General features: G+C 37.8%; 95 protein-coding genes and 1 other RNA gene (1 of these 96 running past the window's edge). 50 read left to right on the plus strand and 46 right to left on the minus strand.

Annotated elements, in window-relative coordinates; genetic code table 11:
• The 16 genes from ACFIKH_RS02805 to ACFIKH_RS02880 form a co-directional block, all read left to right on the plus strand.
• Nucleotides 1–2,865: Vomp family autotransporter (locus tag ACFIKH_RS02805; protein ID WP_375670957.1), on the plus strand; the 2,865-nt coding region annotated here is incomplete at its 5' end.
• Complete coding sequence (locus ACFIKH_RS02810; protein WP_375625562.1) at nt 2,862–3,464, plus strand: invasion associated locus B family protein; 603 nt, start codon at nt 2,862–2,864, stop codon at nt 3,462–3,464. The genes ACFIKH_RS02805 and ACFIKH_RS02810, both read left to right, overlap by 4 nt.
• Before the next feature lie 919 nt (nt 3,465–4,383).
• The gene (locus ACFIKH_RS02815; RefSeq protein WP_375626670.1) at nt 4,384–5,694 is read left to right on the plus strand and encodes a Ppx/GppA phosphatase family protein; all 1,311 of its coding nucleotides are present in this window, start codon (nt 4,384–4,386) and stop codon (nt 5,692–5,694) included.
• A 29-nt stretch (nt 5,695–5,723) separates the two neighbouring features.
• The gene (locus tag ACFIKH_RS02820) at nt 5,724–6,452 is read left to right on the plus strand and encodes an RlmE family RNA methyltransferase (RefSeq protein WP_273790641.1); all 729 of its coding nucleotides are present in this window, start codon (nt 5,724–5,726) and stop codon (nt 6,450–6,452) included.
• Nucleotides 6,453–6,625: 173 nt separating this feature from the next.
• The gene (gene obgE, locus ACFIKH_RS02825) at nt 6,626–7,651 is read left to right on the plus strand and encodes a GTPase ObgE (RefSeq protein ID WP_375651786.1); all 1,026 of its coding nucleotides are present in this window, start codon (nt 6,626–6,628) and stop codon (nt 7,649–7,651) included.
• 1 nt (nt 7,652) lies between these two features.
• Complete coding sequence (gene proB, locus ACFIKH_RS02830) at nt 7,653–8,792, plus strand: glutamate 5-kinase (protein WP_375651787.1); 1,140 nt, start codon at nt 7,653–7,655, stop codon at nt 8,790–8,792.
• A 45-nt stretch (nt 8,793–8,837) separates the two neighbouring features.
• Nucleotides 8,838–10,094 (plus strand): glutamate-5-semialdehyde dehydrogenase, encoded by a 1,257-nt coding sequence (locus ACFIKH_RS02835; RefSeq protein ID WP_375648619.1) that lies wholly within the window; start codon nt 8,838–8,840, stop codon nt 10,092–10,094.
• A 29-nt stretch (nt 10,095–10,123) separates the two neighbouring features.
• Nucleotides 10,124–10,717, plus strand: coding sequence for a nicotinate-nucleotide adenylyltransferase (locus tag ACFIKH_RS02840; RefSeq protein ID WP_375626679.1), 594 nt, complete (start codon nt 10,124–10,126; stop codon nt 10,715–10,717).
• A 111-nt stretch (nt 10,718–10,828) separates the two neighbouring features.
• Nucleotides 10,829–11,215, plus strand: coding sequence for a ribosome silencing factor (rsfS, locus tag ACFIKH_RS02845; RefSeq protein ID WP_375670960.1), 387 nt, complete (start codon nt 10,829–10,831; stop codon nt 11,213–11,215).
• 1 nt (nt 11,216) lies between these two features.
• Nucleotides 11,217–11,699, plus strand: coding sequence for a 23S rRNA (pseudouridine(1915)-N(3))-methyltransferase RlmH (rlmH, locus tag ACFIKH_RS02850; protein WP_375651789.1), 483 nt, complete (start codon nt 11,217–11,219; stop codon nt 11,697–11,699).
• A 96-nt stretch (nt 11,700–11,795) separates the two neighbouring features.
• Nucleotides 11,796–13,076: a murein hydrolase activator EnvC family protein gene (locus ACFIKH_RS02855; protein WP_375651790.1), complete on the plus strand. Its 1,281-nt coding sequence runs from the start codon at nt 11,796–11,798 to the stop codon at nt 13,074–13,076.
• Entirely contained in the window at nt 13,066–14,376 is a 1,311-nt protein-coding gene (locus ACFIKH_RS02860) for a S41 family peptidase (protein ID WP_375626687.1), read from the plus strand. The genes ACFIKH_RS02855 and ACFIKH_RS02860 overlap by 11 nt, the downstream gene beginning before the upstream one ends.
• 39 nt (nt 14,377–14,415) lie before the next feature.
• On the plus strand, nt 14,416–14,937 hold the full coding sequence (locus tag ACFIKH_RS02865; protein ID WP_375648622.1) for an RNA pyrophosphohydrolase: 522 nt from the start codon (nt 14,416–14,418) through the stop codon (nt 14,935–14,937).
• Nucleotides 14,938–15,036: 99 nt separating this feature from the next.
• Entirely contained in the window at nt 15,037–15,597 is a 561-nt protein-coding gene (locus ACFIKH_RS02870) for an invasion associated locus B family protein (RefSeq protein ID WP_375626691.1), read from the plus strand.
• 333 nt (nt 15,598–15,930) lie between these two features.
• Nucleotides 15,931–16,224, plus strand: a complete 294-nt coding sequence (locus ACFIKH_RS02875; RefSeq protein ID WP_375626693.1) for a YggT family protein — start codon at nt 15,931–15,933, stop codon at nt 16,222–16,224.
• Nucleotides 16,225–16,246: 22 nt separating this feature from the next.
• Nucleotides 16,247–16,561 (plus strand): DUF167 domain-containing protein, encoded by a 315-nt coding sequence (locus ACFIKH_RS02880; RefSeq protein WP_375625575.1) that lies wholly within the window; start codon nt 16,247–16,249, stop codon nt 16,559–16,561.
• Nucleotides 16,562–16,615: 54 nt separating this feature from the next.
• On the opposite strand, the gene ppa is transcribed toward ACFIKH_RS02880, so the two are convergent.
• From ppa to mgtE, 3 genes are all read right to left on the minus strand, one after another.
• Nucleotides 16,616–17,146 (minus strand): inorganic diphosphatase, encoded by a 531-nt coding sequence (ppa, locus tag ACFIKH_RS02885; protein ID WP_375626696.1) that lies wholly within the window; start codon nt 17,144–17,146, stop codon nt 16,616–16,618.
• Between the two features lie 68 nt (nt 17,147–17,214).
• Nucleotides 17,215–19,041, minus strand: a complete 1,827-nt coding sequence (typA, locus tag ACFIKH_RS02890; protein ID WP_375670963.1) for a translational GTPase TypA — start codon at nt 19,039–19,041, stop codon at nt 17,215–17,217.
• A 1,270-nt stretch (nt 19,042–20,311) separates the two neighbouring features.
• A complete protein-coding gene (gene mgtE, locus ACFIKH_RS02895) occupies nt 20,312–21,688 on the minus strand; it encodes a magnesium transporter (RefSeq protein ID WP_012754587.1) in 1,377 nt (458 codons plus the stop codon).
• 551 nt (nt 21,689–22,239) lie between these two features.
• Here mgtE and ACFIKH_RS02900 point away from each other — a divergent pair.
• A complete protein-coding gene (locus ACFIKH_RS02900) occupies nt 22,240–24,264 on the plus strand; it encodes a M3 family metallopeptidase (RefSeq protein ID WP_375670965.1) in 2,025 nt (674 codons plus the stop codon).
• Nucleotides 24,265–24,426: 162 nt separating this feature from the next.
• Here ACFIKH_RS02900 and ACFIKH_RS02905 read toward each other — a convergent pair whose 3' ends face one another.
• Both ACFIKH_RS02905 and ACFIKH_RS02910 read right to left on the minus strand, forming a co-directional pair.
• Nucleotides 24,427–25,503, minus strand: coding sequence for an SGNH family hydrolase (locus ACFIKH_RS02905; RefSeq protein WP_375626703.1), 1,077 nt, complete (start codon nt 25,501–25,503; stop codon nt 24,427–24,429).
• 14 nt (nt 25,504–25,517) lie between these two features.
• Complete coding sequence (locus ACFIKH_RS02910; protein ID WP_375626705.1) at nt 25,518–26,774, minus strand: lytic murein transglycosylase; 1,257 nt, start codon at nt 26,772–26,774, stop codon at nt 25,518–25,520.
• 265 nt (nt 26,775–27,039) lie between these two features.
• On the opposite strand from ACFIKH_RS02910, the gene ACFIKH_RS02915 reads away from it, so the two are divergent.
• Nucleotides 27,040–27,930 carry a UTP--glucose-1-phosphate uridylyltransferase gene (locus tag ACFIKH_RS02915; RefSeq protein WP_375648657.1) on the plus strand — a complete coding sequence of 297 codons (891 nt, stop codon included), beginning with the start codon at nt 27,040–27,042 and terminating at the stop codon, nt 27,928–27,930.
• Nucleotides 27,931–27,969: 39 nt separating this feature from the next.
• A complete protein-coding gene (locus ACFIKH_RS02920; protein WP_375670967.1) occupies nt 27,970–28,962 on the plus strand; it encodes an SIS domain-containing protein in 993 nt (330 codons plus the stop codon).
• Between the two features lie 276 nt (nt 28,963–29,238).
• On the opposite strand, the gene ACFIKH_RS02925 is transcribed toward ACFIKH_RS02920, so the two are convergent.
• A complete protein-coding gene (locus tag ACFIKH_RS02925) occupies nt 29,239–29,598 on the minus strand; it encodes a hypothetical protein (RefSeq protein WP_375625583.1) in 360 nt (119 codons plus the stop codon).
• A 252-nt stretch (nt 29,599–29,850) separates the two neighbouring features.
• On the opposite strand from ACFIKH_RS02925, the gene ACFIKH_RS02930 reads away from it, so the two are divergent.
• From ACFIKH_RS02930 to guaB, 3 genes are all read left to right on the plus strand, one after another.
• Nucleotides 29,851–31,236 (plus strand): sigma-54-dependent transcriptional regulator, encoded by a 1,386-nt coding sequence (locus ACFIKH_RS02930; RefSeq protein ID WP_375648663.1) that lies wholly within the window; start codon nt 29,851–29,853, stop codon nt 31,234–31,236.
• Between the two features lie 402 nt (nt 31,237–31,638).
• Complete coding sequence (locus ACFIKH_RS02935) at nt 31,639–33,210, plus strand: phospholipase D family protein (protein ID WP_375625585.1); 1,572 nt, start codon at nt 31,639–31,641, stop codon at nt 33,208–33,210.
• 150 nt (nt 33,211–33,360) lie between these two features.
• Entirely contained in the window at nt 33,361–34,860 is a 1,500-nt protein-coding gene (gene guaB, locus ACFIKH_RS02940; protein WP_375626712.1) for an IMP dehydrogenase, read from the plus strand.
• Nucleotides 34,861–35,047: 187 nt separating this feature from the next.
• Here guaB and ACFIKH_RS02945 read toward each other — a convergent pair whose 3' ends face one another.
• Nucleotides 35,048–35,194: a hypothetical protein gene (locus ACFIKH_RS02945; RefSeq protein ID WP_169728634.1), complete on the minus strand. Its 147-nt coding sequence runs from the start codon at nt 35,192–35,194 to the stop codon at nt 35,048–35,050.
• A 504-nt stretch (nt 35,195–35,698) separates the two neighbouring features.
• Between ACFIKH_RS02945 and ACFIKH_RS02950 the strand changes: the two genes are divergently transcribed.
• From ACFIKH_RS02950 to ACFIKH_RS02980, 7 genes are all read left to right on the plus strand, one after another.
• The gene (locus ACFIKH_RS02950; protein ID WP_375670252.1) at nt 35,699–36,985 is read left to right on the plus strand and encodes an RsmB/NOP family class I SAM-dependent RNA methyltransferase; all 1,287 of its coding nucleotides are present in this window, start codon (nt 35,699–35,701) and stop codon (nt 36,983–36,985) included.
• Nucleotides 36,986–37,117: 132 nt separating this feature from the next.
• Complete coding sequence (guaA, locus tag ACFIKH_RS02955; protein ID WP_375670253.1) at nt 37,118–38,674, plus strand: glutamine-hydrolyzing GMP synthase; 1,557 nt, start codon at nt 37,118–37,120, stop codon at nt 38,672–38,674.
• A 170-nt stretch (nt 38,675–38,844) separates the two neighbouring features.
• Complete coding sequence (locus ACFIKH_RS02960; protein ID WP_375649188.1) at nt 38,845–39,567, plus strand: glycerophosphodiester phosphodiesterase; 723 nt, start codon at nt 38,845–38,847, stop codon at nt 39,565–39,567.
• A gap of 964 nt (nt 39,568–40,531) precedes the next feature.
• Complete coding sequence (gene ugpB, locus ACFIKH_RS02965) at nt 40,532–41,866, plus strand: sn-glycerol-3-phosphate ABC transporter substrate-binding protein UgpB (protein ID WP_375651793.1); 1,335 nt, start codon at nt 40,532–40,534, stop codon at nt 41,864–41,866.
• 95 nt (nt 41,867–41,961) lie between these two features.
• Nucleotides 41,962–42,846: a sn-glycerol-3-phosphate ABC transporter permease UgpA gene (gene ugpA, locus ACFIKH_RS02970; protein ID WP_375611841.1), complete on the plus strand. Its 885-nt coding sequence runs from the start codon at nt 41,962–41,964 to the stop codon at nt 42,844–42,846.
• 10 nt (nt 42,847–42,856) lie between these two features.
• Nucleotides 42,857–43,708: a sn-glycerol-3-phosphate ABC transporter permease UgpE gene (gene ugpE / locus ACFIKH_RS02975; RefSeq protein ID WP_375626720.1), complete on the plus strand. Its 852-nt coding sequence runs from the start codon at nt 42,857–42,859 to the stop codon at nt 43,706–43,708.
• Between the two features lie 2 nt (nt 43,709–43,710).
• Nucleotides 43,711–44,757, plus strand: a complete 1,047-nt coding sequence (locus tag ACFIKH_RS02980) for a sn-glycerol-3-phosphate import ATP-binding protein UgpC (protein WP_375626722.1) — start codon at nt 43,711–43,713, stop codon at nt 44,755–44,757.
• Nucleotides 44,758–45,781: 1,024 nt separating this feature from the next.
• Here the strand turns inward: ACFIKH_RS02980 and ACFIKH_RS02985 are convergent.
• The 3 genes from ACFIKH_RS02985 to ACFIKH_RS02995 are packed head-to-tail and all read right to left on the minus strand — an operon-like array spanning nt 45,782 to nt 48,335.
• Nucleotides 45,782–46,699: a metal ABC transporter solute-binding protein, Zn/Mn family gene (locus tag ACFIKH_RS02985; RefSeq protein ID WP_375625593.1), complete on the minus strand. Its 918-nt coding sequence runs from the start codon at nt 46,697–46,699 to the stop codon at nt 45,782–45,784.
• Nucleotides 46,700–46,709: 10 nt separating this feature from the next.
• On the minus strand, nt 46,710–47,579 hold the full coding sequence (locus tag ACFIKH_RS02990) for a metal ABC transporter permease (RefSeq protein ID WP_375625594.1): 870 nt from the start codon (nt 47,577–47,579) through the stop codon (nt 46,710–46,712).
• Between the two features lie 3 nt (nt 47,580–47,582).
• Nucleotides 47,583–48,335, minus strand: a complete 753-nt coding sequence (locus ACFIKH_RS02995) for an ABC transporter ATP-binding protein (RefSeq protein ID WP_375670969.1) — start codon at nt 48,333–48,335, stop codon at nt 47,583–47,585.
• Nucleotides 48,336–49,015: 680 nt separating this feature from the next.
• On the opposite strand from ACFIKH_RS02995, the gene nrdH reads away from it, so the two are divergent.
• From nrdH to nrdF, 4 genes are read left to right on the plus strand one after another with little or no spacing between them, the layout of a single operon-like run.
• Nucleotides 49,016–49,240, plus strand: coding sequence for a glutaredoxin-like protein NrdH (gene nrdH / locus ACFIKH_RS03000; RefSeq protein WP_005774163.1), 225 nt, complete (start codon nt 49,016–49,018; stop codon nt 49,238–49,240).
• Nucleotides 49,240–49,638 (plus strand): class Ib ribonucleoside-diphosphate reductase assembly flavoprotein NrdI, encoded by a 399-nt coding sequence (gene nrdI, locus ACFIKH_RS03005; protein ID WP_012754607.1) that lies wholly within the window; start codon nt 49,240–49,242, stop codon nt 49,636–49,638. Before nrdH ends, nrdI begins: the two co-directional genes overlap by 1 nt.
• Complete coding sequence (nrdE, locus tag ACFIKH_RS03010; RefSeq protein WP_375626727.1) at nt 49,620–51,770, plus strand: class 1b ribonucleoside-diphosphate reductase subunit alpha; 2,151 nt, start codon at nt 49,620–49,622, stop codon at nt 51,768–51,770. Before nrdI ends, nrdE begins: the two co-directional genes overlap by 19 nt.
• 11 nt (nt 51,771–51,781) lie before the next feature.
• Nucleotides 51,782–52,756: a class 1b ribonucleoside-diphosphate reductase subunit beta gene (gene nrdF, locus ACFIKH_RS03015; RefSeq protein ID WP_273722534.1), complete on the plus strand. Its 975-nt coding sequence runs from the start codon at nt 51,782–51,784 to the stop codon at nt 52,754–52,756.
• Here the strand turns inward: nrdF and prmC are convergent.
• From prmC to secA, 4 genes are all read right to left on the minus strand, one after another.
• Entirely contained in the window at nt 52,753–53,619 is an 867-nt protein-coding gene (gene prmC / locus ACFIKH_RS03020) for a peptide chain release factor N(5)-glutamine methyltransferase (RefSeq protein ID WP_375625599.1), read from the minus strand. The genes nrdF and prmC overlap by 4 nt on opposite strands.
• A complete protein-coding gene (prfA, locus tag ACFIKH_RS03025; RefSeq protein WP_375625601.1) occupies nt 53,616–54,692 on the minus strand; it encodes a peptide chain release factor 1 in 1,077 nt (358 codons plus the stop codon). Before prfA ends, prmC begins: the two co-directional genes overlap by 4 nt.
• A gap of 222 nt (nt 54,693–54,914) precedes the next feature.
• Nucleotides 54,915–55,406 (minus strand): Fur family transcriptional regulator, encoded by a 492-nt coding sequence (locus tag ACFIKH_RS03030; RefSeq protein WP_375625603.1) that lies wholly within the window; start codon nt 55,404–55,406, stop codon nt 54,915–54,917.
• Nucleotides 55,345–58,062, minus strand: a complete 2,718-nt coding sequence (gene secA / locus ACFIKH_RS03035) for a preprotein translocase subunit SecA (protein ID WP_375626732.1) — start codon at nt 58,060–58,062, stop codon at nt 55,345–55,347. The genes ACFIKH_RS03030 and secA overlap by 62 nt, the downstream gene beginning before the upstream one ends.
• 435 nt (nt 58,063–58,497) lie before the next feature.
• Between secA and ACFIKH_RS03040 the strand changes: the two genes are divergently transcribed.
• From ACFIKH_RS03040 to mutT, 3 genes are all read left to right on the plus strand, one after another.
• Entirely contained in the window at nt 58,498–59,451 is a 954-nt protein-coding gene (locus ACFIKH_RS03040; protein WP_375670257.1) for a peptidylprolyl isomerase, read from the plus strand.
• A 131-nt stretch (nt 59,452–59,582) separates the two neighbouring features.
• The gene (gene argJ / locus ACFIKH_RS03045) at nt 59,583–60,815 is read left to right on the plus strand and encodes a bifunctional glutamate N-acetyltransferase/amino-acid acetyltransferase ArgJ (RefSeq protein WP_375626736.1); all 1,233 of its coding nucleotides are present in this window, start codon (nt 59,583–59,585) and stop codon (nt 60,813–60,815) included.
• Between the two features lie 130 nt (nt 60,816–60,945).
• On the plus strand, nt 60,946–61,359 hold the full coding sequence (gene mutT / locus ACFIKH_RS03050; protein ID WP_375625611.1) for an 8-oxo-dGTP diphosphatase MutT: 414 nt from the start codon (nt 60,946–60,948) through the stop codon (nt 61,357–61,359).
• Nucleotides 61,360–62,204: 845 nt separating this feature from the next.
• On the opposite strand, the gene ACFIKH_RS03055 is transcribed toward mutT, so the two are convergent.
• The 4 genes from ACFIKH_RS03055 to ACFIKH_RS03070 form a co-directional block, all read right to left on the minus strand.
• A complete protein-coding gene (locus ACFIKH_RS03055) occupies nt 62,205–63,068 on the minus strand; it encodes an NlpC/P60 family protein (protein WP_375670971.1) in 864 nt (287 codons plus the stop codon).
• 157 nt (nt 63,069–63,225) lie between these two features.
• On the minus strand, nt 63,226–64,599 hold the full coding sequence (locus tag ACFIKH_RS03060) for a M17 family metallopeptidase (protein WP_375626742.1): 1,374 nt from the start codon (nt 64,597–64,599) through the stop codon (nt 63,226–63,228).
• A 13-nt stretch (nt 64,600–64,612) separates the two neighbouring features.
• Complete coding sequence (gene coaA / locus ACFIKH_RS03065; protein ID WP_375625617.1) at nt 64,613–65,611, minus strand: type I pantothenate kinase; 999 nt, start codon at nt 65,609–65,611, stop codon at nt 64,613–64,615.
• A gap of 122 nt (nt 65,612–65,733) precedes the next feature.
• Nucleotides 65,734–66,723: an asparaginase gene (locus ACFIKH_RS03070; protein WP_375626744.1), complete on the minus strand. Its 990-nt coding sequence runs from the start codon at nt 66,721–66,723 to the stop codon at nt 65,734–65,736.
• Between the two features lie 220 nt (nt 66,724–66,943).
• On the opposite strand from ACFIKH_RS03070, the gene hslV reads away from it, so the two are divergent.
• The gene (gene hslV, locus ACFIKH_RS03075; protein ID WP_012754621.1) at nt 66,944–67,525 is read left to right on the plus strand and encodes an ATP-dependent protease subunit HslV; all 582 of its coding nucleotides are present in this window, start codon (nt 66,944–66,946) and stop codon (nt 67,523–67,525) included.
• Nucleotides 67,526–68,836, plus strand: coding sequence for an ATP-dependent protease ATPase subunit HslU (gene hslU / locus ACFIKH_RS03080; RefSeq protein ID WP_375648363.1), 1,311 nt, complete (start codon nt 67,526–67,528; stop codon nt 68,834–68,836).
• 19 nt (nt 68,837–68,855) lie between these two features.
• Here hslU and ACFIKH_RS03085 read toward each other — a convergent pair whose 3' ends face one another.
• The 3 genes from ACFIKH_RS03085 to rpsO all read right to left on the minus strand — a co-directional run bounded on the left by ACFIKH_RS03085 (nt 68,856) and on the right by rpsO (nt 72,642).
• The gene (locus ACFIKH_RS03085) at nt 68,856–69,851 is read right to left on the minus strand and encodes a class I SAM-dependent methyltransferase (RefSeq protein ID WP_375670973.1); all 996 of its coding nucleotides are present in this window, start codon (nt 69,849–69,851) and stop codon (nt 68,856–68,858) included.
• 72 nt (nt 69,852–69,923) lie between these two features.
• Complete coding sequence (pnp, locus tag ACFIKH_RS03090) at nt 69,924–72,119, minus strand: polyribonucleotide nucleotidyltransferase (protein WP_375651801.1); 2,196 nt, start codon at nt 72,117–72,119, stop codon at nt 69,924–69,926.
• Between the two features lie 253 nt (nt 72,120–72,372).
• Nucleotides 72,373–72,642, minus strand: coding sequence for a 30S ribosomal protein S15 (gene rpsO / locus ACFIKH_RS03095; RefSeq protein WP_005774142.1), 270 nt, complete (start codon nt 72,640–72,642; stop codon nt 72,373–72,375).
• A 312-nt stretch (nt 72,643–72,954) separates the two neighbouring features.
• Between rpsO and ACFIKH_RS03100 the strand changes: the two genes are divergently transcribed.
• Nucleotides 72,955–74,583, plus strand: coding sequence for an MFS transporter (locus ACFIKH_RS03100; RefSeq protein WP_273787792.1), 1,629 nt, complete (start codon nt 72,955–72,957; stop codon nt 74,581–74,583).
• A gap of 464 nt (nt 74,584–75,047) precedes the next feature.
• On the opposite strand, the gene truB is transcribed toward ACFIKH_RS03100, so the two are convergent.
• From truB to ACFIKH_RS03220, 24 genes are all read right to left on the minus strand, one after another.
• Nucleotides 75,048–76,010: a tRNA pseudouridine(55) synthase TruB gene (gene truB / locus ACFIKH_RS03105; RefSeq protein ID WP_375653780.1), complete on the minus strand. Its 963-nt coding sequence runs from the start codon at nt 76,008–76,010 to the stop codon at nt 75,048–75,050.
• Between the two features lie 4 nt (nt 76,011–76,014).
• Nucleotides 76,015–76,422: a 30S ribosome-binding factor RbfA gene (gene rbfA / locus ACFIKH_RS03110; protein WP_273787793.1), complete on the minus strand. Its 408-nt coding sequence runs from the start codon at nt 76,420–76,422 to the stop codon at nt 76,015–76,017.
• 122 nt (nt 76,423–76,544) lie between these two features.
• Nucleotides 76,545–79,064 (minus strand): translation initiation factor IF-2, encoded by a 2,520-nt coding sequence (infB, locus tag ACFIKH_RS03115; RefSeq protein WP_375626757.1) that lies wholly within the window; start codon nt 79,062–79,064, stop codon nt 76,545–76,547.
• Complete coding sequence (locus tag ACFIKH_RS03120; RefSeq protein ID WP_375626759.1) at nt 79,061–79,696, minus strand: RNA-binding protein; 636 nt, start codon at nt 79,694–79,696, stop codon at nt 79,061–79,063. Before ACFIKH_RS03120 ends, infB begins: the two co-directional genes overlap by 4 nt.
• Nucleotides 79,697–81,328, minus strand: coding sequence for a transcription termination factor NusA (gene nusA / locus ACFIKH_RS03125; protein ID WP_375625637.1), 1,632 nt, complete (start codon nt 81,326–81,328; stop codon nt 79,697–79,699).
• A gap of 47 nt (nt 81,329–81,375) precedes the next feature.
• Nucleotides 81,376–82,026 (minus strand): ribosome maturation factor RimP, encoded by a 651-nt coding sequence (gene rimP, locus ACFIKH_RS03130; RefSeq protein WP_375626871.1) that lies wholly within the window; start codon nt 82,024–82,026, stop codon nt 81,376–81,378.
• A 127-nt stretch (nt 82,027–82,153) separates the two neighbouring features.
• Nucleotides 82,154–82,855 carry a tRNA (guanine(46)-N(7))-methyltransferase TrmB gene (locus tag ACFIKH_RS03135; protein ID WP_375626763.1) on the minus strand — a complete coding sequence of 234 codons (702 nt, stop codon included), beginning with the start codon at nt 82,853–82,855 and terminating at the stop codon, nt 82,154–82,156.
• Nucleotides 82,852–84,120: a methionine adenosyltransferase gene (metK, locus tag ACFIKH_RS03140; protein ID WP_375625641.1), complete on the minus strand. Its 1,269-nt coding sequence runs from the start codon at nt 84,118–84,120 to the stop codon at nt 82,852–82,854. The genes ACFIKH_RS03135 and metK overlap by 4 nt, the downstream gene beginning before the upstream one ends.
• 130 nt (nt 84,121–84,250) lie before the next feature.
• Nucleotides 84,251–84,664, minus strand: coding sequence for a helix-turn-helix transcriptional regulator (locus tag ACFIKH_RS03145; protein ID WP_330168649.1), 414 nt, complete (start codon nt 84,662–84,664; stop codon nt 84,251–84,253).
• 148 nt (nt 84,665–84,812) lie between these two features.
• Nucleotides 84,813–86,447: an apolipoprotein N-acyltransferase gene (gene lnt / locus ACFIKH_RS03150; protein ID WP_375625643.1), complete on the minus strand. Its 1,635-nt coding sequence runs from the start codon at nt 86,445–86,447 to the stop codon at nt 84,813–84,815.
• On the minus strand, nt 86,410–87,435 hold the full coding sequence (locus tag ACFIKH_RS03155; RefSeq protein WP_375625645.1) for a hemolysin family protein: 1,026 nt from the start codon (nt 87,433–87,435) through the stop codon (nt 86,410–86,412). The genes lnt and ACFIKH_RS03155 overlap by 38 nt, the downstream gene beginning before the upstream one ends.
• 85 nt (nt 87,436–87,520) lie before the next feature.
• Nucleotides 87,521–88,012, minus strand: coding sequence for an rRNA maturation RNase YbeY (gene ybeY / locus ACFIKH_RS03160; RefSeq protein ID WP_375625647.1), 492 nt, complete (start codon nt 88,010–88,012; stop codon nt 87,521–87,523).
• On the minus strand, nt 88,009–89,133 hold the full coding sequence (locus tag ACFIKH_RS03165) for a PhoH family protein (RefSeq protein WP_375626873.1): 1,125 nt from the start codon (nt 89,131–89,133) through the stop codon (nt 88,009–88,011). Before ACFIKH_RS03165 ends, ybeY begins: the two co-directional genes overlap by 4 nt.
• A 158-nt stretch (nt 89,134–89,291) precedes the next feature.
• Nucleotides 89,292–90,668, minus strand: a complete 1,377-nt coding sequence (gene miaB / locus ACFIKH_RS03170) for a tRNA (N6-isopentenyl adenosine(37)-C2)-methylthiotransferase MiaB (RefSeq protein WP_375626768.1) — start codon at nt 90,666–90,668, stop codon at nt 89,292–89,294.
• Nucleotides 90,669–90,708: 40 nt separating this feature from the next.
• Nucleotides 90,709–91,191 (minus strand): ribosomal protein S18-alanine N-acetyltransferase, encoded by a 483-nt coding sequence (gene rimI / locus ACFIKH_RS03175; protein ID WP_375626770.1) that lies wholly within the window; start codon nt 91,189–91,191, stop codon nt 90,709–90,711.
• A complete protein-coding gene (gene tsaB, locus ACFIKH_RS03180) occupies nt 91,191–91,877 on the minus strand; it encodes a tRNA (adenosine(37)-N6)-threonylcarbamoyltransferase complex dimerization subunit type 1 TsaB (protein WP_375626772.1) in 687 nt (228 codons plus the stop codon). The genes rimI and tsaB overlap by 1 nt, the downstream gene beginning before the upstream one ends.
• A gap of 725 nt (nt 91,878–92,602) precedes the next feature.
• Nucleotides 92,603–93,631 carry a YeiH family protein gene (locus ACFIKH_RS03185; protein WP_375626774.1) on the minus strand — a complete coding sequence of 343 codons (1,029 nt, stop codon included), beginning with the start codon at nt 93,629–93,631 and terminating at the stop codon, nt 92,603–92,605.
• Between the two features lie 68 nt (nt 93,632–93,699).
• Nucleotides 93,700–94,305 (minus strand): recombination mediator RecR, encoded by a 606-nt coding sequence (recR, locus tag ACFIKH_RS03190; protein WP_375626777.1) that lies wholly within the window; start codon nt 94,303–94,305, stop codon nt 93,700–93,702.
• 30 nt (nt 94,306–94,335) lie between these two features.
• Complete coding sequence (locus tag ACFIKH_RS03195; protein WP_375653783.1) at nt 94,336–94,659, minus strand: YbaB/EbfC family nucleoid-associated protein; 324 nt, start codon at nt 94,657–94,659, stop codon at nt 94,336–94,338.
• Nucleotides 94,660–94,673: 14 nt separating this feature from the next.
• A complete protein-coding gene (locus ACFIKH_RS03200) occupies nt 94,674–96,614 on the minus strand; it encodes a DNA polymerase III subunit gamma/tau (protein ID WP_375653785.1) in 1,941 nt (646 codons plus the stop codon).
• 223 nt (nt 96,615–96,837) lie between these two features.
• Nucleotides 96,838–96,935, minus strand: an RNA gene (gene ffs / locus ACFIKH_RS03205) — signal recognition particle sRNA small type.
• A 1,472-nt stretch (nt 96,936–98,407) separates the two neighbouring features.
• Nucleotides 98,408–98,815: a hypothetical protein gene (locus ACFIKH_RS03210; protein WP_375670262.1), complete on the minus strand. Its 408-nt coding sequence runs from the start codon at nt 98,813–98,815 to the stop codon at nt 98,408–98,410.
• A 537-nt stretch (nt 98,816–99,352) separates the two neighbouring features.
• Nucleotides 99,353–100,216: a prephenate dehydratase gene (locus ACFIKH_RS03215; RefSeq protein ID WP_273787808.1), complete on the minus strand. Its 864-nt coding sequence runs from the start codon at nt 100,214–100,216 to the stop codon at nt 99,353–99,355.
• Nucleotides 100,213–100,944: a 3-deoxy-manno-octulosonate cytidylyltransferase gene (locus ACFIKH_RS03220; RefSeq protein WP_375670976.1), complete on the minus strand. Its 732-nt coding sequence runs from the start codon at nt 100,942–100,944 to the stop codon at nt 100,213–100,215. Before ACFIKH_RS03220 ends, ACFIKH_RS03215 begins: the two co-directional genes overlap by 4 nt.
• 104 nt (nt 100,945–101,048) lie before the next feature.
• Between ACFIKH_RS03220 and ACFIKH_RS03225 the strand changes: the two genes are divergently transcribed.
• Nucleotides 101,049–101,612: a c-type cytochrome gene (locus ACFIKH_RS03225; RefSeq protein WP_375648542.1), complete on the plus strand. Its 564-nt coding sequence runs from the start codon at nt 101,049–101,051 to the stop codon at nt 101,610–101,612.
• Between the two features lie 936 nt (nt 101,613–102,548).
• Here the strand turns inward: ACFIKH_RS03225 and ACFIKH_RS03230 are convergent.
• On the minus strand, nt 102,549–103,343 hold the full coding sequence (locus ACFIKH_RS03230) for a molybdopterin-synthase adenylyltransferase MoeB (protein WP_375626794.1): 795 nt from the start codon (nt 103,341–103,343) through the stop codon (nt 102,549–102,551).
• Nucleotides 103,344–103,430: 87 nt separating this feature from the next.
• Between ACFIKH_RS03230 and gshB the strand changes: the two genes are divergently transcribed.
• The 10 genes from gshB to ACFIKH_RS03280 form a co-directional block, all read left to right on the plus strand.
• Entirely contained in the window at nt 103,431–104,369 is a 939-nt protein-coding gene (gene gshB / locus ACFIKH_RS03235) for a glutathione synthase (RefSeq protein WP_375626796.1), read from the plus strand.
• 142 nt (nt 104,370–104,511) lie between these two features.
• A complete protein-coding gene (locus ACFIKH_RS03240; RefSeq protein ID WP_375626798.1) occupies nt 104,512–105,558 on the plus strand; it encodes a substrate-binding domain-containing protein in 1,047 nt (348 codons plus the stop codon).
• A gap of 74 nt (nt 105,559–105,632) precedes the next feature.
• On the plus strand, nt 105,633–107,093 hold the full coding sequence (gene pstC, locus ACFIKH_RS03245) for a phosphate ABC transporter permease subunit PstC (protein ID WP_375651808.1): 1,461 nt from the start codon (nt 105,633–105,635) through the stop codon (nt 107,091–107,093).
• A complete protein-coding gene (gene pstA, locus ACFIKH_RS03250; protein ID WP_375626802.1) occupies nt 107,090–108,379 on the plus strand; it encodes a phosphate ABC transporter permease PstA in 1,290 nt (429 codons plus the stop codon). Before pstC ends, pstA begins: the two co-directional genes overlap by 4 nt.
• A gap of 51 nt (nt 108,380–108,430) precedes the next feature.
• Complete coding sequence (gene pstB, locus ACFIKH_RS03255) at nt 108,431–109,189, plus strand: phosphate ABC transporter ATP-binding protein PstB (protein WP_375625677.1); 759 nt, start codon at nt 108,431–108,433, stop codon at nt 109,187–109,189.
• 21 nt (nt 109,190–109,210) lie between these two features.
• Nucleotides 109,211–109,933 carry a phosphate signaling complex protein PhoU gene (gene phoU / locus ACFIKH_RS03260; protein WP_012754655.1) on the plus strand — a complete coding sequence of 241 codons (723 nt, stop codon included), beginning with the start codon at nt 109,211–109,213 and terminating at the stop codon, nt 109,931–109,933.
• Nucleotides 109,934–110,521: 588 nt separating this feature from the next.
• Nucleotides 110,522–111,358 carry a cell wall hydrolase gene (locus ACFIKH_RS03265; protein ID WP_375670264.1) on the plus strand — a complete coding sequence of 279 codons (837 nt, stop codon included), beginning with the start codon at nt 110,522–110,524 and terminating at the stop codon, nt 111,356–111,358.
• Between the two features lie 174 nt (nt 111,359–111,532).
• Complete coding sequence (locus ACFIKH_RS03270; RefSeq protein WP_375670978.1) at nt 111,533–112,780, plus strand: aminopeptidase; 1,248 nt, start codon at nt 111,533–111,535, stop codon at nt 112,778–112,780.
• A 284-nt stretch (nt 112,781–113,064) separates the two neighbouring features.
• A complete protein-coding gene (gene mutM, locus ACFIKH_RS03275; protein WP_375670979.1) occupies nt 113,065–113,940 on the plus strand; it encodes a bifunctional DNA-formamidopyrimidine glycosylase/DNA-(apurinic or apyrimidinic site) lyase in 876 nt (291 codons plus the stop codon).
• Nucleotides 113,941–114,024: 84 nt separating this feature from the next.
• Nucleotides 114,025–115,343 carry the 5' portion of a M20/M25/M40 family metallo-hydrolase gene (locus ACFIKH_RS03280; protein ID WP_375626811.1) on the plus strand. 76 nt of this gene lie beyond the right edge of the window, so only the first 1,319 of its 1,395 coding nucleotides appear in the window; its start codon is at nt 114,025–114,027; its stop codon lies off the right edge, out of view.

A 115,343-nucleotide genomic window follows, 5' to 3' on the forward strand; every position in this document is an offset into this window, starting at 1 on the left:
ACAGATGGCGCTACAATCAATATTGCCGATAAGAGTGGTGCTGATCGTGTTATTTCCGGTGTGAAGGAAGCGGCCAAGGACAATGAAGCGGTTAACAAAGGCCAACTTGATAAGGGTTTAAAAGACCTTTCTGATAATCTTCAATCTGATGAATCAGCAGTTGTTCATTATGATAAAAATACAGATAAAGAAAACACCATTAATTATGAAAGTGTGACGTTAGGGAAAGGTAAGGAAGCAAAAGCCGTTGCTCTCCATAATGTAGCTGTTGGCAGTATTGCCAAGGATTCACGTGATGCCATTAATGGTGGACAAATTCATACCCTCTCTGGAGATGTTGCGAAGTTTTTAGGTGGTGGTACAACCTTTACAGATGGTGCTTTCACGGGACCCACCTATAAATTATCTAAGATTTCTAAAGACGGTAAGGAAGAAGAAGCTGAATTTAAAGATGTTGGTACAGCTTTTGAAGGCATTGATACGAGTATCAAGAATGTGAATCAGCGGATCAAGGATGTGACACAAGGTGTTGCACAGGATTCGTTGACGTGGAGCAAGGATGATGATGCCTTTGTAGCGACGCATGGAGAAGGAGAGAAAAAAGGCAACAGCAAGATCACGTCTCTTAAGGATGGTGAGCTCTCAAAAAAATCAACGGATGCGGTTAATGGCTCACAGCTCCATTCTACGAATACAGCCCTTGCGGAGTACTTCGGTGGTAATGTCAAGTATGAGGAAGGCAAATGGACAGAACCTGATTTCAAAGTTGCGCAATTTGATGCTGATGGCACAGAAGGTGACGAGAAGACTTATCATAATGTTGCTGATGCTTTTGGAGGTGTTAACAGTGCTTTCACCACTTTGAATGAAGAGATTGTCGATGTAAGAGACAGTATCCTTGTTAAGCAAGAAGAAGAGATAACTTTAGCGCGTAGTCTCCGTGCGGGGGGATCGGGTGCTATCACCATTGCTAAGGAAACAGGCGGCACTAAACTAAGTATTTTCAACAAAGACGGTAAAGAACGGACAATCGCCGGTGTGAGTTCTGGTGAACTCTCAGGAACCTCGACAGATGCGGTTAATGGCTCACAGCTTTTTACCACCAATGAAAATGTTACTAAGGTTGCTAAACATACAGCGCAATATTTTGGCGGAGGTGCCAAGTATGAGGGTGAAGCGTGGACAGATCCAAGTTTCAAGCTACAAACTGTCAACTCTGAAGGTAGTTCTGAAGAGAAGAGCTATGATAATGTTGCGGATGCATTAGCAGGAGTAGGGACATCTTTCACGAATATTCACAAAGAAATTAACAATGTTGTTAGTGATAGCTTAGTTAAACAAGATGACAAGACGCATGTTATTAGCATTGGAGGCGAAAAAGGCGGTACGAGCATCAATATTGCAAACAGTGATAATGCCGCGCGGACACTCTCTGGAGTCAAGGAAGGTGCAGTTTCAAAAGCATCGACGGATGCGGTTAATGGCTCACAGCTTTATTCCATGAATAAGATGTTTGCGGAGTATTTTGGTGGAGGTGCTGGCTATAATGATAAGGGCGAGTGGAGTGCTCCAAGTTTCAAGCTACAAACTGTCAACTCTGAAGGTAGTTCTGAAGAGAAGAGCTATGATAATGTTGCGGATGCGTTAGCAGGAGTAGGGACATCTTTCACGAATATTCACAAAGAAATTAACAATGTTGTTAGTGATAGCTTAGTTAAACAAGATGACAAGACGCATGTTATTAGCATTGGAGGCGAAAAAAGTGGCACAAGCATTACCCTTTCCAACATTGATGGAGCGGAACGGACTCTTTCTGGAGTGCGTGGTGGAACGATTTCAGAAACATCCACGGATGCGGTTAATGGTTCACAACTTTATTCTATGAGTAATGTCTTAGCGGTCTATTTAGGAGGAGGAGCCGGCTATAAGGATGGGAAATGGAGTGCACCGGAATTCAAGGTTGCACAATTTAAGAGCGACGGTAGTTCAGATGAGAAGACGAGCTATGATAATGTTGCGGCTGCGTTTGATGGTGTGAATATAGGTATGACTAATATCAACAATCGTATTCATGATGTTGAGAAGAATGTTGCGTCGAGTGGTTTAAAGTGGAATGAAACTGAAGGAGCGTACGACGCGAAGCATGATGACAAGTCGAGCAAGATTAAGAATGTCTTAGCTGGTAAAGTTGAAGAGAATTCACAAGAAGTTGTGAATGGAGGTCAGCTATGGGAGACGAATGAGAAAGTGAAAGAGGTTGAAAAGAAAGTAGATACGATTGATCAACATGTAAAAGATATTACAACAACGGTTATGGACGGAGCGGTTAAATATGACAAAGATGGTGATGGTAAAAAGACGAATAAGGTTACGTTGGTAGGTGGGAATGAGAGTGATCCAGTTTTGATAGACAATGTAGCGGATGGAAAGATTGAAACGGGCTCGCATGAAGCTGTTAATGGGGGTCAGTTACATGATTACACCGAACAGCAGATGAAGACGGTTCTTGAAGATGCCAATAAGTATACGGATGAGAAAGTTTCTCATATTGTAAAAGATGGAGTTAATGAGGCTAATTCGTATACGGATATGAAGTTTGAAACGTTAAATTATGCTATTGAGGATGTTCGAAAAGAGGCAAGACAAGCTGCAGCGATTGGTCTAGCGGTGTCAAACTTACGTTACTATGATATACCAGGATCTTTAAGTGTTTCATTTGGTAGTGGTTTATGGCGTAGTCAATCCGCATTTGCTATTGGGGCGGGTTATACATCTGAAGATGGAAATATTCGCTCGAATGTATCTATTACGAGTGCTGGAGGTCACTGGGGGATAGGTGCTGGAATTACTCTGAGGTTGAGATGATAATAGAAAAAATGGCTGTTATTGTAAAAAAGAGAAGTATGTTAGTAAAGGTTTTGTTTGCTCTTGCCTTAATAGGCAAGAGCGAAAGCTTTGCTAATGAGAACAATAATATTTATACAGTGCATCCACCGCACTTATCGATACCTAAGGGAGAACCTGGTGAAACACGTCGAATTATTATGCAGTTTTATGACTGGACTTTGATTTGTGACGAAAAACAAAAGCTTAAACATAAGCAAGGTATATGTAATGTGACACAGACTGTTCATGATCAAGAAGGAAATACCATTTTTAGTTGGTCTCTTGTGTCTACGACAAGTGGTCAAGCAGTGATGCTTTTTCGGACATTGCCAAATTCTGATATAAATGTTCCGATTCAAATGTTTGTAAAAGGTGTTAAAAAACCTGTTCTTATTCATTATACGCAATGCAATGAAACTGTTTGTTTGGCACAATCGCCTGTAGGGCCGGTTTTGACTAAACAAATAGAGCAGGACAATAAAGTACGTATTTCCTATAAAATTAAAGAAGGAAAGGTATTTTCTTTTACTGTACCATTTAAAGGATTAAATGCGGCACTTAATTCTTTACGTCCTTAGAATCCATCGAGTGTTTTTAACAAGATTCATTTTTCATAAATTGTTATATTATATTTTTGAGTGTAAATTATAAGGCCAAATAAGTAAGAATTTTTATATAATATGATATAGAGGTAATTTATTGGAAAGAGCGAGAGTTTTATGAATATAAAGTCACAATAAGTTCTTTGTATGTAATAGAAATTCAAGTTAGTAATTTCCATAAAGCTTAAAGAGTGATTTCGTTAGTTATTAAAAGTAAAAAAGATTAGCAATACTCGATTTAAAATAATTAAAAAGATAGCTTCCTTACAATAATAAGTAGGCTAAATTCTTTTTTAAAGCTTTAAATGGATTTTTAGAGCGATCTGATTAAGCATTAATATTTTTTAGATAAATTTATAATCTTAGAGAATTTTTTGAACGATAGTTTTAATTGGTATTCACAAAATAACAGCTATTGTAATTGCATTTTGTAGTACTACGGAACTTTTATTCCAGCATAATCAAAGCCATTTCATTGTATACAACAAACGAGGCTCGTGTGTGGATAACGAGATTGAAAAAAGAAAAATTTTTTTATAAACCGTACTAATGTATAGGTTGTTGTGACCTTAAGAGTCAGCAAATAGTATTGTTATAATAGAGGTGTGCTCCGTGTAAATGGTATAAAGAAAAGAGCAAAATTTATAAAAATTGATGCGAACGTAAACGATTAATTTATAGTTTTAAGTACATAAAGAGAAGCATGATTTTACGGAAACAATCAAAAGATTATACAAAAATCTGAATGATGCTAGTGTAGAAAATTTTAATGATAGGCAAAGAAAGAATGATTTTTTGTATTTATCATTTGATGCTGCATTATTGCTTTATTTAGGAATGAGCAGAAGAGTTTTCGCGTTTATTTATTGGGGGGAACGCTCAAGGGATAAAAGAAATGACCCCGTTAAATTATGGTTCAAAAGAGTTAAAGCGAGGAGAAATATACGATACCAAAGCAGATCAGTTGTATGATCAGGGCGGTAGTAATACAAATAATCGTTCTGCATTGTCACGAACAGAGGCATACTCTGTCTTTGTTGATATAAAGAGACAACAGAGAAAAAAACATTATGAACAGAAACAGGCTTTTGTTCAATCTGAGACAGCTTTTGAGTTTCATAGTCAGATAATGATAGGTGCTCAAAAAACAAAAAAACTCAAAGCGCCTTTTCTTCGACGGTTCCCTCCAGTAAAATCTCCACCTCTTTATGCTGCACTCGATCTCGGAACGAATAATTGTCGTCTTCTTATCGCATCTCCCAGTAAACCTGGATATTTTCGTGTTGTTGATGCTTTTTCTCGTATTGTAAGATTGGGAGAAGGTTTAATAAATAACGGTTTTCTTAATACACGAGCTATGGATCGTGCGATTGAAGCATTAAAGATTTGTCATTTAAAGCTAAAACAAAGGCATATTAAGTGTTATCGCTTGATTGCAACAGAAGCTTGTCGTTCTGCAGAAAATGGTAGACATTTTATTCAGCGTGTTTTGGAGGAGACAGGTCTTGAATTGGAAATTGTTGATCGGCAAACAGAAGCGCGTTTTGCTGTTACAGGGTGTAGTACACTTGTTGAACCAAATACTGACGCAATTGTGCTTTTTGATATTGGAGGAGGATCATCAGAAATTGTGCTACTTGATGTTTCTCAAAAGCGTTCTTTTCGTTTAGCTAGACAAATTATCGCTTGGACTTCTCTTCCCGTTGGTGTTGTTACGCTTGCTGAACGTTTTGGAGGGAATGATATTAGCTTAGACGATTTTGAAAAAATGAAAAGCTATGTGCGAGGGTTGTTAAATAATTTTTCAGATCGTCATAAATTAGGAGAGTTAGCGCAAGGTTCGAAGTTTCATCTTTTGGGAACTTCTGGTACGGTTACGACTTTAGCAGGAATGTATCTTAATTTAGAGCGTTATGATAGGAAAAAAGTGGATGGCATTTGGATGAATGATGCAGACATTACACTTATGACACAACGCCTATTATCATGGGATATAGAAAAACGTGTCATAAGTCCTTTTATTGGGCGCGAGAGAGCAGATTTAGTTTTAGCTGGTTGTGCAATTTTAGATGTTATTCGGGAAGTTTGGCCAAGCCAGCGTTTAAGAGTTGCTGATCGTGGATTAAGGGAAGGAATTTTGATAGATCTGATGTTACGCGATGGGGTATGGTGTCGTCATAGAAAGAGCAGAGGTTCCAAGCGTTAGAGAATTAAATATGGAGACAATGAATAACGATGAAAAAAACAACAAAAACACCGAGAGGTGGCTATGGAGGTTCAGGGTCACATGAATTATATCAGCGCGTAAAAAAGAAAGCAGGAACCATTAAAGCTTCATCACGACGATGGTTAGAGAGGCATCTGAATGATCCTTATGTTCATCAATCAAAAGTAGATGGTTATCGTTCGCGTGCGGCTTATAAACTCATTGAAATTAATGAGCGTTATAGGTTTTTGAAAAAAGGTCAAAAGGTTATTGATCTAGGAGCAGCACCTGGGGGCTGGTGTCAGGTGGCTGAGCGTATAGTAGGGTCAAGTGATGAAGATCCTAGCGTTGTTGGTATTGATTATTTACATGTTGATCCATTGCCTAGAGTTGCCATGTTGGAAATGGATTTTTTGCATACAGATGCACCGCAGAAATTAATTGAAACTTTAGGGACCAAACCGGATGTGGTTCTTTCTGATATGGCAGCACCAACAACAGGTCATCGTCAGACGGATCATTTAAGAACGATTTATTTATGTGAAGTTGCGGCTGATTTTGCTCTTTCGGTTCTTAAGCCTGGGGGACATTTTTTAGCAAAGGCTTTTCAAGGAGGAGCAGAAAACACTCTTCTCACGATATTGAAACAGCATTTTAAAAAAGTTTATCATGTTAAACCACCCGCAAGCCGATCAGAATCAGTAGAGCTTTATCTTCTAGCACTTGAATTTAAGGGAAAAACAAAAATACAAGAATAGCGCCTTCTTTTAAGAAGACTTAACTTCACTTAACCTATTTAGATGTGATGATTTTTTTCTCAAAGAGTTATTGGCGATATTGACAGTTTTTTTGTTATCAATGATGAAAAACTGGTAAAACTAATGTATTGCCTATAGAGGTAGAGAGATTGATTCCTCAGAGAGTGCTTCCAATGAAATTTCTTGATCAAGCTAAGGTTTATATTCGTTCTGGTAACGGAGGTTCTGGAGCAGTATCATTTCGTCGTGAAAAATTCATAGAATTTGGGGGACCTGATGGGGGGAATGGAGGACGGGGTGGTGATGTTTGGGCTCTTGTTGTTGATGGGCTTAACACGCTGATTGATTATCGCTACCAACAGCATTTTAAAGCAAAAACAGGGGGGCATGGCAAGGGTCGTAATATGACGGGTGAAAAGGGTGATGATGTCATCCTTAAAGTTCCGGTTGGGACGCAAATTTTTGAAGAAGATAATACAACGTTAATCTGTGATTTAACAGAAGTGGGACAGCGCTATCGTCTTGCAAAAGGAGGGAATGGCGGTTTTGGGAATCTTCATTTTACAACATCGACAAATCGGGCACCGCGTCGTGCAAATCCAGGTTTGGCTGGAGAAGAGCGTGCAGTATGGCTTCGTTTGAAGTTAATTGCTGATGCTGGGCTTGTTGGTTTACCTAATGCTGGAAAATCAACTTTTTTAGCTTCTGTAACGGCTGCAAAACCAAAAGTTGCAGATTATCCTTTTACCACTCTACATCCTCATCTTGGTGTTGTACGTATTGATGGTCGTGAATTTGTTTTGGCTGATATTCCAGGATTAATTGAAGGAGCGCATGAAGGTGTGGGAATTGGAGATCGTTTTTTAGGACATGTGGAACGTTGTCGCGTACTGCTTCATCTAATTTCTTCTCAAGAAGAAGATGTAGCAAAAGCATATCAAATTGTGCGTCATGAACTTGAGGCATATGGAAATAATCTAAGTGATAAGATTGAAATTGTCGCTTTAAGCCAGATAGATACTCTGACAATTGAAGAGCGTAAAATGAAACAGGAAGCTTTGCAAAGAGCAGCGGATCAACCTGTTATGATGTTTTCTGCGGTTAGCCGCGAAGGTTTAGAAAATGTGCTGCGTGCTGGTGCACATATTATTGAAATGTCACGCAAAGAGGAGATTAGTGGGGATAGCAAGGTTGATTGAGATGGCTTTTGGATCGCAAAAACTTACACACTATAAACGTATTGTGGTCAAGATTGGATCTGCCCTTTTGGTTGATCCTCAGACAGGTTTACGGGTTGAATGGCTTAAAAGCTTAATCAGTGATGTTGTTGAATTGCACAAAAAAGGCGTAGAGATATTGTTGGTGTCTTCAGGCGCTATTGCTTTAGGAAGGACATTGCTACAGCTTCCTAAGGGGGCTTTGAAATTGGAAGAAAGTCAGGCATGTGCTGCTTTGGGGCAAATTGAGTTAGCAAAAACCTATGGTGATGCCCTTGCTCAACATGGGCTCAAAACAGGTCAAATTTTGCTCACTTTATTTGATACGGAAGAGCGAAGGCGTTATCTCAATGCACGTGCGACGATTAATGTGCTTTTACGTTTTAGAGCAGTACCTGTTATTAATGAGAATGATACTGTTGCGACAAATGAAATTCGTTATGGTGATAATGATCGTTTAGCTGCACGTGTGGCAACAATGATGGGGGCAGATCTTTTAATACTTTTATCTGATATTGATGGTCTTTATACAAAGTCTCCCCATAGTGATCCAACGGCTGAATTTATACCTTTTGTTGCATCCATTACGCATGATATCGAAAAAATGGCAGATGTTGCTGTTTCAGAGTTTTCACGGGGAGGAATGAAGACCAAGCTTGATGCTGGAAAGATAGCTAATGCTGCTGGAACGGCGATGATTATTACCTCAGGCAAGCGTATGAATCCTCTTGCTGCAATTGACAAAGGTGAACGCAAGAGTTTTTTTGCGGCTGGTGAGAAATCTGTTAGTGCTTGGAAAACATGGATTTCTGGTCATTTAGATCCATCTGGTGTTTTGACGATTGATCAAGGAGCCATTAAGGCTCTTGAATCAGGAAAATCATTATTAGCTGCAGGGGTTATTGCCGTTGAGGGAAATTTCCATCGTGGGGATACGGTTGCAATTGTTGATACAAATGGGGTTGAGATTGCGCGTGGACTTGTAAGCTATGGCAAAGATGAGGCTGTACGCATTATAGGATGTAAAAGCGAAGAAATTGAATCTATTCTTGGGTATGAGGCGCGCTCTGCTATGGTGCATCGTAATGATATGATTTTACGTTGCTTGACCAATTCTGTTTAAAAAAGTTACTTTTGTTTTTATTGTTTTGGCAGAGTGGATGATACGATGACTTTAGAAGAACAAATGAAAGATATGGGACAAAAAGCACGTTATGCCGCTGCAGCGTTGGCTGTTGCTTCTTCTGAGCAAAAGAATAATGCATTGGAAATGATCGCTTTAAGTCTAGAGGCTCAATCAGATGAAATTTTACGAGCGAATTGTCAAGATTTAGAGAATGCTGCTCAGAATAATTTGAAAGCTGCAATGATTGATCGGCTAAAATTAGATGACTTGCGTTTACGTGCAATGATAGACAGTGTTCGCCAAGTTGCTCGTTTATCTGATCCTGTTGGACAGGTCATGAGTGCGTGGAAACGTCCAAATGGGCTTCATATAAGTCGTGTACGAACACCTCTTGGTGTGATTGGTATTATTTATGAAAGTCGTCCAAATGTTACAGTTGATGCGAGTTCTTTGTGCTTAAAAGCAGGTAATGCTGCGATTTTGCGCGGGGGTTCGGATAGCTTTCATTCTTCTCATGCCCTTCATTTAGCTTTGGTACAAGGTTTAGAACGCTCTGGTTTACCTAAAGATGCTATCCAAATGGTTGGAACGACAGATCGCGCTGCCGTTGGGGAAATGCTCAAAGGATTGGATGGAGCGATTGATGTGATCGTACCACGTGGTGGAAAGAGCCTTGTTGCCCGTGTTCAGTCTGATGCACGTGTTCCAATTTTTGCTCATCTGGAGGGACTTTGTCATATTTATATTGATAAATCGGCAAATTTAGATATGGCACGCAATATTGTTTTAAATGCAAAGTTGCGGCGGACAGGGATATGCGGTGCTGTTGAGACAGTTCTCATTGACAGCCAAGCATTAAAAAAATTTCTTCCTGTTTTAACTGCTTTACAGGAAAAGGGGTGTGAAATTCGTGCCACAGAAGATATTGTTTTTCTTATGCCAGATGTCAAATTAGCTTCTGAAGAAGATTGGTCACATGAATATCTTGATGCTATTCTTTCTGTTAAAACGGTTGAGGGTGTTGAGGGAGCCATTTCTCATATCAAGCGTTATTCATCAGGACATACGGAATCGATTATTGCTGAGGATTTGGAAGTGGTAAAGAAATTTTTTAATCATTTAGATTCAGCTATTTTGCTGCACAATGCGTCCACACAATTTGCTGATGGAGGTGAATTTGGTTTTGGAATGGAAATTGGTATCGCAACAGGAAAAATGCATGCACGTGGCCCGATAGGTGTTGAACAGCTAACTTCATTTCAATATCATGTTAAAGGAAATGGTCAGGTTAGAGCTTGAGAACACCATTTTTTCCATGGAAAAATTGTATGCCACATGTTGAAAGATCCAATGTTGTGGGTCTTTTTGGTGGTTCCTTTAATCCACCGCATGCGGGGCATCTTCTTGTTGCAAAAATTGCCATTCGGCGTTTGCATCTTGATCAGTTATGGTGGATGATCACTCCAGGAAATCCTTTAAAGGATTGTACACAGTTGCTCTCTTTAGAGGAGAGAATGCAATTAAGTTTTAAACTTATTGACCACCCGAAAATTCGCTTAACAGGTTTTGAACAGGCTATAGGGAGTAAAGTATCAGTAGATACAATTTTTCATATTCTTACCCATTATAGTGACGTAAATTTCGTATGGATTATGGGGGCAGATAGTTTTACGACGATACATCATTGGTATCGATGGCATGATATCGTTTCTATGCTTCCTATTGCGATTATTGATCGTCCTTTAGGCAATCGGTCAGCACTTTCTTCTCCTATGGCACATATTTATCGTCGTTTTCGTTTGGATGAGAGAGAAAGTAAGCGATTACCTTTTATAAAGCCACCAGTTTGGACTTATTTGCATGGACCTTTATCTTTTCAATCTTCAACAAACCTGCGTTTGAAAAAGAATGATTTTTCTTGAACATTTCATAAGATTCTGCTTCTCTTTAGAGAAATCTCTTTTTTAGATTCCACAACGATAAGAAAGGATATTGATCTGAAAAACATTGCACACAAACACTCTTGCGATAGTATGCTTTCAAAAGAAAAAAAAGTTTTTTCTGTTAGTGAGAGTCTTGAAGTTATTCTCAAGAGTTTAGAAGATACAAAAGCAGAAGATATTGTTACTATTGATATTCGAGGAAAGTCATCTTTGGCTGATTATATGGTCATAGCTTCAGCAAATTCGCAGCGTCATGTATCTTCTGTTGCTGATCATTTATTACATACTTGGAAAGATAGTGGGCAGGGGCTTGCGCGTGTAGAAGGGCTTGCTGGAGGTGACTGGGTATTGATTGATACAGGTGATATTATCACTCATCTTTTTCGTCCAGAAATTCGTCTTTTTTATAATTTAGAAAAAATATGGATGACTCCGGATTTAAACGATACGACTTCGCTTCTCTTCGGAGATCATTAAAATGCAAATTTCTATTTTTGCGGTTGGTCGTATGAAAAGTGGGGCGGAGCAAAAATTAGTTCAGCATTATTTGGATCGTTTTTCTAAAGTTTCTGGAGTTGTAGGCTTTCATTTAAAAAAGTTACAAGAGATACCAGAAAGTCGTGCTCAAACAGCGTGTCAACGTATGGAGGAAGAGGGGAGAAAACTTATTGAATTTTTACCTGAAAAATGTCGATTAATTGTGTTAGATGAGCGTGGAGAATCGATTTCTTCAACTTCTTTTTCTGAAAAATTGAGGTGTTATCGTGATGAAGGCATTCGAGATGTTGTTATTGCTTTGGGAGGACCTGATGGGCATAATGAACAAATAAGGAAGCATGCTGATTTTCTTTTATCTTTTGGTTTGATGACGTGGCCACATCAAATTGCACGTATTCTTCTTACAGAACAACTTTACCGCGCTGTGACAATTGAAAATAATCATCCGTATCATCGTTTTTAATATTTTTGTGCAATTTTTAGCACTTATTTATATATTTATTAATATTGTTTTAGCTGACACCATTTAAAGCATCTCTAATGTATACGATGAGGTGTCATGGTTGGGCAAATGAAAAAGCTTCTTCATAGAAAGACGCTATATTTATATGGGGAGTGCGTGATATTTGTCATTTTGCTCTTGAGTATGTTTTTTTGCTTTTCTGTATCACATGCGGAAGATACAATGAGGAGTACGCAAGCACATAAAGAATTAGGAGAAATTCGCCAAAATATTTCACTTTCGCGTGAGCGTGTTGCTTTTCTTACGCATCAAGTTGAGCATTTAAAAAAAGATCAACGTGTTTTGAGTGATGCACTCATAAAGGCGGCTAAAGAAGAACGTACAGTAGCAGATGATATTGCTAAAAGGGAAGAAAAGCTTAAAAAAATGATAGAAGAGCGGGTACAAGTCTATCAAAGTTTAAAAAGTCGTCGCGCTGAATTTGCGGAAGTTCTTGCAATTTTGGAACGTATGGGATTGAATCCACCTCCTGCTCTTATGATACAGCCAGAGGACGCGTTGGCTTCTATACGTAGTTCTGTTTTATTAGGTACTGTTATTCCTCAGATGCAAGAGAAAACGCGAGATTTAACACAGAAACTCAAGGAGTTGACCAATTTGAGTAATTCCATTACTACGGAATATACGGCATTAAAGACAAAACTGCAAAATCAAGCAGAGCAGCGAAAACGTCTAGAGCTTTTATTAGACAAAAAAAATAAACTACAAAAAAAATCAGAAAAAGAACTTACAGAACAACAACAAAAGAATATTGCTCTTGCTAAAAAAGCGCAGTCTTTGGAAGAATTGATTTTAGAGCTCGACCGTCAGTCAAAATTTAGCTCTGATGCATCAGTACAGGTACGGAAAAGTTTGCAATTGTTAGAACAGTCCAATTTTGAAAGCCGAAAAGGTTCTTTACTTTTTCCTGTTTCAGGAAAAAGAATACATCACTCTAACAAGAATTCACAGATTACGCGCTTTGGTGAAACGATAGAAACAGAGTCAGGAGCTGTTGTTATATCACCTGTGGATGCTTTTGTTGCTTTTGCTGGGCCATTTCGTTCTTACGGACAGTTAATTATTCTCAATGTTGGAAATGGTTATCATATCATTCTTACTGGAATGTCGAGAATTAATGTAAAACAGGGGCAGTTTGTTCTTTCAGGTGAGCCTCTGGGTATAATGGAGATGCAATTTATTTCAAACAGTGTTGCATTGGATATAGGAAAAACTTCTCCAATGCTTTACATTGAGTTTAGAAAGCAGGGAAAACCTGTAAATCCAACTCCTTGGTGGCAGACTGAAAAAATAAGAAGGAGCCAAAATGATTCGTAAAGTTATTCTTTTGGTCGCTGGGGTATTGCTCGGCGCCTGTTCAATGATTATGGTGCAGTCTGTTGCTGCAAATAATGAAGATAATGCATATAAAAAGCTAGCTATATTTGGCGATGTTTTTGAGCGCGTGCGTATGCAATACGTTACAGTTCCAGATGATAAAAAGCTTATTGAAAATGCTATCAATGGCATGCTCACATCACTGGACCCTCATTCATCTTATTTGAATGCTGAAGAAGCCAAGGATATGCGGGATTCTACGAAAGGAGAGTTCGGAGGTCTTGGTATTGAGGTCACTATGGAAAAAAACTTAATTAAAGTTGTTTCACCAATGGATGATACTCCCGCTTCAAAAGCAGGTATTCTAGCAGGAGACCTTATTTCAAAAATTGATGATGTACAAACGAATGGTCAAACATTGAATGAAGCTGTTAATAAGATGCGAGGTGCTCCTGGAACACCAATTACCTTAACAATTATTCGTTCTGGCGTTGATAAGCCATTTGAAGTGAAGATTGTTCGTGATATTATCAAAGTAAAAGCGGTGAAATATCGGGTTGAGGGTGACATTGGATATTTAAGAGTTATCCAGTTTTCTGAGCAGACATTGAATAATCTTCTGGCGGCAATTAAAGATATCCAATCTAAAATTCCTGAAGATAAGCTAAAAGGTTACGTCCTTGATTTGCGGCTTAATCCGGGTGGGCTTTTAGATCAAGCTGTTAGTGTTTCGAGTGCTTTTCTCAATAAAGGTGAAATTGTGTCGACTCGTGGGCGCAAAAAGAGTGATGTGACAAGATTTGATGCGAAGCCAGGTGATGTCATCAGTGGAAAACCGCTCATTGTCCTTATTAATGGTGGTTCGGCAAGTGCTTCTGAAATTGTTGCTGGTGCATTACAAGATCATCGTCGTGCAACAATTTTAGGGACGCAGTCTTTTGGTAAAGGATCTGTTCAAACAATTATTCCTTTGGGTGAAAATGGAGCTTTACGCTTAACAACAGCACTTTATTACACGCCATCTGGCACTTCTATTCAAGGGACAGGGATTACGCCTGATATTATTGTAGAGCAACCACTCCCTGAAAAATATAAGGGTTATGATGTAAAAGTTGGTGAGTCTGCATTAAAAGGACATATCAAAGGAAAACGAGAGAGTAATAAAGGATCTGGTTCAGCTGCTTTTGTTCCGAAAGACCCTAAAGATGATATTCAATTGAATGAGGCCTATAAGCTGTTACGAGGTGAAATGGCAAATGCAGCATTTCCACCAGATCCCAATAAGGATGTGTTAAAGTGAGAAATGATATCTATAGCTTGCGATTTTGAGGAATATTAAATGGATGCAGGTATTAATTTGAAGATTCTTCCATATCGCAAATGTGTTGGGATTGTAGTCTTTAATCATGAGGGTAAAGTTTGGGTTGGGCGTCGTTTAATGGCGCCCATTCATGCAGATATTGACATATCTCATCGTTGGCAGCTTCCTCAAGGAGGGATTGATGAAGATGAAAAACCATTGGATGCAGCATATCGTGAACTTTATGAAGAAACGGGTATTCGATCTGTAAAGTTAATTAAAGAAGCACAAAATTGGTTCCACTATGATTTTCCACAAGAACTTATTGGGTGCACATTAAGCAATAAGTATCGTGGGCAAATACAAAAGTGGTTTGCTTTCCAGTTTACGGGAAAGCTTTCTGAAATTGCGATTAACCCGCCACCAGATGGCAATAAAGCGGAATTCGATCAATGGAAATGGATCGATCTAGAAACCCTTCCGTTGATTGCTGTTTCTTTTAAAAAGCACGTTTATACGAAAGTGGTCAGCGAATTTCGAGGTAGCCTTAGACCATTATAAAAGCTATATGATGATGAGAAAGCTTTTTTTATTAAGATGCTTTATATTATAATAAATAATAAACATGTTTCTCTTTTATGTAAAGAACAGGAATATAAAATGAAAAAGTTATTTAATTTACTTATAGTTTTTACTCTCTTGAGTATTTCATCTGTTGCATTTGCAACAAGTTCAAAGCCTCCTGCATCAAAAGATGCGGCAGCGACATTGCCAAATGGAGCTTCTTCTTTGACTGAAACCTACGGTTTATGGACTATTAACTGTGGTATACAAGAAGGGAAAAGAATTTGTTTTATGCACCGTCAAGAAGTGAATGAGCAGGGGCGTGTTGTTGTGGCTATGGGCCTTACTCTCGATGCTGAGGGTGTTGTATCTGGTAATTTAACAGTTCCTTTTGGTATTTTGGTCTCTAAGCCTGTTCGTTTACAAGTTGATGAGGGAAAAGCTGTTATCGAAACTGGTATTCGGACTTGTGTACCAGCAGGTTGCATGGTTCCTGTCGTTTTTGACAAAAATCACGTAGCAGCTTTACGTTCTGGAAAACAGTTAAAGTTGGCAATGACAATTGCTGCTGCAGGTGAACCAGCTTTGAATGATTTATTTGTTCAGCTCAATGGTTTTAGCAGTGCTCTTAACCGTTTGACTGCTTTGCAGAAATAATTTTAAAAATAAAATAAAAGCGGCCTTTAAAAGGCCGTTTTTAGTTTGTTTGTTTTTTATATATTAATAATTAAAACGATGAGATTTAAGATTAATCCTATAAGGGATATTCAGATTTTTTGCTGTTTCTTCTATTTTCATGTGCTATTTTTAATTTTGATATTTGTTTTCTAGCTGCATCGTCATTAAATAGAGAGATGAAGAATTTAGATGTCTGGTTTTTATTCAAGAAAAAAGAGTATTGAAGTATAAAACCATTTTTTGATACACAAACCTGCTTTAATGAAGGTTTTCTATACGCTCTTCTGTTTCCTTGATTGAAAGGGATCACGCATGATTTATGCATTGCTTCGGACGATTGATTTGATTTTTGATATTTATATTGATATTTTAATCGCTAGTGTTATTTTTTCTTGGCTTTATGTCTTTAATATTATAAATTCGCGCAATCGCTTTGTTGTTTTGATAGGAAGCTTTCTAAATCGTCTTACAAATCCTGTTCTAAGCCGTATCCGGCAAATTTTACCAAATTTTGGAACAATTGATATTTCACCTATTGTAGTGTTCATTATTATTTATTTTATTCGTAATTTCATGTGGCGCGTTTACGCAAACATGTATTTATAGAAATATTATTTGAGGCGAATACATGTTTTATCAAGTTGATAAAAATAACTTGATTTTGTTTGTATATCTCATTCCCAAATCATCTGTTGACAAAATAATAGGGGTTGAATGTAGAGATGGTGAAAAACAATATCTGGTTATACGCCTTCGTGCTGTTCCTGAAGATGGAAAAGCGAATAAAGCTCTCATTAAATTTCTTGCGAAGCAGTGGAGAATACCGTCTTCTTCTATTTCTCTGAAAAATGGCGCAATATCTCGCTACAAACAACTTTACTTTTCAACACATTTAGAAGAGTTAAAGCAGATATGGCAATCCTTTAGAGATTGCATCTCGTAGAAAAAATAAATAATAAAGCCTATTATAAAAACAGGCTTTATTTTATTAAAATCGTTATATTTTTTTATTGCGCTCAACAGCTTGCTTAATTAATTCATAAGCAAAGTTTTTATCACGCCATCCTTCAATTTTAGCCCATTTTCCAGGTTCCAGATCTTTGTAATGCTTGAAGAAATGTTCAATTTGTTTGAGAGTAATCTCGGGTAGATCTGTATAGTCATGAATATTGATATAGCGTTTTGTTAATTTTGGAGTGGGAATGGCAATAATTTTTTCATCTTTACCACCATCATCTTCCATCATCAGAGCTCCGATGGGGCGAACATTGATAACACAACCAGGCATAAGTGGACGGGTATTACAGATAAGGACATCAATAGGATCACCGTCATCTGAAAGCGTATGAGGGACAAAACCGTAATTTCCAGGATAAACCATTGATGTATGAAGAAAACGGTCAACAAATAATGCGCCCGACTTTTTATCCATCTCATATTTTATTGGTTGCCCACCAAGGGAGACTTCCACAATAACGTTAATATCTTCTGGTGGATTTTTGCCTACGGGTATTTCCTTAATATTCATAGAGACATCCTTTCTGGGATATAGTGAGGCTCAATACAATTAAGTATTTTACCAAAGAGATTATGAAATTAACTTGAAATTGATGCACGTGTTTTTTCAAAACGTTTACGTTCATTAGGATCAAGATAGAGTTTGCGGAGACGAATATTTTTAGGGGTTACTTCCACAAGCTCATCATCTTGTATCCACGATAAGGCACGTTCTAATGTCATTTTAATGGGAGGGGTTAGCTTTACGGCTTCATCTTTTCCGGAAGCGCGCATATTGGTGAGTTTTTTTCCTTTTAACACATTAACTTCTAAGTCATTATCTCGTGAGTGGATGCCAATAATCATACCTTGATAGACTTTCACACCCGCATCGATGATCATAGGTCCACGATCTTCAAGATTAAAAAGAGCATAAGCGACAGATTCACCGTTGTCATTTGAAATCATAACACCATTAACACGACCAGCAATGTCTCCTTTATAAGGTTCATAAGCATGGAAAAGGCGATTCATAATTGCTGTACCACGTGTGTCCGTTAAAAGTTCAGATTGATAACCAATGAGTCCTCGGGTTGGTGCATAAAAGACAAGGCGGACACGATTACCTCCAGAAGGGCGTAATTCCACCATTTCTCCCTTACGTTCAGACATTTTTTGTACAACAGTACCGGAATATTCTTCATCAACATCGATAACAACTTCTTCGATTGGCTCAAGAGTTATTCCATTTTCATCTTTTTGCATAACAACACGTGGGCGTGAAACACTAAGCTCAAATCCTTCACGGCGCATATTTTCAATGAGAACTGCAAGCTGTAATTCTCCTCGCCCTGAAACGTAGAAAGAATCTTTATCGGCTGATTCTTCAATTTTAAGAGCGACATTGCCTTCTGCTTCTTTTAACAATCGGTCACGAATGACACGACTTGTTACTTTATCGCCTTCAGTTCCAGCAAGGGGACTATCGTTGACGAGAAAACTCATAGTAACAGTAGGAGGATCAATTGGTTGGGCAGTAAGGGGTTCATTAACAGCAGAATCACAGAAAGTATCAGCTACGGTACCTTTTTGTAGGCCTGCAATCGCAACAATATCACCAGCACTTCCTTCTTCAATGGGTTGCCGTTCTAAGCCACGAAATGCTAAAATTTTTGAAATACGCCCAGTTTCTAAAAGTTTTCCATCTTGTCCAAGAACCTTGACACTTTGATTGGGTTTTAGAGAGCCAGAATGAATCCGCCCTGTAATAATTCGTCCCAAAAACGGATCCGCTTCAAGAATAGTTCCAATCATGCGGAACGGTCCTTCTGCTACACTAGGAGAAGGGACATGCTGTGTCACAAGATCAAATAAAGGACCTAATCCATGATCTTTTGGTCCCTCGGGGGCTTCAGCCATCCATCCATCGCGTCCAGATCCATAAAGAATAGGAAAATCAAGCTGTTCATCGGTTGCGTCAAGAGCAGCAAAAAGGTCAAAAACCTCATTAATGACTTCATCAACGCGTGCATCCGGTCGGTCAATTTTATTAATAGCAACAATAGGGCGCAAACCCACTTTCAATGCTTTGCCAACGACAAATTTTGTTTGTGGCATTGGTCCTTCAGCAGCATCAACAAGTACAATGGCTCCATCAACCATATTTAGGATACGTTCAACTTCTCCGCCAAAGTCGGCGTGTCCTGGTGTATCAACAATATTAATTCGAGTATCTTTCCAAACAACAGATGTCACTTTCGCTAGGATTGTAATTCCACGTTCTTTTTCAATATCGTTTGAATCCATCATACGTTCGCTTGTACGCTGATTATCACGGAAGTTTCCTGATTGCTTGAGAAGTCCGTCTACAAGCGTTGTTTTCCCATGGTCAACGTGGGCAATGATGGCAATGTTACGCAATTGCATAAATTTTCTTCTTTTCGTTTAATGAAATTTCATTTGAGGCAAAGTCTTTACATTCTTTGCCTGACTATTAAAAAACCTTTTACATGTTTTTTTATAATTTTGGAAGATGGAGGCAATATTTTTATGGCAAAACTATTTATCCAAGTCTTTAAGGCTCTATTAAGCTTCAATTGCTGGAGCTTCGTAAAAGGATTTTTATAGTACGTATGTTCTATTCTTGAGCTAAGAATTATCCCAAAAATCACCGTCAATTTGATTTTTATCAATATGATGTAAGGAATTTATATGAGCTCTTGTAAGAGTAAGTAAGTATAAAGCTAGCCGTATTATTGTTGTTTTTTTGCAAAGAGATTGATAAAAATCCGGAATATCTCTTAATTCATAGCCAATTTATTACAACTGTACGATATTTTTATTCTAACACAGCTTTTTCTTATTCTATAACTTGTCAATCAAAATCCAGATCTAATGCAACCGTGTATTTGAGGTAAATATTGAGACGATTAAGCATTTTATAAGAAGTTCTAGCTTTTGTATGACAGATTGGGGCAAGAATTATATCTGTTTTATTTATTTATTTATGAAACCGGAATACAGTCTTTTTTAGAAAGAAGATGAAGGCATCAAAAGAAAATTCTTATCTTTGCCGTTAAGCCAAACTTATGCTTTCAAAAGCATCTAAGCAATATCTTCTAAGCCATGGAGATAGTGCATTACCTCACACTTTTGTTAATCGCATTCTCTAATAGGAGTATGCTTTTCATGCCAAACAGAACGCTTCAAACAGAATACACTTGTTGTTGCATATTCATGTACTTAAGAGAGTTTTCTGAACGTACACTAAATCCATTCCATGATAGGGCTCATAAATGATGTAATATACGTGAATAGTATACCTATCAACACCTTTGTGAAGAAATATAAAGCCTATAGAGCATATCATTATTATTCTTTCTCAGCTGTCAATATTGCAACAGTTTTTGATACGAGAGAGAGGATATAAGGAGTATTTAATTTTTTTCTTGAATAGTTTTTAGCTATACACCAATCCCGTTTGTGACTGGCAAGAAGATGACTTTAATCGATTTAATATGAGAAGCTTTATGATGAGGCAAATTCACGATATTCGGAGCTGTTATTCAATAAAAATAATAAATTGTTTATGGAGCGGTGCGCTAGAAAATAAATTAATGGAGCTTATTCTCTTCTGGAAAGATCTTAGGTTACATGACAAAGTCTTTCCAGAAGAAAGAGTTTCTACTTTACATGTTTAAAGAAGAGTTCCTGACAAAATGATGGAAGCTACAGAGAAATAGATTATAATGCCCATGACATCTACTAAAGTTGCCACAAAAGGAGCAGAAGCACTTGCTGGATCAAATTTTAAACCTTTAAGAATAAAAGGCAGCATAGATCCAGAAAGAGAACCAAAGGTAACGATTCCGACTAAAGCTGTACCTACTGTTGTCGAAACAGCAATCCAATGTTGCCCATAGTCGTAGATACCGAATTGTTGCCAAAGAGCAATGCGCGTAATGCCAATAATTCCGAGTAAGAGACCAAGAGATAGTCCTGTTGGAATTTCACGAATGAACACTTTCCACCAGTCTTTCAACGTGAGTTCACGTAAAGCCAATGCACGGATAATAAGGGATGTAGCCTGTGAGCCGGAATTTCCTCCTGAGCTCATAATGAGAGGTATGAACAGTGTAAGAATAATCGCTTTTTCGAGTTCTGTTTCGAAATGTTGCATAGCACTTGCTGTCAGCATTTCACCGACAAAGAGTAAAGCGAGCCATCCGCCACGTTTTTTCATCATTTCAGGAAATTTAATTTGCATATAGGGCTTATTAAGCGCTTCCATACCCCCAAATTTATAGGCATCTTCATTCATCTCATCAACCATAGTATCAAGCACGTCATCGACGGTTACAATGCCAATGACATGGTTACTTTCATCAACTACAGGCACAGAGAGAAGATCATGGCGCTGGAAAAGGCGTGCGATATCTTCATGATGTGTGAAGGGCGATATTGTAATGGGCGAGTCATGGGTAGGGACATTAAGAATTTGTTCATCAGGTGAGGCAAGAATAAGGTTACGCAGTGAAACAGCTTTGAGAAGAATACCTGTTTTAGGGTCAATTACATAGCTGGTATAAACGGTTTCACGTGTTCGCTCGACCTCACGAATGTGATCCAACGTTTTTTGTATAGTCCAGTTTGAAGGAACGGCTATAAACTCTGTTGTCATCAGTGCCCCTGCTGTATGATCAGGATAACTGGTGAGTTTTTTTAGTTCAGCGCGCGTTAAGGGTTTAAGCAAGGCATAAAGTCGTGTGCGGGTTTCTTTATCCATTTCTTGAAAGACGTCCGCAGCAGCATCGGCAGACATGCCATCAAGAATTTCAACTGCACGATTTATAGGGAGAAGTTCTAGGATGGAAGCAGGTTGCTCAAGCTCTGGTTTATCAAAAAGTTCGATAACATAATCAAGAGGCAGAAGACTAAGAATGGTTACACGTTCCATGATATCGAGGTCATTGATGATATCAATAGAGTCTGCAAAATGCTGATTTTTTAACTTTTCAGCGAGAGCTTCAGGAGAAAAATTTTTGAAGTCGAAGGTCGTTTTAATTTCAGTCATGATAAAGTACCTCCTGAAGAGTTGGAGAGTTGTAAATCTAGATAATAGATGAGATAAAAACAAAAGTTTATGGAAGATTTAAAAAACTCCCCAGCTATATTCCCAATTGTTAATATTTGAAGTAAAGTCAATGGTAAATTATAGGTTATAAACAAGTTTCTGAATCAATAAAACAAGAATACAGTTTAATTTGAGAATAATATAAAAGCGTAAATGTAAAAATCAGTTCTGATTTTTACCATCATTTCTTTGATGCAGTTTTGCGATTTTCAAAAGGATCTACAGCAATATTTTCTAAAGAGTGGAGATTATGCCTTTCTTCAAGTGTTTTTATTAATATGCAATTGTATTGTGATGTGCGAACGAATAATCTTTATTTCTCCAATATAATATGGTTTGAAATGAAAGAATTTTACGATTTCTAGATTTTTTTATTCAATAGCGTTTGGAAAGGTCGTTTTGAAACTCACGAAATAGTTTTAGTATATTATCAATTTGTGTCGTAAAGATAATCGTTACAGCTTAAATTTATAATGGAGACATAAAGTATTATGACAAAAGCAGCAGTGCTGGACTGGAAGGGATTTTCAGGTCTTCCTGATTTTTCTTCTATCAGTGATGAAGATTTTAAACCCGCTTTTGAACAGGCTCTTCAAGAAGCCGAAGAAGAACTAGAGGCGATTGCGATGGTGCAAGAACCACCAACGCTTGAGAATTTTTTGCAGCCTTTTGAGCTTTGTGGCAAAGCGCTTGATCGTGTTTGTTCAATATTTTTCTTGCGCACCAGTGCTCATACGAATGTATTAATTCAACAGCTAGAGCAAGAGTTCGTTGTAAAACTTTCTCGTTATTCTTCAAAAATGATGATGGATGCACGGATATTTGCAAAAATAGATGTGCTTTATAAACAGTCGCAGCTGGGCATATTTGAGAGTGAAACAACACGTGTTCTTGAATTATGGTGGAAAAAGTTCGTTTGTCATGGGGCAAAACTCGATGAAAAAGCTAAGAAACGGCTTTTGGAAATTAATGAAAGACTTGCTTTTTTAAATGCTACTTTTGGACAAAATGTCTTAAATGATGAAGCTGAATGGATTCTGTTTTTAAAACAGACCGACTTATCTGGTTTACCGCAAGATCTCATTGATTCAATGAAGGAAATTGCGTGTGAAAGAGGTAATGAAGAAGCGTATGCATTAACACTAGCACGTTCGATTGTTGAACCTTTTTTAAAATTCTCTGATCGTCGTGATTTGCGTGAGGTTGCATTCCAAGCTTGGGCTAAACGTGGTGAAAATAATAACAAGAATGATAATAAAACAATTATTGTAGAGATTGTTGCGCTTCGAGATGAGCAGGCGAAATTATTAGGATATAAATCTTTTGCAGATTTGAAACTCGATAATACCATGGCTAAAAGTGTTGATTCCGTTATGGATTTGCTTATGCCTGTATGGGAGCGTGCAAGAGCGAAGGCTTCTACTGAGCAAATTGAATTACAAAATTTTGCCAACAATCAGGGCAGCAATGAATCTTTAGCTGCTTGGGATTGGCGTTATTATACTGAAAAACTTCGCACTGAAAAACTTTCTTTCGATAGCGCTGAAATTAAATATTATTTTCAGCTTGATCGTATGATTAAAGCGGCTTTTGGGGTAGCAGAAAAACTCTTTGGCATTACGTTTGAAGAAAAAAATGCTGTTGCACTTTGGCATCCTGATGCACGTTTGTGGGAAGTAAAAAAGTCTGATGGAAGTCTACTTGGGCATTTCATTGGTGATTATTTTGCACGTTCTTCAAAACGGTCCGGTGCGTGGATGAGTAGTTTGCAATCACAATATAAATTGGATGGCGGACAAAAGCCTATTATCTACAATGTTTGTAATTTTGCTAAACCACCCAAAGGGGAGGTTGCTCTTTTATCACTTGATGATGCGCGTACGCTTTTCCACGAATTTGGGCATGCATTGCATGGTTTGCTTTCTGATGTCACATGGCCATCTGTATCGGGAACATCTGTTTCACGTGATTTTGTTGAGCTGCCTTCTCAACTTTACGAACATTGGTTAACTGTACCAGAGATATTAAAATCTTATGCTACGCATGCAAAAACAGGACATCCTATGCCGCAAGCATTAATGGATAAGGTTTTGTCAGCACAGACATTTAATGCTGGCTTTGCTGCAGTTGAATTTACTTCATCAGCTCTCGTAGATATGGCTTTTCATAAAGGACAAAAGGTAACTGATCCAACAGGATTTGAACGCCAAGAATTAGAAAAGCTGCAAATGCCTGATACAATTATTATGCGCCATCGTCCTCCACATTTTACGCATATATTTTCAGGTGATGGTTACGCCGCTGGTTACTATTCTTATATGTGGGCGGAAGTCCTTGATGCTGATGCTTTTCAGGCTTTTGAAGAAACGGGAGATGTTTTTAATTCAGAGCTTGCTGATAAGTTGAAACGTTTTATTTACTCTGCTGGGGGAAGTCGTGATCCAGAGGAGCTTTATAAAGCTTTTCGGGGACGGATGCCTTTACCAGAGGCAATGATTAACAAACGTGGACTATAAGATATAACGGTATGGTTAATACCATGCCGTTTTCATATTATTCGAAAAATGCAGTTGTGATTTATACGAATTCTCTCTTCATTATAGCTCTGTAAACAGAGTTTTTTATCTTGTTCACCTTTTGTTTATGAAGGAAATTAGATTTTGTCTTTTAAAGAGACATTATGGGAAAGAAAAATTATCAGCTCGATCTTTTTGATGCCCATTTGGTGCAAACCATGATTTTTTTATAAAACTTGACTTTCTTTTGCCTAAAAGGTGAGTGTTTTGTTGTGCCATATCATCGAGGCTCATTGGAGGCTGACGCATAATATTGCTCCGCTCTTTATTCTCTGATTCTTGTATAAGTTTTTGAATAGCTTGATCGGTTGAGTAAGGATTTTTATGAGAAAAGGCATAAAAATTTAAAATATTTTTCAATGGTTTTTCTAAATAAGAGGCAAGTTTTTTCTTTCCTTCAGAGGTGAAATGCATGCCATTATTGGTGCGTAATTTGGTTATTTTTCCATTAATATCATAGCCTGAAAAAGAAAAATTTCCTGTCTCATCACTAAAGCCGCTCCAGATATCGAGGAAATATCCTCCTGCTGTTTCTGTTTCTTGTTTATAGAGCACATTAAAAATTTTCATTTTTTGTGTCAAAAGGTCATTTCTAAAGGCAGGTTGACTTATCCATATCCATGATTTTCTAGAGGCATGAAGACTTTCAACAATTTCGATAATTCTTTGTTTGTAGATGTGCATCCATTCTGATTGATCTGTGTTAATTGTTCTATAAGAGTCTGTGATTGGTTGATTATCATTTGCACCGATCATCATGATAATAACATCGGGGTTATTTTGATCAATGAGTTTAGGAATATTGCTTTGCCAAGAATAATAATTCGTCCGAACTAAGCCGGAAGCTGGCATTGTATTGTTCATGATAACGATATCGCTATTATTTATAAAAAACTTCTTAAGTGCATCGGCAACAGCAGAAGCTGTAAAATCCCCTATGACAAGAATGCGCTTTGCATTCTCATCTTTTAGCTTTTGTATGTTTTTTTGTGTTACGATCTTTTTTTGCGGCTTGTCTATTTTTTGTTCTATAATTTGCGGTGGTTGTTGCGTCTGTTTGTTATGTTGTGATAACCATTTGAAGAAGTTCGTTGCTTTACTTGGGGATGGCTGTATGATCCCCACAATGGAAAGTGAAAATAGCAATAATGCCAAGTATATCAGGCGAACAGAAGACAAAACCTTAGTCTCCATTATTGTTTGCGAAGGAGAAAAAGCACTTGAGATGATGGATATCCATTTGCTTTTAGACCGTGACGTAGTTGAAAGGCTTTAATTGCTTTGCGAGAAGCTGTTCCGATTTTTCCATCAACATTCCCTTTGTAATAGCCCAGTGCACTTAAGCGAGATTGCAGTTCTTTGCATTCTTGGAAAGTAAGAGGTTGAAAAGGTCTTTGCCAATCATGCACCAATCCAGGATGTCCAGCGATGCGGTCAGCAAGAAGAGCAACAGCAAACGCATAACGATCTGCATTATTATAATGTTTCAGAACAAAGAAATTTTTTGTGACTAAAAATATAGGTCCTTTTGCTCCATCTGGATATTTTAATATTGCTTGTTCAGCTAATGTAGGAAGAGGATGCCCATTTGCGTGTTTTACACCTAATTTTTTCCATTGTTCAAAGGAATACCAGCCTTCAGGGAGGTTTTCCCCCTGCGGTACTTTTACCTCTACTCCCCAAATAAGATTAGATTGCCAGCCATTTTTGTGGAGAAGGTTAGCAGCAGTAGCCAGAGCATCTGGAACAGAGTTCCAGATATCACGCCGTCCATCTTGGTCCATATCAACTGCATAGGCGAGATAACTGCTTGGAATAAATTGTGTATGCCCCAATGCACCGGCCCAAGATCCAGTGAGTTGAGAGCGTTTAATTTCGCCACTTTGTAGAATTTTCATAGCAGCAATCAGCTGTGTATATGCATATTTTGCACGTTTTTTATCAGCATAGGCTAAAGTTGCAAGAGAACGAATGGTGTCACGCATTACACTTTTATTAGCTAAAACTTTCCCATAGTTGCTTTCCATTGACCAAATAGCAAGCAGAATATTGCGGTCAACACCAAAACGTTTTTCAATTTGAAGAAGCCATTTGTTCCATTTTTGAGTTTGGCGCCGTCCTTCCTCAATTGCAATATCATGGACACGATTATCGAAATAGTTCCATGAAGGAGCAACAAATTCCGGTTGGTATGCGGCACTTTTTAGAACTTCTGGATCAATTGCATTAACACCTTTAAACGCCATATGAAACGTATAAGGGGTAATATTGTGAGCAATAGCTATTTTTTTAAATTCTTTAATCCAGTGTTTAAATCCGCTATCAGCATATGAAAGGGATACAAAAAACATTAAAAAAGCAGAAAAAATAACGGCAGAGCCAGTGAGAAGAGTTCTCCAATTTATGGACTTCTCTAAAAAAGAGAAAGTCTTCAATTCTGTTTTTTGCATTTTGAAATCCCCATTAATATTCAATTTATTAGATGTGCAATAACTTTATTTTGTATTTAGTTTAATCGATAATATGATCAAGAAGGGGAGAAAACTGAAATAAATAATTCGTTTTAATCCTTTCAATAAATTCTCATACTCTTTTTTACATTTTTGATTGCCCATTATAATGATAATCAAAACAATAAGATATCTTTTTTACCATTTCGTAAAAACATATGTTAAATAAAACAAAAAATATATGAATTCATTGAGGAGGGTGAGTGTGCGTAAAATCCGGAAAGCTGTATTTCCAGTAGCAGGTCTTGGTACGCGTTTTCTTCCTGCGACAAAAACAATTCCTAAAGAAATGCTAACAGTTGTTGATAAACCTGTTATTCAATATGTTGTGGATGAGGCGAGGGAGGCTGGTATTGAGCATTTTATTTTTGTGACTGGACGTAACAAAGCAGTCATTGAGGATTATTTTGATGCGCAAGTTGAATTATACACGACACTGGCTGAATGTGGAAAGAAAGAAGATCTTGCACATTTATACCGTTTACAGCCATTACCAGGGTCAACTTCTTTCACTCGGCAACAGCAACCTTTGGGATTAGGGCATGCTCTTTGGTGTGCGCGTGAATTAGTTGCAGGGGAACCTTTTGCTTTGTTATTACCCGATATGCTGATTCAAGCCAAAAAGGGATGTCTTTCTGAGATGATTAGTCTTTATGAAAAGGTGGGCGGGGGAAATATTATTGCCGTTCAGGAATGCGATCTTGAAGAAGCACATAAATACGGTATAGTTGGCAAAGGTAAACAGATTGCAAATGGTTTTAAAATCACAAAAATGGTAGAGAAACCAGTGTTAGGAACGGCACCATCAAATTTGTACATCAATGGACGTTATATTTTGCAGCCAGAAATTTTTAATATTCTTTCCACTCAAGAACGAGGAACAGGAAATGAAATTCAATTAACAGATGCTATGATACGGCTTTCAAATGAGCAGGATTTTTGGGGTTTGCAAGTAGAAGGGCGCACTTTTGATTGCGGTTCTAAAACTGGTTTCATTGAAGCCAACGTTGCATTTTCTTTGGCACGCGCTGATATGCACAGCCATGTTTCTGCCTCATTGAAAAATTTACTGGAAACCATTAATGTTGAAAAATGATATAGATCTCTCATTTAATTTTATTGATCGAATTTGATTATGATAACACCGTCTCCTCATATGGCTTTGCAAGGTGCAGTTGCATCAGCGCTTAAAACACTTGCCAGTGAAAAGCAGGGGCTTGAAGCCCTTGAAAAATCTCTTCTGGGAACTCTTTCTTCTTCTGTTGAAGCGGCTGTTCAAACTATTAGAAAAGCTCGTGGACATGTGGTCATTACTGGTCTTGGGAAAAGTGGTCATATAGGGACAAAAATTGCAGCAACCCTAGCTTCAACTGGAACGCCTGCCTTTTTTGTTCACGCTGCAGAAGCCAATCATGGTGATCTTGGTATGATTGGATCTGATAATGTTATTCTTGCTTTATCATGGTCTGGTGAAACTCAAGAGTTAAGTGGTATCATAAGTTATGCGGCGCGTTTTCGTATCCCCCTTATTGCGATGACATCAAGTGAGTACTCTGTATTAGGACGACAAGCTGATATTGTTTTATTATTACCAAAGATAGAAGAGGCTTGCCCCCATGGTTTAGCCCCTACAACTTCAACAATTATGCAATTGGCAATGGGAGATGCATTAGCGGTTTCTCTTTTAGAAATGCGTGGTTTTACCGCAACGGATTTCAAAATATATCATCCTGGTGGTTCTCTTGGTGCAAGCCTTAAATACGTGTGTGATATTATGCATGAGGGTGATAATATTCCTTTGGTTATGCAGGGAACATCTATGACTGAAGCGATGAATGTTTTGGTGGAAAAGCATTTTGGTTGTGTTGGTGTTGTGAATCAAGAAGGCGAACTAATTGGAATTGTAACCGATGGCGATCTTGCACGTAACATGCATTTTAATTTATCAAAATTTAATGTTGACGAGGTGATGACCAAAGCTCCTAAAGTTGTAAAACCAAATACACTTGTTGGTGCAGCAACAGCTTTTATTAATGATCATCATATTGGTGCATTTTTCGTGGTTGAAGATAAAAAACCGATAGGAATTGTTCATTTTCATGATCTTTTGCGCATTGGCGCTGCTTAGATTAAAGTTCCCTATCAAATAAAATGTTATTTTAGGTTAAAATAGATTGAATGATACAAAGTAACAATTTTATTGTGAGGTGGCTTTACTGATATTTGGTGGAAGAAAATGATTATTTTATGCATTTCATAATGTTTAGAAAATTTTCAAGGTAAAAATTATATCCGTATCTTTGCGTATTTTAGAGAGGATTTTCTATCAGGAGGAGAAAGGATCACCTCCTGTTTAATGTATGTGATCCCTCTGTTCTTAAGAGAGGCTTCCTTTGTACCTTGTCTAAGATTTCCGCTTAAGGAAAAACTGTGCTCCTGTATGCGAGGTGCAGAGAAGTTGTGTGGCATCATATGACACTGTACAATTGACTCTAGAAATTGTTCCACGGAGAATAGAGCGTATTTCAATTTCTATATTTTGGGCATTGAGATAATTATATACCCCTTCTGATAGTTTTTCTTCTGTATCTGCTGCACGCGTTTCAAAAACACCATTGTGGAAAGAAGAAATAATACCATTCTCATCAACCCATTTTCCATCAATTCCAGTTGGCATATTTGAGTTATAATATTGCGAAAAGCTACAGGCACCTAACAGCAAGGTGGTAATTGTAAGACATAAAATATGATAGGTATGTTTCATTTATTGCACTCTATTTAGATTATTTTGCTCTCTAGTTTTTATAACATTATCAAATACTCCATGAGTCAATATGAAAAATTTGATGAAAATCAATGAAAAAGCAAAAAAATGGAAAAAAATGCCTTAATGTTGTATTTAATTAACAGCTTGATGAAGTTCGTAAGTGAAACACAAGAGGTGAAATATTTCTTATGGTTTACAACAATTTTTATATTAAGCTGCTGAGTAGTCTCAAAGGAGATTATTGACATTATGGTTGGTCCTATTCTTGTTGCGAGTGAAGATTATGGAAGACGGATAGAACTTTCTGCTATGCTGCGAGGTTTTGGCTATCGTGTCATTGAAGCAGAAAATGGTCTCCGTACGATTGATCTTTTACACAGGCGTAAAAACATTGTGCTTGCACTCCTTGATGTCGTTATGAGTGATTTGAGTGTGAGCGATTTAATTAAAATGATTAGAGTTGCTGGTGTTTCTGTTCCTATTGTCGTTATAGCACAACAAGAGAATCAGAATTTACTCCAGAAAGCTTTAACAGCTGGAGCTATTGATTATTGGATCCACCCAGTAACATTATTACGCGTAAGGGTTACTTTGGATATTCTTGCTCTTATTTCTGCCTTGGAGCATGAAGTTAGAGATATTCGGCGAAAAAAAGAGAATCATTTACGGTTTTCTGATCTTTGCATAAAAAGTAGAGCTATGCAGGTAGTGTTAGAACAATCGAGACAAGCAGCAACTTCTTTACAGAATCTTTTGATAGAGGGGGAAGTTGGAACAGGACGTGAGACATTAGCCCGGATTATTCATCATGAGGGATTATTCTCGGAAGGTGTTTTTATTCGCTTTCAATGTTCAGCCATCGTTGATCCAGAAGAAGAAAATCAGCAGTGGTTTAAAGAATTCCTACCATTGGTTTCTTCTCTTGAGAAAGGGACACTTTGCCTTTGTGATATTGATCGACTTGAGCCCATACAGCAAAAACGGTTCGCTCATTACCTTAAAGAAAGGGAAAGGAATACAAAAGGAGATTTTTTCCCTTTTCGGATCATTGCTATTTCAACATCGCGTTTAAAGGACTTGGTTAAAGAGAACTTTTTTTTGCATAGTTTGTTTGAACAATTTTCTCACTTGTCTATTAGCGTCCCTGCTTTGCGAGAATTAAGGGATGATTTTCCAGAGATCACACAACGTTTGATTGATCGCATTATCACCGAAACAGGGCGATCACATGTCCATGGTTTAGCAGGATCTGCTCTTTCCTTGCTTATGCAGTATGATTGGCCTGGCAATAGAAATGAGCTTGAAAACTTTTTATTTCGTGCGATTTTACTAAGTGAAGGACCGTTATTAACTGTTCGAGATTTTCCGCAATTAATGGGAAATCCATTAATGAATGTTCCCAATATCATTGAGGGTGATATGCAAGAAGATAATGAACAAGAATCGATAAAATTTTTGAATACAGATGGGCATGTGCGTACTTTTGCAGAGATGGAACATGATATTATCGAGAAAGCGGTCAAACATTATAAAGGACATATGAGTGAGATTGCGCGCCGCCTTCATATTGGTCGCTCTACACTTTATAGAAAAATGGAAGAATTACGAGCAATAAGAAATCAAGAACGAAAGTAAAATTCATAACAAATCTCTCTTCATGACAAGCATGAGTTTCAAAAAAATAGAGTGGATTTTGATAAAGTCCGTGGGGGGGCTTAAGAAAACAATCATTTATTGCAAAATTTATCTATAGAGGATGATTTTGTAGATTTAAAACAAATATAAATTTTATGTGACTATTTTAATCGTCTGTTTCAGTTTATACAATTTTAGTTAAGTTTATATTTATTAAAGCAGAGAGGCATTTTTAAAAACTTTTAAATACTACCGCTAAAATTTTTGTATCATCAATATTAAATTTATACTCTCTTAAGCAAGAAGTGGCATTTTATCTGCTACACGGTTAAGATAAAGTGATTAGGATTATCGTTTGCATTACTGATGATGCGATAGCTTAAAATAGAAAGTTTGTCCTCTTTGACTCTTTTACATATTGTTATTGGTTTTGTTCTCTTTTTTTTTATTGCATCTATGTTGGCAATCTACACTTATGGGCGTTTTGTGAAAAATGCTAGGGGGCAATGTTCTTATGCGTTACCTATTCAGAAAGATGAAACTAAGCTTGATCGTATCGTCAGTCAATTAGCTGAGGAAGAAAATGGATTGGGGATTGATAAAGATGCTCTTTCCCTCATTATCAGCAATTTGGACGCGTTTTGCGTTCGTGCAATAGGAGCTGCAGAGGCTGGGCGTAGCCTTGATCTGATGTATTATATTTGGGATGATGATTTAACAGGGCGTCTATTATTAAGTGAAATAGTTAAGGCAGCGGATCGGGGTGTTCGGGTACGGCTTCTTTTGGATGATATTAACGCTCAAGCACGTGATCCAGCTTATATTGCGCTAGATAAACACCCTCATATTGAGGTGAGAATGTTTAATCCAGGACGATCGCGTAAAGGTGGATTACGCCGTGGTTTAGAGATTATATTACGGGCGATTACTGTTACACGTAGAATGCATAATAAAGCTTTTATTGTTGATGGTAGGATCGCTTTTGTAGGAGGACGTAATCTTGCAGATTCTTATTTTGATGCTGGTGAAGAATCCCATTTTCGAGATTTAGATTTGATGTTAATCGGACCCTCTGTTAAAAAGGTGGAAAGTATTTTTGATGATTTTTGGAATAGTGCTGTTGTTTTGCCAATTCATACTTTGGTTGTTCCTAAAAGCGCAAGTGATCTTAGCTATTGGAAGGATAAATTACAAAAATTTCGGGATTCCAAGGTTGCAAAAGTTTATTTAGATTATGTCAAACAGCACATTAATTTTGATTGTTTTATTCAAACAGGAAGGCGGTTATTTTTAGCAGACAAAGTTGTTGTTCTTTCTGACCCTCCAGAAAAAGCATTGCGTAAAAAAGCAAGCAATTGGCTTATGAAGGCACTTTCAAAGGTTATTGGAAATGCCCAAAAAACGGTTCAGATTACGTCACCTTATTTTGTTCCTGGTAAGGTTGGAACGCAGAATTTTAGTAATTTGGTTTCAAAGGGTGTTGATGTAAAAATTCTGACGAATTCTTTAGCAGCTACTGATGTAGCACTGGTGCATGGGGGTTATGTATCGTATCGTAAGGCGTTGTTGAAAAGTGGTGTTAAGCTTTATGAATTAAAATCGGAGGGCAACACCCATGGATTACGGTTGTTTCGATCGAGTAAGGCAAGTTTACATGCCAAAGCTTTTTTAATTGATCGTAAAACAGCTTTTATTGGATCTTTAAATTTTGATCCCAGATCAGCATCATTAAATACAGAAATGGGCATTCTTTTTGAATGTGCTCCCATTACAGCAAGATTAGATTTGTTGTTTTCTGAAGAAACAACAGGAGAAATGAGTTATCATCTGCGTCTTGGTGATAATAATCGTATTTATTGGGATTTTATTGAAAATGAAAAAAAATATAGCATTGACCATGAGCCAGAAAGCAATTTTTGGCGTCGCACATTTACAAAAATAATAAGTTGGTTACCTATTGAATCACAATTGTAAATTTTTATAAACCACACTTAAAAAAAATATTTATTTTTCTTTTCATTTTGTTTGTAGCATGGCATAATTTTTTGCCAATCTACCATGTATGAGAACCGCAGTTGTATTTTAAAGCTCCTTGCGGTGTTTTATTATAAAAGGAATTTTGCTATGGCAAAGATTGTTGAAACGGGGACAGGTGCATTGGCACTGACTTTTGATGATGTACTTTTACAGCCCGGTCATTCTCTTGTTATGCCTAGTCAAGTGGATCTCAGTACGCGCATTGCAGCGGATATTAAGCTCAATTTGCCATTGCTTTCTGCTGCAATGGATACGGTAACAGAATCGCGTTTGGCAATTGCTATGGCTCAAGCTGGAGGTCTTGGAGTTATTCATCGTAATATGTCTCCTGCAGAACAGGCAGAAGAAGTCCGCCAAGTAAAAAAGTTTGAATCTGGTATGGTTGTTAATCCGGTGACAATTGGACCAGATGCAACACTTGAGGAAGCGAAATCTTTGATGCGATCTCATGGCATTTCAGGTATTCCGGTTGTTGAAAATAGTGTTAAAGGTGAGACAGCAGGACGACTTGTTGGTATTTTGACCAATAGAGATGTTCGTTTCGCATCGGATCCAAAACAAAAAATTTATGAATTAATGACGCATGAAAATTTGATCACGGTGCGTGAAAATGTCAAACTTAATGAAGCAAAATATCTTTTACATCATCATCGTATTGAAAAATTATTAGTTGTGGATGAACAAAATCGTTGTGTCGGACTGATAACAGTTAAGGATATTGAAAAAGCAAAATTAAATCCAAATGCTGCTAAAGATTCTCAAGGGCGTTTGCGTGCTGCAGCAGCCAGTAGTGTTGGGAATGGAGGGATTGAACGTGCTGAACGCCTCATCGACGCGGGTGTTGATGTGTTGGTTATTGATACAGCGCATGGGCATTCTCAACATGTGCTAGAAACTGTTGAACGAATTAAAAAGATGGCTTCCTCTCTAGCTGTTATTGCTGGGAACGTAGCAACTGCTCAAGCAACGCAGGCATTGATTGACAGTGGTGCAGATGCGGTAAAAGTTGGTATTGGTCCTGGCTCTATTTGCACAACGCGTATTGTTGCTGGTGTCGGTGTTCCTCAACTTGCAGCCATAATGAATGCTGCAGAAGTTGCTGAAAAAGCGGGCATTCCCATCATTGCAGATGGTGGAATCAAAGCATCAGGTGATTTTGCTAAAGCTTTAGCTGGTGGGGCTTGTGCAGCGATGATTGGATCTCTTTTAGCAGGTACAGAAGAAAGTCCTGGTGAAGTTTATCTCTATCAAGGCCGATCTTTTAAAGCCTATCGTGGTATGGGATCTGTTGGTGCTATGGCACGAGGATCGGCAGATCGCTATTTTCAAGATGATGTTCGTGATGAACTTAAGTTGGTTCCTGAAGGTGTGGAGGGGCAGGTGGCTTATAAAGGTCCTATAGCATCAGTTCTACATCAGCTTGCTGGTGGACTTCGTGCTTCAATGGGATATGTTGGAGCAAAAGATCTCGTAGAGTTTCGTGAAAAAGCAACATTTGTACGTATTACGAATGCGGGACTCCATGAAAGTCATACGCATGATGTTTCTATTACACGGGAGAGTCCCAACTATCGTGGGCCAGTTTAAAGATATTTAAAGATATAAGAGCATAATGTCATATCGCATAAATTTAAATCTTCCGAGAACGAGAAAGGAAGACTGCGCTTTTTCTGTTTGTGATTTGGTGTAATAATCCCAAAAAGGAAAGAATTAGAGGTCAAAACTCTAACTCTTTCTGTTAAGACTATATGAAATAATTTATATAAAATTAGAATTAACTTTTTGTAGTCTTCCGTCCTGTCTTTGACGCACGTTGGCGAGTGTTTGTCTGATCACTTTGGACGGATTTCTTTCCGTTGTTTGAGGGCATTGTGTTATGACGGCTTTTAGATGAAGTTGTTTTTTCATTATTATAAGTCATTATTTTCTCCTTTTAAATTGTCTGGCAGTTGCCAGTAGAGTAAAAACGGTCATGCCAAATAGTGGTTCCAAGCATTTTCTAAAAAGTTAATTTTTTGGTGAACGTAAGATAAACTTTTTTAATTTTATGAGAAGATTTTTTCTATTTTTTCAGAAGGATAGCCATAAAAGATGGGAGATATTTGATTTTTTCTGCTATTCAGATAATCCTCATAAATTTTATTTAAAGAGTTTATTTTTTTCGTAATGCATGGCGGAAATAAGGTCTTTATGGATAACTGCGTATCTTTTAGTATAAGAGGTAGAGGGATAAAAAAGTGAATGGGCAGAAGATGAAAGGAAAAATCTAGATACTCTAATATTGGATCTTATAAAAAGCATGATCAAATCATTTTAATGTTGAATGTAAATTTTTAATGGCTTTGAGAAGGTTTTATTGGCAAGAAGAAGATAATATTATTTTTTTAGATGATTTAAAATTTTATTATTTTAATGGGAGAAATGAATGCGATTAGGTGGGCGTTTGCAAGCAGCAATAGATGTTCTCAAAGAGATAGAAATGAAGCATCGCCCAGTAGGAGAAGCTTTAAAGGATTGGGGCCTTTCTCATCGCTTTGCTGGAGCAGGTGATCGCGCAGCTATTGGTACAATCGTTTATGATGTGTTAAGACGACGCTATTCTTTACAATGGCGTATGGAGAGTGATGATATCCGAGATATCGCTTTTGGTGCCTTATTAGATTCTGGAAAAATGACGCTGGAGCAAATTGACGGTGAGTTGGCAGAAGATCGGTTTGCACCGCAGTTATTAGGAGCTAAACAGCGTAAATCCTGGCAAGGTCAGCAATTAGTGGATGCTCCAGACTATATTCGTGGTGATATTCCGCAATGGTGTCAAGCGCATCTTCGTCCTTTATTTGGTGATAATTGGATCACTGAAGCGGCTGCGTTAGCAACGCGTCCTTCTTTAGACCTACGGGTAAATAATCTAAAAGCAACACCAGAAAAGGTGTTGAAAGAATTAGCAAAAACCAAACTTAAATCTTTGCCATGGTTTGGGCAAGCTTTAAGAATTGCACCGATTGAAAAGTTTAACCGTCATCCTCATATTCAAGTGGAACCAGCTTTTCAAAAAGGACACTTTGAAATACAGGATTTAGGATCTCAAATTGTTGCTCACCTTGTGGAAGCGCAAGAAAGCATGCAGGTATTAGATTATTGTGCAGGTGCTGGGGGTAAGACATTAGCTTTAGCTTCTGATATGAACAATCGTGGGCAGATTTATGCTTATGATTCAGACAAAGCTCGTTTGGCTCCTATTTTTGATCGTCTTCGACGCGCTGGTGTTCGTAATGTACAAATACGAGTGCAAAGAGAAGAATTAAAACCATTAATAGGTCAGATGGATAGAGTTCTACTAGATGCGCCATGTAGTGGGACAGGAACATGGCGTCGTCGTCCAGATGCGAAATGGCGTTTAACATTAGAACAGGTGAAACAACGCCAAACAGAACAGAGGGCTATTTTGAATGAAGCGATAGCTTATCTTAAGCCAAATGGGCGCCTAGTCTATATTACCTGTTCTCTTTTTACAGATGAAAATGAGGAACAAATTTCCCATTTCCTTCAACAACATTCTCATTTTTCTCCAATAGATATGCCAGCGCTTTGGCAGAAACATTTTAGTTTTTCTCCTGTGCAACCAGTTTTTTCAAATTATGGACTTACTTTGTCTCCGGCTACAACACAAACAGATGGGTTCTTTTTGTCTGTATTACAAAAAAAACATTGATCCATATTTTTGCATTTTTTATCATAAATTTTACGAGAATAATCTTTTTCGTAAGAAAACAGGCTTGTGAAAAGAGAAAGATTGAATCATAACTCTCATGAGTTTTCTTTTATAATTGTTGATTGGTTTTCTATGAGCATATCACATCCAGACACTGTTCTTATTATTGACTTTGGTTCACAAGTTACACAACTTATTGCACGACGGGTACGAGCAATGGGGGTATATTGTGAAATTGTTCCTTTTCAATTGGCTTTAGAAGCTGTGCGCCGCATAAATCCTAAAGCTATTATTTTATCAGGGAGTCCTTATTCCGTTATTGATGAGGGCTCTCCGCGTGCTCCAATAGAAATTTTTGAGGCGGGTGTTCCGATTCTGGGTATTTGCTATGGTGAACAAGTCATGTGTGTTCAGCTTGGAGGAAAGGTTGAAGCTGGACATGAGCGTGAATTTGGGCGTGCTTTTTTGGAAGTGCAAGAAGAGAGTGCCCTTTTTGATGGAGTGTGGAAAAAAGGTTCTCGTTATCAAGTATGGATGAGCCATGGTGACCGTGTGGCAGCTTTACCAGAAGGTTTTCGTGTCATAGGAACCTCAAACGGAGCTCCCTATGCGGCTATTGCTGATGAAAAAAGGCATTTTTATGCAGTACAGTTTCATCCTGAAGTTATCCATACACAGAATGGTACAAAACTTTTGCAAAATTTTGTTCATAAGATCTCTGCTATTAAAGGCAATTGGTCAATGGCTTCTTATCGTGAGCAGGCAATTGCTACGATACGACAAAAAGTTGGGAAAAGTCGTGTGATTTGTGGTCTTTCAGGGGGAGTGGATTCATCTGTTGTAGCGGTACTCCTTCATGAAGCTATAGGAGATCAACTGACATGTATTTTGGTAGACCATGGGCTGATGCGCAAGAATGAAGCTGAAGAAGTTCTCACGCTCTTTCGTGATCATTATAATATAGAGCTTATTCATGTTAATGCTGCCGATATATTTCTTAATGCTTTAGAAGGTGAGACAGATCCAGAAAAAAAGCGCAAAACGATTGGTCGCCTTTTTATTGAAGTTTTTGAAGAAGAAACTAAAAAAATAGGAGGTGCAGAGTTTTTAGCACAAGGAACACTTTATCCAGATGTTATTGAGAGTGTGTCTGCTATTGGTAAAACGGTAACCATTAAAAGCCATCATAATGTGGGTGGGCTACCAGAACAGATGAATATGAAACTTGTAGAACCGTTGCGTGAGCTCTTTAAGGATGAAGTTCGCTCGCTAGGGCGAGAGTTAGGGCTACCGGAGCAGTTTATTGGTCGCCATCCTTTTCCAGGTCCCGGCCTTGCAATTCGCTGTCCAGGTACTGTGACCCGTGAAAAATTAGAAATTTTACGTGAAGCAGATGCTATCTATCTTGAGGAAATCCGTAAAGCCGGTCTTTATGACGAAATTTGGCAAGCTTTTGCTGTTCTTCTTCCTGTTCAAACTGTTGGCGTGATGGGCGATGGTCGCACTTATGAATTTGTTTGTGCTCTTCGCGCCGTCACATCTGTAGATGGAATGACTGCTGATTTTTATCCCTATGATATGGCGTTTTTAAGTAAGACGGCAGCACGTATTATTAATGAAGTTAGAGGGATTAATCGTGTTGTATATGATGTAACCTCAAAGCCTCCTAGTACTATTGAATGGGAATAATTAAAATGAAGGATAAGTCTTTTTAAGAATAAAATATGACTGAGGGTTTGATATTCGAAAAGTGTAGAAAAAATCATTTAAAAATGATTGTGTATTTTCATATGATATAAGCCTTTATCTGGCAATCTGTACGTCAATATCGTTTAAAATTGAGAAGTGTGGAATTTTGCATGTCTGAGAAAAAAATTGTTGCACACCGTGGTGGAGCTCATCTTTATCCTGAAAATACCCTTTCGGCATTTAATAATGCTATAGCGTTAGGTGTTGATGAAGTTGAATGTGATGTTCATTTGCTGAAAAGCGGTGAAGTGGTTGTCTTTCACGATTTCCGTCTAGACCAATTGGTTGGAAAAAAGGGGTATATTCACGACATTGATAATGAAACACGCAAACAACTCTGCGTAAAAGGAAGCCAAGAAGCCCCCCCCTTATTAGAAGAGGTGCTTGATCTTTTAACACCAACGAATATCGCATTGCATCTTGAAATCAAGACATGTGGTGAAGTGGAGCGTGAAACAATATTATCCCAAAAAGCGCTTGCGCTAATAAAAAGCCGAAATTTATCAGAACGGGTTTCTGCAATTAGTTTTGATCCTTTGATCCTTCGTCCTTTTATTGAAGCAGGAATATCATCTGGTCCATGTGTTGATAATTTTGAAGGTGATATGTACCGTCATTTTTCTGAATGGAAGCAATTAGGTTATTCTGATCTAAGTTTAGATGGCTCTATTGTTTCACAGGACTTTATTGAATCAGCTCTTGAGGCTGGTTTTACTGTAGGGGTATGGACAATTAATGGAAAAGCTCGGTTATCACATTGGCTTGACATGCCTGTACATTATATTACGACAGATCAACCTGATCTCGCATTGCAATTGCGTGCACAAAGGTAAAAAATACATCAATACAAAGAGAACTATATATCCTCATAAAGCTAGCGTAATGAAAGAAGAAAAAATATCGAATATATAACAATAATACATTGATTTATAATGATGATTAATAGTTTATTCATGTGAATAAGAGACTTTAATACGTAGGATTCTCTTATTTCGAATCTTTTTACAATGAATCAATCAAAATCATTCGTTTGCACATTACAAGCAGGGTTGGTGTGTGGATAAAAGATTATTGAAAAAAGAATAAAAATATTCATTTAACGTATTTAAAATGCAAGACTTGTTAAAGCATTAGGATCTCATATAATGATGTCGTTTTGCACTTTTATGAAGTGAAAATGATAGCATGCAAAAAGTCTTATATACTTTAGTGGAGAGGTTTTATAGCTTATTTTATAGGCGCTATCATGAAATGTAGATGTATTGAAAGATTTTTTAACAGCATGGAAATTGGTCATAAAATGTCATTTTGTTTTGCGTGAGGGGCATGATTTCACTACAAGGAAGGAGACTATTAAGCGCTTCAAAATGATTTTCTTAATTTTAAGAAAATTTCTATTTATCTCTTTGTTAAATTCAGGAGAAATATCGTGTTAAAGTTATAAGCCGAAACTTATAAGATAAATAACAAAAGAATAAACAATTCTTTAAAAAAAAGTAAATCCAAATATTAAAATAGTCATTGAGTGACATTTACGATCTACATCTTTTTACCAAGTGACTTTGCTTATTTAAGCCATCTCACTTTTTTCAGATAGTTATAAACGCGTATCTCGTTAATATATAAGAAAGCTTATAAAAGAAAACGAAAAAATTTAAACAAATTCATTTGACCTTTTGGTGGTTCCTGTTTAAATGAAAGAATATATTTCTGAAATAAGACTGTCATAGCATGTTCATGTGTAATACTATAAATTTAGGGGTAGTTTGTATTCCATCACTTCAGAAAGGGTGAACCATGAGTCGTTTTTATCTTTCCATAGCGGCCACGGTTGCTATCATAATGTCCACAGCGGGAATAACAGCAGGTTTTGCGCAGACAAAAATCAGCTTTTGGCATTCTATGAGTGGTGAATTAGGAAAGCAAACTGAAAGTCTCATTAACGATTTTAATGCAAGTCAATCTGAGTATAAAGTTGTTCCTTCATTTCGCGGCGAATATGAAGAGGGGTTGATTTCACTCATTGCGGCATTTCGTGGAAAGAAACAGCCAGTTCTTGCCCAAATTTATGACGTTGGTACTGGAACTATGATGGCTGCAAAAGGTGCAATTTATCCATTTTATCAACTTATGGCTGATACAAAACAAGAATTTGATCTTACAGATTATTTCCCTGCTATTAGTGGTTATTACTCCGATGAACAGGGGCACATCGTCTCTATGCCATTCAATATTTCAACTCCCATTCTTTATTATAACAAAGATATCTTTAAAAAAGCAGGGCTTGATCCAGAACAGCCTCCTAGAACATGGCAAGATATAGAAGACTTTTCCAAAAAAATTCTTGAGACTAAAGCGGCAACTTGCGGTTTTACGATGGCTTATGCTGCTCAATGGATTGGTATAGAAAATTTTTCAGCGTTGCATAATGTTCCTTTTGGAACGAAGGAAAATGGCTTTAAAGGACTTGATTCAGAACTTACATTTAATGGACCTTTACAAGTGCGTATGTGGACTGACCTGAAAAAGTGGTCTGATCAAGGTATTTTCCGTTATGGTGGTCCAGCAGGTGCATTAGATTCAACACCAATGTTTATGGCACAAAATTGTGCAATTTTTATGCAATCTTCAGGATCACATGCTGGAATTGTTTCTGAAGCTCAGTTTAATGTGGGGGTTGGTATGCTACCTTACTATAAGGATACAGAAGGAGCACCACAAAATTCAGTTATTGGGGGCGCTTCTATTTGGGCGTTTAAGGGCCATACCCCAAAGGAATATGCAGGGGCAGCTGCTTTTCTTAAATTTCTTTCAAAAACAGAAAATCAAGCAAAATGGCATCAGGAAACAGGTTATCTTCCAACCACAAAAACGACTTATGAATTGAGCAAAAAACAACATTTCTATGAAAAAACGCCAGGTGCGGATATAGCTATCAAACAGATTAATCTTAATCCACCAACAGTTAACTCGAAAGGGATAAGATTTGGTAATTTACCACAAATCCGTGCCATTCTTGATCAAGAGTTGGAAGCTGTTCTTAGTGGTTCAAAAACACCGAAAGATGGTTTAGATGAGACCGTTGAACGTGGAAATAAACTCTTGCGTGAATTTGAAAAATCTAATCATTAATTTTGTTTTATTGTTAGACATTAAAGACTCAACAAAAACAGTTGAGTTCTTTTTGTTTATCTTTTTAAAGTCTCTACATTTAAAGAGCCCTACGAATGCAAGAAAAACATGCATATTTTAAAAATAGTCTACTTTCTTACGGACTGCTTTTCCCTCAGCTTCTTGTGACTTTTTTGTTTTTCTTCTGGCCTGCTGCTCAAGCAATAAAATCATCTTTTGAGCGTGAAGACCCTTTTGGCTTTACAACAACATTTATTGGTTTTGAAAATTATCTAACGGTTCTTTCTGATCCTACTTATCGGCAATCACTTCTTACAACCGCAGTATTTTCCATCTCAGTTACTGTCGCTTCAATGACAATATCACTTCTCTTAGCGGTCTGTGTTGACCGTGTCATCCGTGCAAAAAAGGCTTATACAATGCTTTTGCTCTGGCCCTATGCTGTTGCTCCAGTATTGGCAGGTATATTATGGCTGTTTATCTTTCATCCCACCATCGGAATTATTCCTTTTCTTCTCGAGAAAATAGGGGTGCTATGGAATTATCGTATTAATGGCACTCAAGCAATGATTCTTATTGTCATAGCGGCTAGTTGGAAGCAAATTTCTTACAATTTTCTCTTTTTTCTTACAGGTCTTCAGTCTGTTCCGCGTTCTCAAATAGAAGCAGCCGCCATTGATGGTGCTGGTCCCTTTAAACGATTTTGGACTGTGGTCTTCCCGCAAATTTCACCAACGACGTTTTTCCTTCTTATTGTCAATGTCAATTATGTTATGTTTGATACCTTTGGTATTATTGATAATACAACTTCTGGAGGTCCTGCGCGTGCAACGAGCATCCTCGTCTATAAAGTATATGACGATGGCTTTAGAAATCAAATAATCGGTGCATCAGCAGCACAATCAACAATATTGATGTTGATGGTTATTGTCTTAACCTTTATTCAGTTTCGCTGGATTGAGCGCCGTGTACAATATTAGGAAGTAAATTATGGTTGAAAATCGCCCTGTTTTGAAATTTCTAACCCATATTACTCTCATTATTGGCATTATCATTATTTTCTTTCCAGTTTATGTTGCTATCATTGCATCAACCCATAGTTCAGCAGCATTCAACTCAGGAACACTTCCTCTTTTACCTGGGAAGTATGCTTTGGAAAATTATAAAACAATCTTTGGTGATGGCCTCGCACAACTCGGTCTTCCCAACCTCTGGCCACTCTTAATGAATTCACTCATTATGGCTCTTGGGATTAGTATTGGGAAAATTATTATTTCACTTTTGTCTGCTTATGCAATTGTTTATATGCGTTTTCCTTTCCGAAAAACTGCTTTTGTTCTTATTTTTGTTACATTGATGCTCCCTGTCGAAGTTCGTATTCTTCCAACCTATGAGGTTGTTGCAAAATTGGGGATGATCGACACCTATAGTGGAATGATTATTCCACTTATTGCATCTGCAACCGCTACATTTTTATTTCGCCAGTTTTTTCTGACTATTCCAGATGAACTCTTAGAGGCGGCACGTGTTGATGGTGCAGGTCCAGTTAAATTTTTTAAGGATATTCTTCTTCCTCTCAGCAAAAGCAATATCGCTGCTTTATTTATCATTATGTTTATTTATGGATGGATACAATATCTCTGGCCTCTTATCATCACAACGGATCAAAAGCATCAAACGATCCTTATTATTTTAAAACAGCTTATTGTCGAATCACTTCAACATGATCCTCAATGGAATATACTCATGGCAGTATCGGTTGTTGCCATGGTTCCCCCTGTTCTTGTTGTTATCTTCATGCAACGGCTTTTTATCAAAGGCCTTATTGAAACGGAGAAGTAATTATGGCCATAATCCAGTTATCAAATATAAAAAAACGGTATGACAACGGCATTCTGGTCATTGATGATTTAAACTTAACTGTTGCTGATAAAGAACTTCTTGTTCTTGTCGGTCCTTCAGGGTGTGGGAAATCAACCTTATTGCGTATTATAGCAGGACTTGAACAAGTTACTTCAGGTGAATTATGTATTGATAACGAACGCATCAATGATCGTGAACCAGCTGATCGTGATATTGCTATGGTTTTTCAAAATTATGCTCTTTATCCCCATATGACAGTTCGTGGAAATTTAGAATATGGTCTTAAAAATCGTAAAACCCCTAAAGAAGAAATTAAAAAACGCATCGCACATGCTGCAAAACTTTTGGAGATAGAACCATTTCTTGATCGTAAACCACGACAATTATCAGGAGGACAACGTCAGCGTGTTGCAATGGGGCGTGTGATTGTACGTCAACCCCGTGTTTTTCTCTTTGATGAACCTCTTTCAAATCTTGATGCAAAATTACGGGCGCAAATGTGTATTGAAATAAAAACACTACAGCGTTCATTAGGAACAACCAGCCTCTATGTTACCCATGATCAACTAGAAGCTATGACATTAGCTGATAGAATAGTCGTTTTGAATAAAGGAGCTATCGAGCAAATTGGAACACCAATGGAAATTTACGACACTCCAGCAACAACATTTGTTGCTGATTTTATTGGTTCTCCTCCTATGAATTTTCTTGATCGCCATGTCTTAGAACAACATTTAGGGCATTCATTGTCTTATGGCGAAGAAACTGATCTTTTAGCATTCAGACCTGAAATAATCTTATTAGGCGAACATCCAGATAAAGGACCTGTCTTTCACACAAAAATTGAGCTTATCAAGCCTATTGGAACAGGTTGCCATGTTTTAACGCGCTGGAATGATATCATCTTTACGATTGAAATAAAAGAACGCTTGACACACGACTATGGTCAAAAACTAAGTTTTACTGTCGCTCATCAGAATTTTCATACTTTTAATAAAAACACTGGAAAGCGCACAAATAATAAGTAAGCATTAATTGATGTGACACGACTTTCTTTTATGTTGCGTCATGATAATGTTGTGTTTTGACTTTCTCGATTACATTTACAAAATCAGGTTGTACCCGATGTGATTAAAAACAAAATTTTAAAAGTTTTGGTAATGATCTATTGTTCCATGGCGCTGAGAGTGTCAAAATATTTATATGAAGAAAATTTGCATTTTCACGGTCTGTAAGAAGAATATTATTTTCAAACCTCAAACATAATAAAATCATTTTCATTATAAAAAATATCAATATAAAATAACCATTCATTAACCATATGTTTCTTGATGTAATAATTTATGTATCTTATAAAAAGTAAATGAGGGAAATAGAGGGAACCAATAATTCACAGATGAGAGGGGATGCGCCCCATATCTTAGCTCTGATCCCTAACATAAGAAGTCTATTTGATCCAAAAAATACGACGCTGTTCTAAATAGCCTGTACGAGAATAGGCATATTTTATTTTACCGCTGACCATATGATCTTAAATGGTTTCAGAGCTTCTATAAGAAGCTTTTATTTTTTCTCATGTAAATCACTATGCAATTTTCAGCTAGGGTATCTGGTCAGTTGCAAAAGAAATCACTGAGAGATAGAAGGCGCGCTTGTTTTAAAATTTTCATTACTTTTAATGATAAAAGCAGATGAAACACATCTGTAACATCCCATCAAATTTTCTATATTCTTGAGTTAAAAAATTGCCTATAGATCATCCTTAGACAGATCTTTATGAATATGACATAAGGGATTGGTGCGAATACCTATAAGAATTAGCAGGGACAAAGACAGTTATCTTGTTGTTTTGCAAAGCATTTTATAAAAGCTGATATATTTTTTTTAATATATTGCCAGTATATTAATGGTTTTATGATATTGCATTCTTATAAAGTGCGTACTTTTTTGTTGCTTATAAACCAACCTAAACTTTATACAACAGTATGTTTGAGACAAATATGAAGACGGTTCAGTGCTGTATTCAGTTTTTTATCTCTTTTGTAGAAGATCTTAATGTTTTGTGATGGCATCAATGATGGTATTCACATTATGTTCCATCATATCGAGATAAGTTGCTGCGGGGCCATTTTTATTTGACAATGCATCAGAATAAAGTGTCCCACCAATTTTCAAACCTGTTTCTTTTGCAATTTGTTTTATGAGACGGGGATTAGAGATATTTTCAACGAATAGTGCAGCTGCTTTATTTGCCTTAATTTGTTTGATAAGTTTAGCAACATCGGCTGCGGTTGCTTCAGCTTCTGTTGAAGCACTTTGAGGGGCGAGGATAGTAAAACCGTATTCTTTTGCAAAATAGCCAAAGGCGTCATGAGATGTGATAATGATACGTTTATCTTTAGGGATGGTAGTAATTTTTGTTTTCAGGGTATCTTGTGCTATTTTAAGTTTTTGGATGTAGGTTTCGGCATTTTTTTTGTAGCTTGTGCAGGATTGTGGATCGATTTTACAAAAAGCAGCAGCGATATTCTTCACATAGATTTTGACATTGGGAATTGTTTGCCAAGCATGTGGATCAATAACGCTGTGGTGATGATGGGCGTTATGTTCTTGATTTTTCATTTTGAGGGAGGGAATGTTAGCGCTAACTTTGACAAGAAGTGCTTTTGTACCGCTTGCTGTAATGAGGCGATCAATGAATCCTTCTAAATGAAGTCCGTTGATGAAAATAATTTGAGCATTTCTAAGAGCTTGAACATCATGGGGGGTAGGTTCATAAGTGTGGGTATTTGCATTGGGACCTACAAAAGTGGTCATAGAGATATGGTTGTCTCCTACATTTTTTACGAGATCTGCGAGAATAGAAAAGCTCGCAACAACTTTGATTTTATTGTTTGCAGAAGCAGAAAATGGAGAAAAAGAAAGCAATAAAGCTCCAAGAAGAACAAATTTTTGAGCAAACTTAGGCACATTTTTTTCCTTAAAGTGAGGAGGTATAAAAGAGGTGGGGAAACCATGTTACAATAAGTCCACGTGGACTTATCAAGCAGGAAAAAAGATAAATAAATCCTGCGGCAATGATGATCGCAGGGCCGGAGGGAAGTGAAAGATGAAAAGAAAGCAGGAGACCACATACGCTAGAAATGATTCCAAAAAGAGTGGAAAGTGCGCAAATAGGGCCTAGCCGTGAAAACCAAAAACGGGCTGTAATAGCTGGAATCATCATAATGCCAACGGAAAGTAATGTTCCTAGTGATTGAAATCCTCCAACCAGATTCAACACCACAAGTCCAAGCAATGAAATATGAATATATTTACTCAATGGAGAGAGTGATTTAAAAAAGAGGGGGTCAAAGCTTTCTAAAACGAGTGCACGCCAAAAAATACAAAGGCTGCATAGTGTAATCAGCATTATAGTAGTGATTAACCAGAGGGCTTGTGCATCAAGTGCAAGAACCGATCCGAATAAGAGATGAAGCAGCTCAATTGTTGAGTCTTTTAGTGAGATAATAATGACACCTGCCGCGAGTGCAATAAGATAAAAGACAGTCATGGATGCATCTTCTTTCTGAAAGCTATTTCGTGAAATTAAAATGGTTGCTAAAGCGACAATAATACCAGCGAAGATGCCACCAAGTGTCATAGATATGAGGGAAAAGCCACAAATCAGAAAAGCAGTTGCAACACCAGGAAGAATGGCATGAGAGATAGCATCTCCTGTCAAGCTCATTCCACGGAGCATCAAAAATACACCAACAGGACAAGCGCTAATAGACAGGAAAATAGAACCGATAAGGGCGTTTTGCATAAATTGGAAATCAACAAAGGGAGCAAGAAAAAATGCATACACGTCTTATAACCTAAGAAAGAGAGGATCATTGATGGGAAGATTTTGTTTTTGTGCGCTAATAGGAAAAGAATTGGATGTGAGAGGTGGCATAACGTGATGAATAGTGTTGTTTAAAAACTGTGTTGTTTCTCCATAAAAGGCGTTTTGTTGATTAATTTGAATCATTTGGGGGAAAAATTCTTGCACGATGAGAGGGTTATGGAGTGCTGTGAGAACTGTGCGTCCTTGCTGTTGCCAGTATGTGATCAGTGCAAGAAGATCTTTTTGGGTCTTATGATCTACACCATTAAAAGGTTCATCAAGCAAAATAATATTGGCATCTTGCACAATGATACGTGCGAAAAGAGCGCGTTGTAATTGCCCGCCTGATAATGTTTCAAGCGAACGGGGTGCGAGTTCTGTAAGCCCAACCATTTCAAGCGCATTTTGAATCTGAGAATCATAAGGGCGCTGGCTTTTCCATAATCCACAAAAAGACCACAGCCCTGTTTTTACAAGCGTTTTCACATCAATTGGAAATGTTTGATCTACATCACATTGCTGAGAAAGATAAGCAATGCGGCTTTTTTTTGGTTTTGTAATTTTTCCCTTAAGAGGTTTAATCAATCCGGCGATGGCTTTTAGCAGTGTCGATTTTCCAGCGCCATTATCACCTGTTATTGCGACCAATGAACCAGCTTTTAACTTCGCTGAAAAGTTCTTTATTGCTATTCTATTTCCATAGCCTAATGTTGTCTTATTGAAGTGCAGATCCATATTTTTTACCATCGTTGCTTATTATTTTGGAAACTATGTAATAATATAACGTTTGTCAATAAAATGTTATATTATTACATAATTTTGAGGACTGAAAATTTTAGTGTGAAGATCGTGGAAAATTAAAAATAATAATTGAATTCACCTTGACGAAAGAGAGAGAGTATATACTATATATAGTATCAAAATGATTGGTGATTCTAAATAAGCACAAGAGAGGGTGTTAGTGTGTTTCGTTTGGTATCTAAGTTATTTCCATTATTGTAAAGAGTTTATTGACCAAGGGCATAGCAGTATTTTTGCTGAAGGATCTCTTTTGGAAGGATTCCTTTCGTTTTTGTAATTGATTTTTGCCGAAAAAGAGTAAAACAGAGCTCTTGAAAAACGGTAGTTTAGAACGTTAGTTTTTTAGACAGCAGGAGGGAATTGTAATGCAAGCAAAAGATTGTTTATAACTGGGGGGCTTTGCCATTTAAGTTATAGAATAATCGCTTATTCTCATCATAGTCTTTGAAGTTATTTGATGAGGAATTCTGTTATGTTCAGGAAGCTGTGTACTATTTGAAAATAACCACATGTTTTGCGTACAATTTCTGTTTTTTTGTTATTCTTGAGTACTTATAAAATTATTAGATTGACCCTTTAGGGTTGATTATTTGGAATTGTGAAAGTTGAAGAAAATGTCGATCACTATTTATAGCAAACCATCTTGTGTCCAATGTGATGCTACACGCCGTGCTTTTGATGCAAAAGGCATTCATTATCGCGTTGTTGATATTTCTTGTGATGAACAAGCATACAGTTTTGTTCAATCTCTGGGGTATCGTCAGGTTCCTGTCGTTGTTTGTGGTGAAAATCATTGGTCTGGTTTTAGACCAGATATGATTAGTGGTCTTTGTGCTTAATGGGGCTTATTGTTTATTATTCGAGTGCAACGGGTAATACAGAACATTTTGTCTCGCAACTTGGTCAACGACTCTTCAAAATTGATAAAAGAAAGCCTTCTGCATTGGTTGGTGAACCTTATGTACTGGTTGTTCCTACATATGCAGATGGTGAAGGAAGAGGAGCAGTGCCGAAAGCCGTTATCCATTTTCTTAATGAAGCTGAGAACCGAAAATTAATTCGTGGTGTCATTGGTGGTGGGAATCGTAATTTTGGTTGTTATTATAATTTAGCAAGTAAAATCATTGCTGAAAAATGTTGTGTACCTTGCCTTTATCGTTTTGAGCTGCGTGGAACTGATGAAGACGTTCTTTATGTAAAAAAGGGATTGGAAAGATTTTGGAAACAATTGGTATAGGACAATCGCAGAAATCGGATCAGATTACTGATTATCATGCGCTGAATGCAATGCTTAATCTTTATGATGAAAATGGTCATATTCAATTTGATATGGATCGACTTGCCGCACGGCAGTATTTCCTTCAGCATGTTAATCAAAATACAGTTTTTTTTCATAACCTGAAGGAAAAAATAGATTACTTAATAGAAGAAGGTTATTATGAAAAAGCTTTATTTGATCTTTATGATTTTTCTTTTATTAAAAAGCTTTTTAAACGTGCTTATGCATTTAAGTTTCGTTTTCCTACTTTTTTAGGCGCATTTAAGTACTATACCAGCTATACATTAAAGACTTTTGATGGGAAACGTTATCTTGAACGTTATGAAGATCGCGTCTGTCTTGTAGCTTTATATTTGGCACAAGGAAATAAATCTCTTGCTGAAAATTTTGTGGATGAAATTGTTACAGGCCGGTTTCAACCGGCTACACCGACATTTTTAAATGCTGGGAAAAAACAACGTGGTGAATTGGTTTCGTGTTTTTTGCTACGTGTTGAAGATAATATGGAATCGATAGGTCGTTCGGTTAATTCGGCTTTGCAGCTTTCAAAACGTGGTGGAGGTGTGGCGCTTTGTTTAACCAATTTGCGGGAAGCTGGAGCACCAATTAAGCAAATAGAAAATCAGTCCTCAGGTGTCTTACCGGTGATGAAACTCTTAGAAGATTCTTTTTCTTACGCCAATCAGCTTGGGGCACGACAGGGGGCTGGAGCTGTTTATTTGCATGCCCATCATTTAGATATTATGAAGTTTTTGGATACAAAGCGTGAAAATGCTGATGAAAAAGTTAGAATCAAAACGCTTTCGCTTGGTGTCGTTATTCCTGATATTACTTTTGAGCTTGCACGGAATAATGAGGATATGTATCTCTTCTCATCTTATGATATCGAGCGTGTGACAGGTAAGCCCTTTAGCGATATTTCTTTAACGGAGCATTATCGTTCTTTTGTTGATAATGCAAAGATTCGTAAAAACAAAATAAGTGCACGCGTTTTTTTCCAGACATTAGCAGAAATTCAATTTGAATCAGGTTATCCCTATATTTTATTTGAGGATACTGCTAATCGATCGAATCCGATAGCTGGGCGCATAAGTATGAGCAATTTATGTTCAGAAATTTTGCAGGTGAGTGAGGCGAGTGAACTGGAGACAGATTTAACTTATCGCACGATTGGAAGTGATATATCCTGTAATCTTGGATCTATGAATATTGCCAAAGCAATGGAAAGTCCTGATTTCGGACAGACCGTGGAATCTGCTGTTCGTGCCCTTACTGCGGTTTCGGATATGAGTAATATTGCCTGTGTGCCTTCCATTGCGAAAGGCAATGCTGAAAGTCATGCGATTGGTTTGGGACAAATGAATTTGCATGGGTTTCTAGCGCGTGAACAGATCTATTATGGGTCTCCAGAAGCGATAGATTTTACCAATATCTATTTTTATATTGTGACATATCACGCCATACGGGCTTCCAATTTGATTGCACGTGAACGTCAAGAAATGTTTGCAGGGTTTGAAAAATCAGCTTATGCAGATGGACGTTTTTTCGAAAAATATATTGAAAAAGAATGGAAACCGCAATTTGCGCTTGTGCAAGAGCTTTTTGCGCGGAACAATATTGTTATCCCAGATCAAAAGGATTGGCAGGAACTGAAAAAATTAGTCATTGAGTATGGGCTTTATAACCGCAATTTGCAGGCAGTTCCACCTACGGGATCTATTTCCTATATTAATCATGCCACTTCTTCTATTCATCCAATTGCTTCAAAAATTGAAATTCGCAAAGAGGGAAAAATTGGGCGCGTTTATTATCCCGCTCCTTATATGGATAATACGAATTTAAATTTTTACCAAGATGCTTATGAGATTGGTCCTGAAAAAATTATAGATACCTATGCTGCTGCAACACAGCATGTTGATCAAGGTCTTTCATTAACATTATTTTTTCCTGATACCGCTACCACACGTGATATTAACCGCGCACAAATTTATGCCTGGAAAAAGGGTATAAAGAGTATTTACTATGTACGATTACGGCAAGTAGCGTTGAGTGGAACAGAAGTTGATGGCTGTGTTTCGTGCAGTTTATAGGAGATCATCATATGACAAAGATTACAACCAAAAATCCTGTTGTGTGCGCTGTTAATTGGAATAGATTACATGATGAGAAAGATCTTGAAGTATGGAACCGCTTAACTGGGAACTTTTGGTTACCTGAGAAGGTTCCACTTTCCAATGATATTCCCTCATGGTCAAGCTTAACAGATGAAGAACGTAAATTAACAATTCGTGTTTTTACAGGACTAACGCTTTTAGATACAATTCAAAACACCGTAGGAGCCATTTCGCTTCTGGCTGATGCAATAACAGAGCATGAGGAGGCAGTGTTGACGAATATTGCTTTCATGGAAGCGGTTCATGCACGTTCTTATTCCTCTATTTTTTCAACCCTTTGTTCGACGGTAGAGGTTGATGATGCGTTTAGATGGTCAGAAGAAAATATTCATTTGCAGAAAAAGGCTAGATTAGTACTTGAGCGTTATGAAGCAAATGATCCACTTAAGAAAAAAATTGCTTCGACTTTGCTGGAAAGCTTTTTATTTTATTCTGGCTTTTATTTGCCCATGTATTGGGCCAGTCGCGCTAAGTTGACCAATACAGCAGATCTCATTCGATTAATCATTCGTGATGAAGCAGTCCATGGTTATTATATAGGTTATAAATTCCAATTGGGCTTTGCAAAGCTTGATGAAGCCAAAAGACAAGAAATTAAAGATTTTGCTTTTAACCTGCTCTTTGACCTTTATAATATCGAGTGCAAATATACTGAAGATCTTTATGATGCACTTGGATTGACAGAAGATGTTAAAATTTTTCTTCATTATAATGCTAACAAGGCTTTAATGAATTTAGGTTTTGAAGCTCTTTTTCCCCCTGAGGTTTGTCGTGTTAATCCCGCTATTTTGGCAGCTTTATCACCAAACTCTGACGAAAATCATGACTTTTTTTCAGGGGCAGGTTCTTCTTATGTCATTGGCAAGGCGGTTGCTACCACGGATGATGATTGGGAATTTTAATGTTTGCATGCAAATAGAAGTGCGCGGGGTATTCCACTTAGATCTTTACGCACTTCTAAACATTGAAAACCATTTTTTTTAAATAAATTGCAGACTTCATTTTCTTGAGAGTAACCAATTTCAACAGCGACATAGCCGTTTTCTTTTAAGTAGTTGGCTGCTTCATGGGCGAGTTTTCGATAAAAATAAAGTCCATCTTCCCCTCCTATCAGGGCGCGCAATGGGTCATGTAAGCGCACTTCTTTTGCAAGTTTTTTGATATCTTGTGCGGGAATATAAGGTGGATTGGAAACAATGAAATCAAAGCGATCTGCGACAGCATCAAACCAGTCGCTAAGAAGAGGTGTGAAGCGGTGTGCTACTTCAGCATTCTTTGCATTTTTTTTCGCTGTTTTAAGGGCATCTTCAGAAATATCGACTGCCACCGCATAGGATTGGGGAATTTGTTTAAGGAGTGTAATGGCAATGGCGCCACTTCCTGTTCCCATATCAAGGAATGTTGTTCTTCCCGAATTTTCGACCTGTTTTTGGAGAAAAGGGAGAACAAGATCTATCAGCGTTTCTGTATCAGGACGAGGTTCTAACGTCTCTTGAGACAATGTAAAAGATATACCATAAAATTCTCGTGCTCCTATAATACGATAGACGGGTTCGCCTGCAATACGCCGTTGTAAAGCCTGTTCTATTTGTATAATATGCTCAGAAGACAGATGCATATCTGGTTTAGAAATTCTTTCAGCAGCATTTATTCCTGTTATCCATTCAACGAGTATTTTCGCATCGAGATCGGCTTCAGCAATTCCTTTCGTGCGCAATTTTTCTTGCATTTGTTGGATGACATTCTTGAAAGAATATTTTCTCAATTATTATCCATTTCCATCAGCAGTGTTGTTTGATGATCTGAGATGAGTGCATGAAGAAGCTCATCAAGATCTCCCTCTAGAATGCGATCAAGCTTATACAAGGTTAGATTAATACGGTGATCCGTGACACGTCCTTGTGGAAAATTATAGGTACGAATACGTTCTGAACGATCACCAGAACCAACTTGGCTTTTACGAGAAGCTGAACGTTCACTTTCCGCTTTTTGTCGTTCGATATCGAATAAGCGTGCCCGTAAAATTTGAAGGGCTCGTGCTCGGTTTTGATGTTGTGATTTTTCTGCTTGTACGACCATAATTCCTGTTGGAATATGCGTGATACGAACAGCTGAATCCGTTGTATTAACATGCTGTCCTCCTGCTCCAGATGCACGCATTGTGTCAATACGAATATCTTCAGGGCGAATATCAATATCAATTTCTTCAGCCTCCGGAAGGACTGCAACGGTAGCAGCAGATGTATGGATACGTCCACCGGTTTCTGTTTCGGGGATGCGTTGCACACGATGAACCCCTGATTCATATTTCAATTTAGAAAAGACACCTTTTCCTGAGATAGTAGCAATAATCTCTTTATATCCGCCAACTTCTCCCTCACTGAGTGAAATAACTTCTACTTTCCAATGGTGAGCATGGGCATAACGTTCATACATACGGAAAAGATCACCGGAAAAAAGTGCTGCTTCTGATCCACCTGTTCCTGCTCGAATTTCAACAATAGCGTTTTTTTCATCAGCAACATCTTTAGGCAAAAGCAGAATCTGGAGTTCTTTTTCAAATTGCTCTACTTTTTTATATAACAATGGTAGCTCTTCTTGGGCAAGATTACGCATCTCTATATCTGTTTGTTTATCATTGATAATCGTTTCTAATTCTGTAATCTCTCCGTAAAGAGCATTTAATGCGCGTATAGAGGCAATAACGGGTTGTAGTTCTGCATATTCAGAAGCTAATTTGACATATGTTTCAGCATTTGGATTAGTCGTCATTTGGCTTTCAATTATTTCAAAGCGCTTTTCAAGCTGTCTCATACGATCTTGTGGCAAAGAAACCATGATAATATTGGCCTAATTTTTCATAATACAATTTTTATAATATTTTGTTGCAATGATTTTTCGTTATAATGCTGACAATGAATTACCGTATAGCATCATACAAAAAGGGGTAATAGAGCAAAAAAATTTTTTTGCCAATGGAAACTGTTATATCTTAAAGGTAAATTTTTATAAAACTTGATTTACCTCAGGTATTTTATCTAATGATATATAATCACTTTTTTAAGAGTTTTTTTTTCCGTAAAGTTCAAGGCGGTGATGAATAATATCATAGCCAAGGGACTTTGCAATTTCCTCTTGCAGCTTTTCAATAACATCAGAATGAAACTCGATAACTTGTCCTGTTTCTATATCAATGAGATGATCATGATGTTGCCCATCTGCTTGCTCAAAACGAGATGGACCACCACTAAAGCTATGGCGATGAATTGTTCCATTTCCTTCTAATGTTTTCATGGTTCGATAAACAGTTGAGAGTGAAATACTCGAATCTATTTTGTTTGCACGCTGAAAAATCTCAAATGCATTGGGATGGTCATTTGTATCAGCCAAAATATCAAGAATAACTCGTCGTTGACGTGTTACTCTTAAACCAGCTGTGCGCAATTCTTGCTCATAATTTCGCTTTTTATTCATTTTCATAGTTTGCTTTTCAAACAAAGGCTCCATGACAGTGTTTGTATTTTTTCTCTGAACCGCAAGGACAACGCTCATTACGTCCAACTTTTCCCCATGTGGTTACATCGTTAGGGTCACGATCTTGTGGATTAACAAATCTATTTTCTTGTGATCGTGCCCATAAGGTGGGAGCATTTTCTTGACTTTGATCATTAAAAACAGAAGAAGCAGCATCAGTTTGCTCAGGCATGGTCGGTTCTGTAGGTTGTTGAATGATTTCAAAGCGCATAAGCTTAGAAGTGACAATTCTGCGCAAATTTCTCAACATACTTTGAAAGAGTTCAAAAGATTCTGTCTTATATTCATTGAGCGGATCCCGCTGCGCATAACCACGAAAACCAACAACAGAACGCAAATGGTCTAAACTCACCAGATGTTCACGCCATAACGTGTCAATAGTTTCGAGCAATACTGCCTTGTGAAAATAAGCCATAACTTCTGGAGAATAGCGTTCAGTACGTTCATTTTCAAGTTTTGTAACAGCATCTGATACACGCTCTAAAATCTGCTCCTCGGCAATTCCATCTTCTTTTGCCCATTCTCTTACTGGAAGCTCAAGATTAAAGAGTTGTTGAAGTTCTTCTTCGAGAGTTTTTACATCCCATTTTTCAGAATATGTCCCTGATGGAATATAAGCCTCTACGAGATCCTCTACGACTTCATTGCGCATTTCAAGGATCATTTCTGATAAATCATCTGCGTTCATGATCTCCATACGCTGTTCAAAAATAACCTTGCGTTGATCATTCATGACATCATCATATTTTAGCAGATTTTTACGAATTTCAAAGTTTCGTGCTTCGACCTTTTTTTGTGCTTTTTCAAGGGCTTTATTAATCCATGGATGGATAATAGCTTCATTTTCTTTCAATCCAAGTTTTTGCAGCATACCATCCATACGATTGGAGCCAAAGATACGCATAAGATCATCTTGAAGAGAGAGAAAGAATTTTGAGCGACCTGGATCGCCTTGGCGACCAGAACGTCCACGAAGCTGGTTATCAATACGACGGCTTTCATGACGTTCCGTCGCAATGACGTAAAGACCACCAGCAGCTAAAGCTTTGTCTTTAAGCTTCTGAACATCTTTTTTTATTTCTTCAATTTTAGCTGTCCGCTCTGGACCTTCGGGGATATCCTGTAACTCTTGTCGGATGCGCATTTCAACATTACCACCAAGCTGTATATCCGTACCGCGTCCTGCCATGTTGGTTGCGATGGTGAGAGCTCTAGGAACTCCTGCTTGCGCAATGATGTACGCTTCTTGTTCGTGATAGCGAGCATTTAAGACTCTAAAATCGGTAATGCCTTCTTTTCGCAAACGCTCTGCCAATTGTTCTGACTTTTCAATAGAGGTTGTTCCAACAAGAATAGGCTGTTCTTTTTCGTGTGCTTGACGGATATCACGCACAATTGCCCGATATTTCTCTTCTGCTGTTCGATAAATTTCATCATCTTCATCAATACGTTGTATTGGCAAATTTGTAGGGACTTCAACAACGTCAAGACCATAAATATTTCTGAATTCTTCGGCTTCTGTTGTTGCAGTTCCAGTCATTCCAGATAATTTCCTATACATACGGAAGTAATTTTGGAAAGTGATGGAAGCAAGTGTCTGGTTTTCTGGTTGAATAGCAACATGCTCCTTAGCTTCTAACGCTTGATGAAGTCCTTCAGAATAACGCCGCCCAGGCATCATTCGCCCTGTAAATTCGTCAATAATAACGATTTCATCATTGCGAACAATGTAATCTTTATCGCGAGCAAACAGTTTATGAGCTTTTAGAGCATTATTGACATGATGAACGATAGCGACATTTTCTATGTCATAAAGACTTTCACCTTTAAGATGTCCAGCTTGTTCGAGCATTTTTTCAATTTTTTCAGTACCAACTTCGGTAAAAGTCGTTGTTTTTTGTTTTTCGTCTATTTCATAGTCTTCTGGAGTTAAGGCAGGAATAAATGTATCAATAAGGTTATAGAAGTCAGTACGATCTTCTAGAGGACCAGAAATAATAAGGGGTGTACGGGCTTCATCGATAAGAATCGAATCAACTTCATCAACAATCGCGTAATGATGTCCACGTTGGACCATTTGACTACGATCGAAGGCCATATTATCACGCAAATAATCAAAACCTAGTTCATTATTTGTAGCATAGGTGATGTCGCATGCATAGGCCTCTCGGCGGGCATCACTATCAAGATCATGAAGAATCACGCCTGTTGTAAGCCCTAGAAAACTAAAAATTTTCCCCATTGTTTCAGCATCACGACTGGCGAGATAATCATTTACTGTCACAACATGAACGCCTTTACCTTCCAATGCATTGAGATAAATTGGTAAAGTTGCCATTAATGTTTTACCTTCACCAGTACGCATTTCAGCTATGCCACAGTCGTGAAGGACCATTCCACCAATAAGTTGCACGTCAAAAGGACGCATGTCATAAACACGTTTTGCGGCTTCACGAACAGTTGCGAAAGCTTCTGGTAAGAGCAAATCAACACTTTCACCTTCACTAAGACGTTTACGAAAGGCATCTGTTTTTTGGCAAAGCTGCTCATCACTTAATTTTACAAATTGTTCTTCCAAAGCATTAATTTGTGCAACTTTTTGGCGGAGTGCTTTGAGACGTCGCTCATGAGCTGAACCAAAAAACTTACGGGCAAAAACACCTAAACTGACCATCTCTGGCCCTTTCTTTTAATTGTTGTCACTCTTGTTGGGTAATTCATACGCTTTCCCCATACTCTACATTTTCTTCAAGTTATCTGATATTATTAGAGACATCATGAAATGCAGATGGTACCATTATACTTGTTGGTGTGCAATTTTTCACTTTAATTGTAAAGTAGAGATAAGAGGCTAAGCGCTCTATGTCAACTTTAGGTACGCTATTTAACTGATACAATACAAAGTAATTTAAGATACAATATGTCATTTTTCTCTATTATCATGTTTTTCATCTGCATTAGATAGGATTGGAGCAACTGAGATAAAAGGACAATTTTATACTTTTTTAAAATAAAATTACTAATTTATTTCTCTATGTTTAAAGGTTAAAGTGTTATGGTAAAGAAAATTGGAATCTTGAACCTGCCTTCATTTTTAAGGAGTATATTTATGAAATTTAACTTTATCACGCTTTTTTTAGCATCAGCTTTATTGGCAAGTACAAGTTTAGGGGTGAGAGCCCAAGAAGGTTTGAATTCATCGTCGAATGATTTAAAGACTTTGGAGAAAGCTTCTGAAAAAGCCGTTTCTCCTTCTCATGTTATGGCGGTTATCGATGGGAAAAATATTACAGCAGGCCAATTGGATGATTTAGCGCTTGAAATAAATCCTAATTTAGCACGTTTTCCTGATGAACAACGCCGTATGATGGTTCTAAAAGCTTATTTAGATATGCAGGCACTTGCAAAAGCAGCAAGAAGCAAAGGTCTTGATAAGACAGAAGCTTACGATAAACGTATGTCAGTCATGCGTGACAATGTTCTTCAACAGCTTTATTTTAAACAGGCGATTGTTGACAAAATCTCGGATACTGATTTGGAAGCTCTTTATAAGCAAGAAGTCGCTGCTTTACCTAAAGAAGATGAGGTTAAAGCGCGTCATATTTTGGTCAAAACAAGAAAAGAAGCAGAATCTATCATTAAGCATTTAAATAAAGGCGAAAGTTTTGAAGAGATTGCAAAGAAAAGTTCAACAGATGGTTCTGCTGCTGTTGGAGGTGATCTTGGTTATTTTAGCCATGGTCAAATGGTCAAGCCTTTTGAAGATGCTGCATTTGGTTTAAAAATTGGCGAATACACTAAACAACCCGTTGAAAGTCCTTTTGGTTGGCATATTATTAAATTAGAAGATCGTCGTTTGAAACAACCTCCTGCATTTGATGATGTTAAAGAGATGTTGCGGACACAGCTGATAAAAAAGCGCTATCAAGAACTGATTGTTGATTTGCGTAGCAAGATAGATGTGAAATACCCTGATCCTAATGTTACAAAAATCATGGAATCGCTTCATCAAAATGGAACGCTACTTCCCGATGAGACATCAGATGAAGAAGATACGGAATAGCTAGGAAAAATAAGTGGATAGCCTCTTTAATAGATAATTTGCTAGGTTAGTTTTGTTCAAAAAGCCTAGCAGTTTTCTATGAGGGGTTATTGATCTGCAATTATTTCATTTATTTTTACAGAAAGCATATTGTGGTTTTGAAAATTTCTCCTTTGTCGCCTCAAAAGATCCAGGAGCTTTCTCCCTTATCTGGGGTACGGATAGCAACAGCTGAAGCTGGGATCAAATATAAAGATCGTACAGATCTTCTTTTCATCATATTCGATAAGCCAGTGAGTGTGGCCGGTGTTTTTACCCGTTCAAAATGTCCATCTGCCCCTGTAGAGCATTGTCGTGCATCGCTTCCTCATGGGGTTGCGAGGGGTGTTGTTGTGAATTCTGGAAATGCAAATGCTTTTACAGGAAGCAAAGGAAAGCGCACAACCGATGAAATCATCTGTGCAGCAGCGAACGCTTTAAAGGTTAGAGGAGATGAAATTTTTATAGCTTCTACGGGTGTTATTGGTGAGCCAATGGATGCATCGGGTATTGTCAATCTTTTACCAAGTATGGCAGAGACAGCAGAAGAGGGGAATTGGTTGGAAGCTGCAAAAGCCATAATGACAACGGACACATTTCCAAAACTTGCGACGCGCACTTTTGACTGTGGGGGAGAGAGTGTTACCATTAATGGAATTGCAAAAGGTGCTGGTATGATTGCACCTGATATGGCGACAATGCTGTCATTTGTGGTTAGTGATGCGACTATTTCTTCGGATGCACTCCAATCCATGTTATCAGAGGCAGTTGAGGGTTCTTTCAATTCAATTACTGTTGATAGCGATACCTCAACTTCAGATACGCTTATGTTGTTTGCGACAGGAAAAGAACATTTTCCATGTCTTACAAGTAAATCTGATCCGCGTTATGGAGTTTTTGTGAAACAATTGAGTGCACTTCTGCATGAACTTGCACTACAAGTTGTTTGTGATGGCGAAGGTGCTCGTCATTTAATTGAGGTTAATGTGATGGGCGCTACAACAAACAATGCAGCTAAAACTATTGCTTTATCAATTGCAAATTCACCGCTCGTAAAAACGGCTATTGCCGGTGAAGATGCGAATTGGGGGCGGGTCGTTATGGCAGTTGGGAAGGCCGGTGTTGAAGTCGATCGTGATCTATTGACGATTTGGTTTGGTGAGCATCGTGTGGCCGTGAATGGCGTACGAGATCCTGAGTATTGTGAAGAGACAATAGGTGCTTATATGCAAGGTAAACACATCACAATTCGTGTTGATATCGGTTTGGGTAAGAGCACAGCGACGGTTTGGTCTTGCGATTTAACAAAAGAGTACGTTATGATCAATAGCGATTACAGAAGTTAATGGATGCACTCTCTATATTTAACTGCCTATTATTATTTTTTAAAAGAGAATGAGATATGTGCGTTCTTTTTGAGGTAAGGGAATATACTAGAAAGAGACAGTTATCTTTATATTCTCATTGGAGAGTGATATGTATATAAAAAGTCCCCTTCTTCTTGTTGTTGCATGTGCACTGTTAGATCAAGATAATCGTGTTTTGCTTACCAAGCGTCCTGAAGGAAAATCGCTGGCTGGTTTATGGGAGTTTCCTGGTGGAAAGGTTGAGCAAGGTGAAACTCCAGAAATTTCATTGATTCGTGAACTAGAAGAAGAGCTCGGTGTGTATGTTCAGGCAAATAATTTACACCCTTTAACGTTTGCGAGCCATAGCTATACAACATTTCACCTCTTGATGCCGTTGTATCTTTGTTATCATTATGAGGGAGTTGCGCAAGGACGAGAGGGGCAAAATTTAGAATGGGTTTTTGTTAATGATCTTGATAAATACCCTATGCCTGATGCTGATAAACCATTGGTTCAGGTATTGAAAAATCATCTTCTTTAATGTGTTATAAGAAGGAAATATTGTTTAAATATAATTCAATATATTGATTTAAATTGATAATTTATAATTTTTATGTTGAATGGGAAAGTCCAGAGTCGTAATTTTTTTCATTTCAAATCTGTTTTATGTTAAATTAATCAAAATCATTCTTTTGCACGTTCCAAGTGAGGAGGGTCATGTGGATAAAATTATTTAAGAAAGAAATAAAATACGTGCTGAAAGAACTCTCCAATAGCCAAGGGTTATCGCAACATTGAGAATTGGCAAAGTATATAATGATGCTTTTTCACGCGGATCATTGTGAGATGGGTTTGGGTGCACTGAGAGGTATAAGGGGTACTTATTTCATGAGATATCGATAATAGGAAAAATTTCAAAAAATGTTGCTTTTGATTAAGAGGGGGGCATTCTTTAGGTAATGTAGAACGGCATTGTGTTGTATATTCACGAGCTTGTTTAAAAGAGGCATCTCGCAATGCTCCAAAGCCCATTTCGTGTCGCACTAGTGAATGGTATAACGTTAAAGCCCCCATGGAAATAATGTAAAATCTATTGAGCACCACTATCCTTACGCTTATGAAAGAGTAAGCTGGTCCCAATGTTATTATGATAGCTTTTGGCATTTGAGAGCATTCAGAAGGGATATTCTTACTTATACATCAATGTCGCTTGTGATGAACAAGCAAGCGATTTTGATTGATTCAACATAAAAACCGATTTGAAATGAGAGAATTTTACGATATTTGGAATTCTTGACACAGAATGAATGATGGATAATTATCCTTATAAATCAATTTATTATATAACAAAAACATCCAATTAATTATTTTTATAGGAGGCATGTATTAAGTTTCTTGCATTGGACGACGTTTTGCGATGGGATATTGATTTTTTTTAGCGATACGCGTAATTGCCTCTTCCAGTGGCTCGATCATAACGTCCATGGAAAAACCATTTGCATGAATAATATTTTCATGATCAACCATAATAGCAACATGATCTTTCCAAAAAATTAAATCGCCTCGTTGAAGTTTATCAGTATCTGTAAGAGGACTGCCTATAGTTTCTTGCTGCATATCGGTGTCACGTAAAACTATTTGATCGGTCATCATCATAGAGAGTTGAATGAGTCCCGAACAATCAATTCCAAAACCGCTGACACCACCCCAAAGATAAGGTGTACGGATAAAGGTTTCTGCAACTGTGACATAATCTTCGTATACACGTCCAATGGGGCTGAGATGGCTTGTAATGATTGCTGTTCCATTTTCAAGAATAGAATACATTGTGTCACGGACTTCAATTTCATCAACAACACTGACTTTGCTTCCCATAGATAATGGGGACACTATTGGTCCACGTAAGTCAGCGTGTAAATATTTAAATGTACGTGGTACTGAAACTATATGCGTTTGTTTTATAGTTGATGTACAAAGGGCTGTTGTATCAATATAACCAACATAACCATCTTTGAGGGATTGTCCCCACGACATCGTTTCCCCTTGTTCAAAAATGAGAAGTTCTTCTCCCAATAAGCATTCTGTTTGTCTTTCACTTTTTTTACTATTTTCTTTAAAAAGTCCAGCGACCACTGTATTAACACGTCTTTTTTCACCTTGAACAAAGCGCTGGGCTGTAATTTCTGTTTCAAGACGTTGATCTGCTAGATCATTTCTGAATGCATAAAGTCTTGGGTCTTTAGAGATCATCTTTTTGCTTCCATTTTGTTACTTCTTACTTTTAAACAAACTCATGAAAACTCTATTGGTAAGGTTTTTATCCTCAAACAAAACTAAGAACACAGTTTAAGACGATTGCAATTATTCTTTAAGATGCAAAATTGTCTATCTTTGTGGATATTGTGTGTCAAACTTCATTTTTAAATATATTATAAAGGGCACGAATAGTTTGTGCTGATCCACCAATAGGGTATCCTGGTTTTTCTTTTGGAACCCATCCATAAAGGTCAAAATGCGCAAAATGTTCAGCTTTTTCAACAAAAGAATTAAGAAATAAAGCAGCCGTTATAGAGCCAGCAAAGCTATTTCCAGTTACATTGTTAAGATCAGCAATTGGTGATGATAACATCTCTTGATAAGGTTTCCAAAGGGGCATTTGCCAAAGAGGATCAAAAACAGCGTGAGCAGATTCAGAAATTTGTTGTGCCCATATTGAATCATTACAATAAAATGCGGGAAGATCTGGTCCTAATGCTATACGCGCTGCCCCTGTTAAAGTAGCCATACAAAGCATGAATTGTGGACTTTCTTCATCACCATAGGCGAGCGTATCGGCAAGGACAAGTCGTCCTTCAGCATCTGTATTACCTACTTCAACACTTAAGCCTTTACGACTTTTTAGAATATCACCTGGTCGGTAAGCATTCGCAGAAATTGCATTTTCTACAGCTGGAATCAAAACACGTAGACGGAAAGGCAATTTGGCATCCATGATAAGTTTAGCCAATCCCAAAACGTTTGCTCCACCCCCCATGTCTTTTTTCATAAGCAACATGTTATTGGCTGATTTAATATCGAGCCCTCCCGTATCAAAAGTTACCCCTTTTCCTACCAACGTTATTTTAGGATGATGTTCTTGCCCCCAGTGTAACTCAATCAGTCGCGGTGCAGTACTGCCTGCTCGTCCTACGGCATGAATCATCGGAAAGTTATGGGTTAAGAGATCATCTCCACAAATACTTTGGATATGAGCACCGTAGATTTTTCCTAGTTTTCGTACTTCTTTTTCGAGAGCATCAGGGGTCATATCATTGGCTGGAATATTGATGAGATCACGGACGAAAAAGACAGCTTCATAAATTCGTTGGAGTTCATTAAGATCAACGGCCTCATTGACATGGATAGACAATGATTTGAAAGAGGAATTTTGATGATAGCGATTAAATTGATAGCTACCGAATGCTAATCCAAGATAGGCATTTATTTCATCAGAGGTTGTACCTTCTAAATGCCATTGACCAGCAGGAAGTTTTTGAGCAAGCAGTCCTGTGATAAAGGGATCGTTCCCATTGCCAATTCCAAATAAAACTTTTTTTAAATGCCCCGTTTCATGAGGAACAAAGAGTATTTGTCCTGCTTTACCAGTAAAGTCATTAACTTTTATCCATGCTGTTGTTGACGCATCAAGTGATAAGTTGGCAAGAGTTCTTTGGTTTACCAAGATGATAGGGCAACTGTTATCAATACGCGTTGAGGTAAAATGAATGTGATAGTGCTGCATAGTTATGAGATCCTTATAGTCGTCTAAGTGCGACATACTCGACCAAATGATTTTTTCCTTTTCGTAGAATGAGATTGGATCGTGGTCGTGTTGGCAATATATTTTCTTGTAAATTTTTTAAATTAATTGTTTGCCAAAGATCCTCAGCGATTTTTGAGGCTTCTTTTTCACTGAGCTGGGCATAACGATGAAAATAGGATTCAGGATTTTGAAAAGCTGTTTTACGCAAACGTTTAAAGCGTTCCAAATACCAGTGACGAATGACTTCTGTTTCGGCATCGACATAGATTGAAAAATCAAAAAAATCTGATACGAAAGGAATAGCTTTCCCATCTTTAGGAAGATCACTGACCTGTAATACATTAATACCTTCAACAATTAAAATATCAGGACGATCAATGGTAATTGTCTGATTTTCTAGAACATCATAGGTCATATGTGAGTAAAGCGGGGCACGAACATTTCCGATACCTGCTTTTATAGCCGAAAGAAAGCACAGCAATTTCTTAATGTCATAGGAATCAGGAAATCCTTTACGATTCATACGATTTTTTTGCTGTAAGATTGCATTAGGATAGAGAAAACCATCCGTTGTGATCAGATCAACTTTAATGCTAGATGCCCATCGTTTCAACAGTTCTTGAATAATGCGAGCCGTGGTTGATTTTCCTACTGCTACAGAACCAGCAATTCCAATAATAAAGGGCGTTTTTCTACTCTCTTCTTGATGGAGAAACTGCTGACGTTTGTGAAAAAGTTCCTGTACTGCTTCAACATGGCATGCTAACAGACGCGATAAAGAAAGATAAATGCGTTGGACTTCTTTAAGATCGATAGGATCATCAATAGAGCGCAAACGCTTAATTTCATCAAAAGTCAAAGTAAGAGGTGTGTCTGCGCGAAACTCTGACCATTCTTGTGCAGTAAAAACACGATAGGGTGAATATCGGTCAGAAACGCATTTGACCAGATTATCTTCCTGATTAATTTTTTGTATAGTCGTATCAATCATTTGTATTGGACGAGAATTTTTTGCCGCAGCAATCGATTAAAAGTGGACAAGATGAGCGGCTTGATTTTCAAATAAATTTTGTTTTGCATGCTCTCTTCTTTAAGATAATAGATCATTTTTCATTAACTTATAGTCCAGTCATTCCAGTTTGCACGGATTTGTGCTAATGAGTGCCCTTGCGATAAAAACGCCCATAAAAGTAGACGCGCCTTTACGGCTGATAAATAACCAGACATGAGAGCACCAGAAGCAATCATATCGATTTCTGAGCCTTTATAGCCATAAGTTATACGAGTTGTTGAGCCATTACAACAACGACTAGCAATAATGATTGGTATTTTTTGTGCATATTGTTGCACAAGGTCGGCTTCTTGAAAACTACAGTGTCCTGCACCAAAACCAGCAATAACAACTCCAGCATAATACCCACTTTCAAGGCATAGTTTCATTAATTGTGCATCAGATGATAAAGAGGAATAGAGGAGTGCAATTTGATGATCGTGGTTTTGGGGGAGATCAAACGTTGTCGGAAAAAGTTTTTGATCATTGAAATAAATAAGTTTTCCCTCTAAAATAGTTCCTAAAATACCTACAAGACCTGATTGAAATGTTTCGACTTTGACGGTATGGCTTTTATAAAGCCAATAAGGTGAATGAATTGTATCATTTATGACAACAAGAACGCCCCTGTTACGACTTTGTGGAGCTGCTGCGACACGAGTGGCTGCTAAAATATTGGCCGGGCCGTCCGCACCTGCTTCATGAGGCATGCGCATAGCGCCGGTTATGATGAGTGGTTCAGCTTCCTTCCAATAAAGAGAAAGAAAAAAAGCTGTTTCTTCCAGAGTATCAGTCCCTTGTGTTAAAACAATACCTTCTGCACCAGCGTTTATTTGTTGTTTTGCCCACTCGATTATTTCAAAAAGAATTTGAAACGATAAAGATCCACTTGGTATTTGCATTAATGTTTGTGCATGAATATCAGCAACGTTATTTAAATCAGGAACACTTTTTATGAGGTTATCTGAAGTTAAAGTCGGTTGCATGTGACCAAAACGATCAGCAGTCATTGCAATTGTTCCACCTAAGGTCCCTATGGCTATTTTTTTCATAATTTTCCTCTAAAAGGCACAAACTGTTTATATAAAGCTATTTAGCAGTAATTTACATTGACAACAATGATATCATTTTTCCATTTTCAACAAATTGAGTTATGCTGAATCATTGTGTTTTGCTGTATATGTTCTTAAATAGGACAATAGTAGTTGAGTTTTACATTGTATGAAAAGAAATCAATATTAAAAAGTAAAGTTAATATTAAGGAGTCTCCTTATGACAGAACATAAGCCAGACATAATGTATGGTACAACAATTATTACGGTACGAAAAGGTGGAAAAGTCGTGATGGCCGGTGATGGTCAGGTCTCTCTTGGGCAGACAATTATGAAAGGTAATGCACGTAAAGTGCGTCGTCTTGGAAAGAACGGAGTGGTTATTGCTGGTTTTGCTGGTGCTACGGCAGATGCTTTCACATTACTGGAAAGATTGGAAACAAAGCTTGAACAATATCCTGATCAGCTTATGCGTGCCTGTGTAGAACTTGCAAAAGATTGGCGAACAGATCGCTATTTGCGTCGTCTCGAAGCAATGATGCTCGTGGCTGATAAGAAAGTAACTTTGGCTCTAACAGGGCTTGGTGATGTATTAGAACCAGAGGATGGGGTTATGGCAATTGGCTCTGGAGGAAATTTTGCTCTTTCAGCAGCGCGTGCACTCATGGATTTGGATTTGGATGCAGAAACTATTGCTCGTAAAGCTATGGCTATTGCCGCTAAAATTTGTGTTTACACCAATGATCATTTTACGATTGAAACATTGGATGCAGAATTATCTTCTTTAGAGAAAGCTATTTAAATGTGTGTTGTATTTTCCCCTCGTGAGACTGTTTCTGAACTTGATCGTTTTATTATTGGCCAAAATGATGCCAAACGCTCTGTAGCTATTGCACTGCGCAATCGGTGGCGTAGGCAACAGCTTGAGGAGCCGATGCGTGAAGAAGTTATGCCAAAAAATATTTTAATGATAGGGCCAACAGGTGTTGGTAAAACTGGTATTGCACGTCGATTAGCAAAACTTTCTGGAGCACCCTTCGTTAAAGTAGAAGCGACTAAATTTACTGAAGTTGGTTATGTGGGACGTGATGTTGAGCAAATTATTCGCGATCTTGTTGAAATTGCCATTTCTCTTGTGCGTGAAAAGAAACGGGATGAAATAAAAGAAAAGGCTCACGTGAATGCTGAAGAGCGCGTTTTAGACGCCCTTGTTGGTAAAACAGCCAGTCCCGCTACCCGTGATAGTTTTCGCAAAAAATTGCGTGAAGGTGAATTGGATGAGAAAGAGATTGAAATTGAAGTCGCTGATAATAATAGCAATAGTGCTTCAACCTTTGATATTCCTGGTATGCCTGGGGCACAAATGGGTATTATGAATTTATCAGATATTTTGGGAAAAATGGGCAGTCGTACAAAAGTCCGTAAGACGACAGTAAGGGATGCTTTTAAGCCGCTTATTGATGATGAATCTGAAAAACTCCTTGATCAGGATCAAATTATTCAAGAAGCGCTTCGTGTTGCTGAAAATGACGGGATTGTTTTTATTGACGAGATTGATAAAATTGCAACTAGGGATGGTGGAGCTAGTGCTGCCGTTTCACGTGAGGGCGTTCAACGTGATCTTTTGCCTTTGGTTGAAGGAACAACGGTTAGTACAAAATATGGGCAAATCAAAACAGATCATATTCTTTTTATTGCCTCAGGTGCATTTCATGTTTCTAAGCCATCTGATTTATTACCGGAACTTCAAGGACGTTTGCCCATCCGTGTGGAGCTCAACCCTTTAACAAGAGAAGATTTACGGCGCATTCTAACGGAACCAGAAGCTAGTTTGATTAAACAATATATTGCTCTTATGGCAACAGAAGAGGTTCATTTGGAAATTACCGATGATGCAATTGATGCTTTAGCAGATATTGCTGTAGATTTAAATGCAAGGATTGAAAATATAGGGGCACGTCGTTTGCAAACAGTGATGGAGCGCGTTTTGGATGAAATTTCTTTCACGGCACCTGATAAAGCTGGAACATCGTTTACAATTGATGCCGCTTATGTGAGAAAATCTATTGGTGAGCTTGCTGCTGATATCGATCTTTCACGTTTTATTCTTTGAAAGTTATAGCTTGTTCTGTTTATCTGCGTGCTTCGATAATTTTGAAACCATGGGCTTGTTCATGTATCAACACTGTGCGGAAAATATTTTTTAATAATGTTTCATAAGGCAGGTGGCGGTTTGCAACAAAAAGCAGACTGCCGCCTGGTTTTAGGCACTTTGCAGAATTTATAATAAAATTTTTTCCTAATGAAATATCTGTCGTTTGTTGCGTGTGAAAGGGTGGGTTTGAAATGATGGTATCATACAGATTTGTGATAGGTTCATGCACAAGGTCGTGCCAATAAAAATGAATTGAAAAAGGAGCTGTTATGGATTTAAGGTGCTGTTGTGCTGCTCTCAAAGCGTTGTAGTCTGCTTCATAAAGGTCGAGAGCGGTGAGTTTTTCACTTCTTTCAAGCGCAACGTGAGAAAGATAGCCCCATCCAGCACCAAAATCAGCCGTTTTTCCAGAAATAACTTTGGGCATATAAGAAGCAAGTGCAGCAGATCCCGGATCAGTACGTCCGTGTGAGAACATACCAGAAGTGGTTTGAAATTTATCAAAAGTGAGCGGTGGTAAGCGCAATTGTGCAATGTTATGTCTCTTAATTTGTTGAGGAACTTGCAACCAAAATACAAGACCATGATTTTTAGACAATTTGTTGGTGATGGGAACAATTGTTTTAACCCACTTCATCATTGAAGCAGCACCAGCAGTTTTATTCCCACTGATTACAATCCATCCATTGGGTTTAACGCATTCTAATAAATCAAGAAAACAATTTTGGTTAAAACCACGATATTTGCTCAAATGTAAAAATGCACCATCATAGCTGCAGGTTTTATCTATTTGAGGAGAGCAGTGAAATGGAGTATCGACAAATTTTAAAAAATCTGGTCGCCAAGGCGTAATAACTTTTAAATTCTGTGCCCATTCTGGAGTTGGGATTTCTGTTAAACCGAAACCTAACCAACATTGGTTTGGATCAGGATACGGGAGTTCATGATTTCCAAAAGGCAAAAATAATAACACACATGACTCTTTCAAAGAAAAATGCCACTCCAATGTTGGGATGGCATTTCATGATAAGATAAGAGGAAAAACTTACTCTTCTTTTTTCTTACGGCGGCGCTTATTTTCAGGTTGTTTTTTTTCATCCACAGACTTTTCTTCATTCATCTCTTTATCAGCGGTGATTCCCTTTCCGGTTTTTTGATCAACAACCTTCATTGATAACCGAACTTTTCCACGCTCATCAAAGCCCATTAATTTAACCCAAACTTTGTCACCTTCCTTCACAATATCGGTTGTTTTGGTAACGCGTTCTGATGCAAGCTGAGAGATATGAACGAGTCCATCACGAGAACCAAAGAAGTTTATAAATGCACCAAATTCTGCAGTTTTTACAACTGTTCCTTGGTAGATAGCACCAACTTCAGGCTCATCAACAATAGAATGGATCCAGCGTTTTGCTGCTTCAATGGTTTTAGCATCAGCAGAAGCAATTTTAATGGTACCATCATCTTCGATATTAATTTTTGCTCCAGTTTGTTCCACGATTTCTCTAATAACTTTACCACCAGAGCCGATAACATCACGGATTTTATCGACAGAAATATTCATAACTTCGATTCGTGGAGAAAATTCACTCAGCTCAGCACGTGCACTGGTTAAAGCTTTCGCCATCTCATTGAGGATATGGATTCGTCCACCTTGGGCTTGTTCAAGCGCGATTTTCATAATCTCTTCGGTAATACCATCAATTTTGATATCCATTTGCAAGGCAGTAATACCATTTTCTGTTCCTGCGACTTTAAAATCCATATCTCCAAGATGATCTTCATCCCCTAAAATATCAGACAGAACAGCAAAGCGTTCTCCTTCTTTAATCAAGCCCATAGCAATACCAGCAACAGGGCGTGCTAGAGGAACGCCGGCATCCATGAGAGCAAGTGAGGTCCCACAAACCGTTGCCATTGAAGAGGAGCCATTGGATTCTGTAATTTCTGAGACAGCACGAATGGTATAAGGAAAAGATTCTTTCGTTGGCAACATGGGGTGAATTGCCCGCCATGCCAATTTGCCATGTCCAATTTCACGACGACCAGGAGAACCAAGGCGTCCCGTTTCACCCACTGAAAATGGTGGAAAATTGTAATGGAGAAGGAATGTTTCCTTATACATTCCCGTTAACGAATCAACATATTGTTCATCTTCACCAGTTCCTAGTGTTGCAACGACAATAGCTTGTGTTTCTCCGCGGGTAAAGAGTGCAGATCCATGTGTGCGGGGTAAAATACTTACTTCTGATTGGATAGGGCGCACGGTAGAAAGATTGCGTCCATCAATCCGCTTTTGGGTATCAAGAATATTCCCGCGAACAATTTTTGCTTGCAACTGTTTAAATACGGTTGCAATTTGATCTGCACTAAACTTACAGTCTTCTTCTGTTTCGGGCATAAATTTATTGAGGATTTCTGTCTTTAGTGCATCAATTGCAGCATAACGTTCTTGCTTATCAGTAATTGTGTAAGCCTTTCGTATATCCTGTTCTGCCATTTTCTGCATTGCTTTTTCAAGTTCAGAAAGATCTTCAGGAACAAAATCACGAGGATCTTTTGCAGCAACTTCAGCAAGCTTTATAATGGCATCAAGGACAGGTTGAAGGCCTTTGTGACCAAACATCACGGCACCCAACATGATATCTTCCGGTAATTCTTGTGCTTCTGATTCAACCATCAAAACAGCACTTTCTGTTCCAGCAACAACAAGATCAAGTTTTGATTCAGGCATTTCATCAATATGAGGATTGAGAACATATTGTCCATTACAATAGCCAACGCGGGCACCAGCTATAGGACCCATGAAAGGAACACCTGACAGGGTCAATGCAGCAGAAGATGCAATCATCGCAAGGATATCGGGATTATTTTCGAGATCATGCTGTATAACGGAAACAATCACTTGCGTATCATTTTTATATCCCTCAACGAAAAGGGGACGAATTGGGCGATCAATCAAACGTGAAACCAAAGTTTCATTTTCACTTGGTCGACTTTCACGTTTTAAATAGCCCCCAGGTATTCTACCAACAGCATAGGATTTTTCTTGATAATTAACAGTGAGTGGAAAAAAATCCTGGTCTGGTTTTGGACTTTTGGCTGATACAACGGTTGCTAAGACAATAGTTTCTCCATAGGTAGCAATCACTGCACCATCAGCTTGACGTGCTATTTTCCCTGTTTCAAGGGTGAGAGGACGCCCAGCCCATTCAATTTCTATCTTGTGCGTTTTGAACATTTTTTATCCTTAATGACCAGTGTTTAAATCTTTGATTGCTCACATTCTGGTTTTGCGTAGCATATTTCCAAGCTCTGGGGTGGACAACATACTTTTTATCTTTGTTACGAGAAGAGAGAAGTAAACTGCCTTAAATGCGAAATGATGAGCAGTCCTATCTCATAATAACTTGTCAGTTTTTAAATTTTTTAATTAAAAGCAACACGTTGAAAAAATGGGTGGTTTTTTTTAAAACACCACCACCATTTTTCTTTTAGCGACGCAAACCTAACTTCTTGATAAGTGTCTGATAACGATTTTGGTCAACTCCTTTAAGATAATCAAGAAGGCGCCGGCGTTGAGACACCATCTTCAAAAGACCACGACGAGAATGATTATCCTTTTTGTGAGATTTAAAGTGGTTTGTTAAATTAGAAATACGTTCAGAAAGTACAGCAATCTGTACTTCTGGTGATCCTGTATCACCAACTTTATTTGCGTATTCTGCGACAAGAGCTTGTTTACGTTCAGCTGTAATCGACATCGTATTATCCTTTCCAAAAACGAAGAAACATAAAGTCACCCATAGCCGAGATGTCGTTCAGCAAGGGTCTGTGAGGAAACAAGAAGAGTCAAAGACTCTTACCTATTTTCGTCCTTATATAGGAAAGAAGGTTAAAATACTAGTCCTTTACAGCATTTTGAAGTCTTTCTTTAAATAAAAGCTTTTGTTTTGAAATATTGATTTAAATAGAGTTTTATGAGAAGTCTTTTAAAGAATTATGCATCCTTTTGATACAAAGATTATGAGCGTGTGTGTTAACAAAGATGATAAATACCGATTTGGAGGAAAAAGATGCAGAGCATTTCAACATTAAAACTTTTTCGTAATTCGGTATTTCGAAATCTATGGTCATCTACTCTTATTTCTAATTTAGGGGGGCTGATACAGGCTGTTGGAGCAGGGTGGTTAATGGCGTTGATTAGTTCTTCGCATTCCATGGTTGGGCTTGTTCAAAGTGCCACAACATTACCACTTGTTATGTTTTCTTTGATGGCAGGGGCATTAGCGGATAATTTTAATCGGCGTCAAATTATGTTGTGTGCGCAGATTATGATGATGGTCATATCCATGAGTTTATCTGTTTTAGCCTATATGGGATTTCTAACACCTTGGCTTTTGTTATGTTTTACGTTTTTGATTGGATGTGGCACAGCTTTTTATAATCCTTCTTGGCAAGCAACGATAGGAGATATTGTGAGCAGGGAAAATATTCCTGCTGCTGTTAGTTTGAATAGTGTAGGCTTTAATTTGATGCGGAGTGTTGGTCCTGCTATTGGCGGTGCCATCATTGCAACTTTGGGGGCATCTGCTGCTTTTTTGTTTAATGCTATAAGCTATATTCCTCTTATCGGTGCGTTATTTTTCTGGAAGTCGAATTATAAAAAAAACTCATTGCCACGAGAAAGGCTGTTAGGAGCTGTCTCAGATGGTTTGCGTTATGTTGCGATGTCACCTAATCTCCTGAGTATTATGGTTCGAGCGTTCCTTTTTGGTATAGGAGCTATTTCTATTTTAGCACTTTTGCCAATTGTTGCGCATAAAGTTCTTGGAGGAAGTGCCCTTCTTTATGGTACATTGCTCGGTTGTTTTGGGTTAGGAGCCATGACAGCAGGTATTATTAATGCAGTTGTACGGCATCATTTTCGTTCAGAAACAATTATTGCAAGTGCATTTATTGGTTTCGCCTTTTCTTGCTTTTTATTGGGAATCAGCCGTTCACTAATTATAAGCCATATTGCTTTATTTCCTGCAGGTTTATGTTGGGTTTTGGCATTATCATTGTTTAATACATCTGTACAACTCTCTACACCACGCTGGGTTGTTGCACGTTCTTTAGCACTTTATCAAACGGCGTCTTATGGGGGGATGGCTATTGGAAGTGCAATCTGGGGAGGCTTAGCTGATGGTTATTCTCCAACAATTGCTTTGAGTATTTGTTCTCTATTCTTGATTTTTGGTGCTCTTGCGGGGGTAAAATTTAGAATTCAAGAAATTCCTCAGATAGATTTAAATCCTCTTGATCATTTTAGAGAGCCGGAACTATTACTCGACCTCAAAGCAAGAAGTGGCCCGATCATGATAATGATTGATTATCAAATTCATGAAAATGATCTCGAAGAGTTTCTCAAAGTGATGACGCGTCGACGCCATATCCGGTTACGTGATGGTGCGCGTCAGTGGGTTCTTTTACGAGATCTTGAAAGACCTGAATATTGGACAGAGGCTTATCATATGCCGACATGGGTAGATTATTTACGCCATAATCATCGTCGTACAAAAGCGGATGCAGAAGTCAATAAGCGTTTGCGTCATTTAAATTGTGCTCCTAACGGCATAAGAGTGCACCGTATGATTGAACGCCAAACAATACCCCAAGCCAATGAGATGCTTTTAAAAGCCTCCTCTGATCATCTCCCTTAGGGTTAAAACAGTTTTTGTAAAATATTAAATACGTTAATATTATTTCGATCGATTTGTTAGCATAATCATAACAAAAAATTGCTGTTTAAGTGGTTAATAAATTGATTTATAACGATTATTTGTCGTTTTTCATGTTGAGTGATAGTCTTAAAAATCTCAAGCTTTTCTCGTTTCAAATCTATTTAGAGTAAATCAGTCTAAATCTTCGCTTGCACATTACAAATGAGGGTTAAAGTGTGAGTAAAAAACGATTGAATAAGAAATAAAAAGCCTCTTATGAATCCTTTCAAACGCAAGGATTGTTCCGACATTAAGAGGAAAAAGTGTGTGGTGGTGTTAGCTTATAGCACTGACTTAAATTTTGATATGAATACGGTAAATATAGACAATGAAAAGCACCATATTTTTCTTAATTGATAAAGAAAAATATCTTTCCGCAAAAGGTGGTTGTGGAAAAGAATCGATTAAATTGTGAAAATCCGCTTCGGTTTAAATAAACTTTTGTCGAGGGTGCCAATGGCAAGAAGTTGTTCCTTATAGAGGACAAAAATCTCATCTTCGTCAAGAGGTACTTTGTGATGACTTAAGAGGATAGAATGACCCTTTATAATTCTCTGTGCTTGAGTTTCATTAAGGATATAGTGAGGGAGGCAATCCAATGCAGCGCTTGTTTCAATTAAGAGCTCATCGAGTTTTGTGAAGTTTTTTTCAAAAGAACGATTATTTTCATCTGTAGTGTTTTTATTTGGCCGAACGGCCGCTTTTAGTTCGTCCCATGTAATGAGATCTTCTTCATCAAAAGGTGCGACAGAAATACGCCTTAAATCAGCAATATGCCCATAGCAACCTAGATCACGTCCCATATCGCGCGCTAAAGAGCGCACATAAGTTCCTTTTCCGCAGGTTATTTCAAAGACAGAGTGCTCTTTGGTAGGCATTTCTAATAATTTGAAAGTTTCTATTTCCACTTCACGGGGCGGAATTTCAACAACTTCCCCTTCACGCGCTAAATCATAGGCACGATTTCCGGCAATTTTTATTGCTGAAAATTGCGGAGGCGTTTGCAAAATAACACCTGTATATTGAGGAAGAAGAGCAAGTATTTCTTCTTGTGTTGGACGTTTGAGAGAAGTTTTCGTTATTTCGCCCTCTAGATCATCTGTTGAACGCTCTTCTCCCCAAGCGATATGAAAACGGTAAGTTTTTTTGCCTTGCATCACGTAAGGGACGGTTTTGGTTGCTTCGCCCAATGCAATGGGAAGGAGACCAGAAGCAAGAGGATCAAGTGTTCCTGCATGTCCTGCCTTTTGTGCATGAAAGAGCCATTTGATTTGTGAGACAGCTTCTGTTGATTTCATTCCTTTTGGTTTATCAAATATGACCCAGCCAGAAACAGGACGCCCTTTTTTTTTGTGTTGCCGTGCCATATCTTTAATCCTCATCTTTATCACTATGGTGAAGATCGCGAGCAACTTCAGGCGAGCGAAGGAGGGCATCAATTTTTGAAAAATTATCAAAACTATTATCAAGTCGGAAACGCAGTTCAGGCATATATTTCATTTGTCGCAACGCGTGACTGATTTCTCCACGGAGAAAACGACTATGTTTATTGAGGGTATCAACAACATCGGTATGAGAAGCATTTTTAAGAGTGCTGAGAGGTGATACAAAGCAAGTAGCAATTTTTAAATCTGGTGACATGCGTACTTCAGAGACAGAAATAACAATATCTTTCAAGATATCATCAAGCAAAATATCACGCTGTAATATATGCGCTATTGCATGACGTACTTGCTCTGCTACTCTAAGTTGCCGTTGTGAGGGCTTTGCATTTTTCATCAAAGTTTTATCCTTGCTACAAGATCTCTTTTTTTAACCATTTAGATAAGGAAAAAGAGATATTGTGTATAAAACCTAATAACTTTCTTCATTTTACAACAGAGTAAAGTTATTGGATTATTTTATAATGTGCGATTAATATGTTCGATACGGAAGATCTCAATGATGTCTCCTGCGCGCATGTCTTCATAATTTTCAAAGGCTATTCCACATTCTTGACCACTTTGCACTTCATTGACTTCATCCTTAAAGCGTTTGAGTGTTTTCAGCTTTCCTTCGTGAATAACGATATTATCGCGGATAAGGCGAACACCGGCTCCTCGTTCTATTTTACCTTCTGTAACACGACATCCTGCAACTTTTCCAGTTTTTGTAATGTTAAAGACTTCTAGAATTTCAGCATTACCAAGGAAAGTTTCACGCTGTTCTGGTGAGAGTAATCCAGACATGGCAGCCTTAATATCGTCAACAAGATCATAAATGATGTTGTAATAACGAATTTCAATTCCTTGTGTTTTAGCAAAATCACGTGCTTGCTTATTGGCTCGAACATTAAAACCAATTACAGCAGAATTAGAAGCTTCCGCAAGAGAAATATCACTTTCGGTAATTCCTCCCGCACCAGAATGTACAATACGCGCACGAACCTCATCATTTCCGAGTTTTTCCAATGCTGAAGCGATTGCTTCAATTGATCCCTGCACATCCCCTTTTATAATAAGAGAAAATTCCTTAACACCTATCGTTTGCAATTTTGTCATCATCTGTTCAAGAGAACCACGCGAACCAGTTTGCCGCGCAACAGCTTTATCACGTGCTAATCGTTGACGGTATTCAGAAATTTCACGTGCCTTTGCTTCATGCGTAACAACAGCAAAACGGTCACCAGCTTGAGGTGTTCCCTGCATGCCCAAAATTTCAATCGGTGTAGAGGGGAGCGCTTCTTTAATATGGCGACCATGGTCATCAATCAAAGCACGCACACGACCCCATTCATTTCCGGCAACTATAATATCAGAAGGGTGTAATGTACCTTTTTGAACAAGAACTGTTGCAACAGATCCACGTCCGCGATCCAATTTGGCTTCAATGATAACGCCCTCTGCAGTTCGTTGAGAATCTGCTTTCAGATCAAGCATTTCAGCTTGAAGAAGGATAGCTTCGAGAAGTTTATCAAGATTTTGACCAGTTTTAGCAGAAACTTCAACGTCCAAAGTTTCTCCGCCCATAGTTTCAACAAATACTTCATGTTGTAAAAGTTCTGTACGCACTTTTTGTGCATTCGCAGCTGGTTTATCAATTTTGTTGATAGCAACAATGATAGGTACACCAGCGGCTTTCGCATGATTGATTGATTCAATCGTTTGGGGCATAACACTATCATCAGCGGCTACAACGAGAACAGCAATATCGGTAACACGAGCTCCACGTGCACGCATAGCCGTAAATGCAGCATGTCCTGGTGTATCAATAAAGGTAATTTTTTGACCGTTTTGTTCTACTTGATAGGCACCAATATGCTGCGTAATACCTCCTGCTTCGCCAGAAACAACATTTGCTTTACGAATAGCATCCAAAAGAGAAGTTTTTCCGTGGTCAACATGGCCCATAATGGTTACAACAGGAGGGCGCTGCTGCATGTTTTGAGGATTATCTGTTATATTAAAGATACCTTCCTCTACGTCAGATTCTAAAACACGTTTAACAGTATGGCCAAATTCAACAGCGATGAGTTCGGCAACATCTGCATCAATAACATCGCCAGGTTTCATCATTTGTCCTTGTTTCATCAAGAATTTAATCACATCAACAGAACGCTCAGTCATACGTTGTGCGAGCTCTTGAATGGTAATCGTTTCAGGAAGAACAACTTCGCGAGAAATTTTTTCTCTTGGTTCTTGATTTTGTGCACGCTTAAACTTTTCCTGTCTACGCCGCATTGCAGCCATTGAGCGTCCACGTGCGCTTCCTTCTTCATCCAGTGCACTATTCAGAGTTAGCTTTCCGCGTCGCCGCTCATCAGCTCCTTTGACAACTTTTGGTACACGTATTTCTGATTTAGCAGGATTAGCACGTCGACTATGCCGTTCTTCCTCTTTATTTTCATCTATTTTGCGTTTTTCAACCACAGTTGTGTTTTTAGGCGCAATAGAAATATCTGTCTGTTCAATGAGAGGGGGAACAGGTGGAGCCTGTACTGGCGATATTTCTTCTTCTTGTTGGAGATGTATTTCTTTTTCTTTAATTTCTTGCTGTAAAATTTCTTCACGCTCTTTAGCGCGTCTTGCTTCTTCTTCGGCTTGTTCTCGTGTTATTCTTTCTTGGATATGTGCTTCTTCTAATGCGCGAAGTCTCGCTTCCATTTCAGTCGATGAAAGATTGCTTTTGGTCACAGATTCTTGAGGCTTTTTTCCCTCAAAACGCGGTTTAGAGCGCTGAGGGGCCACATGCGGCTTTGTAATGGGCTGTGGGGTTTCAGCTTTTTCATCAGGTCGCGTAATTTTACGCCGTTTGGTTTCGACAACGACAGCCTTCGTACGGCCATGGCTAAAATTTTGTTTGACCGTGCTCGTTTCCAAGACAGACCGCTTGAGAGTTAGTGTCTTCTTGACTGTTGTTTTGTCGTTGTTATTTTCACTCATTGTATTTCCTTCACGGCTTGTGCCGTCATCTCACTAGGCTTACTATGCTTGTCGTCACGATAGCTGATCAATTTATATGTCGTTTTGAGAAATCCCTCAGCAGCTTTTGTGTCCAATAAGGCCGCGTGCATTACAGGATTAGAGCCAAAAGCCACTTGCATTTCATCACTTGTAAATAAAGATATGGTTTTTATAGTCCGATTTGTTTGTTGTTGTATTGAATGGATGGCCTGTGCAATTTTTCGTTTCCCATCATCTGTTGTTTCTTTAGCATGAAGTACAAGAATAACTTTACCAGATCGGATAGCAGCATCAACCTTTGTTGCTCCCATAACAATTGCTCCCGCTTTTCGTGCCATGGAAAGGCTTGAAAGAGCGGCTTTTAGTAAAAGCGTATCAACAACATGCACAAGATTTGGCGCAACCTCAACATCTGTTTTAAAATTTCTATGAAAAGCTTTCTGTTTGATTGCTTTCTCAATAATAGCGTGATGGGCAGAAATCCAAACGCCACGCCCTGGTAAATTCGCTTTAAGATCAGGAACAATTTGGTTATTGGGACCAATAACAAAACGGATCAGCGTTTGTGCTGAAGCATTTTTTCTGGTCACAATGCAAGTCCGTTCATTCATTTAAAGTGTATCCACATCCAAATCATCTGTTTTTTCATTTTCTGCAGAATTTTCATCTTCTACAGGATTTTCTGTAACAAGATCAGCTTGGTCTATCCAGCCTGCTTGTACACGTGCGGCTAAAACCATAGCTTCTGCATCCGCGCGTGTAATGTCAAAAGGGGTTAAAATACCAGAAAAATTCTGTGTTTGACCTTCTTTGCGTTCTCTCCAACCAGCTAAATCATCAACGGCATAGCCAGCAAAGTCTTCTATTGTTTTTACACCATCCTCACCTACAGCAACCAACATAGCACTTGTCATTCCAGGAAGTGTTCGCAATTCGTCAGAAACTCCGAGCTTTTTGCGTTTTTCATCGAGTTCTTTTTCTTGATGATCAAGATATTCTCGGGCACGACTTTGGATTTCAGCGGCGGTATCATGGTCAAAACCATCAATAGAAGCGATCTCTTCAAGATCAATATAGGCGATTTCTTCAATAGAAGAAAAACCCTCTGATGCCATAACTTGTCCGATCATTTCGTCAACCTCTAAGGCTTCCATAAACAATTTACTCCGTTCAGTAAATTCTTTTTGACGATTTTCAGATTCTTCCTTTTCCGTTAAAATATCAATGTTCCATCCTGTTAGTTGCGAAGCCAAGCGAACATTTTGTCCACGTCGTCCAATAGCAAGGCTAAGTTGATCATCTGGCACAATAACTTCAATCCGTTCAGCATCTTCATCAAGGATGATTTTAGAAACTTCAGCAGGTTGCAGTGCATTAACGACAAATGTTGCCGCATCAGGCGACCAAGGAATAATATCAATTTTTTCGCCTTGTAATTCAGCAACAACAGCTTGTACACGACTTCCTCGCATTCCAACGCATGCTCCAACAGGATCAATGGAACCATCGCGTGAAACAACTGCGATTTTAGCCCGTGAACCTGGATCACGAGCAACAGATTTGATTTCTATAATACCATCATAAATTTCTGGCACTTCCATAGTGAAAAGTTTTACCATAAATTGGGGATGTGTGCGTGAAAGGAAAATTTGCGGACCACGCGTTTCACGGTGTACATCATTGACAAAAGCACGAATACGATCTCCATAGCGGAATGATTCACGAGGAATTAATTCATCACGGCGCACAATAGCTTCACCACGTCCGAGATCAACGATAACATTACCATATTCCACACGCTTAACTGTACCAGAAATAATTTCACCAACTTTATTTTTGAATTCTTCATATTGCTGATCACGCTCTGCGTCGCGTACTTTTTGTACAATAACCTGTTTAGCAGATTGTGCTGCGATACGTCCAAAATCCATAGGAGGTAAAAGATCAGCAAAAAAATCACCAATTTTTGCTTCTGCTTGATGTTTAAGAGCATCAGACAAAGTAATTTCCGTTGTATAGTCTTCAACGACATCAACGATTTTAAGCAGGCGCTGTAATTTAATTTCACCTGTTTTAGAATTGATTTCAGCACGGATATTTGTTTCTTGACCATAACGAGAACGTGCTGCTTTTTGAATAGCATCAGCCATCGCAGAAATGACAATTTCACGGTCGATTGACTTTTCACGTGCAACAGCATCTGCAATTTGCAGAATCTCAAGCCTGTTAGCGCTTGTAGCCATCAATTTTCTCCTTCTTTGTGCCACACGATGGGTATTTCCCAGTGATATTATTTTTTGAAATTGAGCGTCTGTATAGAGTCGTTAGCTTTCTCTTCAGCAATGAATTGTTGACCTAACTCTTTATTTTTTTTCAATGCATCGCGAATAAGCTCATCGGTAAGCACTAAATGCGCATTTATGATATCACAAAAGGAAATAGGGGTATACATGGCTTCTCCATAAGCAGCTTTATCAGTGTTTAAAATAAATCCATCTTGCGTGATATTTGTAAGTGTCCCGCGAAATTTTCGGCGCCCATCAATTGTTATTTTGGTTTCAATTTTTGCAAGATGCCCTTGCCAATGAAAAAAGTCAGATTTTCTTACCAATGGACGATCAATTCCAGGTGATGAGATTTCTAAATGATATTTGCGTTCAATAACATTTTGTACATCAAGGAGGGGGGAAACAGTTCGACTAACAGTTTCACAATCTTCTACGGTCATAGAACCATCGGCACGTTCAACCATAATTTGAAGTGTTAAACCATTTTGACCAAGAAGTTTCACACGAACCAAACGAAAACCTAAAGGTTTAAGTAGTGGTATGACAAGAGCAGCAACCTGTGCTTCGATACCATCTTCTTCAAACAGGCGTGGTTCGTCAAGATTGCTTATTTTTTCAGCTTCGTTCATACATTTTATCCAAGTTGGTTTCATCAGTTTTATGATATTAAAAAAGAGCGGGTCCAACGGCCCACCCTTCATCATAAGACCAAGAATTTAACTATTGATACTCTTAAATTCAAAATTTTTCAAGTTGTTTATGAGAAAAGCGCTTGATCATTTATTTCTTGATAAAGGTAAGATAGGCAGGTGTTCGTCCTTCGCGTAAAGCTTTTGCTTCATAGCGGGTTCCTTTCCATAGTGGATAAGGGAGTTTCCAGTCTTGAGGGCTTTCTGCTTTCCATTCAAAGTGATCATGTTGTGCACAATGGTACAAAGTCCAGTTTACATAACTGTCTATATCGCTAGCAAAGCGGAATTTTTTGCCTGTTTTAAGAACGCGCGCAAAACGATTAAGATTTTTTATGTTGATGAAGCGTCGTTTCCAATGCTTTTTTTTAGGCCATGGATCAGGGTAGAAAAGGTCTATTCCATCGAGTGATGCATTTGGGAGCCAATCAAGGAGGCGTGTAGCATCATCATCATAGAGTCGGAGATGATTTTGATGCTGTGCATGCTGTTCAAGAGACATTAACATTTTTGCCATGCCATTAATGAAGGGCTCGATGCCAATAAAACCGGTTTGTGGAAAATATTCCATTTCATGAAGTAAATGTTCACCTCCACCAAAGCCGATTTCAAGTCGAATTTCTCTTACTTTGCTTGAAAATAAGGATGTAAGGTTTGAGGGAGGAGGGACATTTAAATCAATGTTAAGAGTTGGGAGAAGCGTTTTTATACGGATAAGCTGACAGTTTCGTAATCGTTTTCCTTGTCGGCGTCCAAAAAATGCTTCACTCTTGCGTGTATTATATTTAATCATGGAATTTGGATCATTGTTTGAAGCGTTTTCACGAGATCAGTTTTTTCCCATGAAAACGAACCATCGTGTTTTGGTTTTCGCCCAAAATGACCATAGGCAGCTGTTTTCGCATAAATAGGTTTATTGAGGTCAAGATGTTTTCGAATGCCGGTAGGTGAAAGGTCCATTATTTTGCGAATGGCTGCTTCAATAACTTTTTCATCGACTTTTCCTGTTCCATGAAGATTAAGATAAATAGATAAAGGTTGTGCAATACCAATTGCATAAGAGAGTTGAATGGTGCATCGCTCTGCTAAATGAGCCGCAACAATATTTTTAGCCAGATAGCGTGCCGCATAGGCTGCAGAACGATCAACTTTTGTTGTATCTTTTCCTGAAAAAGCACCGCCTCCATGGGGTGCTGCGCCTCCATAAGTATCCACAATAATTTTGCGTCCTGTTAATCCGGCATCGCTTTGAGGACCACCAATGACAAATTTTCCTGTTGGGTTAATATACCAACTGCATTGAGCTGCAATGGGAATGTCATGTAAAGCTTGACGAATGTAAGGTTCAACCACTGTACGTACCTTGTTGGAATCCCAGCTTTCATCGAGGTGCTGAGTTGAAAGAACAATGGATGTGACCTCTATCGGTTTTCCATTTTTATAGCGTATGGTTATTTGGCTTTTAGCATCTGGTCCTAATTTTCCAGCTTCTCCCTCTCCTTTATGACGGGCTGCGGCAAGAAGTTTGAGAATTTTATGCGCATAATAAATTGGCGCAGGCATGAAATCAGGTGTTTCACGGCAAGCATATCCAAACATGATGCCTTGATCACCTGCTCCTTCTTCACCATGCCGATCCGTAGCATTATCAACCCCTCTTGCTATGTCAGCTGATTGAGGGCGCAAAAGAACATCAATTTTAACAGTTTTCCAATGGAATCCTGCTTGTTCATAGCCAATGGTCCGAATAGCACGGCGCGCTGCTGTACGAAAACGCGTAGGATTAATGAGTGGAAAGCCAGTTTCATCATAGATAAATTCTTTATTTTTATCTTTTTTTAATAGCGTATCGGGGACACGCACTTCACCAGCGATAACAACACGGTTGACACTGACGAGAGTTTCACAGGCAACGCGTATTAACCATGGATCAGTACCAGTCTTTTCAGCTTCTTTATAGATCATATCAACGATTTCATCGGAAATACGATCACAAATTTTATCAGGATGTCCTTCCGATACCGATTCGCTCGTAAAAAGATAATCTTGATGCGGCATAGGAACTCCTTCAAAAAAGAAAATCAACGATTTAATTAATTGCTTACTAAAGTTGTCACGATTTGCTAATTCTACAGCAAATCGTCAATGAAAATTTATATGAATAAAAGAGAAAAGATATAATTTAAATTTATAGCTTATTTGTCAAATCTTCCTCAGAAAGTGCTTTTGCCAAATCAATAATTTTTCGACGCACTTTAGCATCAGATATATTTGTAAAAGCGCGCATGAGCTGAATCCCTTCGCTGCTAGAACAAAAGTCTATAAAATTGTGATCATTTTCAGCAAAACCCTCTACTTGTTGGGAGGTAATACCTTTATCAAAAAAGTAAGAAACAGGAACATCCATAATTTCCGCTATCGCTTGAAGACGACTGGCACCAATACGGTTTGTTCCTTTTTCATATTTTTGGATTTGCTGAAAAGTAATTCCTAATTTTTCACCTAGTTTCTCTTGAGTGAGTCCTAAAATATTACGACGTAAGCGGATACGAGTTCCAACATAGATATCTATAGGGTCAGGTTTTTTTCTAGTTTCGGTCATAATGCAACTCTTTATTTCCAGCACTTTTATTCTAAACCAACATCATATTTATGCGCAGCTGATTTATCATATAATTAAAATAATATGTAATATTTTTTCCCAATATTACTGGTAAACGCAACATAATACCGTACAAAGGGCACTTGAATCATTTAAGCTGTTTTGTAGAACCAAAACCAACACGACACAATAGCATAAGGATGAATAAGATAAAAGTAGAGAAAGTTCTGTATTCATTGCTTCCTATAGGGGTAATGGATGATGGAACTTGTGAATCAATAATGCCCACAGCATTTTGTTGAAGAGCTACAACGATTCGTCCATAAGAATCAATAACAGCTGATATTCCGTTATTGGCTGCTCGTATGAGGGGGATTCCGAGTTCAACGGCACGAAGTTGTGCTTGTTGAAGATGTTGATAGGGTCCTGGTGTTACACCAAACCATGCATCATTTGTAATATTAATAATTGCTTGAGGCGGGGAGCCTTTAAAAGTCATTTCATGAGGAAATATTGCTTCATAACAAATCAAGGGTAGATAAGAAAATCCGTTTGGCATTGTAACAATTTTGCGCACACTTGCAGCACTATATCCACCAATATTATCGGCAAGGGTACGCAATCCAATTTTTTTCAATAAATTCTGATAAGGAAGATATTCACCAAAAGGAACCAAATGAAGTTTATCGGAAGTATTTAAAATATTACCTTGAGCATTAATGACTGCAATTGTATTAAAATATTGTGTTTGGGAATGAGGTAGATCATTGCTGGCTCGTATTGCTCCGATAATAGCCCATTGTTTAGGTTTTAAAAGAGAGGCAATGCGCATTGTGATAGATGAGTTATCATAGAGAAGGTAAGGAACGGAAGCTTCGGGCCATACGATAAAATCGGGTTCTGAATTTTGATCGGTTGTTGGCATTGCACTTAGATTCATATGCGCTTCCAACATAGCTTCTCGTGTATTATCACGCAATTTTATATTTTGTTGGATGGAAGGTTGAACAATGCGCACCCAATAAGAACTTTTTTGATTTTTAGCTGTGTTTTCTATAGTATGAAGACGATAAAACCCAAAACCACTGTGAATGAATATAAGTGATAAGCAAAGAGAGAGTGCCACTTTCTTTTTTTCATTTGTTAATAAAACAGTTGGCAAACTGTAGGCTAAGACAGCAAGAATATTCATTCCGTAAAGTCCCACGATTGCATCAGATTGCATGAACATTGGGGTTGGCATGGCTGTATAGCCAAGAGCATTCCATGGAAATCCTGTGAATAAAAACGCACGCAACCACTCGGACAATCCTAATGCAAAGGCTAAAACAAAAAAGCGTGCTATTCCTTTTGTCCATAATAAACCGACAATGAAACCAGAAAAAAACCAATAAAGAGAAAGGTAGAGTGGAGGAACTAAAATGGCTAATGGGACTGCCCAACCAAAAGAATCTGGATCTGTTAACAAAGCATTGCATAGCCACCAAAGTCCGCAAATAAAATAACTAAAACCAAAGGTTCCACAGCTTAAAGCGTAAGTAAAAAAATGTTTTTTATTGTTTTTTGCGTCCCGTATTGAGTCCAGCAAAACAATAAAGAGAGGGAAAGTTAAAAAGCAAAGAGGTGTCAAATAAAAGGGTGGAAGTGCAAAAGAAGTAAGAGCACCACAGAGAAATATCCATGCTTGGCGCTTCCAACCGGTAACAGAGGACAAAAAAACGATAAAATTGTTTAAAAACGCTGGACTATTCTTTAGGGATGACATTGTTCTCAAGATTCTCATTTTTTGGAATGCGAAAAATACGCAATCGCTTAATCCGGCGTTTATCAGCTTCTAAAATACGAAATCTATAACCAGGTACAGCTTCGACAATTTCACCTTTGGCAGGAATGCGATCAAGAATGGAGACGATCAAACCACCAATCGTATCAACATCATCACCATATTCCCCTACGATAAAATCAGGACCAAGAGCTTTCTCCACATCTTCTAGTTCAGTTCTTGCATCAACGAGCCATTTATTGTTTGGTTCACGTACGATAGCATTGTCGACATTATCATGTTCATCTTCGATATCACCAACAACCAATTCAACAATATCCTCCATTGAAACGAGACCATCTGTTCCCCCATGTTCATCAATAACTAAAGCCATTTGAGTTCGTGTAGTTTGCATTCGTGTTAATAATTTGCTTGCAAGCATGGAACTTGGAACAAAGAGAACAGTTCGGATCAGATCCAATTCACCGATTGGGGTATGTAAGTCTGTATGGTTTAATTGAAGCAAATCGGATTTCTGTTCGGTTTTTGTTGGGCTGACAATAAAGCGAGTCATATAGTTAAGAATATCGCGGATATGAATCATGCCACGCGGATCATCTAAAGTTTCAGCATAAACAGGTAAGCGAGAATGACCAATTTTTGCGAAGCATTTAAGGGTTTCTCCAAGTGAAGTGTTTATTTCCAGTGCTTCGATTTCAGAACGTGGTATCATAACATCATCCACGCGTGCTTCACGTAAGCGTAAAATATTATGCAACATAGTACGTTCTTCAGGTGAGAAGAGGGCAGTGTCTTTTTTATTGTCAGTCGTGAGTGCAACGGTAAGATCATCGCGCAGTGATGTAGACACACAATTACGACCCCGTAAAAATGAAAACAAATGATTCATCAGAGAATATTTTTCTGTATGATTCGTCTGTTGAGAGGTTTTTTTTTCATTATTAGAAGATGTTTGACTATTATTTTGTGCATTTGTTTTGTTTGTCATGGTTTTGAAATCTTCTAAACTTTCTTTTTATAATTAGGTGAATGAGAGGCTTTGAATGGTATGCTCGTAATATTGATTTTAAAAGTTAAATTTTATCATTTATAGACAATTCAGCGTAAGGATCTTTTATGGAAAGCTTTTGCAGAATTTCTCTTTCGAGCTTTTCCATTTGATATGCTTCATTATCAGTTTCATGGTCATAGCCAAGCAGATGCAAGATACCATGAACAATCATATGCGTTAAATGGTCTTGAAATGTTTTTCCTTGTTTTTCTGCTTCGAGAACAACAGTCTCTCGCGCAATAATAATATCACCGAGCATGGGACCAGGAGGATTTCCAGCTTTAAGTGGAAAAGCAGGAAAGGATAATACATTAGTAGATTTGTTTTTGTTGCGCCATTGTGCATTGATTTGTGCCATATGTTTATCATCCGTAAAAAGCAGGCTAATCTCGCTTACAACATTTTCCAATGAAACATGATGCATAGTCGTCATTAATGCTTTTTCAGTGATATTATAAAGCATTTTCTCATCATTCCACCCTGCGCTTTTGACCATTATATCAATAATAATCATGATGAATCAAATTCATTTTTTAATGCATCGCATGCGAATGATTTTTTTTTATTTTGTATTTCGGAATCACGATCATAAGCACGAACGATAGCAGCAACAAGTGGATGGCGTATAACATCTTCTTCATCAAAATGTACAATTGCAATATTTTCTACATTTGAAAGAATGCGAATTGCTTCAATGAGACCTGATTTTTGCCCTGTAGGCAAATCAATTTGGCTTACGTCACCGGTAACAATCATACGTGTTCCTTCACCAAGACGTGTGAGGAACATCTTCATTTGCATGGGCGTAGTATTTTGTGCCTCATCAAGAATAACAGCAGCATGGGCAAGTGTTCGTCCGCGCATAAAGGCAAGAGGAGCAATTTCTATGACACCAGAAGCTAAAATGCGTTCTATTTTTTCAGCGGGCATCATATCATAAAGAGCATCATAAAGTGGTCGTAAATATGGGTCGACTTTTTCTTTGAGATCACCGGGAAGAAAACCAAGATGTTCTCCAGCTTCAACAGCCGGACGTGAGAGAATAATTCGCTCAATGATACCACGTTCTAGAAGCATTGCAGCATGAGCAACAGCAAGATACGTTTTGCCTGTTCCTGCTGGTCCTACACCAAATACAAGCTCAGTATGCTCCATAGCGCGTATGTAAGCATCTTGTGTTGGAGTTCTTGCATGAATTATTTTTTTATGGGTACTCAACCGTGCTGGTATACGTTTCGTTGCAGATTTGTATGTTATTGTGTCTTCTTTCTGCTTCTTTGGTATATTTGCCATAGCAAGTGCTCCTTTTATATCTGATAAAGTGAGCTCTTGATGTGTTTGGGCACGTTCATAAAGTTGCTGCAATACATATTGCGCACGTTTTATAACAGAAATACTTCCACGGATTAAGACTTCATTACCACGCGGATGAATACTAAGTTCAAGTTTTTTTTCGATATAAGCGAGATTTTCGTCAAATTTACCAAAAACTGCTTTTGCATATTTATTATTTTCGAAAATCAAAACAACTTGGCTCGGATCTGAAGCGCTTGTTTGTTTCAAGTTATCAGCCTTTTCAAGGGACATATTTACTTTTTCTTTAATACGCTTTATTTTTTCGGTTGAAGCTTTCAGCCTATTCTCCATATCTACATAAATATTGCACGTTTTGTTAAGTAAATTTTATAAAAGACAATTTTTTAGAAAAGTGCACGTTTTAGATGTAATCATTTTCTTTTAAAATAAAAGAGTTTTCCAAAATATTTATTGTGAACAAGGTTTTAGAGGTATGTTTATCTATTTGTCATTTCACCAACAAAACTGTTTGAGCTTGCATTTTTAATATGAATTTCTATTACGCTACCTGTAGAGGCTTCTGTATCTACGACAACAGGTAAAAGCCAAGGGGAACGTCCTACCATTTGCCCTGAGTGACGTCCAGGTTTTTCGATGAGAACGTTAGTTTTTTGACCAATTTTAGAACGCAAAAACGCATTTTGTTGTTCAAGGAGAAGGACTTGTAACTGTTGAAGGCGGGCATCTTTTACAGATTCATCAACATAATTTTTCATTGTGGCTCCCACTGTTCCAGGACGGGGAGAATATTTAAAAGAATAAGCTGAACTGTACTGTACTTGTTGAATAAGTTTAATGGTTTCTTCAAAGTCTTCATCTGTTTCTCCTGGAAATCCTACAATGAAATCGCCTGAAAAGGCAATGTCTGGCCGTGCGGTTCGAATTTTTTCGATAAGATGAAGATAATGAGAGCTTTTGTGTTGGCGGTTCATAGCTTTTAAGATGCGATCTGAACCTGATTGAACAGGAAGATGGAGGTAAGGCATTAACATATCAAGATCTCGATGCGCGGCAATAAGGCTATCATCCATATCACGTGGGTGGCTGGTTGTGTAACGCAAACGCTTTAAACCATCGAGTTTTGCAAGATGATAAAGAAGATCGCCAAGACGCCAAGTTTTGCCATCAGCACTTTGTCCATGCCAACCATTGACATTTTGTCCAAGCAGTGTAATTTCTTTGACACCCGCTTCGATGAGTTGAAGGGCTTCTTCAGTAATTTGCTCAACGGATCGTGATATTTCGGCACCGCGTGTATAGGGCACAACACAAAAAGTGCAAAATTTATCGCAACCTTCCTGTACTGTTAAAAATGCGCTAACACCTCGTTTTCTTACTGCATGTTTATTATGGGGTGGCAAATGAGCAAATTTATCTTCAACAGCATAGTCTGTTTCGATAATTTTTTTTCCTTGTTTGGCCTTCTCTAACAATTCTGGCAAGCGATGATACATTTGCGGACCAATAACAAGATCCACTGTTGGAGCACGGCGCAAGATCTCACTTCCCTCAGCTTGTGCAACGCAACCCGTTACACCAACCATCAGGGGTTTATCAGGTGTGCGCTCTTGACGCATAACGCGCAAACGACCGAGATCAGAATAAAGTTTTTCTGCTGCTTTTTCACGAATATGACAGGTATTAACAAGAATAAGATCGGCATCATTGGGAAATTGTGTTGTTACATAGCCTTGCGAACTGAGGCTATCAGTCATCCGTTGGCTATCATAAACATTCATTTGACATCCATAGGTTTTGATAAAAACCTTTTTCGGAGCAACAGGAGGTGTATTTTTAGGATTTACTTTATTCATGGTGCATGTGTAAATGTTTTTTACACAAATCTCAATCTATTTACTTAAAAGTTTTTTGCATGATAATTGCATCACCACGACCATTTTTTGACGGGTAGTAGGCAAGACGTTCAGAAATTTTTTGAAATTCAAAGCGTTGATAAAGGTTCAAAGCAGAAAGGTTTGTGGCTTCTACTTCCAAGAATAATTTTATAGCGCCTTTGTCGTGAAGATGGTGAACTGTTCTTTCGATCAGAAAGGTACCAATTCCTTGTTGACGATAATGAGGGTGAACAGCAATCGTGATAATTTCTGCTTCATCAAGGATGAGACGGCATAGGCAAAAGCCTAAAATTTGATCAGAGCGATCGATGAGAAAAACTTTGTATCCGAAGATAGAGTGATCTGTTAAGAAATTATCAAAAGCTTCTTTTCCCCAAGACGGGGTAAAACAATGTTGATGAATTTGATGAAGAGGAGCACTATCATTAACTTGTAGCGGAGCAATTCCAAAAATCTTTTTTGTCAATGAAAATTTGGGCATTATTTTTTTTGTGGTAAAGCAAAATTGGTTTGTTGTTTTGCATCAGCGCTGCGTAGATAGAGTGGGCGAGGCGAATTTTTTGATTGTTTGTTTGCAGCAAGATAAGCATAGTTTACAATATCAGCCGCTTCGCAGGGGATTTTTTCTAGGACAATTTTTTCGTTTATTTTATGGCTTTTAATATGCTCCACAACGGCATCAGCAGCTGGGCCAGTCAGTCGGGTTTTTTTTGGCAAATCTTCGAGGATATTTTCAATTGTTTTTAATCCCGGCGCTCCTAAAGGTGTGAGATCATTATGAAAATTTTGATGGTAGAACATCTCTCTCCCTGCTTCAATGACAACAGTAATTGCTGATGCTGTACTTTTACTGTTTATTACTTGTGCTGCTAACGCTTCAAGAGCACTCACTCCAACAGCAGGTATTTCAAGTGCTAATGCCAAAGCGCGCGCTGTTGCAACACCGACACGTACACCAGTAAATGATCCAGGTCCAATATTGACAGCAATACGCTCAACTTGATCAAGCGTCATATTGGCTTGTGTCATTATTTGTGTAATCTGCCCAATAAGTTTTTCAGCATGTCCTTTGTTCATGCGCTCATTGATACGCGCAATAACAGATTTATGATGAATGAGCGCAACAGCACAATAAATTGAAGCAGTATCTATAGCAAGGATAAGCATAAAAATATTTTAGTCGAATAAAATGATAAACAAAAGTCCTGCTGTATTTTTAATCTTTTTATTATCGTATATTTCATTTATAAGAGAGTTACTAGTGCCAATAAGCAACAATATCTTTTTATGGGATAGAACGAGATGTTGATTTAATCCCTATTTGTTATCACTTTTTGAATGAGTACCTTGAATATTGTAAGATTCTCTTATCTCAAATATACTTATGGCAAAACAATTAAAGTTATTAGCTTGTAAATTACAAGCGAAATTAGGGTGTGAATAAAAACTCCTTTTACGAATCGTTTAAATGTAAGGATTGTCACAACATTTTAAGCTATCAAATAGTACGACGATGCCACTTATATTACATAGTAAGTAAAAGTAATTTAAAAGGGGGAAAGCCATGACCCCATATTTTTTCCAAACAAGAGCATATTTTATCAGTCTTTGTATAAAAACTTCAGCGTAATGAGAAGATGAAAGAAATGGCATTGTTTTACATGAGTTACGTATTTGATACTACGTCATTGCAAATCATTATGGACTGAAAAGCTAATTGAAAAAGTAATTCTGATAGTCTTCACTTAACATAACAGCTCTTTCAATTTTTTGTATAGAATAATGAGCAGTTTTTTAGAACTTTTGCTGGTTTTATAAAAAACTGCTTTTAATACTTAGTGAGCCTTTGAATTGATTGCATGCTCTGTTGAAAAAAATAATAAATGCATATTTCAAAATGTTATATGGTTCAGATCAATTAATCCTATCATGATAAGGCTACAAGCGCCAAGAAGGAGTATGGAGGAAGTTGAAGCTAAAATAACGCGCCATCCTGCTTTTTTTAATGAGCGGATATCAACACCTAATCCTAAAGCTGCCATTGAAATGACCGTGAACAGTTGAGCAATAAGTTTGATTGGATTGATAGCCTTTTCAGGGATAAGACCACTTGAGCGAACAAGCATCATGATAATAAAGCCAATGATAAACCATGGGACGAGAGTGTGTAGACGAAAATGTGTTTGTGCTGATCGACGATAGATGATGGATAGGATAAAAATAACAGGGCCCAACATTAAAACCCGCACCAATTTGACAATTGTTGCAATTTGAACGCTTACGAAAGATATTGGCGCTGTTGCTGCTAAGACTTGTGGTACAGCATAAACAACCATTCCTGCAAGCACACCATATTGGTTAAATGATAAATTCAAAAGTGGGTGTAAAAAAGGGAGAAATAAAATAATAAGAACCCCTAAAAGAGCGGTAAAAGCAATTGCTGCCGCTACATCTTCATGTTTAGCATGGATGACAGGGGCAGTTGCAACGATAGCTGAATTGCCACAAATGGCATTACCACAAGCGACTAGCATTGCTAAATTGGCAGAAAGTCCAAAAAGTCTGCCTATAACAAAACTAATGAGGATGGTTATAAATATAACGAATACGATGCTTGCAAGCAAATTCCAACCGGCTGAAAGAACAGCATGGATGCTAATGCTTGCCCCTAAAAGAACAATAGCAATTTCAAGAAGCGTTTTTGCACAAAAGGTTATACCTTTTTGGAAATATTTTGGCAGATTAAAACAGCTACGAGTAATGGATCCTAAGAGAATTGCCAAAACAAGGCTTTCAAGCCATGCTTCTGCGGAAAACAGTTTTTCTATCACTTCTAAACCATAAGCTAAGGCAGATATGAGCAGGCATAATAGAATACCTGGACCAAAATTATTCACAAGGGAAAGTTTTTTCTTTGACATTTTAATATTCCCTCATAAAAAGAAAAAAATAACAAGTAAGAAGAGACAATGGGCATTAGAAGCGAGTTTTAAAGATTTGTTCGTGCTTGTACAGCTGCTGCTAAAGTTCCATCATCAAGATAATCAAGTTCGCCTCCTACAGGAACACCATGAGCAAGTCGCGTAATTTTAACTGAAAAATTGGAAAGCTGATCGGTGATATAGTGAGCAGTTGTTTGACCTTCGACAGTCGCATTGACAGCAAGAATAATCTCCCTAATAGGGTTTTGTACAACACGTTGTATTAAGGTGGCAATGTTGAGTTCGTCAGGACCTATTCCATCTAAGGGGGAGAGTCGTCCACCCAATACATGGTAACGTGCGGCTAAAGTTTTTGCGCGCTCAAGAGCCCACAGATCAGCAATATCTTCAACAACGATAATTGTTGTATCATCGCGGCGAGGATCTGTACAAATTGAACAAGGATCAATGGTATCGACATTTCCACAAACAGAACAAATGCCAACTTTTTCTATAGCTGCTTGTATAGCTGCTCCTAAAGGCTCCAGCAATGTCTCTTTTTTTTTGATAAGATGAAGCGCAGCACGACGCGCTGAACGTGGACCAAGACCTGGTATACGTGATAAAATCTGAATGAGACGTTCAATCTCAGGTCCTGCAATGTATTTAGACATATTTTTGTCCCAAGAAAAAGATCCGTTTCATTAAAATGGAAGCTTGAAAGCTGAAGGGAGCGGTAACCCTGCCGTTATACTTTTGGTTTTTTCTTCTATTGCAATTTCGATTTTTGTTCTTGCTTCATTATAAGCTGCCATAATGAGATCTTCGAGAATTTCAGCTTCCTCAGGGTTGAGTAATGAAGGATCAATTTGAATTGCTGTTATAATATTTTTGCCATTTAAAGTGATATTGACGAGCCCCCCCCCTGCAGTGCCGGTAGCTTGCAGATTAGCTATTTCTTCCTGAATCTTCTGCATTTTTTCTTGCATTTCTTTGGCTTTTTTCATCATGCTCATCATTTCACGCATAGGAATAGGTATCCTTATTCATCATTGATATCATTTTTATTTTTTAAAATATCAGCATTTTTAAAGGTATTGGGGAGTAAATCAAGATCATTTTCTTCTTTATTGAGTCGAATATCGACAATTTTTGCTTCTGGAAAATGGTTGAGGATTTTCGCGATATCTGGATCTGTTTCTGCATTGGAAAAAAGAGTCTTTTGAATCGCTATACTTTCCTCCTGTAAGGTTGGGCCACCTCCTTCATTAACAAAAGTTATTGTCCAGCGTTTTTCAGTCCATTGAGATATCTTTTTTTCTATATCATGAGCAAGAAATTGAGGGGTATTTTCAGAAAGTCTTAAGGTAATATGCCCAGCTTCAAAAGAAACAGGATGAACAAATTCTTTAATAAGGAGTTTGAAAGGAGCATCATTATGCTGTTCGGCTAATTGAACAATATCGTGCAAAGAATTAATCACTAGAGTTTTAGGTTGAGTAATCTTTTCCGTTGTTTGCGTGACAGAATGCGATAAATTTGCACTCTTTTCAGAAAGATCAATAGATTGAGAAGTTTCAAGAGTTTCTGTTATTTCTTGGGCGTTGATTTTGTCAGGGTTTCGATTTCTAACTAAATTTTCCTGTTTTAAGGAATGATCTAATTGGTTTTTCAAGGATGTTTTTAAATCTGATTGATCTGGTAATGTATTTGAAACGCTCGAGGAAGCATAGGCTTCGACCATTGTTTCTTTTGTTATATTATTTGTATTTGTAGATTCTTGATGAGAAGAGTTTTTAACCAATGTGAGAGATGTTTTTTCTTGCGTAAGCTTTTTTAAAGCTTCATCAAGAGTTGGTAACTCAGCCGTGTGAGCAAGACGAATTAAAAGCATTTCAGCGGCTTGAAGCGGACGTGCAGTTTGATTAACTTCCTGCAAACCTTTGAGTAACATTTGCCAGTTTCGGGATAAAACAGGAACGGAAAGTTTTTTTGAAAAGTTTAAGCTTCTTAAACGTTGTTCTTCAGTCAGTGAGAAATCTTCCACTATTTCTGGTGTAAAACGTAAACGTGTAACCAGATGATTAAAATCGGCTAGTTCTGTCAATACAGTAAGAGGATCAGCACCTGCCTCATATTGACTGCGTAATTCATGTAATGCATTAACAACATCGCCCTTCATGATAAATTCAAAAAGATCAATAATACGTGCTTGATCCGCTAATCCTAACATTGTACGCACCGCAATGGCATTAACATTGCCATTGCTATGGGCAATCGCTTGATCAAAAATGGATAATGCATCACGTGCAGATCCTTCTGCAGCACGGGCAATCATAGAGAGTGCTTGATCTTCTACTTCTACCTTTTCATATTTCGCAATTTGGCGCAAATGTGCACTCAAAGCTTTTGATTCAATACGCCGCAAATCAAAACGTTGGCAACGCGAAAGGATTGTAATAGGAACTTTGCGAATTTCTGTTGTGGCAAAAATAAATTTCACATGGGACGGTGGTTCTTCAAGAGTTTTCAATAAACCATTAAAGGCTTGTGTTGAGAGCATATGTACTTCATCGATAATATAAACCTTATAACGTGCAGAAACAGGACGATAGCGTATTTGTTCAATAATTTCACGAATATCATCAATGCCCGTATGAGAAGCGGCATCCATTTCTATAACATCAATATGGCGTCCTTCGATAATTTGTGTGCAATGTTCACCAAGAGAGTCTAATACGGTTGTCGGTTGGTCAATATCTTTTGTTTTATAATTAAGCGCACGTGCCAAAATACGTGCTGTTGTGGTTTTACCTACGCCACGAATCCCTGTTAACATCCACGCTTGTGCAATACGACCTTTTTCAAAGGCGTTGGTGAGAGTACGCACCATAGCTTCCTGACCAATAAGGTCAGAGAAGTTTTGGGGTCGATATTTACGAGCAAGAACACGATAGGCTGTTTCTACCGGTACATTTTCCATGAATATTTCCAACTTCGAAGTTCTTTATGCGTACATCTTGATAACACAAAAGCATAGATCAATACTGTAGTTTCATATAAAAGGATTTTTTCTTAATCAAATTATTTATGGGACAATTTGTTAAAAAATAACCAAACCCCTTTATTTGCTGCATACAAATGCCGCTCTGAAGATTAAAAATACCTCGCTAAAAGACAGCATAAAAAATAATTTCTTCAGAAAAATAGGAGGTTGGCACGATGACCCGTACCAGAACTCGTTGGGGCTGCTTCTTTCCAGACCTGACCCAGTTGGCGAGCAGTTCGTCCACCACCAACCTCCCAAGTTCATATTGTCGATTTGGAATGAAAAATCAAGCTCAGAAACGAAAAATATCCTAAGAACGACGAAGAATTTTCCTTTGCGTTTAATTTATTGACATATAAACAACAAAGAGATTATGGATTTATCAGTTTTCATAGCAGTAGCTCTTCATATTTATTTGGTATGAAAATATTTTTCGCTTAAGATAATCTGAATGTATAATTATTCTCATTCGCTGAAATATGTAAGAGTTTTAGGATAGATATGTCTGTTCTAAAACTACGAAATTGAATCATCAAAAATTTACAACAGTCAAAGAAGCAAATAAAGTAGATAGATCATGTAATTGGCTAACATTCGAAAGTTAGGGGGAAGAGTGCTATTTAAATAATTAGCAAATATTGCTTTAATGATGTTGCTCCTCTCACACAAAACAGAACATCTCAAACAGAACAACTTAATGTTGTTCATTTACATGCTTTTTAAAGAGCTATTGCTCAGTACTCTTAACGATATTTCAAACCCCGCTCGTAAATAGTATACATATTTCCCTTGAGGTGTAAATCCATTGTGCACTATCCTCTTTATGCTTAATAAAAGTATAAATTTGAGCTCTCATACTATTAACAATTCCCAATATTGCGATCCCTTGCACTTGAGAGGCTTTATAAGAAGCTTTTTTATTCTTTTTTAATCGTTTTTACTCACACACCACCTCCATTTGTAACTTTCAAGGAAACGATTTTAATTGATTTAATATGAAGATTTAAGATGGGAGGATCTTACTTTATTCGTGGTTGTAATTCAGTATAAAAAAATCAAAGTCTTATAATGATAAGTCAATATCTTAAATAGCTTATAAGACCACCACCTGATTTCTATAGTGAATGAGAATATCAAATACGTAATATTTTTTCTTTTAACATATACGAATATAAATACTGAGTAGATGTTATCGCTCTTTGCGTGCTTGTTCTTTTAATTAAAAAACATCGATGTTTATCACAAGATGGATCAATATATGAATTTTCATCATTTGAGAAAAGGTTTCATATATTTTTTAAGTGACTGTGCTCATACAAGAGAAGATGCAACATTCAGCGCTATAGAAATAAGGGGGTACTGGTTTTATAAGCGTAAAAATGGTTCTTATTCGATATAAGCGACATTTTATAGTTTCAAATCTGTTTATCTAAGTGATTTGGGTAAGATGTGCTTCATAGCACTTAAAATGAAGCAGCTACGAAGATAGAAGTCATATTCTTATTAAAAAATAGCTCTGATAGTAGAAAATCCAGAACAATTTAAGTTTAGTCTTTTAGTTTTTGCAAAAGTCCTTTAATATCTAACGTTCTGAGCAGCTTAAGGTTTTCCATATTAGTATAAAAATACCTCTTCGGCGATTAGTTTTAATAGCTCATTATGCTGTATTTTGAAAAAATAACTGAAAAAAATAAATCTACTCAAATTTAGATGTTACAGAAATATTATTAATCATAATCTCCTGTGTCACAATTGGTTCCAACAACTTTTTTCTTCGTAATATTTTTAAAAATATAATGTCCTGACGAAGGAAAACTTATATGAAGAGATTTTATATTTTTTAGTGTAAAGACCTTTTTTTCTTTATCATGGGTTATTTTTTTTTCATCATCAACAACAATTCTCAATTTGTTTAGATCAGAAGGGGTAGAGTATGATAAAGTGAAGGATACTTTATTCGGTTTAAAGATACTACAAGAGTATTCAACTCCTTGATGGACAATATCGGATGGGGTGATCACAACACTTTCATCCAGCGCAAAATTCCATTTTTTCTCACCAAAGCCAGCAAATGCAACACTAGAGTAGGCGAGAATATTTGCGGCTAATAATCCTTGCGCGAAGATTTTTTTCATTATCCTTTCCTTTTTTCTAAAGTGAGATGAATCATAAATCAGTTTTTATAAAGATGAAAGTTCAAACTTAATGCTAAAAGCAGGTTTGAGTTGTATTTTCTAGCTTTAAACCATGTTCAGACTAATATCATTCTAATAAATTTGAATGTTCTATCATGTATAATAATTTGAATTGTTTTGAGAGTTAATTAGAAGTTCGTTATCTTTATTGGCATAAACTATCAGAAGAAATGACTTGTTTCAAGAACCTCTCTATAATATATAAAGGGAAATATATGGTACAAGTGTTTTTATTTTTGGTTACTGTGTTTTTTACATTGGTTTTTATACAAGTTGAATTGCTTTTTATCATGATATAATTTGTGAAAAAGTATTATGGAAATAATTTATATATTCTTTTATGAACCGTTTTTTCTTCTTCAGTTTTTATGAAGGGTGTTGAGTAGAAAAAAACGAGCTCTTCCAAGATGCGTCGCATCATGAAATTTTTACGATGCTCTTTGATATCAGCAAAGAATGATGGCAGTTTAATTGCTTTTATATATACGATGTTCGATCGTTTTGTGCTGGATAAGTACCGATAATACGCAGTTCTGCAGAAAAGAAAGATAATTCTTCTAAGGCAAGTTTCATCATCGGGTCTTCAGGATGTCCTTCAATATCAACAAAGAATTGTGTTGCATTGAAATTTCCACCAATTTGATAGCTTTCTAATTTTGTCATATTGATACCATTCGTTGCAAATCCTCCCATAGCTTTATAGAGAGCAGCTGGGACATTGCGCACTCGAAAAAGAAGACTGGTGATGATTTTTTCGCCATTTTTAGGTTTGGGGACATGTCGTTTGGAGCGTGAAAGGATGACAAAACGGGTAATATTATGAGGGTTATCTTCAACATCTCTTTCAAGAATATCAAGTCCATAGAGTTCTGCTGCGATTAAAGGTGCTAAGGCAGCCTGTGAGCGTTTAGCATTTTTTTTAATAAATTTTGCAGCTCCAGCAGTGTCTGTAGAAACAACAGGTTTCCAACCGTTGTTTCGTATGATTTTTCGGCATTGTGCAAGGGCATGCGTATGGCTGTGGACGGTTTTAATTTCGTCATATGTAACGCCGGGCAAAACCATTAATTGAAAATGGATAGGTAAAAAATATTCATCAATAATATAAAGAGATGATTGCGGTAAAAGATGATGAATATCTGCAACGCGTCCTGCAAGAGTATTTTCAATAGGGATCATAGCAAGATCAGCTTTCCCACTTTCCACTAAATTAAGCGCGTCTTCAAAAGTAGCAGAGGGAACAGCATCCATATTGGGGAACATATTGGAGCAAGCAATATGGGAATTAGCGCCGTATTCTCCTTGGAAAGAAATTTTATTGGTTTTTTTAAGTATTTTCATGCTAAAATCTCACAAACTCTATCGAGATCATGTTGTGTGTCTACACCTAAGGGAATTGTATCGACTATTTCCACATCGATACGCATATTGTTTTCTAATGCACGTAATTGTTCAAGTTTTTCACGTTGCTCAAGTGTAGAGGGTTTGAATGATACAAATTTCTCAAGTGCTTCGCGCCGATAAGCGTATATTCCAATATGATGATAAAGAGGACCATCTCCATAAGGTGCTGTGGTACGCGTAAAATAAAGAGCACGAAGGCGATTTTGAGAAAGAGGTGTACCAATGATTTTGACGACATTGGGATCTCTTTTTTCATTTTCTTCAATGATTCGAGCACCCAAGGTTGCAATATCAGTAAAGCTATTTTCTAAAGGGCGTAGCGCATGAATGATTTCACGAGGCATTATTGTTGGTAAGTCACCTTGTATATTTAAAATGGTATTGTAACGTTGTTTCGGATCAATACGCATTAAAGCTTCATAAATACGATCAGATCCAGACTTATGATCACCTTGTGTTATGATACATTCATGCCCATAATCTGCAACAGCTCTAGCGATATCATTATGATCTGTTGCAATGATCGTACGCCCTATTGCAGCTTTTTTGGCTTGTTCTGCGACATGAACAATCATCGGCTTTCCGCCAATTTCAGCGAGAGCTTTTCGAGGAAGACGGGTTGAGCCTATACGAGCAGGAATAAGAATAATTGGTTCAAGAGCCATTGTAAGATTCCAAATGTCATCTGTGATGCATTTATGATGTTGTGTGTTATAAAGAAAAAGCTTAAACTAAAAATGGTAATGAAACCGTGAACATTTGAGTTTTTATGAATCGCCCGAGATTTATTTATTTTATTTGTGCTTGTTTATGTGTTCTGGTTATTATTGTGGGGATTTCCACACTCAGTAATATAATTTACGATCATCCTACATCAGTCCAATACTATTATACAGTTGCCAAGAATGATACATTTCAAGAAAAACAAAAAGCACCTGATGTTTCCCTATCACTAAATAGCCGTCTTCAACAAGGCAATTTTGAAAATGGCCGTAAACTTTTTCGCCAATGTGCCATATGCCATACTTCTGGACGCAATGAAGCAGGGCGTGTTGGTCCAGTTCTTTGGGAGATTGTTAACCGCCCTTTGGCATCAGCAGCAGGTTTTGCTTATTCACGGGCATTGCGTGCTCATTCTGATCAAAAATGGGATTTTGTAACGTTAGATCGTTATCTACATTCTCCACGTGAAGCTTTTCCTGGGACCATTATGTCTTTTCGTGGAATTAAAAATGACCAAGATCGTGCCGATCTTTTGCTTTATTTACGCAGTTTATCCGATCATCCTGTTCCTTTACCAATGGATAATAATAAAGCAAAAGAGCTAAATTAACTTATACCATAAATGTTAATTTTAGAAAGATGTCTGATTTTTTTGTAATTTTAGTTTCACTGTTTTATCAAAAGAGTTCTTATTGATGTTTTGTTAGGGGGAACGCCCCTCACGCAAAACAGAATACATTTAACGTTGCATATTGACTCGCTTATTTTAAAGAGATCTTTTATAAAAATGCACTCTTTACGCTGTCATCTGTAGATTGGTTTTCAAGATTTGTGTGCTTCACTTTTTCTACATATACTTGTCTGTGAAATTATTGCTGAAGGATTATCAATTCATGAGCTGCAGCTTTCTGCTTCTGAATGCAATAATTATGTAATTAAAGCTCTCCACGAGGTTTATCTCAATCCTTCTATACACATCAATCCCTATGTACTTTTCTTGCGAACAGAGACAATTGATTATTCTTATACGTGCAATAATCCTAAGCTGCTTTTTATGATGCTTGATGAATAGACGTTTTCTCTTGAGGTTAGAGGTGTAGGGACAGATCATTGACCTTTTATAGTATCGATAACTAAAATATGATTTAGATTATTTGTTTATAGGTTATGGTATGAAGTAAGCACTTTCATGTGAAGCAAATTGGAAGCAATTTTTATGTGTGAATAGTAAAATAGTTGAATAGAGTTCTGCTGATTATATTTTTATCTACTTCGAAAATTTTTTACACAAGAATACTGATGGCAGCTAAGTTTGCACGAGTCTCTGTTCATTTATAGACGATGACATGAAATTATGCTGATAAGCTATTGCTGATAAGCTATTATAGAGAATTATTTTTTCACAAAAGGTCTTCCATATTTGTGAGAAATTTAATAGTTTCCATTGGTTACAGTGTTTCGATGACTTACGATAAAACATCAGTATTTCAATACATATTGCGACATATTGCGAGAGTGCTAAAAATTAATGCGGGAGGAGACATAATCATGATTCCCCAAGTTTCTTAATAACTATGGCATTTTTCTTATAATTTGAGCGTTTATAAGTAATAATATTAAATTGCGCTAATAATCCATTGTAGAGAAGAATTTTTCCCACTAAGGGTTCACCAATATTTGTGATCATTTTAATAACTTCCATTGCTTGTAGGGTCCCAATAACGCCAGGTAAAACACCGATGATTCCAGTTTCAGCGCATGTTGGGATAGTTCCGTGAGCCGGAGGCGTGGGAAATAAATCGCGATAGTGAGGATTATTGTCTTTATATGGCATAAGGACGGTTAATGAGCCATTAAAACGTTCTACAGAACCACTTATTAAAGGTTTTTTGCATTGGGCAGCGTGATCAGCAAGAAGATAGCGTGTCGTAAAATTATCACTTCCATCAACAATGATGTGGTAAGCATTGAGCAGTTTATCCACATTACTTTTATCTAAGCGTAGGGTGTGTTTTTCAACTACAACATGAGGATTTATTGCTTTTATAGTGGTTTCAGCACTGTCTGTTTTTCTTTTGTTTATTGCATTTGTTTTATGAATAACTTGGCGTTGTAAATTGGAAAGTGAAACGATGTCGTTATCGACAATTCCAATGGTTCCAACACCTGCGGCAGCCAAATAGGTTAAGACAGGAGCACCAAGACCACCAGCGCCCACAACAAGAACACGTGCTTTTTTTAGCTTTTGTTGCCCTGCACCACCAATCTCAGGCAAAATGATGTGGCGTGCATAGCGTTCGATTTCTTTGTTGTTTAATTTTGTATCTGTTTCTTGTGTCATAAATTTTCTCTTGTCATAGTTCTTTTATTGTTTACTAAGTTTATGGTGCATAGACCAGTCTGCTTTTAGGATAGGGAGGATTTATTTATGAAAATTGCCATTCAGATGGATCATATTTCAACAGTTCGGATTCAAGGAGATACGACATTTGCACTCGCTTTAGCAGCACAAGAACGTGGACATTCTCTCTTCCATTATACACCAGATCGTTTATCTCTGTGTGATGGTTGTGTGATTGCACGACTAGAGCCATTGATTGTGCGTGATAAAGAGGGAAGCCACTATCAATTAGAAAAGCCTGCTCGCACGGAATTAACAGATATGGATGTGGTTCTTTTACGCCAAGATCCACCTTTTGATCTCAATTATATCACGACGACTCATTTGTTAGAACGTATTCATCCTAAAACACTCGTTGTGAATGATCCAGCATGGGTACGCAATAGCCCAGAAAAAATTTTTGTTACTGAATTTTCTGATCTGATGCCAGAAACATTAATTACCAAAGATATTGAAGAAATAACAGCTTTTAGAGAGACATTTGGCGATATTATTGTTAAACCACTTTATGGAAATGGGGGCGCTGGTGTTTTTTATTTAAAACAAGATGATCGCAATTTAGCATCATTGTTGGAAATGTTTGCAGAAATTTATCATGAACCTTTTATTGTTCAGCGCTATTTAGAGGCAGTACGAAAAGGAGATAAAAGGATTATTTTGCTTGATGGTACACCCGTTGGAGCTATTAATCGAATTCCGACAAAAACAGATGTGCGCTCTAATATGCATGTTGGAGGTCGCGCGGAAAATGTTGAGTTAACAAAACGTGATTATGAGATTTGTGAACGTATTGCTCCAGCCTTAAAGGAACGTGGTCTTCTTTTTGTGGGGATTGATGTGATCGGAGATTATATAACAGAAATTAATGTGACGTCTCCTACAGGAATTCGTGAAATTAAACGCTTCTGCGGTACAGATGTTGCTCATTTGTTTTGGGATGTTATTGAGTTCAAGCGTTCAAATTAATTTATTTGACAGAGGACAAAAACATGGTTTTAAAAAAATGATCCATGTTGTTTTTTATATTTGTTATGTTGCAAATGTGAACTAGAATGACCGTATGATATAAATTAAGAGGCTGTGTCCTCAATTTTTAGGGAGTTTATAGATGAGCAGAGTATTATCAATTGGAGTGGGATTGATTTTTGCGCTACTGCTGTCAGCAAATGGAGGCAATGCGCGCGATCAAATACAGATTACTGGTTCATCTACAGTTTTACCTTATCAAAAGATTGTTGCTGAGACATTTGGAGAAATTTATCCCCATTTTAAGGTTCCTGTTATCGAATCAGGTGGAACAGGAGCTGGTATTAAGGAATTCTGCCGTGGTATTGGGGAGAACACCGTTGATATTGTCAATGCTTCGCGAGCAATGAAGCCGAGTGAATTACAGTCTTGTTTTGATGCTGGTGTAAAAGATGTTGAGGAAATACGTATTGGGTATGATGGTATTGTTTTTGCAACAGATATTAAGGGTCCTGATTGGAAGTTAAAGCCAGTAGATGTTTATAAAGCTCTTGCTGCTCGAATTATTATAGACGGAAAGTTGCAACCGAATAATGTTTTGAAATGGAGTGCAGTTAATAGTGCTCTTCCTGATTGGACGATAGCAGCGTATATTCCTGGAGAGAAGCATGGGACGCGTGAAGTTTTTGAGGAAAAATTACTTACTGAGGGGTGTAAAGAGAGTGGGGCAGTTGAGGTGATGAAGTCTTTAGGAATGGATGATAAGGAGATACACACTGCTTGTATTGCGATACGTAAGGATGGAAAAGCGGTTGATATTGATGGTGATTATTCTGAAACATTTGCGCGTCTAACTTCTAATAAAACAGGGGTTGGTATTTTTGGTTTGTCTTTTTATCAAAATAATGCTGATAGGCTAAAGGTTGCCGATATTAACGGTTTTGCGCCAACAGTTGAGACGATTTCTAGCGGACAATATCCAGTTTCTCGTCCGCTTTTTTTCTATATTAAGAAAGCACATTTAGGTATTATTTCAGGTTTGCGAGAGTATGTTGACTTTTTTCTTTCTGATCAGATGATTGGTCCAGAGGGTCCTTTGGCTGAATATGGTTTGATTGTTTCTCCTGAAAAGGAGCGTCAAGCGCAGCGTTCTGATTTTTCTGCTGGTCGAGTAATGACATTGAAATAATTTGCAGGGAAAATTTGTTGGATTTCTGGAATAGGAAACTTGGGTGCTATTTTTTATAAAAACTGAAAGATAAAATGCGCATTTCCTTTATTATTTTGCTGTTATTGATTTTTGGATTTTGTGGCTTTTGTATTTCTTATATGCGAGCACGCATTCTTGAATACAGACAACATAAGATGCATTCTCGTGCGTATTATTATGGCTGGTGGACATTTTTGATTACTGTTATTCCAGCTTTTATTTTTTTAATTGTTTGGGATGCTGGGAGTACAATTTATTTAGAATATAATGCCTCTCGAGAGCTTGGGGCGTATAGTGCGCATGTAACAGAGTCTGTAAATCATGATCTACTTTGGGAGACACTTCGAAGTCTCGTCAAAATGATTCATCGCTTTGAGGGGAATCTTTCTACCGCTTCCTATAAGGAAGTGCAGGCACAATTACTCGCGAAGGGATTGATTGTATCTCATGAAGCATCAGATGATGTGTTCAAAATAGCCCGGTCGTGGGTATTCTCTTCTGAAAAGCTTAAGTTTATAGGTTATGGTTTCCTTTTTGCTATTGCATTCTTTGGTTTTATCTGTGGAATGATGCAAATTGCGCCTCATCAGCGTGCGCGCAATAAGGTTGAATCTTTTATTATTATTGGATTAATTTGTGCATCTATTGTTGCAGTTTTGACAACAATAGCCATTGCGCTTTCTATGCTTTTTCAGACAGTGAGCTTTTTTCAGTCTGTATCCTTTTCAAATTTCTTTTTAGGAACTGTTTGGGATCCGCGTTTTTCCGCGAGTGGCTCAAGCGATGAAGTAGGACAATTTGGTTTAATACCGCTTCTTGCTGGTACGCTTTATATTGCATTTGTCGCCATGCTTTTTGCTGTACCTATAGGACTATTTTCAGCTCTTTATATGGCTGAGTATGCTTCTGCGCGATTGCGAGCAATTGTAAAACCATTGTTGGAAGTTCTTGCTGGCATCCCAACCATTGTTTATGGTTTTTTTGCTTTGAAGGTTGTAGGACCATTTTTACGTGATCTCTCTGCGTCTCTCTCAGATGGGGGTGGTTTTATTATGGCACAAAGTGTTTTGACTGCTGGAGTTGTGATGGGAATTATGTTGATACCTTTTGTTTCCTCTTTATCGGATGATGTTATTACGGCTGTTCCACGCATTTTACGTGAAGGTTCTTATGGTTTAGGCGCAACGCAATCTGAAACAATTAAAAAAGTTGTTATACCAGCAGCGCTTCCAGGGATTATGGGGGCCATTTTGTTGACGGCATCGCGTGCAATTGGAGAAACAATGATTGTGGTTTTGGCGGCAGGTGTTGCAGCAAACTTAACACTCAATCCTTTCGAAGCAATGACTACGATGACTGTAAAGATTGTTAATCAATTGACCGGTGACTTTGAGTTTAATTCTCCACAAACTCTGGTGGCTTTTGCCTTAGGAATGACGCTCTTTGTTATGACACTTTTGATGAACATTCTGGCTCTTTATATTGTGCGTAAATATCGGGAACAATATGAATGAATGAAGATTTTTTCCCTCGTCGCAATATTAGCCTCAAGCGTCGGTATTGGGCTGAACGTCGTTTTCGTGCCTATGGTTTGATTGCCATTTCTATTGGTTTGTTTTTTTTATTTACGCTTTTATGGTCTATCATTGGTCAGGGTTATACAGCTTTTTTTCAAAGTGAAATGACATTATCGATTTATTTGGATGAAAAGATCATTGATCCAAGTGGTCAACATAAAACAAAACCGCGAGTACTCATGACGGCGAATTATCCACTTCTTGTACGCAATGCTTTAGCAAAGAAACTTAATATAGATCAAAATGATCGAGCCTCTCTTCGGGAAGTTAATCGTATGTTTTCAAATAGTGTTCGCGTTCAACTGCGTGAAATGGTGACAAAGAATCCAAAACTGATTGGCACGATGCAAAAAGTTAAAGTTTTGGCATCTGCGGATATTGATTCTGCTTATAAGGGACAGATTGATCTGCGTGTAGCAGAAAAAAACCGTAAAGTTTCTAATCGACAAGTAGAATGGATAAAGCGTTTAGCGCATGATGGTACGCTTTATAAAACATTTAATATTGGTTTTTTTACATTTGGCGCTTCAAGTCGTCCTGAGACTGCGGGATTAGGTGTTGCGATCATTGGTTCTCTTTATATGATAGGCATCGTTTTATTAGTTTCACTCCCGATAGGCATAGCAACGGCTCTTTATTTGGAAGAATATGCACGCAAAAATAAATTTACAGATTTTATAGAGGTTAATATCAATAATCTTGCAGCTGTTCCTTCAATTGTGTTTGGTCTTTTAGGACTCTCTTTTTTTGTTAATTTTTTAGGATTACCACGTTCAGCTTCTTTTGTTGGTGGTCTTGTTTTAGCGCTCATGACTCTTCCTACGATCATTATTGCAACACGTTCTGCTCTGCGTGCTGTTCCTCTCTCTATTCGTGCAGCAGCTTTAGGACTGGGAGCATCAAAAACACAAATGATTTTTCATCATGTTGTTCCTTTAGCTGCGCCTGGTATTTTGACAGGCACAATTATTGGAGTCGCTCAGGCTTTGGGTGAAACAGCTCCTTTGCTTTTGATTGGAATGGTTGCTTTTGTTGTTAATATTCCTACGACCCCTATGGATCCAGCAACGGCTTTGCCTGTTCAAATTTTTATGTGGGCGGGTGAAGCAGAGCGTGCTTTTGTTGAAAAGACATCAGGTGCTATTATTGTATTAATGATTTTTCTTGCGATCATGAATATTTCTGCGGTTTTTTTACGTCGACGATTTGAACGCCGCCAGTAATTTTAATAAAACAACAGCTTTGATAAGATTTTTGTAAGGTGAACTTTTGTAATGAAGATTAAAATGCGAGGTCAGGATGTGAAGGTTTCTTATGGAGACAAAGAAGCACTCCACGGTATTACACTTGATATTCCTGAACATCAAGTAACAGCCTTGATTGGTCCATCAGGATGCGGAAAGTCGACTTTTTTGCGTTGTTTTAACCGTATGAATGATACGATTGAAGGCGCTAAAACAACCGGTCTTATTACCTTAGATGGGGAGAATATTTATGACCAGAGGATTGATGTTGTAGAATTGCGCGCTCGTGTTGGAATGGTTTTTCAAAAGCCCAGTCCTTTTCCAAAATCCATATTTGAGAATGTTGCGTATGGTCCACGCATTCATGGTTTAGTTAAAACGCGCTCTGAATTGCATGATGTAGTTGAAAAGAGTTTGAGGCAGGCAGGTTTGTTTGAAGAAGTAAAAGATCGTCTTCATGATCTTGGAACAAGTTTGTCAGGGGGACAACAACAGCGTTTGTGTATTGCACGTGCTATTGCGGTTAGTCCTGAAGTTATTTTGATGGATGAGCCCTGTTCAGCTCTTGATCCCATTGCGACGGCACGGATTGAAGAGCTTATCGATGCGTTACGGCAAAATTATACAATTGTTATTGTAACGCATTCCATGCAACAGGCCGCACGTGTTTCTCAATATACGGCTATGTTTCATTTAGGGCATTTGGTAGAAGTTGGTGCGACTGAAATGATCTTTACCTCACCAAAAGAGCAACGGACGCAAGATTATATTACGGGGCGTTTTGGATAGGTGAATTGAGGAGTGTAAGATATGTCTATGAACCATACTGTCCGTTCTTATGATGCAGAACTAAAATATTTAAAAGCAAGGATTACAGAAATGGGGAGCCATGCAGAAAGAATGATTGAACGTTCTGTAGCATCGGTTGTGTGTAGTGATCTTCAACTTGCAACGACAGTGATTGCCGATGATGTGTTTTTAGATGAAGCAGAACGTGACATTGATGAAAAAGCGGTTGCTATTATTTGCAAACGCCAACCGATGGCTGTCGATTTGCGTGAAATTATTGGAGCCATTCGTATTTCTTCTGATCTTGAGCGGATTGGGGATATGGCCAAAAACATTGCTAAAAGGACTGTTGCACTTTCAGAAATACGTCAATCTGCTTCTGTTTATCATGGGCTTGAAACAATTACAGCTTTAGCGCTCAATCAATTAAAAGAAGTCTTAAATGCTTATACGAGTCGCCTATTAGAGCGTGTTGACGCGGTGCGTGAGCGTGATGAGAAGATTGATGCTTTGTATACTTCTCTTTTTCGTGAACTTTTGACATATATGATGGAAGATATGCGTAATATTACGGTTTGTACGCACTTACTGTTTTGTTTAAAGAATATTGAACGGATTGGTGACCATGTTACTAATATTGCTGAGATGCTGCATTATATCATAACGGGTTACCATATGTCCTCTGATCGTCCTCGCGATGACCTTACTTATAAAGTTGGGGTAGGTGAGAAGAAAATAGATTAAGATTTTTCTTATATGTATAAAATCAGTTTGTAGATATATGAGTATTTTCTTACAGTGCGGCTATAGAAAGAATAAGATAACTATCTTATGGAAAAGCATAAAGAGGCAACAAAGAGTTTTTTCAGAGAAGCATAGCAGATTGCTAACTCTTGGTTTGACATATTTGTATATTGGATGATATCATCACTCGTATTGTGGCAGGAGGGGAGTTTTCTAGGGGAATTTCCTTTCAGATCATTTTGTTAAAATTTTTATATTAAAAGGGGATATCTGTATTATTTTTTTAATATCGATGCAAAGAGTTTTGGTATCCAAATTTTTTGTATGTAGGAGAAGTGGATAGTGTTACTTCATTGTAATTGGAACGTGTGGGCTATTATGGCCTATATTGGACCATGAAGGATAACAATATTGATCTGTAAATTAAGAGTTTTTTATTTTTTATTTTGCATAGATACTTTTTGATTACCTCTTGTATTAAAATTTTACTGAGTGGTAACAGTTAGCTATGTACTTTATTGAGAGATACATTTAAAGCTCATTTCAAGACTTGAATAGCTCAGAGATTATAGGAATGTGTTGCATAAGATGAAAAAAAATCGTTGGAATGTATTTGTTACCTGTTGTGTAGCGCCGTTAGTTGTTGTGGGGTGTGCTTCAAATCATTTAGAGACTGGAAAAATAAATAATAATAAGACAAAAACAGTTACGTATCCATTGACAGAGCGTCAATGTCTTATGCGAGCGATGTATTTTGAATCAAATCGCACAAGCCGTGAAGGAATGATTGCCGTTGGAACGGTTGTTATGAATCGTGTTAATTCGACCGCCTATCCTAAGACGATTTGTGGTGTTGTTGGTCAATATAGGCAGTTTGCTCCTGGTGTTTTAACGCGTCCTATGACGGAGAAAGCATCTGTTGCTCGTGTAAGAGAGGCGGCTGATGCTGTTTTACGGGGTGAGCGAGATAAGAAAGTTAGACACGCTAAGTTTTTTCATACCGCTGGTTTGTCTTTTCCGTATAAAAACATGCATTATGTTCAGGTTGCAGGGGGAAATGCTTTTTATGAAAAACGATCACGTGATGGGGAACTTCAAGTTCCTACAAATAATCGCCCTTATGATGTTGCTTATGCTTTTGCTCAAGAACGTTCTGGTCATGCGCCAAGCTTTATAGATGAAGGCTTAGAAAGTGGGGGAGTAAAGGTAGAAAAAAGAGCATCTCCTTCGATAGAAATAGCACAGTCCAAGACGGCACATCTTGCATCTTTTGCTTTGGTACAGCTTGATAAAGTTCCTATTCCTGCCTATGCACCTCAACATCTAGCTAGGAAAGAGGAAAATAAAACGATTATGACTTTGCCTTCATCAGATCAGTTAAATGCAATTGTTGCAATGTTAGAAAAACGACATAGAAACTGGTAAGTTTTTCACGACAAAAGAAGGGTTATATACCCATTGCGGTTTATGAATTAAGTGAACCTTTTAGCGATAATGACACGCATAAATATACGTAGAGAAAATGAACTCGAAGGATCTAAAAAAATTTATAAGATGACGACATAAAGAACGCATTTTATTTAAAGAAGGGTATTGCTAATGTACTTTGATATTCATGAGACAATTTCGCCTGAAATGCTTAATCGTCTTGCAGAAATTACAGTAAAAGTGGGGTTGAATTTACAAGAGGGGCAGGATCTTGTTTTGACCGCTCCAGTTTCAGCATTACCTTTTGTTCGGCGTATTGCGTATCATGCTTATAAGGTTGGTGCTGGTGTCATTATACCAATTTTTAGTGATGATATATTATCGCTTACACGTTTTGAAAATGCCCATACAGCTAGTTTTGATTGTGCCCCTTCTTGGCTTTATGAGGGAATGGCGAAGGCTTTTGAAAAGGGGGCAGCGCGGTTAGCAATTGTTGGTGATAATCCTTTGCTCCTTTCCAATCAAGATTTCGATAAGGTTGCGCGTTTGAATAAGGCGACTTCACTAGCTTACCAGCCTGCTCTCAAAAAAATATCGAATTTTTCTATAAATTGGTCAATTGTTGCTTATCCAACAGCAGGATGGGCTGAGGCAATGTTTCCTTCTTTACCACTGAATGAGGCGATTAAAAAATTAGCCGATGCAATTTTTTCTGCTTCACGTGTTACAGAAGAAGATCCGGTACATGCGTGGTTCGTCCATAACGAGAATTTAAAGAAACGGTCATCTTGGCTTAATGAGCAGCGTTTTTCTGCTTTACACTTTACAGGGCCAGGGACTGATTTAACTGTTGGTTTGGCAGATGATCATGAATGGCATGGTGGTGCATCTGTTGCTCAAAATGGTGTTATTTGCAATCCGAATATTCCGACAGAAGAAGTTTTCACGACTCCTCATGCTCATAAGGTTGAAGGTTTTGTTCGCTCAACAAAGCCACTTTCCTATCAAGGAACACTGATTGATAATATTGAAGTACGTTTTGAAGCAGGGCGTATTGTTGAATCCCGTGCATCAACGGGGCAGGAAGTTTTGCAGCAGGTTTTGCAAAGTGATGAGGGTGCAAGCCGATTGGGCGAAGTTGCTCTTGTTCCTCATTCTTCACCAATTTCTAAGAGTGACCTCCTTTTTTATAATACCTTATTTGATGAAAATGCTGCATGTCATATTGCTTTAGGACAGTGTTATTCCAAATGCTTTTTAGATGGGGCATCATTGACATCAGAAGAGATTGCAGCGCGTGGTGGTAATAAAAGTGTCATTCATATTGATTGGATGATTGGTTCTGGCGAAATTGATATCGATGGCATTACCCAAGATGGTGTAAGAGTTCCTGTATTTCGTAAAGGTGAGTGGGCTTAATCCTGCTATGTCCTCAAATATTGTCATTTGAGGTAGGGTGGGATGTAAGCCTCATTGATACGTTAAGTATTTTAGAGTGCCAGGTGAATATTCAAGGCAGGGTTTGGTCATAAAGCCTTTAGTTAGGTGACTCACATGAGTAGGAAGCTAAGTGAAATCCACTCATCAAGAATTTGAGTCGTTTATAGAGCAGATGTAGAGGAAGGTTTCGTTCTTTGAGGGGAGAAAAGAAGCCAATTTATTGGTGATACAATTGGAAAGTGTATAATTATTAAAGAAGAGAGATGCCTGAACTTCCTGAAGTAGAGACAGTTCGTCGTGGACTTGAGTCTGTTGTAACTGATGCAAAGATAGTATCTGTCAGACTTAATCGTAGAGATTTGCGCTTTCCTTTTCCTGAGGCTTTTTCTGAGCGCCTTATTGGCAGAACAATTATAGAACTTGGTCGGCGTGCAAAATATTTATTATTCCATCTTTCTCAGAATGAAACGATTTTAAGCCATTTAGGAATGTCTGGTTCATGGCGTATAGAGAATGATCTTTTAAGAACAGTTTTTTCAACGACAAATAAATTGGTTAAACATGATCATTTTGTCATGGATATTCAAACAAGGAATGGTGAAGTTTATCATCTTATTTATAATGATGTGCGTCGCTTTGGATTTATGCTTTTAGTCAATACGGACAAGCTTTATGAACATCCACTTTTAAATAAGCTAGGGCTTGAACCTATGAGTAATTCGTTTTCTGGTCGTTATTTACAAAAGGCTTTTGTTAATAAAAAAATGTCTCTCAAGAGCGTTTTACTTGATCAGTCTATTGTTGCAGGTCTTGGGAATATTTATGTTTGTGAAGCACTTTGGCGGAGTCGTTTGTCTCCACAACGTGGTGCATTTACATTGGCATCAAAAACGGCACGTGCATGTGAATTTGCAGATTCTTTAGCAAAAAATATACGCAATGTGATTTCTGAAGCCATTTTGTCTGGTGGCTCTTCTTTACGTGATTATATGCATATAGATGGTTCACTTGGTTATTTCCAACATGCTTTTTCAGTTTATGGACGAGAAGGCAAGCAATGTTTGGAATGTGGAACGCCTATAGTGCGTATTTTACAGGCTGGACGTTCAAGTTTTTACTGCTCACAATGCCAAAAATGAATAAGGTGTCTTGCAAAATCTTACAAGAGGCTTAAAGTCGTCGTATCTATAGTATAATTACACAAGGCTTGAGAGGTTTTTTTTATGCTGAATAAAGTACTAACACATCTTGATGGAAATATAGAAAAGAGCCTTGAACGCCTTTTTTCTCTTTTACGTTTTCAATCGATTTCTACAGACTCGGCTTACAAGGATGCATGTCGTAAAGCAGCTGATTGGTTAGTAGAGGATTTAAAAAGCATCGGTTTTGAGGCTTCACGCCGTGATACACCGGGTCATCCAATGGTTGTTGGGCATCATCCAGGACCTTCGGATGATTGTTTGCATGTTTTGTTTTACGGACATTATGATGTTCAACCTGTTGATCCTTTGAGTTTATGGGAGGATGATCCATTTACACCTTCTTTAAAAGAGAGAGATGGAGAGAAAGTTATTTGTGCTCGTGGAGCTTCAGATGACAAAGGTCAGTTGATGACTTTTATTGAAGCATGTCGTGCATTTAAGAAAGAAACAGGGCATCTTCCTGTTAAAGTTACTATTTTATGTGAAGGTGAGGAAGAATGTGCTTCTCCTTCCCTTATTCCTTTTTTAAAAGAAAATAAAGATGAACTTAAGGCAGATTATGCATTGGTTTGTGACACGTCAATGTGGGATGCGGATACACCATCTATTGCTCTTTCTCTTCGGGGAATTATGGCAGAAGAGATAATTATTACAGCAGCGAATCGTGATTTGCATTCTGGTTATTTTGGAGGAGTAGCAGTTAATCCCATTCGTATTCTAACGAAAATCTTAGCAGGACTTCACGATGAAAATAATAGGGTAACACTTCCTAGTTTTTATGATGGCGTAGAAGAAACACCTCCACAGATTTTGCAGTTATGGAATGAACTTAATTGTACTGCTGAAAATTTTCTTGGTCCTATAGGGCTTTCCATTCCTGCTGGTGAAAAAGGGCGGAGCATTTTAGAGCTTGTATGGGCACGTCCTACCATGGAAATTAATGGTATTAGTGGCGGCTATGAAGGGGAAGGGATGAAAACGGTTATTGCTTCTCAAGCGAGTGCAAAAGTATCGTGTCGTTTGGTGCATAAGCAAGATCCAGAGAAAATACGCCAAGCGTTGCGTGATTATGTACGTAGCTCAATTCCGGCTGATTGTAAGGTTGAATTTAAGAATCACGGTTCTTCTCCGGCACTTCAGATTTCTGATGATTCATCTTTTATCAAGGAGGCGAAGGATGCCTTATCACAAGAGTGGGAAGTGCCTGCTGTTTTGACAGCTATGGGGGGCTCGATCCCAATTGTAGCAGATTTTCGGTCAATTCTTGGTATGGAAACTCTTTTGGTTGGTTTTGGACTGGCTGATGATCGTATTCATTCGCCTAATGAAAAGTATAATTT

Source organism: Bartonella sp. SD1336NMGDW (assembly GCF_042193565.1).
Taxonomy (GTDB): domain Bacteria; phylum Pseudomonadota; class Alphaproteobacteria; order Rhizobiales; family Rhizobiaceae; genus Bartonella; species Bartonella grahamii.

What these genes read in the sequence shown, in the direction of transcription:
- ACFIKH_RS02950 (WP_375670252.1), top strand. Translation starts at nt 35,699, where the DNA reads ATGCGATTAGGTGGGCGTTTGCAAGCAGCAATAGATGTTCTCAAAGAG.
- ACFIKH_RS03155 (WP_375625645.1), bottom strand. Translation starts at nt 87,435, where the DNA reads ATGACAAACAAAACAAATGCACAAAATAATAGTCAAACATCTTCTAAT.
- tsaB (WP_375626772.1), bottom strand. Translation starts at nt 91,877, where the DNA reads ATGCTTATCCTTGCTATAGATACTGCTTCAATTTATTGTGCTGTTGCG.
- rsfS (WP_375670960.1), top strand. Translation starts at nt 10,829, where the DNA reads ATGCTTTCAAAAGAAAAAAAAGTTTTTTCTGTTAGTGAGAGTCTTGAA.
- hslU (WP_375648363.1), top strand. Translation starts at nt 67,526, where the DNA reads ATGTGTGTTGTATTTTCCCCTCGTGAGACTGTTTCTGAACTTGATCGT.
- ACFIKH_RS02835 (WP_375648619.1), top strand. Translation starts at nt 8,838, where the DNA reads ATGACTTTAGAAGAACAAATGAAAGATATGGGACAAAAAGCACGTTAT.
- gshB (WP_375626796.1), top strand. Translation starts at nt 103,431, where the DNA reads ATGAAAATTGCCATTCAGATGGATCATATTTCAACAGTTCGGATTCAA.
- rimI (WP_375626770.1), bottom strand. Translation starts at nt 91,191, where the DNA reads ATGCCCAAATTTTCATTGACAAAAAAGATTTTTGGAATTGCTCCGCTA.
- ACFIKH_RS02925 (WP_375625583.1), bottom strand. Translation starts at nt 29,598, where the DNA reads ATGAAACATACCTATCATATTTTATGTCTTACAATTACCACCTTGCTG.
- ACFIKH_RS03070 (WP_375626744.1), bottom strand. Translation starts at nt 66,723, where the DNA reads ATGAAAAAAATAGCCATAGGGACCTTAGGTGGAACAATTGCAATGACT.
- lnt (WP_375625643.1), bottom strand. Translation starts at nt 86,447, where the DNA reads ATGAGAATCTTGAGAACAATGTCATCCCTAAAGAATAGTCCAGCGTTT.
- guaA (WP_375670253.1), top strand. Translation starts at nt 37,118, where the DNA reads ATGAGCATATCACATCCAGACACTGTTCTTATTATTGACTTTGGTTCA.
- ACFIKH_RS03120 (WP_375626759.1), bottom strand. Translation starts at nt 79,696, where the DNA reads ATGAATGAACGGACTTGCATTGTGACCAGAAAAAATGCTTCAGCACAA.
- prfA (WP_375625601.1), bottom strand. Translation starts at nt 54,692, where the DNA reads ATGGTTTCTTTGCCACAAGATCGTATGAGACAGCTTGAAAAGCGCTTT.
- nrdH (WP_005774163.1), top strand. Translation starts at nt 49,016, where the DNA reads ATGTCGATCACTATTTATAGCAAACCATCTTGTGTCCAATGTGATGCT.
- miaB (WP_375626768.1), bottom strand. Translation starts at nt 90,668, where the DNA reads ATGAATAAAGTAAATCCTAAAAATACACCTCCTGTTGCTCCGAAAAAG.
- ACFIKH_RS02930 (WP_375648663.1), top strand. Translation starts at nt 29,851, where the DNA reads ATGGTTGGTCCTATTCTTGTTGCGAGTGAAGATTATGGAAGACGGATA.
- ybeY (WP_375625647.1), bottom strand. Translation starts at nt 88,012, where the DNA reads ATGATTATTATTGATATAATGGTCAAAAGCGCAGGGTGGAATGATGAG.
- rbfA (WP_273787793.1), bottom strand. Translation starts at nt 76,422, where the DNA reads ATGAAAAATGCAAAGCCCTCACAACGGCAACTTAGAGTAGCAGAGCAA.
- ACFIKH_RS02820 (WP_273790641.1), top strand. Translation starts at nt 5,724, where the DNA reads ATGAAAAAAACAACAAAAACACCGAGAGGTGGCTATGGAGGTTCAGGG.
- ACFIKH_RS03200 (WP_375653785.1), bottom strand. Translation starts at nt 96,614, where the DNA reads ATGGAAAATGTACCGGTAGAAACAGCCTATCGTGTTCTTGCTCGTAAA.
- ACFIKH_RS02960 (WP_375649188.1), top strand. Translation starts at nt 38,845, where the DNA reads ATGTCTGAGAAAAAAATTGTTGCACACCGTGGTGGAGCTCATCTTTAT.
- ACFIKH_RS03265 (WP_375670264.1), top strand. Translation starts at nt 110,522, where the DNA reads ATGAAAAAAAATCGTTGGAATGTATTTGTTACCTGTTGTGTAGCGCCG.
- ACFIKH_RS02945 (WP_169728634.1), bottom strand. Translation starts at nt 35,194, where the DNA reads ATGACTTATAATAATGAAAAAACAACTTCATCTAAAAGCCGTCATAAC.
- coaA (WP_375625617.1), bottom strand. Translation starts at nt 65,611, where the DNA reads ATGATTGATACGACTATACAAAAAATTAATCAGGAAGATAATCTGGTC.
- ACFIKH_RS03210 (WP_375670262.1), bottom strand. Translation starts at nt 98,815, where the DNA reads ATGAAAAAAATCTTCGCGCAAGGATTATTAGCCGCAAATATTCTCGCC.
- ACFIKH_RS03225 (WP_375648542.1), top strand. Translation starts at nt 101,049, where the DNA reads ATGAATCGCCCGAGATTTATTTATTTTATTTGTGCTTGTTTATGTGTT.
- mutM (WP_375670979.1), top strand. Translation starts at nt 113,065, where the DNA reads ATGCCTGAACTTCCTGAAGTAGAGACAGTTCGTCGTGGACTTGAGTCT.
- ppa (WP_375626696.1), bottom strand. Translation starts at nt 17,146, where the DNA reads ATGAATATTAAGGAAATACCCGTAGGCAAAAATCCACCAGAAGATATT.
- ACFIKH_RS03220 (WP_375670976.1), bottom strand. Translation starts at nt 100,944, where the DNA reads ATGGCTCTTGAACCAATTATTCTTATTCCTGCTCGTATAGGCTCAACC.
- ugpA (WP_375611841.1), top strand. Translation starts at nt 41,962, where the DNA reads ATGCAAGAAAAACATGCATATTTTAAAAATAGTCTACTTTCTTACGGA.
- pstB (WP_375625677.1), top strand. Translation starts at nt 108,431, where the DNA reads ATGAAGATTAAAATGCGAGGTCAGGATGTGAAGGTTTCTTATGGAGAC.
- ACFIKH_RS02840 (WP_375626679.1), top strand. Translation starts at nt 10,124, where the DNA reads ATGCCACATGTTGAAAGATCCAATGTTGTGGGTCTTTTTGGTGGTTCC.
- ACFIKH_RS03100 (WP_273787792.1), top strand. Translation starts at nt 72,955, where the DNA reads ATGCAGAGCATTTCAACATTAAAACTTTTTCGTAATTCGGTATTTCGA.
- ACFIKH_RS03060 (WP_375626742.1), bottom strand. Translation starts at nt 64,599, where the DNA reads ATGCAGCACTATCACATTCATTTTACCTCAACGCGTATTGATAACAGT.
- ACFIKH_RS02865 (WP_375648622.1), top strand. Translation starts at nt 14,416, where the DNA reads ATGGATGCAGGTATTAATTTGAAGATTCTTCCATATCGCAAATGTGTT.
- ACFIKH_RS02995 (WP_375670969.1), bottom strand. Translation starts at nt 48,335, where the DNA reads ATGGATCTGCACTTCAATAAGACAACATTAGGCTATGGAAATAGAATA.
- phoU (WP_012754655.1), top strand. Translation starts at nt 109,211, where the DNA reads ATGTCTATGAACCATACTGTCCGTTCTTATGATGCAGAACTAAAATAT.
- ACFIKH_RS02875 (WP_375626693.1), top strand. Translation starts at nt 15,931, where the DNA reads ATGATTTATGCATTGCTTCGGACGATTGATTTGATTTTTGATATTTAT.
- ACFIKH_RS03145 (WP_330168649.1), bottom strand. Translation starts at nt 84,664, where the DNA reads ATGACCGAAACTAGAAAAAAACCTGACCCTATAGATATCTATGTTGGA.
- ACFIKH_RS03185 (WP_375626774.1), bottom strand. Translation starts at nt 93,631, where the DNA reads ATGTCAAAGAAAAAACTTTCCCTTGTGAATAATTTTGGTCCAGGTATT.
- ACFIKH_RS02810 (WP_375625562.1), top strand. Translation starts at nt 2,862, where the DNA reads ATGATAATAGAAAAAATGGCTGTTATTGTAAAAAAGAGAAGTATGTTA.
- ACFIKH_RS02880 (WP_375625575.1), top strand. Translation starts at nt 16,247, where the DNA reads ATGTTTTATCAAGTTGATAAAAATAACTTGATTTTGTTTGTATATCTC.
- ACFIKH_RS03215 (WP_273787808.1), bottom strand. Translation starts at nt 100,216, where the DNA reads ATGAAAATACTTAAAAAAACCAATAAAATTTCTTTCCAAGGAGAATAC.
- secA (WP_375626732.1), bottom strand. Translation starts at nt 58,062, where the DNA reads ATGGTCAGTTTAGGTGTTTTTGCCCGTAAGTTTTTTGGTTCAGCTCAT.
- ACFIKH_RS02860 (WP_375626687.1), top strand. Translation starts at nt 13,066, where the DNA reads ATGATTCGTAAAGTTATTCTTTTGGTCGCTGGGGTATTGCTCGGCGCC.
- proB (WP_375651787.1), top strand. Translation starts at nt 7,653, where the DNA reads ATGGCTTTTGGATCGCAAAAACTTACACACTATAAACGTATTGTGGTC.
- obgE (WP_375651786.1), top strand. Translation starts at nt 6,626, where the DNA reads ATGAAATTTCTTGATCAAGCTAAGGTTTATATTCGTTCTGGTAACGGA.
- ACFIKH_RS03240 (WP_375626798.1), top strand. Translation starts at nt 104,512, where the DNA reads ATGAGCAGAGTATTATCAATTGGAGTGGGATTGATTTTTGCGCTACTG.
- rpsO (WP_005774142.1), bottom strand. Translation starts at nt 72,642, where the DNA reads ATGTCGATTACAGCTGAACGTAAACAAGCTCTTGTCGCAGAATACGCA.
- ACFIKH_RS02870 (WP_375626691.1), top strand. Translation starts at nt 15,037, where the DNA reads ATGAAAAAGTTATTTAATTTACTTATAGTTTTTACTCTCTTGAGTATT.
- recR (WP_375626777.1), bottom strand. Translation starts at nt 94,305, where the DNA reads ATGTCTAAATACATTGCAGGACCTGAGATTGAACGTCTCATTCAGATT.
- ACFIKH_RS02815 (WP_375626670.1), top strand. Translation starts at nt 4,384, where the DNA reads ATGACCCCGTTAAATTATGGTTCAAAAGAGTTAAAGCGAGGAGAAATA.
- nrdF (WP_273722534.1), top strand. Translation starts at nt 51,782, where the DNA reads ATGACAAAGATTACAACCAAAAATCCTGTTGTGTGCGCTGTTAATTGG.
- nusA (WP_375625637.1), bottom strand. Translation starts at nt 81,328, where the DNA reads ATGGCTACAAGCGCTAACAGGCTTGAGATTCTGCAAATTGCAGATGCT.
- infB (WP_375626757.1), bottom strand. Translation starts at nt 79,064, where the DNA reads ATGAGTGAAAATAACAACGACAAAACAACAGTCAAGAAGACACTAACT.
- ACFIKH_RS02855 (WP_375651790.1), top strand. Translation starts at nt 11,796, where the DNA reads ATGGTTGGGCAAATGAAAAAGCTTCTTCATAGAAAGACGCTATATTTA.
- hslV (WP_012754621.1), top strand. Translation starts at nt 66,944, where the DNA reads ATGACAGAACATAAGCCAGACATAATGTATGGTACAACAATTATTACG.
- ACFIKH_RS02920 (WP_375670967.1), top strand. Translation starts at nt 27,970, where the DNA reads ATGATAACACCGTCTCCTCATATGGCTTTGCAAGGTGCAGTTGCATCA.
- mutT (WP_375625611.1), top strand. Translation starts at nt 60,946, where the DNA reads ATGTATATAAAAAGTCCCCTTCTTCTTGTTGTTGCATGTGCACTGTTA.
- ACFIKH_RS03195 (WP_375653783.1), bottom strand. Translation starts at nt 94,659, where the DNA reads ATGCGTGAAATGATGAGCATGATGAAAAAAGCCAAAGAAATGCAAGAA.
- ACFIKH_RS03055 (WP_375670971.1), bottom strand. Translation starts at nt 63,068, where the DNA reads ATGATCTCTAAAGACCCAAGACTTTATGCATTCAGAAATGATCTAGCA.
- ugpE (WP_375626720.1), top strand. Translation starts at nt 42,857, where the DNA reads ATGGTTGAAAATCGCCCTGTTTTGAAATTTCTAACCCATATTACTCTC.
- typA (WP_375670963.1), bottom strand. Translation starts at nt 19,041, where the DNA reads ATGCAATTGCGTAACATTGCCATCATTGCCCACGTTGACCATGGGAAA.
- rlmH (WP_375651789.1), top strand. Translation starts at nt 11,217, where the DNA reads ATGCAAATTTCTATTTTTGCGGTTGGTCGTATGAAAAGTGGGGCGGAG.
- rimP (WP_375626871.1), bottom strand. Translation starts at nt 82,026, where the DNA reads ATGAAACCAACTTGGATAAAATGTATGAACGAAGCTGAAAAAATAAGC.
- ACFIKH_RS03040 (WP_375670257.1), top strand. Translation starts at nt 58,498, where the DNA reads ATGAAATTTAACTTTATCACGCTTTTTTTAGCATCAGCTTTATTGGCA.
- pnp (WP_375651801.1), bottom strand. Translation starts at nt 72,119, where the DNA reads ATGTTCAAAACGCACAAGATAGAAATTGAATGGGCTGGGCGTCCTCTC.
- metK (WP_375625641.1), bottom strand. Translation starts at nt 84,120, where the DNA reads ATGCCGCATCAAGATTATCTTTTTACGAGCGAATCGGTATCGGAAGGA.
- truB (WP_375653780.1), bottom strand. Translation starts at nt 76,010, where the DNA reads ATGGCACGGCAACACAAAAAAAAAGGGCGTCCTGTTTCTGGCTGGGTC.
- ACFIKH_RS02900 (WP_375670965.1), top strand. Translation starts at nt 22,240, where the DNA reads ATGACAAAAGCAGCAGTGCTGGACTGGAAGGGATTTTCAGGTCTTCCT.
- ugpB (WP_375651793.1), top strand. Translation starts at nt 40,532, where the DNA reads ATGAGTCGTTTTTATCTTTCCATAGCGGCCACGGTTGCTATCATAATG.
- ACFIKH_RS03270 (WP_375670978.1), top strand. Translation starts at nt 111,533, where the DNA reads ATGTACTTTGATATTCATGAGACAATTTCGCCTGAAATGCTTAATCGT.
- ACFIKH_RS02980 (WP_375626722.1), top strand. Translation starts at nt 43,711, where the DNA reads ATGGCCATAATCCAGTTATCAAATATAAAAAAACGGTATGACAACGGC.
- pstA (WP_375626802.1), top strand. Translation starts at nt 107,090, where the DNA reads ATGAATGAAGATTTTTTCCCTCGTCGCAATATTAGCCTCAAGCGTCGG.
- pstC (WP_375651808.1), top strand. Translation starts at nt 105,633, where the DNA reads ATGCGCATTTCCTTTATTATTTTGCTGTTATTGATTTTTGGATTTTGT.
- ACFIKH_RS03135 (WP_375626763.1), bottom strand. Translation starts at nt 82,855, where the DNA reads ATGATTAAATATAATACACGCAAGAGTGAAGCATTTTTTGGACGCCGA.
- ACFIKH_RS03230 (WP_375626794.1), bottom strand. Translation starts at nt 103,343, where the DNA reads ATGACACAAGAAACAGATACAAAATTAAACAACAAAGAAATCGAACGC.
- ACFIKH_RS02910 (WP_375626705.1), bottom strand. Translation starts at nt 26,774, where the DNA reads ATGCAAAAAACAGAATTGAAGACTTTCTCTTTTTTAGAGAAGTCCATA.
- ACFIKH_RS03030 (WP_375625603.1), bottom strand. Translation starts at nt 55,406, where the DNA reads ATGAGCGTTGTCCTTGCGGTTCAGAGAAAAAATACAAACACTGTCATG.
- nrdI (WP_012754607.1), top strand. Translation starts at nt 49,240, where the DNA reads ATGGGGCTTATTGTTTATTATTCGAGTGCAACGGGTAATACAGAACAT.
- mgtE (WP_012754587.1), bottom strand. Translation starts at nt 21,688, where the DNA reads ATGACTGAAATTAAAACGACCTTCGACTTCAAAAATTTTTCTCCTGAA.
- guaB (WP_375626712.1), top strand. Translation starts at nt 33,361, where the DNA reads ATGGCAAAGATTGTTGAAACGGGGACAGGTGCATTGGCACTGACTTTT.